The sequence below is a fragment of the Breoghania sp. genome, from assembly GCF_963674635.1.
Classification (GTDB): domain Bacteria; phylum Pseudomonadota; class Alphaproteobacteria; order Rhizobiales; family Stappiaceae; genus Breoghania.
The window spans coordinates 3209017-3320924 of record NZ_OY771475.1 but is presented as its reverse complement, the minus strand read 5'-3'; the positions used below and the strand labels follow the sequence as shown (position 1 = coordinate 3320924).

The window sequence follows — 111908 nt, the reverse complement described above, 5'->3', positions numbered from 1 at the left end:
TCTTCTGCGCCGGCTCCGCCTTGACCGGCGTCTCGACAGGCGGCTTTTCTTCAGGCCGGATGCCGGCAGAGGGCGCCGCCGGTGCCGCGGCGCCGGGCGACACCGTTTCGGTGGTTGGCGCACAGGTGACGATCGGGCCGGAAGCGGTCTGAGCGGGCTTGCTTGCGGCCTTCAGGGTTTCCATCGGAGAGCCGACAATCGTTGCATCTTCGGCGACCGGGCGCTCCAGCGGCATATCGAGCAAATCGGTGCTGTCCTCGTCCTCCGGACCGGTGAGACGTTCCACCGGAGCCTTCCACTCGAAGGCGTCGAGCTTGCCGGTAATCGGCGAAACCGGGGCCCAGGCATCGGCGACGATGCCGTCAGCGGTCCAGGCCGGATCGCGCGGAGCACGAACGGCGCGCGAGAGCCACTCGCGCACGCGGCCGCGATCGCCGTGTTCGCCTTCTTCCAGATCCGCCATCAGAAGGAAGACGCGTTGGGTGGGCTGTGTGCGCAGAAGCGGGCGCAGCTGTTCGCGCGCCTGCTTCCAGTCGCGCGCCTGAATGGCGGCGCGCGCAATGGCGAGCGAACCTTCCACGTGATGGCCGCGCAGATCGTTGAGTGCGCTGACGCGCTTCAGCCTGTCGCGCGCGCTGTCGCCGGGGCGTACATGGGCATAGGCTTCCGCGATGTCGGGATGCGGAGACTTCTTCCATGTCGCCTGCAGCACCTTGATAGCCTTGCGCACATCGCCACGGCGCGTGAGCAATCGGCCCGCGATGACCGCAGCCGGAACGAGATCCGTCGCCAGGCCATGCGCCTCCAGCGCAAGCTGACGCGCATGATCGGGCTCGTGGTCTTCCAGTTCCATCGCACGTGCGGTCAGAAGAACGGCCTTCTGACGGCGCAGCGTCGGCTTGTCGATGAGCTTGGCATGCGCATTGCGCTCCAGCGTGACAATGGCCTGCTCCCAGTCATGGGCGGCCGCCTGATAGGCCAGCACCGCCTTGCCTGCCCAGGCAAGGCCCGGCGAGAGCTTGTGGGCCTCTTCCGCATAGTGGCGCGCGGCAAGGGGTTCCTTCTGGCGCTCGGCTTCGACAAACAGCCCATGCAAACCGAGAAGGCGGGTTTCGTCGTCCTCCAGCATGGCCTCGAAGTGGCTTTGAGCCTCCTCGCGGCGGCCAGACATCTGGGCCGATTGGGCAAGCAGCAGGAGAGCGGCGGGCTCGTTGCGCAACAGCTTGCTGGCCTCGTTGCCATATTTGCTGGCCGCGCGCGCATCGCCTGCCCCCAGGGCAATAAGCCCGTGCGACAGGGCGGAATAGCCCCTGTCCCGACGACGGCGGCTGAAGAAGCGCGACAGCGTCCCTGGCGTGTGCAGGATCGAACGCAGGATCGACCACACGATCCCGAGCACGACCATGAGCATGCTGAGGAAAATCAGCATGGTCATCAGGCCCATCTCGATGCGATAGCCCTGCCAGTCGATGATGACATCGCCGGGGCGGTCGGCCATCCAGGCAAAGCCCAGCGCGAGCACGAAGACGATAGCGAAGAAGGAAAGAACGCGGACCATTTAAGGTGTCTCCGGATCAGCTGTCTTTGGCGAGCGCCTCGATGACCTCGGAGGTCACCTTGTCGACCAGAGCATTGGCAGCGAGCCGCGCACGGGCAGAAGCCGCCCAGTCCTTGCCCGCATTCTGGGTGCCTTCAGGCAATGTTTCGTAGATTTCCAGAGCCTGATCGATATCTCCCGCACGGACACTGGCCTCCATGCGCCCGAGTGCGCCCATCGGCCCGGATCCCGCACCGCTGCCGGTGGCGCGAACCTGCACGAGCGACCGCATGTTGTTCAGGAACGTGTTGGCAACCTTATTGCCGGTATCGACCCGTTCCAGGGTCGAGGCCATCTCGGCGGAGACCTCCGGGAACTCCCGGGTCAGCTGTGTGAGGGTCTTCAGTCCGCGCTGCGCGTGCGCGTCGAGCGCCGCGAGATCCGTTCCTTGCGGCAAGGCGTTGCGCACGGCGGCAAGTTCGACCGCATAGGGACGCCCGGCATCGACCGCGTTCTTGAGCAGCGAAACGGCAACCGCGCGCGACGCGGTTTCACGCGCACCCGGCCCACCCATGATGTCTTCCAGCGCCGCGACCCGCTCCTCCACGCTTTCCACCTTGGTGGTCAGATCGCCAAGACCGGTGCGCGCCGCATCGGCGGCCGCTTCAAGCGTCCCAAGCCGCGCGACCTGACTGTCAAAATCGGTGCGCACCTGCTTCACCGTCTCCACCATCAGATCCAGACGACTGGAGAATGTCTTAATCGCATTGCCAGCGACCGAATCACCCTCGGCAGCGGCCTTGGCCGCGGCGCTGGCCGCTTCGGTCGCCGCGGTCGTGCGCGCCTCCAGAGCGGCAATCTTCTGGTCGATGTCGCTCAGCGCCTTCTGGACGACAGGGCTCGTATCCTCTTCCAGCGCGGTCACTTTGTCACCGAGCGTGGCGAGTGTGCCCTGGATCTTCTCCACGCTGTCATCGAGGCTCGCCAAAGCAGCCGAAGCGCCCGCGCCACCGGAGGAAACGAACCGGCGCAACTCCTCAAGCCCGGAAGTTAAGGCCTGCATGTCGCCTTCAAGCCCGGCGGCCGTCTTCGCCGTCTGTTCCAGACCCTGCAAACGCTCCGCCAGGTCATTGACCACGGAAGGTGCAACCGTCGGCGACGCCTCGGCGCTCGAAATCTCACGCATGCGCTCGTCCAGGGCCGCGAAACGCGCATCCGCACTGGCCAGAGCCGTCTTGAGCCGCGTCAGTTCCTGCCCGCTTTCAAAAACGAGATAGCCGGTTTTCGCACCCGCCCACACGCCGCCGAATGCGACGGCGGCGCCGATACCGGCGGCAAGAATGAGCCCGCCATATCCGAAGCCCTTCTTGGCCGGTGGCGGCGTTGCCCGGCGGCGCGTCTCGGCGGCAAGCGGATCCTTGCCCTTGTCTGACCCGGAAGCCGACCTGCCGTCGTTGCCCGCAGCGCCCCCGGCCTGCGAGGCCGCGCCCGATGCAAGGCCCGCCTTGGCGTCATTGTCCCGGGCGCCAGCTTCCTTCGATGCCTGCCTGGCGCGCACTTCCTCCGCCTTGAGATCGATGGTCAGCGGCTTGCCAGCGCGTGCCGCACTGCTGCGCCCGGCCTGTGCGGAGGACGCTCCCGGTTTGGCTTCGCCCGCCTTGGCGCTGCCGGAGCCGGAAGGCGATGCTCCCGCCTTTTTCTCGCCAGGCTTGTTCTCAGAGGATTTGGCTGCGCCGGACGCCTCCTTGGCATCGGATTTTGCCGCAGCACCGGATGCGCCGCCAGCCTTCTCGGCCGGCTTGACGCCGCTTTTGTCATCCGCCTTGACGTTATCGGTCGACGTCTTGTCTTTTTCGGAAGCCATTCCGTTCCTCAAAATTCGCGCGTGTCAGCTGCGCCGGATCGCCAATTCAGGCAAGCATACAATCTTGCCCCTTCGACGAAAGTGGTCATTAGGACCGATTCGCAGCGCCTTCTGAATGCCGGTATATCCCATAGGACAGAACAGACCTGCCTTTCTCGCAACCGACCTTGGGAGAAAAGCCGTTCACGAGGGGACATTTCATCCATTGTACTCCATTGTCGCCGGGACGAAACCGCGCCGTAAACACGCACGGACGCCCGCGCGCGCTTCGGGCCGGACCTCAGGCCCGCGTTTCGCCTGCCCTCCCCGCGATCTGCCTTGCGTTTCTCCGACCCTGTCGAACGCGACGCAAGATCTCACTGATACTCTATCGTTTGACGTTGGAAAATGTCGCCATTACGGCCTGACGCAAATCATCGCAGGATCTTCCCATGAATGATGTTGCCCCCAAGACGCCGCCCCGCCCCGTGCTGCCGATCACGCTCGAAGGCCGTTTCGTCCGGCTGGAGCCGATTGCCGGGCATCATCGCGCCGGTCTTGCCGCGCTTTATGCCGATGCCGGGGCGAAGATCTTCCGGAATTCGCCCTTTCCAGGCTCTTTCGACGATTACATCGATGCCGCCCTTGCCGCGCTGACACCCGATCATCACCTGCCCTTCGTGGTCCGCGCGCAAGGCACCGACGCCTTTATCGGCATGACGCGGCTTTTCGACATTCTGCCGTCCGACCGCGGTCTGGAGATCGGCTACACCTGGTATCACCCGACCTTCTGGGGCGGACCGACCAATCCCGAGTGCAAGCTGCTGCTCATGACCCATGCCTTTGAAGGCTGCGGATATGAGCGGGTGCAGCTCAAGACAGACGCCCGCAACCTGCACTCGCAGGCCGCCATGACCAAGATGGGGGCAACCTGCGAAGGCACGCTGCGCCATCACAAGGTGCGTTCCGACGGCCTCTGGCGCGACTCCGTCTTTTTCTCCGTGCTTGCGCAGGAATGGCCTGCGGTAAAGGCCGGTCTTCAGGCGCGGCTTGCCGGGTGAGGATCGCTCAAAGCAGCTCCACCCCTGCGCCTTGCAGGAGCAAGTTCGCCGCCAGGACTGTCATCACGACCGCAAATACCTTGCGAAACACCGCCTCCGGCATCCGCCCGAGCAGCATGGTGCCCGTCAGCGTGCCCAGAAACCCCGTGCCGATCATCGAGATCATCAGCACGATCCAGGGCCCGAAAGCGAAGCCGAGCATGCCGAAGACGACGACCTTGATCAGATGCTGAAAGGTCATGCAGGCAGCAAAGGTGCCGACAAAGACATGCCGGTTGCTCATCATCGGCGCCAGGAGCGCCCCCATGAAGGGCCCTGTCGCGCCGATGAACATCGTCAGGATCGACGTGACGAAGCCCGCAAGCAGCAAAAGCGGCCGGGACAGCCGGGCGTAGGTCGGCTTTTTCCCCCAAAGCGACCAGAGCACGAAAGCGCCGAGCCCGGCCTTCAGCAGGGTATCGGGAAGCTGAACGGCCAGATGACCACCGATCCAGGCGCCGAGAAGTCCACCGGCCGCGATATAGAACATGATGGCGCGATCGGCATGACGCGCCTGGACGATCGCGCGCCCCGCATTCGATCCGAACTGGATGACCCCGTGAACGGGCACGAGAACGGTCATGGGTACGGCCGTCGCCATCACCGCAAGCAGCACGACCCCGCCCCCGATGCCGACAGCCGCCGTCATCATGGAGGTGAGAAACGACAAGACGATGAGCATGATCGCGAAGGCCGGAGAGATATCCGGCGGGATCAAGGTGATGAGCTGATCCAACGACAGGGCCTCACTTGACCGCAAAGCTGCGGCTGTTTCTCGTTTGCCGAACCGCGGGCCGGGAAAGGGCCCCGTTCAGCCGAATGGCGCTCCACCAAACATCCGCACCGATGATCGCGCAACGGGGTGCGGCTATTTGCGCAACAAAACGTTGGCCTGGTCCTCCGCAATCGCCGCCACATAGTACCAACGCTTGTTCTTCTTGCGGAAAAGGCTCGCCTCGCGGTGATCCCTGATCGTCCCCTCGCTCAACGCCTTGGCGACGAACCGCACCATGCCGGTCTTGTCGTCCACGCCGCCCTGCTCGACCCGTTCGATTTCCAGCCCGACCCATTCGCGCGTCTGCGCGAATTCGGTAAGTCCTTCCATATCCAGCGTTTTCTGGTATTTCGGCCAAAGGCTCTGCTTCAGCCATTTCACGTCGCGTCGCGCAAAGGCCGTGTAGCGCGACCGCATCAGCGCCTCGGCCGTCTCCGGCCAGGCGCGTCCCTCCAGCGCCGGCCCGCAGCACAGCTCATAGTCCTTGCCGGAACAACAGGGGCAGGCGGTCATGCTCTTCCTCGCAATTGCTGATCTTGCTCATTTCCGCCCGTCATGCCCCGATGCGCCTTGAAGCGCAAGGTCGCACCCGTGCCCCCCATCTCGACACCGGGCCCGGAAGGAGGCACTCTGCCAGCATGCGGATTGCAACCTTCAACCTGGAATCCTTTGGCGAAGACACTTTCGATGCGCAGGCTCTCGCGCCGCGCCTTGAGCGTCTGCGCCCCGCGCTGGAAGGGCTCAAGGCCGATATCCTGTGCCTGCAGGAAATCAATGCCCAGCACCGCAAGGACGAGGAGGCACGGGCTTTCGACGCCCTGGCCGAATTGCTGAAGGACACGCGATACGAAGGGTTTCACCTTGCTGCAAGCGGCGCGGGCGACCCGCCGGAACGGCACAACATGGCGGTGCTCTCGCGCTATCCGATCCGCAGCGTCCGCGACATCCTGAACGAGCATGTGGACCCGCCGCAATGGCGCCGTCGCCATGCCGACCCGCCCGATGAGGGCGCCCCCCCTATCGAGTTCGACCGCCCGATTCTCTCCGTGAGCATCGATCTGCCGGAGGGCCGCCCGCTCCATCTCTTTTGCGTCCACCTGCGCGCACCGCTCGCCGCCCCTGTGCCGGGCCAGAAACTGAGCGCCAATGTCTGGAAATCCGTGCCCGGTTGGGCGGAGGGCTATTTTCTGGCCGCGATCAAACGCACCGGACAGGCGCTTGAGTTGCGCCATGCCATCGATGCGGTTTTCGACGCCGACGAAAGCGCCCTGATCGCCGCACTCGGTGATTTCAACGCCGTCGATGTGGAGCCGGCGCTGCGCATCGTGCTGGCAGATCCCGATGACACGGGAAATCCGGCGCTCGCCGCGCGCCAGCTCACGCCGGTTGAGTCATCCGTGGCGAGGGAGCGTCGCTACACGGTGAGCCACAAGGGCCGCCATCACATGCTCGACCATATCCTGACGAGCCCCGCCCTCACCGCCCGCCTGACGCAGGTTGCGATCCTGAACAGGGACCTGGCCGATGAAGTGGAAGATTCCGGCACGGTCGCGGCTCTCGGCTCGTTTCATGCGCCGCTGGTCGCAAGTTTCTCCGATTGATCACTCCTGTTTGGCGGCAAGTGATTCGATATAAGCGACGAGCGCCCCGATCTCGGCGCGGCTCAAGGACATGTCCGGCATGACCGGATGCGTGCCTGCGAGCATTGTCGCCAGAGCGTCTTCATCAAGGTTCCGCCGCGCCGCGATTTCGGAAAATGGCGGCGTATCCGGATTGCCCGTTGTCTGATCGCTCGCCACCACATGGCAGTTCGCGCACCAGAGCCGCGCCAGCCTTTCCCCCGCCGCGATCGTTACGCCCGCTTGGGCTGAGAGCCCGAAAAGACAGACAAGTCCGACACTTGCCGGGACGGCTCTTGAAACAAATGATGAAATAGGTGCGAAAAACATGGCTGTCGTCTCCCTCCCGGCGGCCCCCTGACGCCCTCCGGCGCTCCGCCACGATGGCAATTTCCACATTGCCGGGTCATGATCGCGGGCCATCGGACTGGCGGCTTCCGTTACGTATCCCAGTATAGTCAGGAAAACGGAAAGTCGACGACCACCCATTTGTGAGGATCCGAAATGCGACGACCCATTGCCCGCCTGTTGCCCGCGCTGCTGGGCGCAGCCCTTGCCTTCGCCCCCGTCGCCTCCCATGCGCAGGAGATGACGCCGATTCTCTCCGCAAAGGACATCGTGCGCCCGGTTCTCGGCACGTCCGGCATGGTGGCAAGCCAGGAGGCCATCGCAACCCGCGTCGGCGTGGAAATCCTGAAACAAGGCGGCAACGCGGTCGACGCTGCGGTCGCCGTTGGCTTCGCACTTGCCGTCACCCTGCCGCGGGCGGGCAATCTCGGCGGCGGCGGTTTCATGGTCCTGCACCGCGCCGACAAGAACGAAACGGTCGCCATCGACTACCGCGAAAAGGCCCCGGCGGCCGCCTTCAGGGACATGTTCCTCGATGAAAAGGGCGAGGCAGACCCGCAGAAGTCGCGCTTTTCAGGTCTTGCCGTCGGCGTTCCCGGCACGGTTGCGGGCCTGCTCCGCGCCCACAAGGACTACGGATCCGGCAAGCTGAGCCGCGCTCAGGTGATGGCGCCCGCGATCCGGCTCGCCGCAGAAGGCTTCGACATGCCGATGGCCCTCGCCCGCTCGCTGGAGCAGGTCCGGGAGCGGCTGGGTCAGGATGCGGACAGCTATGTCACCTTCTATGGCGAAGCAGGACTGCCGGTTGTTCCCGGCTCGCGCCTCAAGCAACCGGCTCTGGCCGCCACGCTGAGAAAGATCGCGGACGAAGGCGCTGACGGCTTCTATCGCGGCCCCGTGGCCGAGGCGATCGCGTCGACCGTGCAGGCGCAAGGCGGCGCAATGACGACGCAGGATCTCGCCGATTACAACGTCGTGCTGCGCGAGCCGGTAACCGGCACCTATCGCGGCCTGACGGTCGCCTCCATGCCGCCGCCGTCTTCCGGCGGCATCCATATCATCCAGATCCTGAACATCCTGGAAGGCTTTGATCTTACGGCCACGGGTGCGAATTCGGCAGCCACCATCAACGTCATGGCGGAGGCCATGAAGCGCGCCTATGCCGACCGGTCGAAATATCTGGGCGATCCGGATTTCGTGGACGTGCCGAGCGACGGCCTGACCGCGAAGTCCTATGCCGATGGCCTTCGCCCGGGCATCGAAACGGGCAAGGTGACGCCCTCCGGCGAGATCGGCCCCGCCAACCCGCTGCCCTATGAAAGCAACCAGACCACCCATTTCTCGGTCATGGATTCGCAAGGCAATGCGGTTTCCAACACCTACACGCTGAATTTCTCCTATGGCGCGGGCTTCATGGCGCGCGGCACCGGTGTGCTGCTCAACAACGAACTGGATGATTTTTCCGCAAAGCCGGGTGTGCCCAATGCCTATGGGCTGATTGGTGGCGAGGCCAATTCGGTGGAGCCCCGCAAACGCCCGCTGTCCTCCATGAGCCCGACCATCGTCTTCAAGGACGGCAAGCCCTGGCTCGTCACCGGCTCGCCCGGCGGCAGCCGCATCATCACCACCGTCCTGCAGGTAATCCTCAACACCGTCGATCATCACATGAACGTGGCGGAGGCCAATGCGGCGCCGCGTGTGCACCACCAGTGGTGGCCCGACGAGCTGCGCGTGGAAAAGGGCCTCAGCCCCGACACGCTGAAGCTTCTGAAGGACATGGGCTACGAGATCGCGGAGAAGAACGCCATGGGCTCCACCCAGTCCATCATGGCGCAGGACGGGATGCTGATGGGCGCTTCCGATCCGCGCACCGACGGCGACCTCGCCGCCGGGTACTAGCAAAAGCGGAAATGTCGGCGGCTCAGGGAACCAGCTTGTAGCCGCCGGCTTCCGTCACCAGCAGCGAAGCGTTGGAGGGATCTGCCTCGATCTTCTGGCGCAAACGATAGATATGGGTTTCCAGCGTGTGGGTGGTGACGCCGGAATTGTAGCCCCACACCTCGTGCAGCAGCACGTCGCGCGTCACCGGCTTTTCGCCCGTGCGGTAGAGATATTTGAGGATCGCCGTTTCCTTTTCCGTCAGCCGCACCTTGCCGCCCTTGTCGTCGAGCAAAAGCTTGGCGGAGGGGCGGAACGTATAGGGGCCGATGGCGAAGGTGGCGTCCTCGCTCTGCTCGTGCTGGCGCAGGTGAGCGCGCACGCGGGCAAGAAGCACCGCGAACTTGAAGGGCTTCACCACATAATCGTTGGCGCCCGCCTCAAGACCGAGAATGGTGTCGCTGTCGGTGTCATGACCGGTGAGCATGATGATCGGGGCCTTGAAGCCGCCCTTGCGGAGCACCTTCACCGCCTCGCGCCCGTCCATGTCCGGCAGGCCCACATCCATGACCAGCAGGTCGATCCGTTCCCCGCGCGCCTCGCGGATGCCGGAGGCCGCACTGTCGCAGACAAGCGTCTCGAATTCCTCAAAGAGCGACAATTGCTCAACCAGCGCCTCGCGCAGATCGGCATCGTCATCGATAATCAGAATCCTGCGAGCGGTCATGAAGCCCTCCGGCGCTCTCCCTGCGATCATGCGGATCCGTCTTGCAATCGCGTTGCGTTGATCGGCAGACGAATCTCGCTCCTTCATGGCAGTTTGCATTCACGATTGCGAGAGAACAATGGCCAGCCCCGTACGGTAACGGGTTCAATTTATCATCACGCGCCAGTGATGACCGCGGGCGAGCACGGGAAAGGCAGCGAAAGAGATCAAATGTCTGAAAAGGCGGAAAACTCACGGAAAGCCGGCATGCGCGTACGGACCCTTTCAGCCCGAAGCCGCACCGGCTTGCTGCAATTCGGTCCGCTGCGGGCCCCGTGCGCCCTCGGGCGGGGCGGCCTGTCGCGGCGAAAGCGCGAAGGCGACGGCGCATCGCCCGTGGGACAATATCGCCTGATCGAGGTTCTCTATCGTGCCGACCGCATTGCCCGCCCGGTCACCAGGCTGCCCGTGCGCGCGATCCGGCGCGACGATATCTGGTGCGATGATCCCGAAAGCGCGCACTACAACCGCCCGGCTCGCGCGCCCCTTGCCGCCTCACACGAAAAGCTGTGGCGCGACGATCATCTTTACGATGTCATCGTCGTGCTTGATCACAATCGCAAACCGCGGGTTCGCGGGCATGGCAGTGCGGTCTTTTTCCACCTCGCCCGCCCCGGCTACACGCCGACAGAGGGCTGCATCGCGGTGAAGCTTGCGGATATGCGGCGCCTGCTGGCGCGCGCCGGGCGCGACACTTATATGCGTATCGGCTGACCCGGACGTGGTTTTCCGCAACCCCTGCCACTGGCAATCGGCATGGGTTTCCGCCATATAGGGCACAGTTTTCAACCGGTGTCAGAAAGGCGCCCTGCTCATGACTTCGCGTGAAATCCCCTTCGTCAAGATGAACGGGCTCGGCAACGACTTTGTCGTTTTCGATGCACGCGAGGAACCCGTGCGCCTGAGCGAAAAGCAAATCGCCGCCATTGGCGACCGGCAGAGCGGCATCGGTTTTGACCAGATGATCATCGTGGAGCCCTCCCCGCTGGGTCTCGACGCCTTCATGCGCATCTACAATCGCGACGGCTCTCAGGTGGACGCCTGCGGCAACGCCACGCGCTGTATCGGACGGCTGGTGATGGAAGAGCGCGACATCAACCGCGCCACGATCCAGACCAATGCCGGGATCCTGAAGGCCTTTGCCACCGACGACGAAATCCGCGTCACCGTCGACATGGGCAAGCCAAGGCTGGAATGGCAGGACATTCCGCTGGCCGAAGAGTTCCGCGACACCCGCGCCATCGAATTGCAGATCGGCCCGATCGACGCGCCGGTGCTGCATTCGCCCGCGGTCGTCAACATGGGCAATCCGCACGCGATCTTCTTCGTGGACGATATCGAGGCTCATGATCTCGCCCGCTTCGGGCCCCTTCTGGAACATCACCCGGTCTTTCCCGAGCGCGCCAACATCACGCTCGCCCAGATCACCGGCGAAAACGAGATCCGCGCCATCGTCTGGGAACGCGGCGTTGGCCTGACGCGCGCCTGCGGCACGGCGGCCTGCGCCACGGGTGTTGCCGCCGCCCGCAAGCGGCTCACCGGGCGCAGCGTGACCGTCACGCTGCCCGGCGGCCCTCTTCATATCGAATGGCGCGAGAGCGACGACCACGTGATGATGACCGGCGATACGGAAGTGGAATTCTTCGGCACGCTCGATGCCGACACGCTCGCCTGGCGGCGCGCGGAACAGGGCGCGGCATAAGTCCATGACCATCAAGCTTGTCACCTTCGGTTGCCGCCTCAACACCTACGAGTCGGAAATCATGCGTCGGGAGGCGGAAGCCGCGGGCCTCGACAACGCCATTCTGGTCAACACCTGCGCGGTGACCGGCGAGGCCGTGCGTCAGGCCCGCCAGCAGATCCGCCGCGCGCGCCGTGACAACCCCGATGCGCGCATCATCGTCACAGGCTGTGCTGCGCAAACGGAAGCGGAAACCTTTTCCGCCATGGAAGAGGTCGATCTCGTCATCGGCAACACCGAAAAGCTGCAGCGCGAGTCCTACGCCCGCGTCGCCGATTTCGGCATCGACGAGAACGAGAAGGTCATCGTCAATGACATCATGAGCGTGCGCGAGACCGCCGGTCACCTGATCGACGGGCTGGAAGGCCGCGCGCGCGCCTTCGTGCAGGTCCAGAACGGCTGCGACCACCGCTGCACCTTCTGCATCATCCCCTTCGGGCGCGGCAATTCCCGGTCCGTCCCCATGGGCGAGGTGGTCGGCCAGATCCGCCGCCTTGTCGCAAACGGCTATCGCGAGATCGTGCTGACGGGCGTCGACATCACCTCTTATGGTTCGGATCTGCCCGGTGAGCCGAAGCTCGGCACGCTGGTTGAGAAGATCCTCAAGCTCGTGCCCGATCTGGAACGGCTGCGGCTTTCCTCCATCGATTCCATCGAAGCCGATGACGCCCTGATGCGGGCGATTGCCGAGGAGGACCGGCTGATGCCGCATTTCCACCTCTCGCTGCAATCGGGCGACAACATGATCCTGAAGCGCATGAAGCGCCGTCATTCGCGCGAGGACACGATCCGCTTCTGCCAGGATGTGCGCCATTATCGCCCCGATGTGGTCTTTGGCGCCGACATCATCGCCGGGTTCCCGACCGAAACGGACGAGATGTTCGAAAACTCTCTGGCGATCGTGGAGGATTGCGGCCTGACGCATCTCCATGTCTTCCCCTTCTCGCCGCGCAAGGGAACGCCCGCCGCCCGCATGCCGCAGCTTGAGCGCGCGCTCGTGAAGGAGCGCGCCGGACGGCTGCGCGAGGCCGGGGAAGCCGCCCTCATGCGCCATCTTGCCGGTGAGGTCGGCCTGACCCGGCGCATTCTCGTGGAGCGCGAGGGCCTGGGCCGCACCGAGCAATTCACCGAGACCGAAATCGCATGCGGCGAGCCGGGAACCATCGTGACCGCGAGGATCACCGGCCACAGCCATCGACACCTCCTGGCGGAAACGGCGTAAGAGCACGGTTCCCTCGCAGCGTCAGACGTTTTAGAGATGAAGGCCAGAGCGCACCCGGCGGGTTCCGGGCCCGCCTGGCAAACGACAAAGAACGGATTTTCATGGCTGAGAGCGAGAAGCGCGGTTTTTTTGGCAGGCTGTTTGGCGGCAAGAAAGAAGCGACCCCGACGACAGATACCGACGTCGACACGGGCACCCTCCTCGAACCGACCGGCGAACCCGCCGAAGAAAATTCCGGCAGTCAGGACGAAAGCGCGCAGTCCCCTCAAGATCTGACTGCTGACGGTTCGCCCGCCGACGGTTCGCCCGTCGAAGGCCGGGGCGACGATGCGGTTCTTGAGGAGGCGCCCACCGACGAGACGCCCGCCGAACACCACATCGACCATCCGCTCGTCATGCCGATGGAGCTGGCGCCGATCATCGCCGACGACCTGACACCGGACGAACCTGCCGTCGAAGCGCCTGCCGTCGAATCGTCTGGCGAAGAAGCGCGCGAAACCGAACCGGAAGCCGAAGCCGCCATCGAGCCCGAGGCGGATGCGGGGGACGCACCGGCTCCCCTGCCCGTCACCGAAGCGACCGCAGAACCGCGCAAGTCCTGGTTCCAGCGACTTCGCGAAGGACTGGCGCGTTCTTCTTCCGCGCTTGGCGACAGCCTCAATTCGCTCATCCGCAAACGCAAGCTCGATGCGGAAACGCTGGAGGAACTGGAAGACCTCCTGATCCAGGCCGACCTTGGCGCCGATACCGCCGTTACCATCGCCGAGCGACTTGCCGAAGGCCGCTTCGACAAGGAGATCTCCGAGGCGGAAGTGCGCAAGGTTCTGGCGGAGGAGATCGAAAAGGTCCTGGAACCGGTCGCCCGCCCGCTGAATCTGGATACCGGGCACAAGCCGCATGTTGTCCTGCTGGTCGGCGTCAACGGCACGGGCAAGACCACCACCATTGGCAAGCTTTCCGCCAAGCTGACCCGCGAGGGCAAGAAAGTGATGCTGGCCGCGGGCGATACCTTCCGCGCCGCCGCCGTCGAACAGCTCAAGATCTGGGGCGATCGCACCGGATCGCCGGTCGTTGCGCGCGAGACGGGCGCCGACGCTGCGGGCCTCGTCTTCGACGCCATGAAGGAAGCGAAGGCACAGGGCAGCGACGTGCTCCTGATCGACACCGCCGGCCGCCTTCAGAACCGCGCGGAACTCATGGCGGAGCTTGAAAAGGTTGTCCGCGTGATCAAGAAGCACGACCCGGAGGCCCCGCATACGGTGCTTTTGACGCTGGATGCCACCACCGGGCAAAACGCCATGAACCAGGTGGAGATCTTCGGGCGCACCGCGGGCGTGACCGGCCTGGTGATGACCAAACTCGACGGAACGGCACGCGGCGGCATTCTGGTCGCCATTGCCGCCAAGCACGGCCTTCCGGTCCATTTCATCGGTGTCGGCGAGGGTATCGATGATCTGGAACCCTTCACAGCCAGCGAGTTCGCCTCTGCCATCGCCGGAACCGCGCGCGGTTGAACCGGAGATTTGAAGACCCAGCTCAACCTGATTGCCGCGTGCCACAGGGCGTGAGGCCACACACAGACAAACGGGGAATTGTCGACGTGGAATTTGAACACGATCCGGGCGCAGCCGACCGAAAGCGGGATTCCATGAATCCCCTGCTGAAACTTGCCCTGGAACTGGGCCCGCTCGGCGTGTTCTTCTTCGCCAATGCGCGCGGCGCGCAGCTTGCCGAGAGTTTTCCCGCGCTTGCGGCCTTCGGCGGGCCGATCTTCGTCGCCACCGCCGCCTTCATGGTCGCCATCACCGTGTCGCTGATCGTCTCCTACATCATGACGCGCCATCTGCCGATCATGCCACTGGTCACCGGCGTCGTGGTGCTGGTCTTCGGCGCGCTGACGCTCTATCTGCACGACGATCTCTTCATCAAGCTCAAGCCGACCATCATCAACGGACTGTTCGGAACCGTCCTGCTCGGTGGGCTTGTCTTCGGGCGCGCGCTGCTGGGTTATGTCTTCGACAGCGTGTTCCGGCTCGATGCCGAAGGCTGGCGCAAACTCACCTTCCGCTGGGGGCTGTTCTTCTACTTCCTCGCCATCGTCAACGAGGTTGTGTGGCGCAATTTCTCCACCGACACATGGGTGACCTTCAAGGTCTTCGGCATCATGCCGATCACCTTCATCTTCACCTTCGCGCAGATCCCGATGATCAGCCGCCACTCCCTGTCCGGGACGGACGATGTGGAAGCTTCCGAAGAGGCGCGCAGCGACTAGCATCTGCGCGACCGTGCTTTCGCCCGCCGCAGCCGGGATCAGGAATCCTCGTCACTCAGACGCCAAGGCGAAGCTTCGACATCTTCGATCACCGGCTCATCCTCCGCGGCCGGGTCCCGGCCCAACACTTCCATGGCGTGGCGCGCGGCCGCCTGATAGGCGGCGACGCCTCCAAGCGTCTGCGTGGGACGCGGCGCCGTGTCCACAACCACCGCGGGCTCCTCCTCGTCGTCATTGAAAACGGAGGGATCGACCAGCGGAGAGGAATGGCCCTGGGCGTGCTCCTCGTCCCGGTCAAAAGCCTGTTGCTGCCGCCGAGCCTGATCGGAGGATTGCTCAGCCGCCTTCACCAGTGGAAGGGGCGCTGTCACTTTGTCGATCGTCTGAGACATATCGGCTTCCTGCCCTAGTCACAGCCCTCGGGGCACCATGCCCCGGCCAATCCGAATGAACAGCCCGTTCTGGGCCATTTCGGCAGCGAATCGTCTCAAGAATGGATTAACTATTCCTTTACGCTGGCGTTGCGTCAATTCGGGCCATTGCGGCCGCGGTCACCGCGCGTCCCAAAACGGCGCCGCAACAAACGCCGGCAGCGCCTTCACCCGGCGCAAGCCCCCACTCAGCTGTCCCTGTCGGCGATGAACCGTGCCGTCTGACGCAGCATGTCCGCCCGCTCGCCATAGGGCGCAAGCAGGCCGTCCGCCTCGGCAACCAGCTCGGCCAGCGTCTTGCGGGTCCACTCCACACCGTGCAGCCCCACCAGCGTCGCCTTGCCCAGATCGGCATCCTTTCCGGTCGCCTTTCCAAGAGCATCCGCATCGCCGATCACATCGAGCAGATCATCGGCAAGCTGGAAGGCAAGCCCGACGATCTCGCCGAAACGGGTCAACCTCTCCACATCTGCCGCACTTCCCCCGCCCATGCGCGCACCGGCCCGTGTGGCAAAGCGGATCAGCGCGCCCGTCTTCATGGACTGCAGGCGGCGGATCTGATCTTCGGCCTTGGAAACGGCGACACCCAGCAGATCGAGCATTTGCCCCCCGGCCATGCCCCCCAGCCCGGACGCCCGCGCAAGGTCCAGCACCAGCATGGACCGCAGTTCCGGATCCTCGTCCGTTGCCGGATCGGCCAGCAGATCGAAGGCGAAGGTCAAAAGGGCATCGCCCGCCAGAATTGCGGTCGCTTCGTCGAAAGCACGATGGACCGTCGGCTGTCCGCGCCGGATATCGTCATCATCCATCGCGGGCAGATCGTCATGAACGAGCGAATAGCAATGGACACATTCAAGCGCCGCGGCGGCGCGCAGGACACCCTCATCCTCGCGCCCCAGCAACCGCGCAGCCTCGATCAGCAGGAAAGGCCTGAGCCTTTTTCCCCCCGCCAGCACCGCGTGGCGCATGGCCGCGATCAGCCGCACCGGGCGCGCTGTCTCTCCCGGCAGCAGGTCCTCACTCAAAAGGGCATCAAGCATGCCCTGCACACGTTTGGCGGTCTCGGAAAGACCATCTTGGAAATCGGTGGTCACGGGCAAGGGAACCGGATCTGTAAGGTCATCGTTATGGTTCCGGAGTGCCCCAAGGGTGCGGTCATGTCAATCGGCGCAGGGCGGCTTCCTCACAGCCGTGCCCCGTTACCGGGATTTGCGTCGAAAGGCGTGGGTTCCCTTCGGGGTCCCGCACCGGCATTTTCCTCCGGGTCTTGACGCGCGCGCCCGCACACGACCTATTGCAGACAAATGCACCTTCAAATGCGCGACAGGAAAGGACAGCGCCGGTGGCTGCGAACAACTGGGTCGCGCGTTGGAAGAAGAAGGCTCAGGCCGCCCGCAAAGGCGGCCGGAACGCCAATGCGACCCGCGCAGGGGTGTCGGGCCTGATCCGCGCGCCGCTCGGACGTTTCCTGATCAAGATCGCCATCTTCATCGCGGCGCTGCCCTTCGTGTTGACGCTTGTCTATGCGGTGCTGCCACCGATCTCCACCCCGATGCTGGCGCGTCTTCTGACGGGCCGGGAGGTCAACCGGATCTGGACGCCGCTGGATGCCGTCTCCCCGGCCCTTCAGCGCTCCGTCATCGCCTCGGAGGACGCCCGCTTCTGCGTGCATGGCGGCGTCGACTGGGGGGCCCTCAGGACGCAGATCACCCGGCTGGATGACGGGTCCGAAATACGCGGCGCCTCCACCATCACCATGCAGCTCGCCAAGAACCTGTTCCTCTGGAATTCCCGCAGCTACATCCGCAAGGGGCTGGAAATCCCGCTTGCGATGTGGATCGATCTGGTCCTGTCCAAGCGGCGCGTGTTCGAGCTCTATCTCAACATCGCGGAATGGGGCGACGGCATTTTCGGGATCGAGGCGGCAGCGCGCCATTACTACAACAAATCGGCCGACAAGCTGACCCGCACCGAGGCCGCACGCCTCGCCACGGCGCTGCCCAATCCGATCCTGCGCAACCCCTTGAAATTGTCGCACCGCCATGCGAGCCATGCCGCGACGATCCGCAAGAGAGCCGATATCGGGCGCGATTTGCTGGATTGCATGTGAAATGGGAAAGCCCGCGTGACCCGTCGGGCGCGAATGAGTCAAAAAACATGCGCTTACGGGGTGGCGCTTCCGCTCGGATGGCTGTATAAAGCGCGCCATTCTTTCAGGCGAGGCATGTCCGAGCGGAAAACACCGCGAAGGACCTGGCCCGCCTTTGACCACTTGGAGAGTTGAGCATGGCCGTTCCGAAGCGAAAGACGTCGCGCATGAAGCGCGGTTTCCGCCGTTCCGCGGACGCCCTGAAGCAGCCGGCCTATGTCGAGGACAAGGATTCGGGCGAACTTCGCCGCCCGCACCACATCGACCTGAAGAGCGGCATGTATCGCGGGCGTCAGATCCTTGAGCCGAAGGATAGCATCTGAGCATCCTGACGGCTCTCGCGATCACTCGCGAACGTCGAGACACTGAAATGATCAAGGCCGGCGCATTCGCCGGCCTTTTTCATGTCCGCCTTCCGCAGGCCTCCGTCATGCCCCCCTCACGGCGACCGGGCGCGCGCCGGACCGCTCCTGACGCCGGGGCCAACGGCTTTCTGATCCACATGGACAATTGCGGTTGAACCATATCGATGGTTAAGACGTTGGGGAATGTTCGCACTCCTCCTCGTCCGGGCTCCCCTTTGGGTCAGCCATATCGTGTGAGACCGCCATGCCGTTCATGATCAACATCCCGCTCACCATTGCCCCGCTGATCGTCTACAACATCATCGCCTTCGGCCTTTTGGGCCCGGAGCCGGGCAATCCGTGGGTTTTGCCGGTCGCCACCATTCAGCTGCCATCGGATGCGCGCTGGTCGCTGCTGCTTGGCGATCTGATGATCGCCGCAAGCCTGTTTCTGCTGTTCATCGAGGTCGTCAAGGCCACCCGCGTGGGACGCGGCGCCGTGCTGGATCACATTCTCTCCACACTGGTTTTCGTGGTCTTTCTGGTGGAATTCCTTGTTGTCGGGGAAGCCGCGACCTCGGTCTTCTTCACGCTGATGCTGATCTCGATGTTCGACATGATTGCCGGGTTCACCATCGCCATAAATGCCGCCCGGCGCGATGTCGCCTTTGGACCCGGCGATCACGCCTGACAGATCTGAGCTGCAGCCGAGACCGCCTGTACCACTCTATTCCGTGACTATCTGGAATTGTCTCGAATCCGGCCACCCCAGCCGGGGCGTATCTCTGCGCGCCAAACGGTAATTCTCTCCGCTTCCCCTACGCAATTCCCGCAATTTACTCAATTTTACGCGAACAGCCCCGGTTTTCCGGGGTTTTTCTCTTGCGTCCACGCAAAGGTTAACAAAAGGTTATCAAGTGGCACATGACTTGCGGATTTAAGAGGGAACACAGCGCACCTGTCCCGTTGCGGGACAGCAGGAGACAAAGCCGATGGTGGGACCGGTCAGGCCGGGCGGAAATGGCAGATGGAGCGCCGACGGGCACCGCCGCGTCGAGCCTGTATCGAGTGCTGCGCCCAATGACAACAACCCCCATGACAGGCCGGTCAGCCAGAACCGAACGCTCGTCGTCGTCGAAAAGCCGGTCCGTGGAGAGCCCGCGCGCTACCACTATTATGGCGCCAACGCCGCTTTCCTGACGCACCTGATCGCGACGGATGCCGGCGTTCCGCAGACACGCATGCGCAGACGCGCGGAGCCGGAGCCTTCCGCACGTGCCTATGCGGAGGCTGGCAGCTCCACCTTCTCGCTTCCCGCCGGCATGATCCTGAACCGGTCCGCCTGAACCGCCCGGCCTGCCGCTACCAACCCAGCGCGCAGCCATCCTTGCGCGGATCGGAGCCTGCGATCAGCATCCCCTTCTCCATCATGATCGCCTGACTGCCGCCAATCGCCTCAGACGCATCCTTGAGACTGTGTCCGCGGGCACCGAGCCCCTCGCGTGTTTCCGCGCTGACGCCATGCTCGACCATGAGGTCGCCCTCGATCCCGTCGAAGAAGATCCGCGGCGCATCGATCGCCTGCTGCACGTCCATGCCGAAATCGACAATATTCGCAAGCACATGGGCATGCCCACAGGGCTGATAGGCCCCACCCATCACGCCAAAGGAAAGCCAGGGCCTGCCCGCGCGCAGCGCCATGGCGGGAATGATGGTGTGAAGCGGACGCTTGCGCGGCCCGATGCAATTGGGATGCCCGGGCTTCAACTGAAAGCAGGCCCCTCGATTTTGCAGGATGATGCCGGAGCGCGGCGTTGCGACGCCAACGCCAAAGCCGCAATAGACGGAGTTGATCAGTGAAACCGCCATCCCGCTGCTGTCGACGACCGTGAGGTAGACCGTATCGGAATCCGGCGTCAGGACATCGTCCGGCAGACCGGAGATCCGGCGTGCGGGATCGATCCGGGCGGCCAGCCCGGCGGCGAAGTCCTTCGAGATCAGCGCCTCGGCGCTCACCGACATGGTATCGGGGTCGGCCACATGAAGGTCTCGCACGGAATAGGCGAGCCGTGCCGCTTCCATTTCCAGATGGAACCGTTCCGGGCCCAGGGGATCGAGCGATCCGAGATCGAATGTCTCAAGGATGTTGAGAAGAACAAGTGCCGTCACGCCGTGCCCATTGGGCGGCAATTCGAGCATGGTCACGCCGCGATAGTCGCTGGCGACCGGCTTGACCGGCATGACATCTATCCCGGCGAGATCCTCCTCGCTCAGGAAACCGCCCTTCGCCTGCACCGTGGCGGCGATTTCCTGGGCGATGGGGCCTTCATAGAAGGCGGATGATCCGCTTTCGGCAATGGCGCTCAAGGTCTCGCCGAGAGCGGGAAGCCTGTGCAGGCTGCCAATTTCAGGCGCCTTTCCATCCACCAGGTAGTGCTTGGCGGCCCCTTCGTCGCGCTTGATGAGATCGACCAGACCGGCCCAGTCGGACCCGACGCGCGGGGTCACCGGAAAGCCGTTCTGCGCATAGTCGATGGCAGGGGCCAGAACGCGGGCGAGCGACCAGCTTCCGTGGCGCTCCAGAAGAAGCTCCCACGCCTTCACCGCTCCCGGCACCGTCACCGCGTGGATGGATTCGTCACCAATCTCCGTGAGCCCCGCCTCGATCAGCGCCTCCGGTGTCACCCCGGCGGGCGCCCGCCCGGAGCCGTTCAACCCGTCAATGCTGCCGTCGGGCCGCGCCACGATGGCGAAACAGTCGCCGCCGATACCCGTCATGTGCGGTTCGACCACGCATTGCACCGCGACCGCGGCAACCGCCGCATCCGCGGCATTGCCGCCCTCGCGCAACACGTTCAATGCGGCAGAGGTCGCGAGCGGATGAGACGTGGCGGCAACGGCCCTACGGGCATGAACCGGCGAGCGTCCGGGCAACTGGAAATCGCGAAGCATAAAGTCCCCCATGATGTGCGGTGTGGCCTCCTCCGGCCGGCTTGAACCGCGCCCCACCGGCCCAGGCGGGCACGGCGGCGTTTGCAATGATAGGCCTGCAAAGGCGATTGATTAGGTGCGCCTGGCGCAGGTCTGTTTTTCTCCAGCGTTTGTTTTCCCGAGCCCGGAAGCCTGCTAATTCTGGTGTATCCTGCAAGAAATCACATAGTCGAAGAGGCTGAAACCCATGTCGGACCTGACGCTCGCCACCGCCCAGACGATCATTGCCGCCGCGCTGGTGGAGGCCGGCAAACTCAACATCAAGCCGATCACCGTCACGGTGCTCGACGCGGGCGGGCACCTGACCGCGATGGTCCGCCAGGATGGCTCCTCGATCATGCGTCCGCAGATCGCCTACGGCAAAGCCTACGGCGCGCTTGCGGTTGGCACCGGCAGCCGCTGGCTCAACGCCAATGCCGAAAGCCGCCCACATTTCATCCAGGCTCTCAACGGCGCCTCCGGCGGCGCCATCATTCCGGTGCCCGGCGGCGTGCTTATGCGCGATGAGGCTGGAAAGGTCGTCGGCGCGGTCGGCATTACCGGCGACACGTCGGAAAATGACGAGGCCTGCGCGGTCGCGGGCATCAAGGCCGCCGGTCTCAACGCCGATACCGGCGCCTGAGACCGCGATCAGCCGAAGCGAATGCCGGGACTTCGGATAATCCGTGTCCCGGCTCTTTCGGCGACAGATCGCGGACGACGGTCAGCCTTTCGGCTTGGCGAGCTCGTCGATCTTCTTCTGCATCTCGGCAAGCTGGTCCTTGAGGGCGTTCAGATCGCCCTTGTCGCCCGCCGGTTCGCTCTTGGCAGTCTCGGCGGGTGACGACGTGTCCCGGGCACTCTCCCCTGCGCCGGGGAACGGCATGAACATGCGCATGGCACGCTCGAACATTTCCGTGTTGCGCCGCACCTGTTCTTCCATCGCATCGAAAGCGCTGGTTCCGATGGCCTGCGACATCTGTTCGCGCAACTTGCTCTGCTCCTTGGTGAGCGAGGCCATCGAATATTCCAGATAGCTGGGAACCAGCGTCTGGATCTGATCGCCATAGAAGCCGATAAGCTGCCGAAGAAAGGTAACGGGGAGCAGGTTCTGCCCCTTCGCTTCCTGCTCGAAAATGATCTGCGTAAGCACGGATCGGGTGATGTCCTCGCCTGACTTTGCGTCATAGACGAGAAAGTCCTCACCACTCTTGACCATCAACGCGAGGTCTTCCAGCGTCACATAGGTGCTGGTTCCCGTATTGTAGAGGCGACGATTCGCATATTTCTTGATCGTCGTCGGTCCGTCTTTCTTTGCCATTTTGCCTACCGCGTTGTTGCACGCAATTGTTTGCAAGGCACTGGACCGGCATCAACCTGAAAGAGCATCGCCTGTCCCGTCCCCCCTATTGCAACACGATATGCCAAACCCCCATGCAATCACCACCGCTTTTTCTCGCGCCTGCGATATCCGAGGTTGCGGCGGCAGAACCCGCGAAATTGCCTCAATTGACATGGCAGGCTCGGGGACTGACATAACTGGTACCTGAACCGGCAGTTGACTCTTAACGGGACCGGCGCAGTAATTGAGGCGAATTCCTATTGGCACTTTCGACCGTCGCAATTCGAACGTGCCTTCAGGCCCGAGACAAATTGGAGAATCTACATGGTCGCAGATACCGATATCGTCATCGTCAGCGCCACGCGCACTCCCGTGGGGTCTTTCAACGGCTCCTTCGCCAACACACCCGCGCACGAACTCGGCACTGTGGTCATCAAGAGCGCCCTTGAGAAGGCCGGCGTCGATGCCAAGGATGTCGATGAGGTCATTTTCGGTCAGGTCCTCACCGCCGGTCAGGGTCAGAACCCGGCGCGTCAGGCCGCCATCGCCGCGGGCATCCCCGACAGCGCCACCGCCTTCCTGATCAACCAGGTCTGCGGGTCCGGCCTGCGCACCGTGGCCCTCGGCATGCAGCAGATTGCCTCCGGCGACGCCTCCATCGTGGTGGCGGGCGGACAGGAATCCATGTCGCAGTCGGCCCATTGCGCCCACATGCGCGCGGGCTACAAGATGGGCGACTTCAAGATGATCGACACCATGATCAAGGACGGTCTGTGGGACGCCTTCAACGGCTATCACATGGGCAACACCGCCGAGAACGTGGCCGCCCAGTGGCAGATCACCCGCGAGCAACAGGACGAGTTCGCCGTCGCTTCCCAGAACAAGGCCGAGGCCGCCCAGAAGGCCGGTCGTTTCAAGGACGAGATCACCCCGGTCACCATCAAGACGCGCAAGGCCGAGACCGTCGTGGAAGACGACGAATACATCCGCCACGGCGCGACGCTGGAAAGCCTCGCCAAGCTGCGTCCTGCCTTCGACAAGGAAGGCACGGTCACCGCGGGCAACGCCTCGGGCATCAATGACGGCGCGGCCGCCCTTGTCCTGATGAGCGCTGCGGAAGCCGCCAAGCGTGGCCTGACCCCGCTGGTGCGGATCGCATCCTGGGCAACGGCTGGCGTTGATCCGAAGGTCATGGGATCCGGCCCGATCCCCGCCTCGCGCAAGGCGCTGGAGAAGGCTGGCTGGAAGGTCGAGGATCTCGATCTGGTGGAAGCCAACGAGGCCTTCGCCGCACAGGCCTGCGCGGTGAACAAGGACATGGGCTGGAACCCGGACATCGTGAACGTCAATGGCGGCGCGATTGCCATTGGCCATCCGATCGGCGCATCGGGGGCCCGCGTCCTCGTGACCCTGCTGCACGAGATGAAGCGCCGTGAGGCCAAAAAGGGTCTGGCGACCCTGTGCATCGGCGGCGGCATGGGCGTCGCGATGTGCGTGGAGGCCATCTGATCAGGTGGGGACTGTCCGCCTACGACCAAGGGTGGGGTGCAAGCACCCCGCCCGTTTTTATTAGATTGTCATTTATGAATGAAAAAAGGACCCTTACGCTGGGAGCGTAAAAACACGTGAGGACGTGGGGCATGGCAAGGCCAGGCCCGCGGTGAGGGTAGTCAGGGGGAATATTATGAATACAGTCGCTGTTGTGACCGGCGGAACGCGCGGTATTGGCGAGGCCATCTCGCTTGCATTGAGGGATGCGGGTTTCACCGTTGCCGCGACTTACCACGGAAACGTGGAGAAAGCGGAGGAATTCAAGGCCAGAACGGGGATCCATGTCTACAAATGGGATGTGGCCAATCCGGACGAATGCGCCGAAGGCATCGCCCGTGTCGAGGCCGAACTGGGACCCGTCGCCGTTCTCGTGAACAATGCCGGCATCACGCGCGACACCATGTTCCACAAGATGGGCTGGGACCAGTGGCGCGATGTCATGTCCACCAACCTGGACAGCATGTTCGCCATGACACGCCCCGTCATCGAGGGCATGCGCGAGCGCGGCCATGGCCGCATCATCAACATTTCCTCCATCAACGGCCAGAAGGGCCAGATGGGGCAGGCCAACTATTCCGCCGCCAAGGCGGGCGTGATCGGCTTCACCAAGGCGATTGCCCAGGAAAACGCGCGCAAGGGCATCACGGCGAATGTGATCTGCCCGGGCTACATCAACACCGACATGGTCGCCGCGATGCCGGAGAAGGTGCTGGAGAGCATCATCGCCACGATCCCCGTCGGCCGCCTTGGCCATCCGGAGGAAATCGGCGGGCTGACCGCCTATCTCGCCTCCGAGGCCGCCGGCTTCATGACGGGCGCTGTGCTCACCATCAATGGTGCGCAATACATCGCCAACGGCTGACGCCCGGAAGCCACTGGGCCTGCGGGCATCAGCCGACCGCGTCCTAGAGCAGGATGATCGCGAGATCGACACAGGTCATCGCGATCATCGTGATCAGCGTCAGCAGCATGCCGCCGGAGCGAAGCACCATGGTCGGCTTCATGAAGCCGAGGCAGATGCCGTGCATGGTACGCCCGACAAGAAATCCGCCCGCCAGGACACCGATCAGCCAGGTGTTCGCGCCCTGCAACTCCGCCAGAAGCAGCATCAGGACGAAAAGCGGGGCGGATTCAACCAGGTTCCCATGCCCACGAATGGCGCGCGTCAGTTCCGCGTTTCCGCCATCACCCAGCGAAACCCGGTGCCGGATCCGAAGCCGGATGACACGCGCGGTCAGCACGAGAAACAGAATGGCGAGCCCGGAAACAAGCGCCGTCGTGACGGGCAACGATGCAGCCATGTTCAATTCCTTCCCTCAAGGGGCCCGGCCCCTGTCAAAATGCCCGTTCACACAGGCATGCTCTCCCGATCGCGATTGAGCGTTCTGTAATAGGCCCAGAAAAGCCGGGCCGCGATGCCGCGCCAGGGGTGCCAACGCTCCGCCATCACCGCAACATCGCGCGGCAAGGGGCGCTCAGCCAATGAGAAGGCGGCGCGCACCGACTCGCGTAACGCAAGGTCACCGGCCGGGAAGATATCCGGATGGCCCGCGCAGAACAGCAGAAAAATGTCCGCCGTCCACGGTCCGATACCGGAGATGGCGCAAAGCCGCGCATGGGCTTCGTTCGCTTCGTCACGCGCCAGTTGCGACAGATCGAGCCCCGCCTCCACCGCCTCGCAAACAGCGCGAAGCGTGCGCACCTTGGGCCGGGAAAGCCCCGCGCCCGTCAACGCGGCATCGTCCTGCGCATTCAGGGTCGCGACATTGAAGGGCGCCACCAACGCCTCCAGCCGCGCAAAAATCGCCGCCGCGCTCGCCACGGAGACCTGCTGACCGACAATGATCCGCACGAGCCCCTTCAGATCGGCTTCATGGCGGCGAAGCGGCAAGGGCCCGGCAGCCTCCGCCACCGGCATCAGCCGCGGATCGAGCCGCAAAAGCGCCGAAAGCCCGTTCTGAACATCCCTCTCGTCTGCTATGACCGTTGACGTTGAAATGGCTCTTCTCCCCTGAACGCCGCATGGACCCCCGATCCGATCAACCGGACCCCGTCTGAAACCCCGATGTCCCAGCACCGCCGCTTCCGTTTCGCGCCCTCACCCAATGGCCCCCTCCATCTGGGCCATGCCCTTTCGGCGCTCATCAATCAAAGGCGGGTGCAGGAGACGGACGGTCGCCTGTTGTTGCGCATCGAGGATATCGACACCACCCGCTGCCGCCCAGAGCACGAAGACGCGATCTTCCGCGATCTTGACTGGCTCGGCATCGGCTGGGAGACGCCGGTGCGCCGCCAGTCGGAACATTTCGACGCCTATCGCGATGCGCTTGCGAAACTGGACGCCATGAACCTTGTGACCCGCAGCGTTGCGAGCCGCCGCGAAATCCGCGAGGCGGCCGCCCGCGCGGCAGCCTCCGGCAATCCATGGCCGCGCGACCCCGACGGCGCACCGCTCTTTCCCGGCGATGCCGCCATCCTCGACGAGGCCGAGATCAGACGCCGCCTGCAGGACGAACCGCAGGCCCTGAGGCTCGACACAAAGGCCGCGCTCGCCCGGTTGGGCGAGATCCCCCGCTGGTGCGAGAGCGGTTTCGGCGCGGATCAGGAGATCGTCGCCGATCCGCTTTCATGGGGCGATGTCGTTCTCGCGCGCAAGGAAATCCCGACCAGCTATCACCTCTCCGTCGTGGTGGACGATGCGCTTCAGGGCATCGACGAGGTGGTGCGGGGCCGCGATCTCTATCCCGCGACCTCCATCCACCGCCTGCTTCAGGAGCTTTTGAAGCTGCCCGCGCCGGACTATCACCACCACCGGCTGATCCTGGACCACGATGGCCGCAAGCTCTCCAAATCCATCGCATCGACCGGGCTCGGCGCTTTACGCGAGGCGGGGGCGACGCCCGCCGAAATCCGCAAAACGATCGGCTTCGAGGACTGCTCCCCCTAGCCGATGGCCGCCCCGCCATCCGAGCGCGGATCGTGGGCGCCCAGGAGGCCGCCATCGACCGCGCGCACGATCATGCCGGCATGGCCCATCGTGTCGGAATAGGCCTCGTCCATGACCACGACCTGATGGCCCGCGCGCTCAAGCGCACGCACGAGATCGGGATCGAAACGGTTTTCAAGGCGGAGCGCGGTCGCCTCGTCGCCCCATGTGCGCCCCAGCAGCCAGCGCGGCGCATCGATGGCCTCGCCGATATCGCGCCCATGCAGGATGGCGCGCGAGAAGATCGCCGCCTGGCTCTGCGGCTGGCCTTCGCCGCCCATGGTGCCATAGACGACCGTGCGCCCATCATCGAGCCGCGCCAGGGCCGGGTTGAGCGTGTGGAAGGGCCTGCGGCCCGGCTCAAGCGGATTGAGGGCATCCGGATCGAGCGAAAAGCTCGACCCGCGGTTCTGCATGAGAATGCCGGTGCGCGGCGACACGCAGCCCGACCCGAATTCCCAGTAGATCGACTGGATGAAGGACACCGAATTGCCCGCCGCATCGATTGCGCCGAGCCAGACCGTGTCGCCCGGATCGCCCACATGCGGCCAGGGGGCCGCGCGCGCGGGATCGATGCGGCTCACTTCGCGGTCGAGCCAGTTGGCGCTGAGGTAATCGGCCGGGTTCTCCTCCATCTGGCCTGGATCGGTGATGATCCGGTCGCGCACGAGAAAGGCGCGCTTGGTTGCCTCAATCAGCCCATGGATATGATCAAAGCCCTCTGCGCGCGCGACCTTCAGCCGGTCGTAGAGCCCCAGAATGATCAGCGAGGCGAGACCTTGCGTTGGCGGAGCGGAGTTAAACAGGTGCCCCTGCCGAATACGCGTCGTGAGCGGCTTGCGCAGGCGCGCCTCGAAGGCCCTGAGGTCGGCGCGGGTCACGGGCGAGCCGATCTTCTCAAGATCCGCGACAAGCGTCGCCGCGATGTCCCCACGATAGAAATCATCCGCGCCCGCATGGCCAAGATGCTCCAGCGTGTCGGCGAGGCGTTCCTGCACCAGCGTTGCGCCGGTTTCGGGCGCCGCGCCATCCGCCAGATAGATATCGGCGAAGCCGGGTTGGTCCTTCAGTTCGGCAAGCTTCTGGGCGGTCAGGTCCGATTGGCTGCGCGAGACGATGATGCCCTCGCGCGCCCTGCGCCTTGCATCGTCGAGAAGCTCGCGAAGCGGCAGCCCACCCCCCAGATGCGTCGCAATCTCATGCGCCTTGGCCCAGCCCGCGATCGTTCCGGGAACGGTGAGCGCGGCCAGAGGCCCGCGCGTTGGAACGGTTTCGCATTCCGCCTCGCGATAGGCCGAAATCGTGGCCTTCGCACCGGCCCAGCCGCAGGCTTCCACATACCAGGGATCGCCGCCCTTCGGCGCGATCAGCCAATAGCCATCGCCGCCAATGGCGTTCATGTGCGGATAGACCACGGCGATGGTCGCGGCCGCCGCGATCATCGCATCGACGGCGGTGCCCCCGGCATTGAGCACATCGGCACCGGCTTTTGCAGCCGCCATATGCGGGGCGACGACCATGCCGCCACTGGACGAAATCGTTTCCATGAGGATCTCCCAAGACGCGTCCGGTCTCCCGATACCGGACCCTGTTTTCCTGCATCTATGCACCAGCAAACGCCCGGGCGAAACCCGAAAACGGGATTGGCAAATCCTCTCAAAACCCTACAGTGCCGCTCCGAAACAGCGGATCGACAGGACAAGGGTTGCGGGCAAAGACATGACGAAGCGCGGATACTGGATAAGTGGAGGGGTCCTCCTGTTGGCGACCGCGGCAATCCTTTTCGCCATGGGCCGGATCCCCATCTGCGAATGCGGCTATGTCCGGTTCTGGTCGCCCCCGGAGGATCTGGCGGGCAATTCCCAGCATATCGCCGACTGGTACACGCCCTCCCATATCATTCACGGCTTTCTGTTCTACGCGGCCCTGTGGCTGGTGCTGCGCCGTCAGCCGCTTGGCTTGCGCGCCCTGATCGCGCTCGTCATCGAGGCCGCTTGGGAGATCGTGGAAAACAGCCCGTGGATCATCGACCGCTACCGTGAGGCGACCATTGCCGTCGGCTACACGGGCGACAGCGTGCTGAACTCGGTCAGCGATATTCTGGCCATGTTGCTGGGCTTCGCTTTCGCGGCGCGCGCGCCCGTCTGGCTGACAGTGCTCATCGGTGTCGTCTTCGAACTGGCCGCGCTTTGGGTGATCCGGGACAATCTCACGCTGAACGTGATCATGCTGGTCCATCCGGTCGATGCGATCCGCGTCTGGCAGGCGGGCGGCTGAGGCCGCCGCACCGGGCTCAGGGCAGCGAGATCACCCCGCCCGCCCCGCCTTCGGTGCCGAAGGCGACCTTCATGCCGTCCTTGCTCCAGGAAAGCGTGGTGACGGGGCCCTCGCCCGGGCGCCGCAACACGCGCTCCGCGCCATCCTCAAACCGGCTGGCGAGCACCATGCCGTCCTGATAGCCGATGGCGAGCGCATCTTCGTCCGGATGACAGGCGACCATGCTCACAAGCGCATCCTCGCCCATCGCGCCAAGCTGAAGAGGCGTCTGCCCCATCGGGCCGTTCTTGCCGGAGAAGGGCCACAAGATAGCGGCCCCCGCCCCCGAGGTCGCCAGATAGCGACCGCGCGTGGACCAGGAGGTCGCCTTGATCTTGGCCGGATAGCCGGTCATGCGCATGTCCTGACCATCGGCAAGCCGCCAGCCATGCAGCGCGTTTTCCTGCATGGTGGTGACCACATATTTGCCATCCGGCGACCAGGTGATGCCGTTATGCGCGCCGGCCCATGAGAGTTCGGTCGGCTTGCCGGCCGTATTCACCCAGAAAAGCGTCGCCCCGCCATAGCGCGCCACCGCCAGCCGCATGCCCTTGGGCGCGAAGGCGAGCCCGCCCACCGCGCGCTCCATGGGAAATTCCTTCTCCGCGCCGGTGCGATCCCGCGTCCACGCGGTGCGGCCCGAGGCAAAGGCGACAGCCCCGTCCGGTCCGGTCGCCAGAATGTCGATCCACTTGCGCGGACGCTCCGCCAGACATTCAAGCGCACCGTCTTCGCCAATCTGCATCACCCGCCCATCGTCGCCGGAGGTCACGAGGTGGCGTCCGTCACGCGAGACGCAGGCCGCCAGCACCGAGCCCTTGTGCGCCTGCACGACATGGTTTTGCGCACCGATCAGGTGAACGGTACCGTCGCCGAGCGCGAAGAAGGCGGTATCGCCAAGAAACCCGGCGGAAACGACGAAGGCATCAAAGGTTTGGGGAGCGAGCGTTGGCATGACGACCTTGGAGATCCGAAGAGGGTTGGAAAACGTACGGTTCGGGCTATCAGGCCCCGCCGGGATCGGCAAGGCTCAATGCTTGGACGAACGGGATCAGGCCTGATCGGGCGGCACGCTCGGACCGACAATCCCGGCCCCTCGTCCCGCAATCAGCCAGTAGACGACCCCGCCGATGAAACCAGCGGCCAGAAAGAGGTTCCAGTCATCGGGAAACCGCGCGGGACCGCTTGCGGGCATGAAGGTGACGGCCAGAAGCGCCAGCGAAATGCCGCCACCGGCCAGAACGTGAAAGATGGCGCTGCGCAGCCGCAAGGCTTCCGAGGCCACGATACACAGGCCCGCGGGAACGAAGGCCATGGCGCCGACGGCACTTGCGCTCATCAGGCCCATGGTCACGCGGGCAACCCTGTCGATGGTCTCGGCCATGTCCGGCGAGGTGCGGTAGCCGTAGACAAAAAAGTCCGGCCCCATGGCCCAGTGCTGGGAAATCCATTCCACCGGCGCCCAGCCCGGCACATAGAAGGTCAGGAACAGGCTCGCCGCCACGATGGCGAGGCAATAGCCGAACAGGATCGCGAAGAGACGGCCGAGAAGATGAAGCGCGCTCATGGCGGACAATCAGCCGTGCGCGGCTGCCTCCAGCCTTTCGCGCTCGGTGCGCTTGAGCCGTTCGGACTCACTCTTGAGCTGGCCGCAGGCGGCGAAAATGTCCCGTCCACGCGGTGTCCGGATCGGAGAGGCATAGCCCGCCCGGTTCACAAAATCCGCGAACACCTCGATCTGCTCCCAATCGGAGCATTCATAATTCGACCCCGGCCAGGGATTGAACGGGATCAGGTTGATCTTCGCCGGGATGCCTTTCAGCAGCCGCACAAGTTCCTTGGCGTCGTCCAGCGAGTCATTCACCCCCTTCAACATCACATATTCGAAGGTGATGCGCTTGGCATTGGACAGCCCCGGATAGTTGCGGCAGGCCTCCATCAGCTCCTTGAGCGGGTACTTCTTGTTGATGGGCACCAGCGTGTTGCGCAGGTCGTCACGCACCGCATGCAGGGAAATCGCCAGCATGCAGCCGATCTCGTCGCCCGTGCGCTGGATGCCCGGCACGACGCCGGAGGTCGACAGCGTGATCCGCCGCTTGGAAAGGCTGAGACCCTCGCCGTCGGAGGCGATCAACAGCGCCTTCTTCACCTCGTCGAAATTGTAGAGCGGCTCGCCCATGCCCATCATCACGACATTGGACACGAGGCGGCCTTCGGAAGGCACGATGGCTCCTTGCGGGGTATCGATTTCCGGGAAATCGCCAAGGCGATCGCGCGCGACCATGATCTGCGCGATGATTTCTTCCGACGTGAGATTGCGCACCAGCTTCTGCGTGCCGGTGTGGCAGAAGGAACAGGTGAGCGTGCAGCCGACCTGTGAGGATACGCAAAGCGTGCCGCGGCCTTCTTCGGGGATATAGACGGTTTCGATCTCCACCGGGCGTCCGGCACCGCGCGAAGGAAAGCGCATCAGCCACTTGCGGGTGCCGTCGACGGAAATCTGTTCCACCACCAGTTCCGGGCGCGCAAGCGTGTAGGCGTCGGCAAGCGTCTGGCGAAGCTCCTTGGAGACATTTGTCATGCGCTCGAAATCGGTGAAGCCGCGCACATAGATCCAGTGCCAGAGCTGCGTGACGCGCATGCGCAGCTGCCTGTCCGGCACACCGACCCGCGCAAGCGCCGCGGCCAGTTCCGGCCTGTTCAAACCGAGCAGAGACGGTTTTTCAGGCGCGGAGACGGGTGCCACGGGCACGGATACAGCGTCTTCCTGCTGGATACCCGCCTGTTCCGGGGTGACATTCGACCCCTTTCGGGTCAGATCGAGTGATACCGCCATGGGCTTTCGCTTCGCGCTGTCGCAACCGGGGAACCCGCTGCGCTGAATGGTCTCGGTATGGCAAAAGGGGCAGCGACCTTCGTCACCACCCCCAGCCTGTTTGTGTCTATATATCGCTTTTCGCCGGCAATGCGAGTCCCGTGCCGCGCGATCAGCGCATCAACTGACCTCTGGAAAGGCGCCGCCCACTGAACGGACGGGCCCGCCTTTCCTACTGGCAGGCCTTGTCGGCCGCGTTGATGGCCGCCGTCACACCGGACAGCGACACCGTATAGGACGTGTTGGTGTTGCGCGATGAAACCCCGGAGAGCTTCATCGACCGACCGGCCTTCATGGCCGAGATCAGGCGCTGTTCTTCTGCCGCGTTCTCCACCCAGGCGCCGTCGCCCTTGGTGAACATCGAGAACTTGTTTCCATCGATATCGACCGAAACGGACGAGCCTTCCTTGAACGGATAACCGACCAGGAAGCTGGGCTCATCACGAACATTCTCGCCAGGCCGGGTCGAAACGAAGACGAAAACATCGCCGTGGTTACGGTCGGCAGGCTGCATATCGGTCGGTTTCGACAAGGCGTAGCACACCTTGCCCTTCTGGCCTGAGTGGGCGTAGGCCGCCCAATCGTTGAACGTGCTCAGGAGGGAGGGGGACTGCGCGTTCGCGGCAGCGCCCGACAGAGCGAGTGCCAGAATGGCCGTGGCCAGCATACGTGCGTGCATCATCTCCAAACCGCTTTGCTTTAATTAAATCGGGCCGTCCGAATTCATCGGTCGTAAACCTCAATCAAAGGTTACCCGCAGTTGGGTTACGAAAGGGTTGACCCCATTCAAAGGCACCCTCGCCATCGCAGGATCGAACTGTTCGGTGGGTTCGCATCAACGCTGGCACGATAAATCGGGCAAGAGTGTGTCCCCCTCCCCTCGCCCGGCGCTCACGTCGCAAGCGTGTTGCGCTTTTTTCCCGTCCGCGTGATCGGGCCGCCATGCACATGTTCGCGCAAACCTTCGCGCGGCGCGCCGCCGACCAGAGGCCGCTCCGCAAATCGCCCCATCGTGCGCACGCGATCATACATGACGATGGCCCCTGCGGTCGCCACGTTGATGCAAAAGCCGGTCGGGATGCGCACCACATGATCGCACCGCGCCAGCATTTCCGGTGAAAGCGACCCCCGTTCCGGGCCCATCACATAGGCCGCGCGCAGCGGATGGCCGAAACTCGGCAGTTCCACCGCATCATCGGTCAGCTCCACGCCCACCAGCTTGCAGCCCCCGGGAAGCTGCATGTCGTCGATCGACTTCCACGCGTAATAGGGCGTGTGGTCGGGCGTCCGCGAGGTATCGGATTTCGGCACCCGGCCGAGACGCTTGTCGGCGTCCACCGTGAACACGAAGGACGCGCCGAAGCCGTGCGCGGTGCGTATGAGGTTGCCGAGGTTCATCACCTTGGAAACCCCTTCGATGCCGATAGCGAAATAGCCGCGCATGTCTCGTCTCGTCCTGTCTGAAAGCCGTCACGCAGACGGCCATATGGCACCCCCGGTCCCTGCCAGGGATGACATTGTAACTTTTCAAAACTGCCGGCCTCATGGTACCAGCGGTGAGGGCATCTAACGAAAAACGGGCTGAAACACAAATGAAGGCGATCCTTTGCAAGGCCTACGGGCCGCCGGAGACACTTGTCCTTGAGGACATTGCCGAGCCGGAAGCCGGGCCGGGCGAAGTGGTGGTGGAAATGAAAGCCGCCGCGCTGAACTTCTTCGATACGCTGATCATTGAGAACCGTTACCAGACCAAGCCGGACCTGCCGTTTTCGCCAGGCGCCGAAATGGCGGGCATCGTTTCAGCCGTCGGCGAAGGCGTGACCCGGATCAAGCCCGGCGACCGCGTGGTCGCCTATAATCGCTTTGGCTGTTGTCGCGAAAAGGTGGCGGTGAAGGAAGCCAATGTGACCGCCTTGCCGAACGATGTGCCCTTTGCCCTCGCAGCCGGTCTGATGGTCACCTATGGCACCACCCTGCATGCGCTGCGCGGACGCGGCGATCTGAAGCCCGGCGAGACGGTCGCCGTTCTGGGCGCATCCGGCGGTGTCGGTCAGGCCGCGGTGGAGATCGCGACCCTGATGGGCGCGCGTGTCATCGCCTGTGCCTCGTCGGAAGAAAAGCTCGCCTTCGCCCGCCGTTTCGGCGCGACCGACACGGTGAATTACGCGAAAGAAGACCTGAAGACACGCCTCAAGGAGCTGACGGACGGGGCCGGTGTCGATGTTGTCTATGATCCGGTCGGCGGCGACTATGCCGAACAGGCCCTGCGCGCCACCGCCTGGCGCGGGCGTTACCTGGTGATCGGCTTTGCCGCAGGCGCGATCCCGAAGATCCCGCTCAATCTGGTGCTCTTGAAGGGATGCGACATACGCGGCGTGTTCTGGGGCGCAGCCAATGAGCGCGAACCGGACCAGCACCGCAAGGACGTGGAGCAGCTTCTCGACTGGGTCGCCAAGGGCGAACTGAAGCCGCATATCCATGCGGTCTATCCGTTGGCGGAAACCCCCAGGGCCCTTGAGGAGCTGGCGCAACGGCGCGCGCTTGGCAAGGTCATCATCGAACCTTGAGCCGTCGCGTCCGTGTCTGAAAAAGGTCTTCGGAAATCAGGCTGAAACGGAACATCGCGCGGCACAGGGGTGTGCCGGGCGGTGCGCCTTGGAATGTGACCGCCTGCCCTCAGGCATAGAGCTTGCGGTCATCCTCATTGATGATGCCGGCCAGGGCCATGGAAACGGCGCGGCGGATATCTGCCAACGAGAAGGGTTTGGTCACCACATCGTGGACCAGAGCGTCGAGATTGTGCGCACGTTCACGCTGATCGGCAAACCCGGTCATCAACAGGATGCGAAGCGACGGCCAGTCGCGTGCGACGACCAGCGCCAGCGCAATGCCGTCCATGACCGGCATCTTGATATCCGACAACACCAGATCGAACGCACCGCCATACTGCTTGAGGACGTCAACCGCCTCGCCACCGTCCTCAGCAATTTCCACCGAATGGCCGTCGAGTTCGAGCGCCCGCTTCACGAAAGAGCGGACCGCCTCGTCGTCCTCGGTCACCAGTATCCGTGCCATTCTCAAACCTCCTGTCCGAAACGCCGAGCCGAGCGGCGTCGGAACGTCTGGGCCTCTTGTTGCCTGTAAGCTCGCCTGGCAACACTATATCCCGGTATTTCTTTCCATCATGTTATTGCGCCGATTCGCGAGAATCGCCGGTATACAAGGCCTTTTTGAGGCCATTGGTTCCGCACAAAGCTATCGCGTCCTATTTCTCCTCGACGATATAGCCGATGAACGGCAACTGACGGTAAGCATGGGCTGCGTCCATCCCGTAGCCAACGACGAACTTGTCCGGACAATCGAAGCCGACATAGTCGGCCTGAAGATCGATCGCCCGATGGTGCGGCTTGTCGAGAAGGGCCGCCACTTTCACGGCCCTTGCGCCGCGTTCCATGATCAGATCGCGCGCAAAGGCAAGCGTGCGGCCGGATTCCAGAATATCGTCGACCAGCAGCACATCCCGGCCCGCAACATCGCTCTCGATATCGCGCACCACGCGGATCGTGCCGGAGGATGTCTTGCCCGCGCCGTAGCTCGACAGATGGATGAACTCCATCTCCGGCGCGATGCCCGCGCGATGCATGGCGCGGATCAGATCGGCTGCGAAAACGAAGCTGCCCTTCAGAACCGCCACGACCAGAAGACGGTCCATGTCGGCCTCAGCAAGCGCGGCGGCGATGGCATCGACCCGTCGGGCGATGGCGTCCTCGTCATAAAGGACGGCGATTTCAGGCTCGGTTGTCATGTATGTCTCGGGTCTCAGATGTCGGTTTGACGCCTTGTGCGGTCGGTGAAGCGCAGCAACACGTCCGCCGCCACATCGGGCGGCGATGCGAGACGCGTACTGAAGCGCAGGGTCTGCCCGGCGCGCAACCACAGTTGGCGCGGTTCCACCGTCCATGCATAGATTTCCTGTGCATCACCGCTGCGAAGCGACAAACGGATCGCCGGCACGTGGGCGGAGGTGTTCCTCACGTTCTCCACCGTGCCTTCCACGATCAGAACCGGCGCGCCCTTGTCATATTCCCTGAAAGTGCGCAAATCCCGGAATTCCAGGCCGCGCAGGTTCACTTCCAGTCCGACCTTGGCGTAAAGCTCGGCGAGATTGGGGGACATGCGCACGATTGGTTCGCGAAGCGTGACAATGGCGACCCCGAGCACGATCGAGCCGGCAAACAGCGCAAGGCCCATTGCGGCGCGCATTTGCCGCGAGACCCGGTAGCCCGGCGCATCGCGCGTCGCTTTCTTGCGCCTGCGCCACCAGCGCTCCGACTTCACGGCCTCTTCGACACTCAGCACGGGCTCATCCGCGTCTGCCGTCGTCTCCGACAGATCGTCGTCCGACGCCAGGTCTTCGTCCCGCGCCGTCAGCCCTATTTCGTTCTGCCAGTCGTCCGCGTCGTCGTCTTCGCCCGCGTCGTCGTCGCTCTCCTCGTCCTCATCACCGACAAAGGCCCAGTTGGGATCGCTCTCCAGAGCCTCCCGCTCACCTTTATTGTCGGAAGAGCCTTCGTCCGCGTCGTCTTCATCAAGCGCGCGGACAAAGGCGAGATTGCCATCGTCCTCGTCGTCGGCCCCGTTGCCGTCGTCATCGTCATCGTCAGCTTCGGCGAACGCCGCGTCCCAATCGACCGCTTCGTCTTCGCTCTGCGAAACATCTTCGGTTTCCGGGATCGTTTCGGGGTCGATATGCCAGGTCAGGCCGCAGCGTGAACAGCGCACATCCCGACCGCTCGGCGCAATGCTGGTTGCCCCGACATCATAGGTTGTGCTGCAGTTCGGACAAACGATCTTCAAGTCCGAATCACTCCCGCCACTGCGTTGAAGCGACCGATTCCGGGTATTTCACGCAAGCCTTGAACGCCGGGAATCCGTGTCTCCCGGTATGCGAAATCGCACATGACAGGGGACGCCGATATCTTTAACGAAACGTTAACCGGATTTCCTGAACGGCATTTGCCTGTTGATGACTGGACCGCGCGCGGCTCTCGAACGTTACGTTCCTGGAACAGATTGCGGAAAAACGCCGGTCAACCCCGTTCGATGGATAATACCATGCGCAACGTCCCGATCCTTGACGAAAATCGCATATCCGTATTGACGCGGCGGCCTTGCGCCTGCACCAAACGGACCTTCAAAGCCCGCCTCGGGACCGCCTGTGGGGAAAAACGCTCATGATCCGTTTCGAAAATGTCGGCCTGCGCTACGGGATGGGCCCGGAGGTGCTTCGCGACATCACCTTCCGGATCGAACCGCAGTCGTTCCAGTTTCTGACCGGCCCTTCGGGGGCTGGCAAGACGAGCCTGATGCGCTTGCTGTTCATGGCGCTGAAACCGACACGGGGATTGATCAAGGCCTTCGGACGCGACACGGCCAATATCTCGCAGCGCGATCTGCCCGCGGTGCGCCGCCGCATTGGCGTGGTCTTTCAGGATTTCCGCCTCCTCGACCATCTGACCACCTATGAGAATGTCGCCCTGCCCTTGCGCGTTCTGGGTCGCGACGAATCCCAGTATCGGGGCGATGTGATCGAGCTGCTCAAATGGGTCGGGCTGGGCGAGCGCATGCATGTGCAACCGCAGGTTCTGTCCGGCGGCGAGAAGCAGCGCGCCGCCATTGCCCGCGCGCTCATCACCAAGCCGGAAGTGCTTCTGGCCGATGAACCGACCGGTAACGTCGACCCTCCGCTGGCGCGCCGTCTGCTGCGGCTCTTCATCGAACTCAACCGCCTCGGCACCTCCGTCATCATCGCGACCCACGATTTTGCGCTGATGGAACAGATCGACGCCCGTCGCATGGTGCTGGCGGATGGGCGTTTGAGCATTTACGAATGAAGGCGCTATGACAAAGCTGCCGACCAACAAGTCTTCTTCGAAACCCGCTGCGCCCGCGGGGGATCGCGAGCGCAACGGCGCGGGCGACCGGCCCGCGCGGGCGTCCGGGTCTTCGAATTCCGGCAACCAGGGCGCCGGGCCGGCGACGCAAAAGCCGCGCAACCCCAAGCTTGGACTTGTCGGCCCCTTGCGCGACAGGAAGAAGAAGGGCAAGCCGAAGCGCGGCGGCGAGAAGTCCGGCCAGAACAAGATCCGCCCGCCCGCCGCAATCGTGCCCCAGCAATCCGTTGCCGGTCGCGCGCTGACGCTCGTCGTCGCGATCATGGCCTTTCTCGCCTGCCTCACGGTCGGCGGCGTGACGCTGGTCAGCGATGCGGCCCATGACTGGCAAAACGACCTCGTGCGCGAGGTCACCATCCAGATCAAGCCCATCGAGGGCGTCGACATGGTGCGTGAGATCGACAAGGCCATCGCGCTCGCCCAGGAGTTTCAGGGCGTGGGCGAGGTGCGCGCGCTCTCGGATGAAGAAACGAAGGCCCTGCTCCAGCCCTGGCTCGGGTCCGGCCTTGATCTTGAGACCCTCCCCGTCCCACGGCTCGTGGTCGTCAATCTGACCGACCCGCAGGTTGTCGACTTCGCCGCGTTACGCGATGCGGTGACCCGGGACGTCAAGGGCGGCAGCTTCGATGATCACTCGGTATGGACCGACCGCCTCGCATCCATGGCGGGGGCCGTCGTCTATGGCGGCATCGCGATCCTCATCCTGATGCTGACCGCGATGATGCTGAGCGTCGTCTTCGCGACGCGCGCGGCCATGGCGGGCAATCGCGAGGTGGTCGAGGTGCTGCACCTGGTGGGAGCGGAAAACAGCTTCATCGCCCGCGAATTCGAGCGCCACTTCCTGTGGCTCGGCCTGAAGGGCGGCATTGCCGGTGGCGGCGCGGCGGGCATCGCCTTCCTGCTCTTCAACCTGCTGACCCGGCCGGAAACCGGTTATGCGGGCGCCGATCAGGTATCCGCCCTTTCCGGCGGCGCCTATATCGGCCTGACCGGATTTCTGGGCGCGGCCGGTATCGTCGTGCTCGTTGCCGCGCTCACCGCGCTGACATCCCGGATCGCCGTTCACAACCACCTCACCCGAATGGACTGAGAAAACCGCGCAGAACCTTCTTTTCCACGACGCAATTTACCAATGCCGGTTCTTGCAGCGCCGATATGCGTATCCGTCTGCCCCGGCCCGGCCTCATTCTGCTAGCATTGCTTCAGATCGGCCTTGTTGAATCCGGTCGCATCGACGCTTTCATCTGGAGACAGGACGCTGCTTTCGCCCCCCGATAAATCCAGCAGATTGGCTGCCGAACGCCAGGCGGGCTTTCGCAGACGGGTTTTCGTCGCCGTCCTCGCTCTGCTCGGGCTGTCCGTTGGGGCCTTTCTGGCGGGCTATGTGCTCTTCGCCATTCACGTCGCCTCCATCGTGCCGGACCCGGAGGTGAAAGCCGACGGCATCGTCGTGTTGACCGGCGGGCGTGAACGGGTTTCCGGCGCCCTGGATCTGCTGCAAGGCGGCCGGGCGCGCCGCCTGCTGATATCGGGTGTCCATCCGGCGACGACACCGCGCCAGATCATGCAGCTCACGGAGAGCGAGGAAGACATCTTCACCTGCTGCGTCGATCTGGACCGCCGTGCCATGAACACCCTCGGCAATGCGCAGGAGAGCCGGAAATGGGCGGAAAGAAACGGATTTCACTCCCTGATCGTGGTGACCAGCGCCTATCACATGCCCCGTGGCATCCTGGAGCTGCGTCGCGCCATGCCCGACATGCGTTTTCTGCCCTATCCGATTTTCGCCAGCGAGCTCAACCTGCCGCACTGGTACGCCAAAGCGACGACGATGAAGCTTCTCATGCGCGAGTATGTGAAGTATATCGTGGCCTGGCTGCGCTCGGGGGTGGAGCCGGCGCAGCGCAAGCAAGATGCCGCATCCGGCTCAACCGCCAAGCCCTGATGCCGGGTCTCCCTCGGGAAGCGCTCCGACCCATCCCGGACCAGATCTCCCAGACCCGGACCCTTCTTCGATGACAAAGCTGCGCTCGGCGCTCTTCAATCTCGCCTTCTATCTCTACATCGCGGTTGCGGTATTCGCCTATATGCCTGCCTTCCTGCTGCCCCGCCGCGTCGGCTGGCCGCTGGTGGTGCTCTGGGCCCGGGCAAGCCTGTGGATGCTGCGTGTGATCTGCGGAGTTCGCATGGAAGTCCGCGGACGAGAGAACATCCCCGAAGGCGGTTTCATTGTTGCCTCCAAGCACCAGTCGGCCTGGGAAACCTTCGCCCTTCTGACGCTTTTCCCCGACCCCACCTATGTGCTGAAGCGCGAGCTGATCTGGCTGCCCCTTTTCGGCTGGTACACCAAGAAGATGAAGATGATCCCGGTGAACCGGGGCAAGCGCTCCGCCGCGCTTCTGGCCCTCGCCACTGCCGCACGCGAGGCCATCGACGAAAACCGACAGATCCTGATCTTTCCCGAAGGCACCCGGCGGCCGGCGGGTGCCGAACCCAACTATAAATACGGCATCGTCCATCTTTACCGGCAACTGGATTGCCCGGTGCTCCCCGTGGCGCTCAACTCCGGTCTGTTCTGGCCACGTCGCACCTTTCTGCGCTATCCCGGCACCATCACCATCAATATCCTGCCCCCCATCCAGCCCGGACTGAAGTCGGACCAGTTCATTGCCGCGCTGAAGGACCCGCTTGAAGAAGCCAGCGACGATCTCGTTCTTGAAGCGGCCGAGGCGAAGAACCCGCCGCCGCGTGCAAGGGAAATCGCGGCCCTGATCCGGGAGCGGCGAACTGAACAAGCCTCTGGATAACCTGCTCACGATTTTGCTCGCATTTCTCGCAATTACGTGATTCGCATCACGTTTCCGGCCCTTGCTATTTGCTATTGCTGGCCCCACCTAATGTGGAAAGGCTGTTACGCGCCTGTGGAAGAGAGTTGACGCGCACCGCCTAATGTTCATAATTTGTTCTCATATTGGGGACATTATCGGGTCGATGGGTCATTTACAGCACGATGCTCCGCGCGCCGCCGAAGCGCTGGGGCTGGTCGAAACCTACAGTTACCTGAGCGGAGCCTCCGGCAAGAGGTATCTCTTCACCAGCGTTCCCGAAGAGAGCCTTTCCGATTATCCGGGGGCCGTTGCCGTGCGCACAAGCGCGCGCCGCAATGGACGCCGTATTGTCTGGGTCGGAGAGATTGATCCGCTCGGTTTCGAACACGGTGCTGCCATCGGGCGCAAATCTCGCCGGATGGAAACCTTCATTCACCTGCTGGCCCGCGAACCCGATGCCCGCCGTGCGGTCATCCGCGACCTGCGCAACAGCGTGGACGTCGCCATGCCGCTGCGCGTGCCGCGCGAAGCAGCCGAATAGGCCGACGCTCTCCCTCCCCGCTCTTTCTCCCCAACCTGCACGCCTTTTTCCGAAGGGTGACGGTTTCCCTCAAGGCCCCGTTGGGCTATGCGGACACACGGTCTCACCCCTCACCCGGAGCCTTCCCATGTCCGACCCCATCGTCCCCTTCCTCGGCGACTGGATACTCGATGTCGATGAAAGTGATTTCGAACAGGGCGACCCGCCGCAGGGCGGAAGCTGTGGGATCTCCGCGGACGGCATGCGCATCGTGTTCAAGATGGTGACCATCGACAGCAAGGGCGAGCGCATCGAGGCGGAACTGAAGGGCGTTCCCGACGGTCGCCCCAAGAAGATGGAGGAAAGCGGCCTCATCGATGCAATGGTGCTGTTCGTTCGCGACGATGGCGCGCTCGTCTCGGAGGCCCGGCGCGGAGGAGCCGCGTTGATGACGGCCGTTCGCAAGCTGTCCGACGACGCCGCAACCATGACGATCACCCAGACCGTTCATCTGCCTGACGACACCAGCGTCGTCGACACCACGATCTATCGCCGCGCCCAGTAAACCGAGCGCCGCTCACGAACGCGGCCACAAGAGCGCCTTGACCAAGCCCCGTTCAGGCGGCCCGGATCGTTTCGAGGAACCGGTCGACCTCTTCGCGCAGGCGACCTGACTGCAACGAAAGATCATCGGCGGAGGAGCGAACCTGCGTGGAGGCGGCGTTTGTTTCCTGGGACGCTTGTGAAACGGTGACAATGCTGCCGGAGACCGATTGCGTGCCCACGGCTGCTTCGGTGATGTTGCGCGCCACTTCCTGCGCGGTCACCCCCTGCTGCTCGATCGCGGCGGCGATGCCGTTGGAGAGCATTTCCAACTCGTTGATGACCGTTCCGATCTCCGAGATCCCGTCCACCGCGGCCCGTGCTCCGGCCTGAATGTCGTCGATCAGCTTGGCGATATTCCCGGTTGCATTCGAGGTCTGTCCCGCCAGTTCCTTGACCTCGCCCGCCACGACCGCGAAGCCCTTGCCGACCTCGCCTGCCCGCGCGGACTCGATGGTCGCATTCAGGGCCAGCAGGTTGGTCTGCGATGCGATGTCGGAGATCATCGAAACGACCTCGCCGATTTTGTCCGTCATGCCGGACAACACCTTCATCTGCTGTGACGTTTTGCCGACGGCGCTTGTCGCCTTGCTGGAAACCTCCGAAGCCCGCGCAACCTGCGTGTTGATCTCTGCAACCGAGGCCGTCATCTCATCCGTGGCGGTGGCAACGGATTGCACATTGGCCGCCACCTGTTCGGCTGCTGCGGCCACGGCGGAGGCCTGCTCGTTGGTGTTCTGCGATGAGCCGGAAACCTGGCTCGCCATGTGGTTCAGATGTTCGGAAGCCGCGGAAACCGACGAGACGATCTGGCCGACGCTTTCATTGAAGGAATCGGCCAGTTGCTGCATCAGAGCCGTCTTTTCTGCACGGGACCGCTCTTCGTGCCTTGCCTGTTCCGCCATGAGTTCCTCATTGCGAATGGCATTCGCCCTGAAGATCTCCACCGCTCGGGCCATGTCGCCAAGCTCGTTGGCGCTTTGTGTATTGGGAATTCGAACGGATGTCTCCCCATCAGCGAGGACCCGCATCGCACTCGTCAGCCGACGCAAGGGTCCGGTGATACTGCCCGCAATCAGAAACCCGAAACCGCAGGCCAGGACAAGAACCAGCCCGGCAGCAAAGATGAATGTCTGCCGGGTGGTTTCGCGAAGACCAAGCAGGTGGGCCTCGGCCTTGGCCTTGCCAGCTTCCGCCTCGGTGAAAACCGCGTCGAAGACAGGCGCCAGATCCGCAAAGGTCGTACTCAGCTCCTTGATTGCAGTCTCCAGTTTCGACGAGGTTTGCGCATATTCGCGAAAGCCCGCCTGGTAGACATCCATCAGTCGGCCCAACTCCGCCTTCACGGCACCGTCAAGGGCGGCTTCCTTGAGCAGGTTGTCGAATTCGCCCCGTCGTTCATCGATGCGCTTGATGTATTTGGCGCCACCGCGCAGCATGAAGTCCTTTTCGTGTCGACGCATCATCAGCATCTTCACGGTCAGCGCATCGAGATTGGCTTCCCCGATCGTTTTCTCGACTTCATGAACCGCCTTGCGCAGCCGGCCCTGCACGCCCTCTTCCTCGGAAAGGCCCAGTTCTGTGTAGATTTCCGTGACCGACTGGAATTTTGCGTTCAGAAGGTCGATCCCGGCCACCAGATCATCCAGATCCGCCTTTATCGCGCGCGCGGCAGGCAGGGCCGCGATTTCACGGATCGTCTCGCGCACGGCGGCCACTTCCTCTCCGTACTTCGCAGCATATTCCATGTCCTTGCGCAGGAGGAAATCCTTCTCACGCCGGCGCATCTGCAGCGCGCCCGTCTGGAGCTCCTGTGATAGCTGCGCGAGCCGGACGAACTCCGCTTGACGCGCGACATCATTTGCGACGAGGCGGTCGCCAAAGAAATACACGGCCACGAGAACGAATGCTGCAAGCACGGAAAGGGCGGAAAGCGCAAGTACACGCGTTCTCACCTTGATATTGGAAATTCCAGACGTAACGTTCGTTATCATACTTGAGCTGCCAATCTGAAATACAAACTGGCAAATACTATTTGTGTTATATATGAAGAAACTTTTTTCAACGTTCATCTAATATATATTAGTACATCAGATTGTGACTATTGACGAATATATGTTGTTTATTACACGTAGTAATTGGACGCATCAGCCAAAATTCCCACATCACACGGCGCGGTTGACTTTTGTCGTGATTACCGTCATGAGAACCGCATCGGAAACACGGTTTTTTCGCAACATGATGCCGCGCCTGAACGCTTGCTCTGCGACTGAAACCACCCGCGCTTCTTGCGGGGGCAACCGTGCTGCCGTCTCCACGAAAACCAAAACGACGAAAACGACCGCCACGACGACCGTCTGACGGTGCTTCTCGTCCCGCACTCCCCGGGGTCGAGGGGTGCGAAGGACCGGTCGACCGAAGAGGTCGCGGTTCAGGGGAGACGAAACCGGCATTCGGAGCTGCAACCTCATGCAGTTCCTATGGAAATCAGGAAGGACGCATCATGGGTTACAAGGTCGCTGTAGTTGGCGCCACCGGCAATGTGGGCCGGGAAATTCTCGGCATTCTCGCAGAACGCCAGTTCGACGCCGATCAGGTCATCCCCCTCGCCTCGCGCCGCTCGCAGGGCACCGAAGTCTCCTATGGCGACAAGACCCTGAAGGTGAAGGCGCTCGACAATTACGACTTCTCCGACACCGACATCTGCCTGATGTCCGCCGGGGGCGACATCTCCAAGGAATGGGCGCCGAAGATCGCCGCGCAGGGCTGCGTGGTCATCGACAACTCTTCCGCCTGGCGCTACGACGCCGACGTTCCGCTGATCGTGCCGGAAGTGAATGCGGATGCGATTGTCGGCTTTTCCAAGAAGAACATCATCGCCAATCCGAACTGCTCCACCGCCCAGCTCGTCGTCGCGCTGAAGCCGCTGCACGATGCGGCGAAGATCAAGCGTTGCGTCGTCTCCACCTACCAGTCGGTTTCCGGCGGCGGAAAGGAAGCGATGGACGAGCTTTTTGAGCAGACCCGCGCGATCTTCGTGAACGATCCCATCGAGCCGAAGAAGTTCACCAAGCGCATCGCCTTCAACCTGATCCCGCATATCGATGTCTTCATGGAGGACGGCTACACCAAGGAAGAGTGGAAGGTGCTGGCCGAGACCAAGAAGATGCTCGATCCGGCGATCAAGGTTACCTGCACCGCGGTGCGCGTGCCGGTCTTTGTCAGCCATTCGGAATCCGTGAACCTGGAGTTCGAGAACCCCATTTCCGCCGATGAGGCCCGTGACATCCTGCGCGAGGCGCCCGGCTGCCTGGTGGTCGACAAGCACGAAGACGGCGGTTACGTGACCCCTTACGAGGCGACCGGCGAGGATGCGACCTACATTTCCCGCATCCGTGAAGACGCCACGGTCGAGAACGGTCTGAACCTGTGGGTGGTCTCCGACAACCTGCGCAAGGGCGCCGCGCTCAACGCCGTGCAGATCGCGGAAGTGCTCGTCAACCGCCGTCTGCTGAAGAAGCAGAACGCGGCCTGACAGAGACGGCGCAATTTCCCTCACGCGGCTGTTGCGCCGGATCTCGCAGTATACCTAAAGACACTTTCTTTTCAGCATCTTGGTGCCAGCCCGGATACGCGTAATTCTGGCTGGCACCAAAGTACTATATTTCTCATTGTCGGCTTCGTTACGCTTTCTCTCGTTGTGTTGTGCAACATTTGGAGGAGAACGCATCATGAAGACTTGGAAAAAGCCGACAATGAATGTCGTTGAAGCCGGTTTCGAAGTGACCCGCTACATGCCGGCCGAAATCGGCAGCTGCGGCGCGAAGAAATAGACCCGCGGTAGACGAGCCGTGAAAATCCGGGTTCTCGGCTCCGCCGCCGGCGGCGGATTTCCGCAATGGAACTGCAACGCGCCGCTGAGCCGGGCCGTGCGACAAGGCCGGTCCGGTTATCTTCCCCGTACCCAGTCCTCCATGGCCGCAAGCGCAGACGGAAAGCACTGGGCGGTCTTCAACGCATCTCCCGACATTCGCGCCCAGATCGCGGCCAACGAGATCCTTCAGCCGGATCCGCAGGGCCCCTTGCGCAATACGCCGATTTCCGCCGTCATTCTGACCAATGCGGATGTGGACCACATCGCCGGATTGCTGTCCTTGCGCGAGCGCGAGCCTTTCACGCTCTATGCCACCGCCCGTGTGCTGGAGACGCTGGAGGCCAATTCCATCTTCCGCGTGCTCGATCCGGCCATCGTCATCCGTCGCGAATTGCCCCTGTCGGGACACACGGAGCTTGAAGGCCCGAACGGGCCGCTCGGGCTGACCATTGAGACCTTCTCCGTGCCCGGCAAGATCGCGCTGTTTCTGGAAGAGGCCGACCGCGATGATTTCGGATCCGAATCGGGCGACACGATCGGCATCGCGCTCCATGCGGGCGGTTCGGTGAACGGCAATGCACCTGCCAACGGCCGAAAGACCCTTCTTTATGTGCCGGGCTGCGCTCGGGTGAGCGCGGATCTGCGCCGCCGGATCGATGGTTCGGGCTGCCTGCTGTTCGACGGCACGGTCTGGCAGGATGACGAGATGCGGCGCACCGGCGTCGGCGAGAAGACCGGCGCGCGCATGGGCCACATGTCGATATCGGGCGAGAGCGGCTCGCTGGCGGCGCTGAGCGATGTCGATGTTGGCCGGCGCATATATGTCCATATCAACACGACCAACCCGATCCTTGAGCCCGGCTCCGCGGCAGAAGCCGCCGTGAAGGAGGCTGGATGGGAGATCGGCTTTGACGGGATGGAGATCGAGCTATGAGCGCATCCGCACACCGGCTGGCGTCCGAAGCCCTTGGCGCCGCGACGTTTCGCATTCCCTACGACGCGGGTCCGGCGGCCGAATTCCTGCCCGGCGACAGTGCCGAGCGGCTGCTGAGGCCTGAGGAACTGGAAGCCACCCTTCGAAGGGTCGGCGCGGCGCGCTACCATGTCCATCACCCCTTTCACCAGCGCATGAATGCGGGTGAGCTGACGCTTGCCCAGATGCAGGCCTGGGCCCTCAACCGCTATTGTTATCAGGCGGTCATCCCGCGCAAGGATGCGGTCATTCTGGGCCGCAGCGAGGACCCGGCCTTCCGCCGCGAATGGCGCAAGCGCATTATCGACCATGATGGCGAAGACAACGATGGCACCGGCACCCCTTCCGAAGGCGGCATCAAGCGCTGGATCAAGCTTGCCGAAGGCGTCGGCCTCGACGCTGAGATGGTGATCTCCACCCGCCTTGCCCTGCCCGCCACCCGTTATGCGGTCGCCTCCTATCTCGATCTGGTGACGAACCATTCCCTGCTGGTGGCGGTCGCCTCCTCGCTGACGGAAATGTTCTCAGGCGCGGCGATCGCCCAGCGCGTGCCGGCCATGCTGGCGCGTTACAGCTACATCACGGAAGAAACGCTGGCCTATTTCACCCCGCGCCTGACACAGGCCCCGCGCGATGCGGAATTCGCGCTTGCCTATGTCTGCCGCCACGCGGTGACGCCGCAGATGCAGGCCGATGCGGTCAACGCGCTGATCGCCAAATGCGACATGCTCTGGGCGATGCTCGATGCGCTCCACCATGCCTATGTGGATCCCGGCCACATTCCGCCCGGCGCCTTCGTGCCTGAAGGGACATAGACCATGCGCGCCGCGCGCCTTGACATCACCGCTTCAAGTCGCCCGCGGCTGCCACGTCACGTGCATCTGCGTTTCGACGCCCTGCGCGAAAAGCCGATCGTGCTCGCCCCGGAACGGGTGCTCTGGCCGGACGAGATTTCCACCGCGATCCTGACACGCTGCGACGGACAGACGACGGTCTGCGAAATGGCGGAGGACTTCGCCCGCGACTACGCCGCACCGCCTGCCGAGATCGAGGCGGATATCATCGCCTTTTTGCAAGACTGGGCCGACCGGCTGTTGATCGAGGTGGCGACAGGCGAAAACGGTGCGGGGACGCAGACATGACCATTCAGCCCCCTCTCGGCATGCTGGTCGAGCTCACCCACCGCTGCCCGCTTCAATGCGGCTATTGCTCCAATCCGCTGAACCTTCTGAAAGCGGATCGCGAACTGGACACCGCGACCTGGCTTTCCGCCTTCGCGCAGGCCGAGGCGCTCGGCGTCAGACAGGTCCATCTTTCCGGCGGGGAACCGACCTTGCGCACCGATCTGGAGGCTCTCGTCTCCGGCCTGTCGGGGCTCGGGATCTACACCAACCTGATCACTGCCGCCGTGACGCTGACCCGGGACCGCCTGTTTGCCCTTCGCGATGCCGGGCTCGACCATATCCAGGTGAGTTTTCAAGGCGCGCGGCCGGAAACCACTGAGCTGGTGGGCCGCTATCGCGCAGCGCATGAAAGGAAGCGCGCCGTTGCCCGCTGGGCCCGCGAAGCAGGCCTTCCGCTGACCATCAACGCGCCGATCCACCGCCTCAACATCGAGGAAGTGCCGGAATTCGTCGATCTGGCGCTGGAGCTTGATGCGGAGCGCCTGGAGATCGCCAATGTCCAGTATTACGGCTGGGCCTATCTCAACCGGGCCAATCTGCTTCCCGACCGTGAAGCGGTGATGCGGCAAGTCGACTATGTGGAGCGCACCCGCGCGGACCTGATAGGGCGGCTGAACATCGATTTCGTGACGCCCGACTATTACGCCGACTATCCCAAGCCCTGCATGGGGGGCTGGGCGGCGGACGCCTTCGTGCTCACGCCCGATGGCATGATGCTGCCCTGTCACGCGGCCCAGAGCATCACCGGTCTCACATTCGAGACCATTGCAACCCGACCCCTGCGCGACATCTGGGAGAACTCGGAGAGCTTCAATCGCTATCGCGGCACCGACTGGCTGCCGGAGCCCTGCCAGTCATGCCCGCGCAAGGAGGTCGATTTCGGCGGCTGCCGCTGTCAGGCTTTCGCGATGACGGGAGATGCGGGCGCGACTGACCCGACCTGCATCCATTCCCCCCACCACGGTGCCTTGCACGACCTGGGGCCAACCGGTGACATGCACCACCGGACCATCGGGCGTGTGCCGATGGAGGCGTGAAGCCGCACCGTTGCGACGGTCTCAGACGCCGATGACGACCTGATTTGTCGGCGCGTCATGGAAGATGCCTGTCTCCGGCTCCATGATCTTGAGCAGCCCGGTGCGGATATCGAACCAGGCGCCATGGAGCACAAGAGCGCCCTTTGCCTCCAGATCGGCGATCCAGGGGAAGGTGCGCAGGTTCTTCAAAGACTGGCGGATGCCGGCATATTCCATGGCAAGCTGAGGCTCGATATTGCGATCGACCGGATTGCAGGCCAGCGTGCGGGCGGCCGGTTCCAGCAAGGTGATCCATTTGCCAATGAAATCGCCGTCCGACAGGGGCTGCGGGTTTTCAGAGCGGAAAGCCTCGATACCACCGCAGCGGGCGTGGCCGAGCACGATGATGTGCTCCACCTTCAACCCCTGAATGGCAAACTCGACCGCGGCGCTTGTGCCGTGAAACTCGCCGTTTTCCTCATGGGGCGGCACGAGATTGGCGACGTTGCGAACGACGAAAAGCTCGCCCGGCCCCACATCAAAAATGCCTTCCGGCGTCACGCGGGAATCGCAGCAGCCGATGACCAGCACCTTCGGCTGCTGACCATAGACGGCCAGATCCTCCAAGGCGCGGCGATTGGGCAGGAAGGACTTCTCGCGGTAGCGGCCGTAGCCCTTCAGGAGTTCACTGGGAAAAGTGGCATCGACCGGGGTCGAATTGGCGGCGGTGGCATCGCCATCGGTGGCAGGCTTTTCTAAGTCGCTCATCGAACATCGTCCCGTTCATCAGACCGGATCAGCCGGTCCTGAAATCACATTCTCCGTCGTCTGTCCTGTTCCGTACCCTGTTCGGGTCCGGCTGACCATACGCGATAAATGCCGAGTTACACTCAGCCCCAGCCCAGGGTTGCCGTCAGCAGGACGGCACCGAGCAGGAAGACAAGCAATGCGCCCGCGATCTCCACACCGTGGTGAATGCGGCGCGCCAGCGGGCTGCTCTCGCCCGCAAACCGCACCGCCACCCCCCGGGCGACGACCGCAAAGACGGCAAGGGCTGAAACCGTCAGCCCCGTGCCGAGCGCCATCACAAATGTGGAAGCGATCCCGGCAAGAACAAGTCCTTGCGACAGCGAAAACACCAGAACGATCAGAGCGCCCGTGCAGGGCCTGAGCCCGACGGCCAGAATGACCGACCAGGCCCGCGCCAGCGTGACCGGCTCTTTCAGCAGCGCCGGATCGGGCGCATGGGAGTGCCCGCAGGAGCTGCAAACACCCCCCTCATGGGAATGCGCGTGGTCGTGACCATGGTCATGATCATGGTCGTGATCGTGTGAATGGGTGTGCCCGCACGCGTGATCGTGACCATGGGAGGGAGCCTTGCGGACGAGATACGGCCGCACCGCCTTGGACCACAAGAGCCACGCGCCAAGCGCGGTGATCAGGGCATAGGACCCGATCTCGAAGATTTCCGATGTTCGGGTGATGGCGATCGAGGTCATGTTGAGCACGACCGCCGCCACCCCGATCAGCACGATCGCGGTCACGGCCTGCGCAATTGCGGATGCAAAGGAAAGCGCCACCGCCTTTTTCAGCGTCTGCCCGTTCGCCAGCACATAGGTGGAGATCACCGCCTTGCCATGGCCGGGACCCGCCGCATGAAAGACGCCATAGAGAAAGGACAAGGTGACCAGCCACCATCCGGCGGACGGCGTCTCTTTCAGCGCCTGCAGCGTTTCGGTCAAGGCGCGGTAGAACGCCGACTGGTTGGCCGCGACCCATGCGAAAAAGCCGCTGAACCAGCCTCCGGGCGCCGCCTGCGCTTCCGGCAACCCGACGCCAAACGGCGAGGGCGCGGCCAGGGCCGGAAGGCTGAAGGCCAGCGACACGCCAAACGTCACGGCGAGCGACAAGGCAAGGCATCGAGAAGCGTGCGCGCGCACTATCGTCATCGGAATTCTGGCCATGGGCGGATCAAGACCTTTCGCCGGAGAGGGCGAGGAGACCGGTTCAGGCTCCGAATCCGCCGGTGGCATCGAAGACAAAGCTCAGCACCAACCCCGCAACAAGGACGAGAAGGATGATGCGCCACATGCGTTTCTGAGCGGGGGTCTGAGGCGTCTTGTTCTTGGAGCGCGGGCGGTTTTTCATCATGGACACGTCAGGGTAGCCTCATTGGACCAGGTTGATGCCTCGGTCTGGAACTGGGGAGGAAGATCGCGGACCGTGGGTGAAAGTTGCGACAATTGTGCCGCCAGATTTGGATCGAGAGGGCCGGCCAGTTGCGTCTTGAGTTTGCAGCCAGTCGGAGCATTGCCGAGAACGAAGGGATTTTCCTTGGTCATGGCGAAATCGACGAAATAGTCCGGATCGAAGACCTCAAGCACCGTCTCGCCGCCTGACACCTTGAGAGCGTCCTTCAGTGGCAAATCGAAAAACAAGGTAAGCCGACCATCGGAAAAATCGAGCCAGTATTGCGTGGGATCCACGAATGGCTGCTCTTTCCCGCTCACCGTCACGAAGGTGAAATAGTCGAATTCCTTCAGGGATTCGACATTGATCTTTGCAAGCGGCTGCAATTCCTCATGGCTGAGGGTGCCGTCTCCATTGGCATCGAGCCCCTGAACCGCGAAGGCGGTGAAGGCGGCATCGAAACGCCAGACCTGTCGCACGCTGATCAGCATGCCCTTGGGGTCGAACACCATCTCGCTGCGAGCCTCCACGAAGACATGCGGATGGGCAAAAGCCCCGCACATCGACGCGAGCCATGCAGGCAGGGCCACCAGAAGCCCCTTCAGCGAAAACAGTCGAGGTCCGTTCGACATCCATGTTCCGATCAAGCGACGGCCGGGCTGTCATTGTCCGGCAACGGTCTCTTTGGAAACTGTACTTGCGGTGCGAAGGCGGCGAAAGCAAGACCGCGACAGCAAGACAGCCTCACAAGCCGCCCTCCCTCGCGCGCTTCCGGACAGGCCAAAAGGTCCCGGAATCCCCTTCCCTCTACGGAAAATTCTTATCGATGGTGCGACATATTGGAAATATTCGCCTATCCATGCCCGTGTCCTTCGACGAAATGAACCAATTTCTTTCGTCAATCAAGTTTATCATCCTTCCAGATAAGACATATCGCCGCAGGCGTCTCGCGGGGCACAGCGTCAACCGGGGTGTTGAACCTCGGCCCACCGCCCCCAAAAGACCGAAGACCGGACAGAGATCCGCATGATCGGCGAACACCTTTTTTGGAGAACGAGGACACCATGAACATCTCCACCCGGCACCGCGCCAGAGACAGGGCGAGCGACATGGAGCCAAGCTCTCAGCCTGTCACCCTATTCGATCACCCCGAGTTCCGGGACCACGAACAGGTGGTGTTCGGCCATGACGCCGGATCGGGCCTGCGCACCATCATCGCCATTCACGATACGCGCCTCGGACCTGCAGCGGGTGGCTGTCGCATGTGGGCCTATGCCAGCGACGCGGCGGCGCTCACCGATGCCCTGCGCCTGTCGCGCGGCATGACCTACAAGAACGCGCTTGCCGGGCTTGATCTGGGTGGGGGCAAGGCCGTGATCATCGCCGATGCGAACCGCGACAAGACGCCCGAACTGCTTGAGGCCTTCGGCACACAGGTGGAACGCCTCTCCGGGCGCTACCGCACCGCCGAGGATGTCGGCATTTCCAGCCAGGACATGGAAATCGTCGCCCGCCGAACATCCCATGCCCTGGGAACGAAGCAGACCGGGCTCGGCGATCCCTCCCCCTACACCGCCCTGGGCGTTTTCGAAGGCATTCGCGCCGCCGTGCGCCACCGGTTCGAAACCGATGACCTTGGGGGCCTAACCGTTTCCGTTCAGGGTCTCGGCAATGTCGGCTTCGGTGTCGCGCGCATGTTGAACGCGGCGGGCGCCAAGCTGATCGTTTCCGATATCAATGCGACCGCCGTTTCCCGCGCGGTTGAGGCGTTCGGAGCGAACGCCACCGAGCCGGACGGCGCGCATGCCGTCAAAGCCGACATTTTCTGTCCCTGCGCGCTTGGAGCCGGATTGAACAAAACCACCATTCCGCAACTGCGGGCGCAGATCGTTGCCGGGGCCGCGAACAACCAGCTGGCCACCGACGCGGATGGCGAGGCCTTGCGGCGCGCGGGCATTCTCTATGCCCCCGACTATGCGATCAACGCAGGCGGCATCATCTCCATCGCGCTCGCCGGTCCCGAAGATGGGGACGCGCTTGTCCGCGAAAAGACGATCGCCATCGGCGACACCCTCACCCGCATCTTCGAACGCGCGGAGGCGGAGGGTCGCCCGACCCAGGTCATCGCCGACAGGCTGGCGGAAGAACGCCTGAGAGCTGCCGGATAAGACCGCGCCCTATTCGGGCCGCCACAAGCGGTCCGGATCGAAGCGATGCATGTCGTGCATCAGCTCCACGAAGCAACGCGCTGCATGGTCGAGAGAGGCAAAGCCCTTCTCGGCCGTCGCCCCCGCGGCATTGCCGAGCGCGCCCTTTGCGCCCAGATCCTGCGTCTTCCAGCCGAACTGCACCGGCCCATGCCCGCGCAGATGCTTGAATTCCTGAATGAAATTGAGCTGATTGGACTTGAAGTCCTCGCGCAGATCCGTGCGGACCAGATCCGGATGAAGGTGCATCATGATGGAGGTTTCCACGTCTCCGCCATGAATGCCGTAGACAAATTCCTCCGCCGGGAACACACCCTCCGGCTGACCGAAACGGGACCAGGCGGTCGCGACCACGAGCATGTCGTGTTTCACCCGCATTTCGCGCGCGACAATGTCTATGATCGGCACATTGCCGCCATGCGAATTGACGATGACCAGCTTGCGCACACCCGCACGATGGACGCTTTCGGCGATGTTGATCCAGAGCTTCGTCAGCGTATCCCAATCGGCGGTCAGCGTGCCGGGCGACGAGATGTGCTCGTTCGACTTGCCCACCGCCTGAACGGGGAGGAACGTGACCGGAAGCTCCTCCGGCAAAAGCTCCAGAACCCGCGCGATCTGACCATTGGCGATCGCCGTATCGGTCGAGACAGGCAGATGCGGACCGTGCTGTTCGATTGCAGCGACAGGCAGGACGGCAATCCACGAGGCCGTATCGCCCTCGGCGAAATCGACGGTGGTCATCTCGTGCCAGAAATGTCGTGGACGCATGGAGGCTCTCCGGGGACTCAACAGGAATGGGAGCCGCCAGCCTAGTGCATCTTACGTACGGTTTGCATCACTTCTGTCGATCGGACAGACCGAATTCTTTGATATGACCATCATTTGGGAGTGCCTCGGGGCAAAGGCCGAAATCACAGCCCCGGGCGGCTAGTCCCAGATGGGACCGCTGACAAGAAAGGCAAAAGCGGCCGCTGTCAGGATACTTGCGGCAATCAGCCCGGCAACAAGCCCGGCGCGGGAGGTCCAGATCTTGGATGGCCTGCGCCGTTTGAACCACGGGTCCCGGCCTCCGTTCATCACGGGACCGTCGAATTTTTCATAATACGTCATCTCTCACCCTCCAAAGCCCTCCGGAGATCCGACCTGAACCGGGGCAATGGGAAAAGAACAGTCCTAGGCTGTTCACCCAAAAGGCCGTCGCCAACCCAAAGCTGTCGACATCGATGAATGCTGTCTGCATTCAGTATTGTTATTGTTTGTCCCTGTCCGGCATCCGGATGCTTTTCACATCCGGCACTCCGACGCGGATCTGGTGGAATTCGCCATGGTTTCACAAACAGAAAACCACAACTTATGGCTATTATCTTCCATTCGATACGCATGAACAGTTTGTACAACACAAGTAGTATTTGCAACGGCTGGACCAAGAGCCACTTTGACGCTGCGACGTGTCGTCGCGCGACCTTAATCCGCATTTCAGGAAACCGCATGAACACAACCATGCGATTAGATCAAATGCCTTCCGTTGGGTTAACTTTCTCATATGCGGCTTTCGGGCAAACTATGACCTATGGTCGCAGAAATCGGTTCTCATGCCGTGGCATCAGCGGCACAGATACGACCGCACGGCGCGCCCTCTTCTCGCGCTGAGAGCCTTAATGCGCCCGACGCACCCTCCGGCAGCGCCCCTGCCTCCGCGTCCGACCCCGCCGTCATCTTTTCCTCTTCCGAGAACGCCACCGGTTCTCCTTCAACGGCAAAAGACACAAATGCCGCAGCCTCGCCGGGTGAGCTCACCGAGGACGAGGAGAAGCAGGTCCGGGATTTGAAAAAGCGCGATGCCGAGGTGAAAGCCCATGAGCGCGCGCATAACGCTGCCGGCGGCATCTACGCCGGAGCCCCAACCTACGAGACGACAAGAGGGCCCGACGGGCGCACCTATGCGGTGGGCGGGGAAGTCGCCATCGACACCTCTCCTGCGGGATCCCCGCAAGCAACCATCGCCAAGGCCGACCAGATCGTGCGCGCCGCACTCGCCCCGGCAGATCCCTCCCCACAGGATCTCCGCGTCGCCGCCGCCGCCCGCCAGATGCGCGCCGAAGCGCAGGCCGCCCTGCTCCAGCTTCAGGCAGAAGAAGCCGCGCAGGAGGATGAGGAAAGCGAGGCCGACCCTGCCAGGGAAGGCGACGGGTCCGAAGATGGTTTCGAAACCGAATCCAGCGAGCCGCGCGCCCCCATTTCCGTCGACACCCGCTTTGCCGCTCAGCGTGCCTACGAGCAGGTGGCCCAGATGATCGCGCCCTTCGGCTGACACGCATGCCGCCTTTGCACAGGTTCGCATGTCGTGACCCCGTAACATGGCGCCGCTATTCTGAGGGCATCATGTCCGGTCCCAGTTCACCCTTGCACATCTTCACCGTTTTCCTGCGCCTGGGGCTGACCTCCTTTGGCGGCCCCGTCGCACATCTGGGCTACTACCGCCGCGAACTCGTCGAGCGGCGCGGCTGGATGGATGATGCGGCCTATGCCGATATTGTCGGCCTGAGCCAGTTTCTGCCCGGCCCCGCCTCCAGCCAGACCGGGTTCGCAATCGGATATCTGCGCGGCGGCTTGCCGGGCGCAATCGCCGCCTTTGTCGGCTTCACCCTGCCCTCCGCGATCCTGATGCTCGCCATCGCCTACGGCAGCACATTATTTTCAACGCAAGTGGGCGCCGCGCTCATCCATGCGCTCAAGCTCGTGGCGGTCGCAGTGGTTGCACAAGCGATCGCGGGCATGACGAAAACGCTCTGCCCCGATGCCCCGCGCGCAGGGATTGCGCTTGCCAGTTTCATTTTCGTGTTGCTGGTCTCTGTCCCGTTTGTCCAACCCGCCGCCATCGCGCTTTCAGGCCTGGCTGGCTGGCTGGCGCTGCGCGGAAAAAGCCATGTCGCCCCTGAAACACTCCAGAAAGCTCCCGTTGGAAAACGCGGTCCTGCCATGCTTGCGCTTGGCCTTTTCGTAGTCCTGCTCTTCGCGCTTGCCTGGCTTGCCGGGGCCAGTGACAACGGGGTCCTGCGGATCCTCGACATTTTCTATCGTGCGGGAGCGCTGGTTTTCGGCGGGGGGCATGTGGTTTTGCCGCTTCTGGAGACGGCCACCGTCACGCCGGGCTATATGGATGAAACCTTGTTTCTGGCAGGTTATGGCGCGGCACAGGCCCTTCCCGGGCCGCTCTTCGCCTTTTCCGCCTATCTGGGCGCGCTCCTGCCCTTCGCCCCCCATCCGGTCGTCGGCGCAGCCCTCGCCCTCCTGGCGATCTTTCTGCCCGGCTTCCTGCTGATCTACGGCGCGCTGCCCTTCTGGCAGGGCTTGCGCAGCTCGCCCCATGCAAGCGCGATCATGAAGGGAGCGAATGCGGGGGTCGTCGGCCTTCTGATCGCAGCCTTCATAACGCCCATCTGGACATCCAGCGTCAGGAACCCGCTTGACTTGCTCCTTGCGGCAAGCGCCTTCCTGCTGCTCACCACGTTCCGGCAAGGATCCGGCCGGGTCGTGCTGATCATGGCTGTCATCGGCATCGCGCTCGGTCTCCTGGACATGAAACCGACTTGAGCGGATCAACCCGTGATGCTCTCCAGGAACCGTTTCGCCGCCTGACCGTGCTCATGGCGCAGACGTTCGATGTCCATGTGGACCGGGATGGTATCCTCCACCTTCCAGTCGCCCGCAATCATCACCCGGTCCGCCGAATGCGCGCCGCACAGGACGAGCGTCGCCAGCGGATCGCCGCCACCGGAAAAGCGCAACTCATCGAGCGTGTAGAAGGACATGTCCGCCTGCTTGCCGACCGCAATCCGGCCGATATCCTCACGACCAAGGCAGCGCGCGGAGCCTTCCGTTGCCCAGCGCAACGCATCGAAATGGCTCACCGTCGCATCATAGGTCAGGCGGTTGATCATCAGCGCATGGCGAACGCTTTCCATCAGGTTGGAATTGTCGTTGGACGCGGACCCGTCCACGCCAAGCCCGACCGGGCTGCCTGCCGCCTCAAGCTCCTTCGTCCGGCACTGTCCGGAGGCCAGCAGCATGTTGGAGGTCGGGCAATGGCAGACCCCCACACAATGATGGCCGAGCTTCTTCACCTCCTCGTCATTGAAGTGAATGCCATGCGCCAGCCACACGCGATCGTTCAGCCACCCCACTTCTTCCAGATAATCGACCGGACGGCATTGGAAATGGTGCTCGCAATAGTCGTTTTCATCGCGCGTCTCGCCCAGATGCGTGTGCAGGCGGCAATCATATTTCTCCGCCAGCGCGACGCTCTGCTTCATCAGGTTCTTGGTCACCGTGAACGGCGCACACGGTGACAGCGCCACCTGGATGAACGCGCCGTCCGAAGGATCGTGATACTTCTGAAGCACCCGTTCGCAATCAGCGAGGATCGTGTCCTCGTCCTGCACCGCGCCATCGGGCGGCAGCCCGCCATCCTTTTCAGACAGGTTCATCGAGCCGCGCGAAACCGTCATGCGGATGCCGAGGCGCTGCGCCTCTTCGACCTGAATGTCCATCGCCCCTTCCAGCCCCGCGGGGAAGAGATAATGGTGATCGGCGGCGGTCGTGCAGCCGGACATCAAAAGCTCCGTCAACGCCAGCCGCGTCCCCAGCCGGAAGGTCTCCGGCGTCACATTGCGCGTCCAGATCGGATAAAGCGCCTTCAGCCAGGGAAAGAGCTCCTTGTTGATGGCTTCAGGATGCGCCCGCGTCAGCGTCTGGAAGAAATGATGATGCGTGTTGACGAGGCCGGGAAGGATCACGTGCCGCCCGGCATCGAAAACCATGTCGTGGGCTTGCGGCGCGCGCCCCTTCCCCACCAGTTCCACGATGACGCCATCTTCCACCACCACGCCGCGCTCCGCGCCGTCGGCGAGAATGGCGATCGGGTCCTTGATCCAAAGACGCATGGAAATCTCTTCCTTGAGTAGAGACCCGCCCGGACAGGCAAGTCCCCGGGATGGGCGAAATGAAAGACACGCTCAGTCCAGACTGGCGGCGAGCGCCTCAATCTCGACGACGAAGTCTTCCCGGGTAAACCCGGAAACGATCATCAGCGTGGACGCAGGCGGCGGCGTGCCGATGAAGGCGTCGCGCGCGGCCATGTATCCGGCCATGTGTTCGCGCCCCGTCACATAGGCGTTGAGGCGGACGATATCGCTCACCGACATGCCCGCCTCGCGCAAAAGTGCCCGAATGGCTTCAAAGCACAGCCGGGCCTGCGCCTCCGCCCCTTCGGGGATGGTGTCGTCATGTTCGATGCCGAGCTGGCCGGAACAGACGAGAAGCCGCGCACCGGCGGGGATTTCCACGCCATGGCTGTATTTTGCGAAGGGCGTACGGATCTGTGCGGGAACGAGATGCCTGAGCAAGGGGCGAACCTCCGAATGAACAGCCTAGACGCTAGACCACAAGACGCCTTCTGCAAATCACCTCACTGCGCAAAAATCTCGCGCAACGTCATGCCCGCGAACCGGACAAAAGCGTCTCTCGTGCAAGGTCGCCCTGGAAACAATCTCCAAGGGGCGCTTTTTTAGGCACTTTTCCTGAGGTACCCTAGCGACATCTCGCGGCGTCTCAGCGTTTGAAGGACAATATGTCAAGGATTGTCCCATGGTGCGGACATTTCCACACTGACGAAATCGAAATGGCACGGCTCTTGCGATTTCTCACCGGCGCCGCCTCTACGGAAGGTGGCCGTTTGTCTTGGCGCGACCCGCAGGGTCATCAGGGGGATAACACAATGAAGCGTCTGGTTCGGTTCGGCCTCGCGGTCGTTGCAGCTTCGGGAATACTCGCCTCGACGGCTCCCGCCTTTGCGCTCGATGAGGTGAAGTTCGGCACCAACTGGCTCGCCCAGGCCGAACATGGCGGCTTCTATCAGGCTGTTGCCGACGGGACTTATGAAAAATACGGCCTGAAGGTCGAGATCGTACAGGGCGGCCCCCAGGCAGCCAACCGCGCGCTGCTGATGGCCGACAAGATCCACTTCTACATGAACGGCAACCTGCTCGGCTCCTTCTCCGCCGCGGAACAGGGCATTCCGCTGGTCGAGGTCGCGGCGATTTTCCAGAAGGACCCGCAGGTCCTCATCGCCCACCCGGATGCGGGCCTTGAGACCTTCGAGGATCTGGCCAAGCTGCCGACCATCTTCATGGGCAAAGACGGTTTCTCCACCTACTTCCAGTGGATGAAAAGCAGTTTCTCCGGCTTCTCCGACGCCCAGTACAAGCCCTACACCTTCAATCCGGCGCCCTTCCTTGCCGACAAACAGTCCGCCCAGCAGGGATACATCACGTCGGAACCCTATGCGATCAAGACCGAGGGCGGCATTGAACCGAAGCTGTTCCTGCTGGCGGATTCGGGGTTTGAAACCTATTCGACCACCATCGAGGCCAAGGTCGACTTTGTGGCCGAGAACAAGGATCTCGTGCAACGCTTTGTCGATGCCTCGATCATCGGCTGGTACAATTATCTCCATGGCGACAACGCCGCCGCCAATGCGGCCATCAAGGCCGACAACCCGGAAATGACCGACGGCCAGATCGCGTTCTCCATCGCCACGATGAAGGATTTCGGCCTGGTGGAATCCGGCGTGGCGCTGGAAAAGGGCATTGGCTGCATGAAAGGCGAGCAGATCAAGAGCTTTTACGACAAGATGGTCGCCGCCGGTGTCGTGCAGGAGGGCCTCGACCTGTCCACGCTCTACACAACAGAATTCGTGTGCAAGGGCGTCGGCATGGACCTCAAGAACTAGGCCACCCTGCTTCGGGACGGCCACTCTGCTTCGCCGACGGTCTTACCTGCTTTGCGGATGCGGTCTGCACACCGATTGCGACAACGGACCGGGGCCTTGCCGCTCCGATCTGCTCCACACCAAGCGGCCTTGCCGGTTTCCACCGGCTCTCCCGACGAACCGCATCGTTCGGGGGCCGCCGCCGGCACTCCTGGCGTTAAACGGATCCGCCGGACCCTGACACGGGCCGGCCAAGAAACGGACAGGTAGCGTGACCATCTCGCCCACACCCAATGCCCCGGCCTCTGCCGCCGATGTCGCGGAACAGCCCCTGATTTCGCTCCGCAACGTGTCGAAAACCTTCGCCAATGGCACTGTTGCGCTGCGCGACATGACGCTGGATATCGGCAAGGGCGATTTCGTCAGCCTGCTTGGCCCATCCGGTTGCGGCAAGTCCACCGCATTGCGCATCATGGCCGGTCTCGGCGATGCCACCTCCGGCTCCCTCGTCTGGCCGGATAGCGGCGCGGGCGGTGAGAAGGGCGACAACGAAGTCAGCTTCGTCTTCCAGGAGCCCACGCTGATGCCCTGGGCGACCGTCTACAACAATGTCTACCTGCCGCTGCGCCTGAAGAAGATCTCCAGGGCGCGCGCCCACAAGGACGTCATGGACGCGCTGCGCATGGTGGGGCTTGAAGGGTTTGCCGATAGCTACCCGCGCGAACTTTCCGGCGGTATGAAGATGCGCGTTTCCATCGCCCGCGCGCTGGTCACCAAGCCCAAGCTTTTGCTGATGGACGAACCCTTCGCGGCGCTGGACGAGATCACCCGCTTCAAGCTCAACAACGACCTCCTCCACCTTTGGGAGAAATTCGGCTGGACGGTCATCTTCGTCACCCATTCGGTGTTCGAGAGCGTCTATCTCTCCAACCAGATCGTCGTAATGGCAGCTCGTCCGGGCCGCGTGGTGGAGACGATCCGCATCGATGCCCCCTATCCGCGCGAGGAAGAGTTCCGCACATCCGCCATCTACAACGACTTCTGCCGACAGGCCTCCGATGCCCTGCATCGCGCAATGGACGTGAGTGAACCAGCATGAGCATGGCCACATTGGAAACGACGATGCCGAACGCCCGCACACAAGCCAACGCCAAGGCAGCGAAACACAAAGCGCCTGACACGCTGTGGCATGCTTCGCCCCTCTGGCGTATCGGCATTCCCATCACGATGTTGGCGCTGCTGATCGCAGTCTGGGCGCTCTATGTCTGGGCCTATGACGTGCCCCACTACATTCTGCCGAGCCCGATGCGGGTGGCGCAGGCTCTCTATACCGACTGGCCAATCCTCGCCCCCGCCCTTCTGGTCACGCTCAAGATCACCTTCACAGCCCTTGCCATCGCACTCGTTGGCGGCGTCGCGCTGGCGATCCTGATGTCCCAGTCGCGCTTTGCGGAAATGGCGCTTTATCCTTACGCCGTCGTGCTTCAGGTGACCCCGATCGTCGCCATCGCGCCGCTGATCCTGATCTACGCGCCCACCACGCAGGCCGCCCTTCTCATCTGCGCCTGGATCGTCGCCTTCTTCCCGATCCTGTCCAACACGACGCAAGGGTTGAAGTCGACGGACCATAACCTTCTGAATCTCTTCGAGCTTTACGGCGCCAGCCGCTGGCAGACGCTCATGTATCTGAAGATGCCGAATGCCCTGCCCTACTTCCTGGCCGGTCTCAAGATCGCCGGTGGCCTGGCGCTCATTGCCGCCGTCGTTGCCGAATTCGCCGCCGGGTCAGCCGGTGCGGGCTCGGGCCTCGCCTTCCGGCTGCTGGAATCCCAGTTCCGCCTCAACATCCCCCGCCTCTTCGCCGCGCTCTTCCTGCTGTCGCTGACCGGCGTTGCCATCTTCTTCACGACCAACGCGATTTCCCACCTGCTCCTGCGCAAGTGGCACGAAAGTGCGCTCAAGAGGGAAAACTGACGTGACCGACTTCGCTGCCCTGACCGGCGCTGCGAGCTATCTGCTGACCAATGCCACCGTCCCCGCCGTCCTTCTGGAAGGTGCCGAGCTGGAAACCGCCGGGACGGATCTTGTGAAGGTCGACATGCGCATCGATGGCAAGTCCATCGCCCAGATCGCTCCCGCCGGAACCGCTGCCCCGTCCCCCCTCACTGTCGATCTGGATGACGGCCTGATCCTGCCCACCCTTGTCGATTGCCACACCCATCTCGACAAGGGCCATATCTGGCCGCGCCACAGCAACGCGGACGGAACGTTCGAGAGCGCGCTGAAATCCGTTGGCGAGGACCGGATCGCCAACTGGACGGCGGAAGACGTGCGCGCCCGGATGGATTTCGCGCTGCGCTGCGCCTATGCGCATGGCACGTCCCTGATCCGTACCCATATCGACAGCCTGCCCCCGCAGGACGAGATTTCCTGGCCGGTGCTGCGCGAGGTGATGCAGGACTGGTCGGATCGGATATCGCTCCATGGCGCCTGCTTGTTCGGCATCGACCGGCTCGATGCGGATGACGGCTTTCTGGAGAAAATCGCCGATCGCGTGAAGGAAGCGGGTGGCGTGTTGGGGGCTGTCACCTACATGATCGCGCGGCTCGACGAACATCTCGATGCGATCTTCAAGGCGGCCGAAACCCGCGGCCTCGATCTCGACTTCCACGTCGACGAGACCTCCGATCCGCAAGCAAGAACGCTGGCGCACATCGCTGAGGCCGCCCTTCGCAACGGGTTTTCCGGCAAGATCCTGTGTGGCCATTGCTGTTCGCTCGCCTGTCAGGACGACGATGAGGCAAAGCGCACCATCGACCTCGTTGCGAGAGCCGGTATCGCCGTCGTTTCCCTTCCCATGTGCAACATGTATCTGCAGGGACGGATCACCCCCGGCCCCACACCGGGGACCCCGCGCTGGCGCGGGATCACGCTGCTGCACGAGCTGAAACAGGCAGGCGTCCCGGTGATGGTCGCCTCCGACAACACCCGCGATCCCTTCTATGCCTACGGCGATCTCGATCTTGTGGAGGTCTTTACCCAAGCCAACCGCATCGCCCATTTCGATCACCCGACATCCGACTGGATCCGCACCGTCACCACCACCCCGGCGGATATCCTCAGGCACCCCGAGCATGGACGGCTCAGGGTCGGTGGCACGGCGGATTTCATCGCCTTTGGCGGGAGAGATTTGTTTGAGGTCATGGCGCGCCCCGGCGCACCGAGGGAAGTTTTCCGCTACGGTAAGAGAATGGAGCGGGTCCTGCCGGATTACCGCGAGCTCGACGCTCTCATGGGAGGTGCATCATGACCGCCACGCAGCCTGATCTGAAATCGGTCCTGGAGGCCCTCAACGGCCTCGCCATCGAAGACAACCCCGCCATCGTCAAGCAGAAGAGCCGCGACTTCTTCTGGTATTCGCCGGTGCTCAAGAAGCAGCTCGAACAGGTCACCGGCGATGTTGTCGTGACACCGACGAGCGAGGAAGAGATCATCCGGGTCCTGAAGGCCTGCTATGCCCATGACGTCCCCGTCACGGTGCGCGGTGCGGGCACCGGCAATTACGGCCAGGCCATGCCGCTTGCGGGCGGCGTCGTGCTCAACCTGGCGGAATTCAACAAGATCAAGGAAATAGGCCCCGGCCGCGTGGTCTGCGAACCCGGTGCGCTCATTTCCGCGATCGACGAAGAGACCCGAAAGACGGGTCAGGAGCTGCGGCTCCACCCCTCCACCTACCGCACCGCCACCATCGGCGGCTTCATTGCGGGCGGGTCCGGCGGCATCGGCTCCATCCGATGGGGGGGCTTGCGCGATCTCGGCAATGTCATCCGCGTGCGCGTCATCACGATGGAAGAGGAGCCGCGCATTCTCGACCTGACCGGCGCCGATCTTCCCAAGGTCGTCCATGCCTATGGCACCAATGGCGTCATCACCGAGGTGGAGATGCCCCTGACCGCCGCCTATGACTGGGTGGACGTGATTGTCGGCTTCGATGATTTCGTGGACGGCGCAAGGTTTGCCGATGCGCTGGGCCAGCAGGATGGCATCCTTCTTAAGGAGCTGGGCGTCATTTCGGCTCCGATTCCACACGACTATTTTCTGCGCTACCGCTCCTATATCAAGCCCGACCAATCGGTCTGCGTGATGATGGTGGCGCCCTTCGCCATGCCGGCGCTGGTCGCCTTTACCGAACACCGCAAAGCCCCGATCCTGTTCCGCTCCGACACCGCCACGCCGGAGGAACGAAAAGGCCTGCCGCCCGTCTTCGAGCTTTCCTGGAACCACACCACCCTGCGCGGCCTGCGCGTCGACAACACCATCACCTATCTCCAGGTGCTCTACCCCTATCCCGACCAGATCGCGAAGGTGGAGACGATTGCCAAGCTCTTCGGCGATGAGGTTCCCGGACACCTTGAATTCGTGCGTTTCGACGGAAACGTCACCTGTTTCGGCCTGCCCGTCGTGCGCTACAGCTCCGAAGAGCGGCTGGAAGAGATCATGCGTCTGCATGAGGACGCAGGCTGTCCGATCTTCAATCCGCACCGCTACACGCTGGAAGAAGGCGGCATGAAGCAGACGGATGAAGCCCAGCTCGCCTTCAAGCGCGAAGCCGACCCCAAGGGCCTCCTCAACCCCGGCAAGATGATTGCCTGGGACGACCCCGATTTCGACGTCACCGCAGACGGCCCCTTCCTGTTCCATGGCTTGAGGTAGAACTTACGTGCGCATTCTCGTTCTTTATTCCCACCCCGTCGAAACGAGCTTCAACGCTTCCCTGCACGAGGTGATCGTCAGGACCCTGAAGAACGCAGGACATGATGTCGATGACTGCGATCTCTATGCGGAGGGGTTCGAACCGGCCCTGACGCGTCAGGAGCGGCTCGACTATCACGATACCGACATCAACCAGGCCAATGTCGCTTCCTATGTGGAACGCCTGGAAGCGGCGGATGCGCTTGTGCTGTGCTACCCGGTATGGAACTTCGGCTTCCCGGCCATGCTGAAAGGCTTCCTCGACCGGGTTTTCCTCCCCGGTGTCTCCTTCAAGATGCGGGACGGGAATGTCATCCCGAGCCTCCACAACATCAAGAAGATGGTCGCCGTCACCCATTATGGCGGCTCGCGGATCCGTGCCTTCCTCGTGGGCGATCCGCCACGCAAGAGCGTCAAGCGCATGTTGCGCGCCGTGATCAAGCCGTTCGCGCCGGTCGAGTATCACGCGCTTTACGACATGAACAACGCAACCGATGCCCAGCGCGCCGCCTTCTTGAAAAAGGTCGAGCAAGCCATCGCTCGGTTCTGATCGCACGACAGGACGCAAAAAGAAAAAGCCCGGCGCGAGCATCCCCGCGCCGGGCTTTTTTTTGCCTTATCATTCAATAAATTCAATCAGTTACTGATTCCAAGCAAGCGGCAGACCTGATCGAGCTGTTCCAGCGACTTGTATTTGATCTTCAGTTCGCCGGAATCCGCATTGGGCTTGTGATTGATGGCAACCGCCAGCCCAAGCCCGTCGGAAAGCCGCCGCTCCAGCGCCACCGTGTCGGCGGGCTTCGGCGCTTTCTCCTTGGGTGTAGCGGCCCCCTTGGCCTTCTTGAGGGCCTCCGGATCCTGCGCCAGCTTCTCCGCATCGCGAACGCTGAGGCCCTTCTCCACGATGATCTCGGCAAGCGCCGCCGGATCGTCGACGGTGATCAGCGCACGCGCATGACCGGCCGTGAGCAGACCTTCGGCCAGATAGTCCTTCACCGCATTGGGCAGCTTCAGAAGCCGCATGGTATTGGCCACATGCGACCGGCTCTTGCCGATCACCTTGGCCAGCGCCGCCTGACTGTAATTGAATTCCGCAACGAGCTGGTCGTAGCCCAGCGCCTCTTCGATCGGGTTGAGATCGGCGCGCTGCACGTTCTCGATGATCGCAAGCTCAAGGGCTTCCTGATCCGTCACCTCGCGCACGACCGACGGCATCTCGTGCAACCCCGCCTTCTGGGCGGCCCGCCAGCGCCGCTCACCGGCGATCAGCTCAAACGTTCCCTTTGTCGCGGCCGAAGGCCGGACCAGGATCGGCTGAACAACCCCCTTCTCGCGGATGGACTCAATCAGGTCGCTGAGATCGTCTTCGCGGAAGGTCTTGCGCGGGTTCCGCGGGTTGGGCCGGATATTCTCGATCGGAATCTGACGAATGCCACTGCGGATGTGAGCACTGTCTCCAGCCTCGCCCTTATCGTTGCTGGCGGGGGCTTCCGTGCTCACATCGCCGATCAATGCCGCCAGTCCGCGACCGAGTCTCTTGTTCCGTGTACCACCGGCTTCGTCGGCCATGGCCTTGTTCCCGCTTCCCTCGACGCCGCATGAGTGCGCGGCTGTCTTCTAATGCTGACATTTTGTTTTGCCGCTTTCAATTCGGACCCGAATCGGAGCGGTGGGACACGCGCTTACCCGCGTCGTGCCCGGAAAAGACGTTCAAAGTCCTCAGGCAGCAGCCTTCCGGATCTTGCGCTCGCGCTGGATGATCTCCGATGCGAGCCGCAAATAGGCCTGGCTGCCGGGGCACTTCAAATCATAAAGCAAAACCGGCTTGCCGTAAGACGGCGCTTCAGACACGCGCACATTGCGCGGAATGACGGTCTCATAAACCGCCTCGCCCATGGTTTCGCGCACATCGGCCACAACCTGCGCCGACAGATTGTTCCGGCTGTCATACATGGTCAGAACGATGCCATGGATGGTCAGCTCGGCATTCAGCGCATGCTTGACCTGCTCCACCGTTCCCAGAAGCTGGCTCAGACCTTCCAGCGCGAAGAACTCGCACTGCAAGGGCACCAGAATGGAATGGGAGGCGCTGAGCGCATTGATCGTGAGAAGATTGAGCGACGGCGGGCAATCGACAAGGATATAGCTGAAATCCCGGCGCTCGTTGTCGGCAACATAGTCGGCAATGGCGTTGCGCAGCCGGAACGCGCGATCCTTGGTGTCCGCGATCTCAAGCTCCAGACCAAGAAGATCCATCGTCGAGGGCGCAACCCACAGCCGCGGCACGGCTGTCTCGTGGATCGCTTCCTTCAGCGTGGCATCGCCATAGAGCACCTCATAGGTCGAGATTTCACGCTGGGACCTGTCAATGCCCAGCCCTGTCGACGCATTGCCCTGCGGATCGAGATCGATGACCAGCACGCGCTCGCCAATGGCCGCCAGGGCCGTTCCGAGATTGATTGCGGTTGTCGTCTTGCCGACCCCGCCCTTCTGGTTTGCGAGCGAGAGCACACGCGGAGACTTAGGAAGCACGCTCATGCGAAAAACACCCTCGCTTCAATATCCATTAGGTTAAGGGGTCGATACGTCCGACTTCGAGGACAACGCTCTGCGGATCGATGAGACTTTTATGTTCTACCAGATCCAGGTCCCAGGTGTGAGACGCTTTAGCGATCTCAGACGCGGATTCCCGCCCTTTGTGGAAAAAGGCCCGGGCGCCCTTGGCCACGAAAGGTTGCGCATAGCCGCAAAGCAGGTCGAGGCTGGCGAGCGCGCGGGCCGAAACCCCTTCGATATGCCCGTCTGTCTCCTCGTCCCACTGCTCCGTAACGGCTTCGATTCGAACCGCATGAACCTTTGCCGGGATCGCCGTTTCGCGGATGACCGTGCGCAAAAACGCCCCCTTGCGCTGGTTGCTTTCCACCAGATGAACCATAGCGCCCGGCGTTTCCGCAAGAAGGATCGCCGTCACCAGGCCCGGAAACCCCGCACCCGATCCGAAATCGATCCAGTGGTGGATATCCGGGGAAAGGCTGTGAATTTGCGCGCTGTCGACCACATGACGAAGCCAGACCTGGGACAGCGTCGAGGGCGCCACGAGATTCTGCGCCTTCTGCCAGCGCCGCAAGAGCCCCACATAGGCGATCAGGCGTTCGCGCGTTTCACGTGAAACAGAGAAATAGTGATCCAAGACCTCCGGGCCGTCATTCATCGCCTCAGGCTGCTGCACCGCGTGTCCCCGTTTTCCTAGCCGCGCCATCGCGCTTGATATGCGCCAGAATGAGCGTCAGCGCCGCCGGCGTGATCCCATCGATCCGCCCGGCCTGCGCAAGCGTTTCCGGCCGCACCGTTTCCAGCTTGTGCCGAAGCTCGTTGGAGAGCCCGGCGAGAAGCCCATAATCGAACCCATCGGGAATGGCGAGCCCCTCCTCCCGCCTGAGCGCGGCGATATCGGATTCCTGCCGGTCGAGATAGACCGAATAGGTCGCATCGATTTCAACCTGCTCCGCTACCGCCGGCGCAAGGGTCGCAAGCTCCGGCCAGATCGCCGCAAGCCGCTTCAGATCGATCGAGGTGTAGGAAAGAAGATCGAAGGCCGTGCGCCGGATCCCATCCTGGTTGATTTCAAGACCATGCCGCCGCGCTTCCGCCGGGGAGAGACAAAGCTCTCTCACCATCTTTCGCGCCTGCTCCAGCGCCTCGGTTTTCGTTTCGAAAGCGACTCGACGCACCTGGCCGACGCAACCGAAGGCAATCCCCAGCGGCGTCAACCTTTGATCGGCATTGTCTGCCCGAAGGGTCAGCCGGTACTCCGCGCGCGACGTGAACATGCGATAGGGCTCAGAGATACCACGCGTGACCAGATCGTCCACCATGACGCCGATATAGCCGTCCGCGCGCCCGATGGTCACCTCATCCCCGCCCCCGACCCGAAGGGCCGCATTCACGCCCGCCAGAAGCCCCTGCGCGCCTGCTTCCTCATAACCCGTCGTGCCGTTGATCTGCCCCGCGAGAAACAGACCAGTGATCTTCTTGGTCTCAAGCGACCGGGTCAGCTCCCGCGGATCCACATGATCATATTCGATGGCATAGCCCGGGCGGATGATCCGCACAGCCTCAAGCCCCGGAATGGTCTTCAGGAAGCTCTCCTGAACGTCCTCCGGCAGCGAGGTCGAGATCCCATTCGGATAGATGGTCGGGTCGTCGAGGCCCTCCGGCTCCAGAAAGATCTGATGCCCGTCCCGGTCCCCGAACCGCATGATCTTGTCTTCGATGGAAGGACAATAGCGCGGGCCCGTGGACTTGATGTTCCCGGAATACATCGCCGAGCGATGCACGTTTTCCCGGATCACCGCATGGGTCTGCGGCGTCGTGCGCGTGATGAAACACGGAACTTGCGGCGTGGTAATCGCCTCAGTCAGCGTGGAGAAAGGCACCGGATCCTCATCGCCGGGCTGCGCGTCAAGCTGCGCCCAGTCGATGGTCCGCCCGTCAAGACGCGCCGGGGTTCCCGTCTTGAGACGCCCCAGCTCAAAGCCCGCCCGCGCGAGCGTATCGGACAGACCGATCGCGGGCTTCTCGCCCACCCGTCCCGCCGGGGTCTGTGTGTCGCCGATATGAATGAGACCCTTCAGGAAGGTGCCCGTCGTCAGGACAACCGAACCGCATCCGAATCGACGCCCGTCCGTGGTAATCACGCCCTGGACGCGCCCGTCCACGATCTCCAGATCGTCCGCCTCGCCTTCGATCACGCTGAGATTCGCGGTGGCCTCAATCGCGGCCTGCATGGCCTCGCGATAGAGCTTCCGGTCTGCCTGCGCACGCGGGCCGCGCACAGCGGGGCCCTTGCGCCGGTTGAGCATCCGAAACTGGATACCGGCGGCATCCGCCACGCGGCCCATCAAGCCGTCGAGCGCATCGATCTCCCGAACAAGATGCCCCTTTCCCAGCCCGCCGATTGCGGGGTTGCAGGACATCACGCCGATTGTATCCCGGCGGTGGGTCAGGAGTGCGGTCATGGCGCCCATGCGCGCAGCCGCGGCCGCGGCTTCACAGCCGGCATGGCCGCCCCCGATTACGATAACGTCGAAATTCGTCATGGCTCTTGCAGCACCAATCTTCACGCCGTCCACGCCCGCGCGCCCTGGCGGACCGGTTATCCAAAAGTGTCGGGATGAATTGATTGCCTTTCCATACCCCAAGGTGGAGGTCGGGTCAAAAGGAACGGAGCGAAATGAGGACCGAGGGTTTTCCCCAAGAGGCGGGATCGGTACGGGAGCGAATCAACCCCTTGTTAAGGGTGTTTCACGTGAAACATCCCCAGTGATTCAAATTCAATCCACAGCCCGTGAACATCATTTCCCGATGCAGAAATCGCGGAAGATCACGTCCAGGAGATCCTCTACATCCGTCTTGCCGACGATCCGTGCAAGCCCGTCGCTGGCCAGCCTCAGGTCTTCGGCCCGCAACTCAAGGGGGCGTTGTTCCCCTTCCAGCGAACGATCCAGACCCTCAAGACACCGCATCAACCCGTCGCGATGCCGCGCCCGCGTCAGCACCGGAGCTTCCATCTGCCCGATCGTATCGGCTGCGAATCCCTCAAGTCGCGCCAGAAGTTCATCGAGCCCACCGGGGCTGCGCACCGAGCAGGCGATTTCCCCCGCACCAATCGGCGTCGTGCTTGTGTCCGACTTCGAGGCGATCGGCCATACCGGGCAGTTTCCTAGCCCATCTGGGAGCGGCTCGCGGGCCTCGCCTGCCGTACCAAGCCAGAGGATGAGATCCGCCTCTCCTGCCCTTGCCAGAGCGCGCCTGATCCCTTCCCGCTCGACGAGCCCCACCCCCTCCTCGCGCAAGCCCGCCGTATCGATCAGCGTCAGCGGATAACCGCCGAGATCGAGATGAACCTCGATGATGTCGCGCGTGGTTCCGGCTTCCTCGGTGACGATGGCGACATCGCGGCGCGCAAGCGCATTCAGGAGGCTGGACTTCCCGGCATTGGGCGGCCCCAGCAAGATCACATGCAAGCCGGACCGCAAGCGTTCGCCGCGCCGATTGTCCGCCAGATGCGCGCGCATTTCATCACGGATCCGAATCACATCAGCCCAGATCGTATCGCCCACCGAACCGGGGACATCTTCCTCGTCCGCGAAATCGAGCTCTGCCTCGATCATGGCGCGGCTGCGCACCAGCACAGCGCGCCATCCCTCATAGAGACGTCCAAGTTCGCCGCCCATCTGGCGCAGAGCCTGTCTGCGCTGGGCTTCCGTATCCGCATGGATGAGATCGCCCAGGCCTTCGATCTCCGTCAGGTCCAGCCGACCGGCCTCAAAAGCCCTGCGGGTAAAGTCACCCGGCCCGGCCGGCGTCAGGCCATCGAAACGCTCAAGGGCCCGCAACACGGACGCCACGACGGCTCTGCCACCATGCAGATGGAGCTCCGCGACATCCTCACCGGTGAAACTCGCGGGGCTGGGGAAAAACAGGACCAACGCCTCATCGAGAACCTCGCCATCGGAGGGATCACGCAGGCGGCGCAAGCTTGCATAGCGCGCCTTTGGGAGTGAACCGCACAGCGTTTCGACGACGAATCGAGCGTGAGGTCCAGAGAGGCGAACAACCGCCACACCGGAGGGAACCGTGCCGCTCGAAAGGGCATAGATCGTTTCATCCCGCGTCATCGCACCTGTGATCCATATTCCGGGACCCGGTGCCGCGCGTTGCACCGCTTCGGTCGCCTTATGTTGAAGACTTCGGGGATAACCCTATTTGCAGGGAAACCCAAGCCACCGTTTCAAGGCTTCCCCCTTTCGTCGACTGCAGGGACCGACAGACAATAGCCATGGCCACCAATCACCTCGCGAACGAGACCAGCCCGTATCTCCTCCAGCACAAGGACAACCCGGTTCACTGGCGGCCCTGGAACGCGGCGGCGCTCGGGGAGGCGCGCAAGAGCGGAAAGCCAATCCTTCTTTCCGTCGGCTATGCGGCCTGTCACTGGTGCCATGTGATGGCGCATGAAAGTTTCGAAGACGACTCGGTGGCCGAGGTCATCAATGCTCATTTCATACCGATCAAGGTCGATCGGGAGGAACGCCCGGACATCGACCAGATCTACATGAACGCGCTTCATGCCCTCGGCCAACAGGGTGGCTGGCCGCTGACCATGTTCCTGACACCGGACGCGGAGCCGTTCTGGGGCGGAACCTACTTTCCCAAGGAAAGCCGATGGGGCCGCCCCGGTTTTATCGACGTGCTGAACCAGATCGCGCGTATCCATGAAAAGGAACCGAAGAAGGTCTCCTCCAATGCGAGCGCGCTCATGGAAATCCTGCAAAAGACCAGCGCATCGGAGCCGAGCCCGCACACCCTCTCCCCCTCCCTGTTTGCAAAGGCATCGCAGCGCCTTCTCTCGGTCATGGATCCGCTGAACGGAGGCACCCAGGGCGCGCCGAAGTTCCCCCAAGCCCCCTTGCTGGAACTTCTCTGGCGCGCGGGGGCCCATGGGGCGGATCCTCACTTTCACGAAGCCGTTTTGACGACGCTGGAGCGGGTCTGCAATGGCGGGATCTATGATCACCTGGGGGGCGGGTTTGCGCGCTATGCGGTCGATGAAAGCTGGCTCGTGCCGCATTTCGAGAAAATGCTCTACGACAATGCTCAGTTGGTCTCACTGCTCTGCGAAGCCTTTGTCGCCATGCGCAATGACCTGTTCCGTATCCGAATCGAAGAGACGATTGACTGGTTGGCTCGCGAAATGCGCATCGAGGGCGGGGCTTTCTGCGCCTCGCTCGATGCCGACAGCGAAGGCGAGGAAGGCCGCTTCTATATCTGGCAGCCAGAAGAGATCGCAGAAATTCTGGGCGCCACCGATTTTCAGATCTTCGCCAAAGCCTATGACGTGACCCCGGACGGCAACTGGGAAGGCAAGGTGATCTTCAACCGTCTTGGTCGCCGCTCCTTCCAGGACAGCGAGCTGGAAGAACGGCTCACCGAGATGCGGGCAAAGCTCCTCAAGGCGCGAAGCGACCGTATCCGTCCCGGGCTCGATGACAAGGTCCTTGCCGACTGGAACGGCTTGATGATCGCAGCCCTTGCGCGTGCATCGCAGGTCTTCGCGCGCACCGACTGGCTGGAGCTCGCAAAGGGAGCGTTCCGTTTCATCACCGAATCGATGATGCAAAACGGTCGCTTCGGACATTCCTGGCGTGAGGGGCGTCTGACCCTGCCAGGCCAGGCTGGCGACTATGCGAACATGATCAAGGCCGCCCTCGCGTTGCACCGGGTGACAGGCGAGGAAACCTATCTCGCCGTGTCGCAGGACTGGGAAGAGATCTTTGCCCGCCACTATTGGGACCGCGACAGCGGTGGATATTTCCTCACTGCCGATGATGCCGATGATCTGATCGTCCGCCCCCGCAACGCCATTGACGAGGCCACCCCCAATGCCAATGGCGTCATGGCGGGCAATCTTCAGGAGCTCTGGCATCTGACGGGGGATCCCGTCTATCGCGATCGCTGCGATGCGATCCTGACGACCTTCACCGCCCAGGTTCTCCAGAACGCGTTTTCAGGCGCCAGTCTCCTGAGCGCCTTCGATGCCCGCATTCACGCCCGCCAGCTTGTGCTGATCTCCGGCGGTGGGGAAGACGATCCATTCGCCGATCTGATGCGCCACGTGGAGAGCTATAATCTCACCGTCCTCCGCCTTGCGCCGGATGCACCGGCTCTGCCTGCCGGACATCCGGCGGCGGGAAAGACCGCTCAGGCGCCCGGCAAGCCAACCGCCTATCTGTGTGAGGGGGAAACCTGCTCCCTGCCCTTCACGGACAGGGAAAGCCTCCTGGAAGCTCTCAGGAAGCCGAGGCGAGCCCCGCACCTGTCTGCCTGAGCCAGGTGTCACGGGATAGCGAGCAAAGCCTGTGGGTGCGCAAATGGGGCATGCTTTCCGGCACCGCTGGATGATCGAACAAACGCTCTTCGCGCATTCCAAGTCGCTGCATCACGGCAAACGACCGGGCATTCTCCAGCACGGTGAAAGCGACGATCTCGTCAAGTCCGATGGTTTCGAACCCGAATCCAAGCCAGGCGCGCGCCGCCTCGCTCGCATATCCCTTGCCCCAGGCCCAACGCGCCAGTCGCCAGCCGATCTCGATACAGGGCTCGAACTCTTGCGGCGTTGCAAAGACCGGGCGGTTCAATCCGACAAATCCGATAAAGCGGCCGCTTGCCTTTTCCTCAACCGGCATGAAACTGAACCCGTTGACGGTGGTGCGCTCCATCATCCTGTCGATGAGATCGGCACTCTCCTCGATGGTCAGTTTCTTCAAGAGATAGGTCATGACCTCAGGGTCGGCATTGAGCGCGGCAAACGGCTCCAGATCCGCCTCGCGCCATCCGCGCAGGATCAGCCGCTCCGTCTCCATCCGAAAACCGGGATCGCGACAGTCGGTTGTAGTCATTTCAGTCATCCAGGATTTGTACCGCATCCGAATCCAATGATTCACGTGAAACAAAAACGCGCCGAAGTGTCCCTCCGGCGCGTTCAAATACGTTTCACGTGAATCGTCAGTCAAAAGTCGATCAGCCTTCCAGCTGACCGCAATCAGGTGTTCATGCTGTCGAAGAAGTCCTGATTGCTCTTGGTCTGGCGAAGCTTGTCGAGCAGGAACTCGATGGCATCCGTCGTCCCCATCGGATTGAGGATCCGGCGCAGCACATACATCTTCTTGAGCTCCTGCGGCGCGACGAGAAGCTCTTCCTTGCGGGTACCGGAACGCTGAATGTCGATCGCCGGGAAGACACGCTTGTCCGCGGCCTTGCGGTCCAGGATGATTTCAGAGTTACCCGTGCCCTTGAATTCTTCGAAGATAACCTCGTCCATGCGCGAGCCGGTATCGATCAGCGCGGTCGCGATGATTGTCAGCGACCCACCCTCTTCGATGTTTCGCGCGGCACCGAAGAAGCGCTTGGGACGCTGCAAGGCGTTCGCATCGACACCACCGGTCAGGACCTTGCCCGAGGACGGCACCACGGTGTTGTAGGCACGGCCCAGACGCGTGATGGAATCCAGAAGGATCACCACGTCGCGACCGTGCTCGACCAGACGCTTGGCCTTCTCGATCACCATTTCCGCAACCTGCACGTGGCGGGCTGCCGGTTCATCAAAGGTGGAGGAAACCACTTCGCCATCGACCGTGCGCTGCATGTCCGTGACTTCTTCCGGACGTTCATCGATCAGCAGAACGATGAGATAGCATTCAGAATGGTTCGTGGTGATGGCGCGCGCGATGTTCTGGAGGAACATCGTTTTACCTGTACGCGGCGGCGCGGTGATGAGCGCACGCTGGCCCTTGCCAAGCGGCGCGACCAGATCGATCACCCGGGGGGAAAGATCCTTGATGGTCGGATTTTCGACTTCCATCCGGAAGCGTTCTTCCGGGTAGAGCGGCGTCAGATTGTCGAAGTGAATCTTGTGGCGCGTCTTTTCCGGATCTTCGAAATTGATCGAGTTGACCTTGAGAAGCGCGAAGTAGCGCTCGCCTTCCTTCGGCGAGCGGATCTGGCCTTCGACGGTATCACCGGTGCGCAGCGAAAAGCGCCGGATCTGCGAAGGCGAGACGTAAATGTCGTCCGGGCCTGGCAGATAATTCGCATCCGGTGAACGCAGAAAGCCGAAACCGTCCTGCAATACCTCGACAACACCTTCGCCAATAATGATGACGTCCTGCATTGCCAGCTGCTTGAGAATGGCGAACATCAGTTCCTGCTTCCGCAGCGTACTGGCGTTCTCGACTTCAAGCTCTTCGGCAAAACCGAGCAGCTCGGTAGGCGTTTTGGATTTTAAATCCTGAAGTTTCATTTCCCGCATGGGCTGGATCTTGGTCCGCATTGACGCCGGCAGGGGATGGGACACGCCGGCTTGATACATGAAAACGATTTCGGGGGCAGCAGATCTTATCGCGACTTTGGAAAACGCCGCTTTGGCGCCTCAAGTTAAAAACGCCGGACGCCTGTCTGCATTTTGTGGGGTACCGCGAACATAATCATTTTTGGTCTGGCATTACAAGGGGGCGAACCCCTCCCATGCCAATTCGTCGCAACTGCATCCAGGGATTCGATTTGAAATTTCAATGTCCATTTGAAGTTAAACTGGCAAAAATGCGGAACCCTTCCTTAGAAGGGCCTCAATATCACCAGGATAACAACTACAACCATGATCAGTGTCGGTATCTCGTTGATCATCCGGAAGTATCTTTCCGAATGTTTATTTCGGTCTGCCGCAAACTCCTTCAAACGTTTGCCAAGCATGAAATGAAATATAGTCAGCAATATGACAAATAAAAGTTTGGCATGAAACCAACCATCTCTAAAGTAATCCCATTCCACAGCGATAACAAGACCACATATCCAGGCGACGACCATAGCCGGATTCATGATCGCCTTGTAGAGACGCCGCTCCATTATCTTGAAGGTCTCTGACTTGTCCGAACCGGGCTCCGCTTGCACGTGATAGACCATCAGACGCGGCAGATAGAACAGACCTGCCATCCACGAGATGACAGCCATGATGTGGATAGCCTTGACCCAGAGCACCGGATTTCTCCTCCGACAGTTGCAAGCTCTCAGCTGAAATGGCGATTCAGACCGGCAAAACGGCCTGAATCGCGCAAATCAGCGATCATGCGGATCGATCCACAGGATGCTCGATCCGCGGACGAATGCGATCAGACCGGATCTGCCGCGCTGCGCACCCGGTTCACCATCTGCTCCACATGAGCGACCGGCGTCTGGGGAACGATGCCATGGCCGAGGTTGAAGACCAGCGGCCCTCCACCCAGTCCGTTCAAAACCGCATCCACGCCTTCATCGAGGGCGCGGCCACCGGCAACGAGCCGCATCGGATCGAGATTTCCCTGAACCGGAAGGCTCGCCTGAACCGAGCGCGCCAGATCGAGCGGCGCGGTCCAGTCGAGCCCGACCGCTGTCACACCCGTACGCTCCGCAAAGCCCTTCAGTCGCCCGATGGAGCCTTTCGGAAAGCCGATGATCTTCGCCCCCGGCTTCACCGCGCGCACCTTCTCCACGATCCGCCGCGTCGGCTCCACACACCACCGCTCAAAGCCCGCATCGTCGAGAACCCCGGCCCAGGTGTCGAAAATCTGCAAGGCGTCGGCGCCCGCATCGAGCTGACGGATCAGATAGGCGGCGGAGGCCTCCACCAGCATGTCGATCCAGATCTGGAAGGTCTCAGGATCGCTGTAGGCGCCGATACGGGCCGCTGTCTGCTCCGGGGTGGAGTGACCGGCCACGGAATAGCACGCAACGGTCCAGGGAGCCCCGCAGAAGCCCAGTAGCGTTGTCTGGGCGGGGAGCTCCGCTCTCAAGCGCTGAAGGATCTCCATGACCGGCGAGAGATGCGCCTCGGCCCTGTCCGGGTTCAAGCCGCCCAGGATTTCGCGAGACAGCGGCTCCAGGACCGGTCCGCGCCCTTCCTCGAAGGTGACCGGATATCCGAGCGCGTCTGGCACGACGAAAATGTCGGAAAACAGGATGCTCGCATCAAAGCCGAACCGCCGAATGGGCTGGAGCGTCACCTCGACCGCCAGATCCACATCATAGCAAAACTTCAGGAAGTCCTTCTGCTTGGCTCGGGTCTCGCGATATTCGGGTAGATAGCGGCCTGCCTGGCGCATCATCCAGACGGGAGGCGGCCAGAGCCTCTCTCCTGAGAGCACCCGCATGACGGCGCGTTCTTCGGATCGCATGCCTTCGTCCCTTTTCCCACCAAATCCCTTATCAATGAATCTAGATATGAGATTTGTTTTTTAGGTTTGTGTGTGGATTGCCGTGATTACGATCCGTCCACAATTATCCGATCGGTTATTCCGCGCACAGGGGGGATTGGGGAGAGATTTGGACAGGCAGCCACAACTCTGACACACGGCTTAAACGAACCTTAAGGATTCCGGGCTTGTTAACGGTTCGTTAACGAATTGGGCGCTGTGCATAAATCTCGAAAAGGGAGTCGGTAACTCGTGAGCGACATGCGAAATCCACGATTCCGGAAAACCCCTTCCGGGAATTATCCCAAATGGCGATCGCTGTTGATGAAATAAGTGATATGGGCATGATGAAAGGGTCCTTTCGCAAAGGAGGCAGATTCATGCCCGCTCGTACACAGGGAAAGACCTCGTCTGGGGATGAAAGCGTGGGTGACCCGCGTAGCTACTTCCATCTACACCTGATTTCGGATTCCACCGGCGAAACCCTGATGACGGTGGCGCGCGCCGCTCTCGCGCAATATGACAATATTCAGCCGATCGAACATGTCTATCCGCTGGTGCGCTCCGATCGCCAGCTTGACCGGGTCCTGGCCGAGATCGAGGCCGCCCCGGGCATTGTTCTCTATACCCTGATGATCGATGAGCAGGTCCAGCGCCTGGAACGGATCTGCCTCAAGCACGGCGTTCCGTGCGTAAATATCCTCGATCCGGTCTTCGCCGTCTTCCAGTCCTATCTGAAGGTGGAGGAAACGCGCCGGGTCGGTGGCCAGCATGCGCTGGATGCGGACTATTTCAACCGCATCGACGCCATGCACTACACCATGCTTCATGATGACGGCCAGGTGCCGGAGGGGCTGGACGACGCGGATGTCATTCTTATCGGCATCAGCCGCACCTCCAAGACGCCGACCTGTATCTATCTCGCCAATCGCGGCATCAAGGCCGCCAATATTCCGGTCGTGCCGGAAGTCCCCATCACCCCTCTTCTCTTCGAGGTTCGCCGTCCCCTTGTGGTCGGGCTTGTGGCCAGCGCCGAGCGCATTCTTCAGGTTCGGCAGAACCGGCTCCTGTCGCTCAACGCCATCGGCCAGAATGAACGCTACGTGGATCGTCAGGCGATCTCCGAAGAAATCAGTTTCATGCGCAGGCTCTGTGGTCAGAACGACTGGCCCGTCATCGACGTGACCCGCCGTTCCATCGAGGAAACGGCGGCCGCGATCATGTCCTTGATGAAGGAACGCAAGAAACTTCCCAGCCAGGTCGGCGAATAGCCGGCCCCAGCCCGCCATTGTCGGCCCAGGAAACCGGAGATCCCGCCTTGTCCAAGCTTGTCCTTGCCAGCGCCAGTCCCTGGCGCGCTTCCATGTTGCGCGATGCCGGGCTGGAACTCACCGCCGAGGCCGCCAGGATCGACGAACGCGCCGTCGATGCGCCCTTGCGCAAGGCGCGGCTTGCGCCGGAAGACGTCGCGCTCGTTCTGGCCGAAGCCAAGGCCGCCGATGTGTCCGCGCGCCATCCGGGCGCGTTGGTGATCGGGGCCGATCAGGTTTTGGAATTCGAAGGCGAGATGTTCAACAAGCCGGAAACGATGGAAGAGGCGCGCGACAATCTTTTTGCGTTGCGCGGCGCACCCCATCATCTGCGCTCCGCCATCGTGTGCGTGAGAGACGGCAAGCCGGTCTGGCGTCATGTCGCCACCGCCACCTTGACCATGCGGCATTTCACGCCGGAATTTCTCGGCCACTATCTGGCGGAGATCGGGGAAAACGCCCTGAAGAGCGTCGGCTCCTATCAGATCGAAGGCAGAGGCATCCAGCTCTTTGAAAAGATCGAGGGCGACTATTTCACCATCATCGGCCTGCCCCTGATGCCGCTGCTCGGGTTTCTGCGCGGCGAAGGGATAATCGAAACTTGACCCTGCGTGGTGTATAGGGCTTCAAAACCAAGACCGGTCGAAAACCGGGACGGGCGCGCAGGACGGCCCGGCAGATGGGTACGTCAGGGGGACAAAATGACAAGCGAGCCGCGCGCCGCGGTGATCGGGTGGCCGGTTGAGCATTCCCGCTCGCCGCTCATCCATGGGCACTGGCTGAAAACCCTGAACCTTGCAGGCTCCTATGAACGACGCGCCGTTGCGCCGGACGCGGCGGAGAGCTTTTTCAGGTCTTTTGCCGAGAGCGGTCTGATCGGTGGCAATGTCACCATCCCCCACAAGGAGACCGCCTTTGCCTGCTGTGACGAGGTTGATGAAACGGCCCGTGCGCTGGGCGCCGTGAACACGCTTGTCCTGGAAAACGGTCGCCTTCTCGGCAGCAACACCGATGGGCTGGGTTTTCTGAACTCACTCGACCACAGTGCACCGAACTGGGATAAGAGCGGGGAAAAAGGCGGAAAATCGGCCGTTGTTCTGGGAGCCGGTGGCGCGGCGCGCGCCATCATCTGGGCGCTTCTTGCGCGCGGTCTCACCGTTCATCTCTTCAACCGCACCCGCGCCCGCGCAGACGCTCTGGCCGATCATTTCGGAAGCGGAGTCCATGTGCACGGACCGGAGGAAATGGCGGCGATGCTGGAAGGCGCCTCGCTGCTCGTCAACACGACATCCGCCGGCATGGGCGGCAATCCCGCCCTCGATATCGACCTTTCGCCGCTGCCCGGCAACGCCGTTGTCACCGATATTGTCTACAGCCCTCTCATGACCCCCTTGCTCCTTCTGGCAAGAGAGCGTGGGCTGGTGACAGTGGACGGTCTTGGCATGTTGCTTCATCAGGCGGTTCCGGGGTTCGAACTCTGGTTCAAAAGGCGCCCGCAAGTCACAAGCGAGCTGCGTCGCCTGGTATTGGCCGATATGGGCCTTGCGCAGGACCCGTCGAAGGACCCGATTGCTGCGCGGGAAAGCACCCGGGAGGTGGGTCAATGATCGTGGTCGGGCTCACCGGATCCATAGGCATGGGCAAGTCGACGACCGGCAGGCTTTTCGCTGAAGCGGGCATTCCGGTCTATGACGCCGACGAATGCGTCCATAGGCTCTATTCGGGCAAGGCGGCCCCGCTGATCGAGGACGCCTTTCCCGGAACGGTGAAAGACGGCACCGTCGATCGCAATGAGCTTGCCCGTCACGTGATGGGAAAGCCGGAGGCCCTGGCGCGGCTTGAGGCGATCATTCATCCATTGGTGCGTGAAATGCGCGAGACGTTTCTGGCGCAGGCTCGCCAAAACCGCGCGCATGTCGCGATCCTTGACGTGCCGCTTCTATTCGAGACCGGAAGCGAAGCCCGCGTGGATGTGGTGGTGTTGGTGACCACCTCGCCGCAGATCCAGCGCGAACGGGTGTTGAACCGCCCCGATATGACACCGGAAAAACTCGATGCGATCCTTGAACGGCAGATGCCGGATGCCGAAAAACGCCTGCGCTCGCATTTCCTGGTGGAGACGGGCAAGGGCGTGGATCTGGCCCGCCGCCGCGTGGCGGCAATCCTGCGCGCCATGGCGGCGATCGGCGCTCCCGTGCGCAGCCATTCTGAAATCAGTGGCCCGACGATGGGCCAGGCGACGGCGGATCGGGCCACAGCAAGCCGTGCAATGGGGGGATAACCCCGCCATCGCGCTTGCTGGGGCGCGCTTTGGAGGCGAGAATCCCCCATTGCGCCTCGCGGAAGGAGATGCGCGCCTCTTGGCGGCGCCGCCTGCCGCACGCCGTTGACCAGCTTGGAAAATCCGAAAGACCATCATGCGTGAGATCGTGCTCGATACCGAAACCACCGGCCTCAATCCGCGTGGCGGCGACCGTCTGGTGGAAATCGGCGGCGTGGAGCTCGTCAATCACATCCCTTCCGGCCAGATCTACCACGTCTATATCAACCCCGAACGCGACATGCCCGAAGAGGCCTACAACGTTCACGGGCTTTCGGAGGAATTCCTGAAGGACAAGCCGGTCTTTGCCGGTGTGGCGCAGGAATTCTACGATTTCGTCGGCGATGCGACGCTGGTGATCCACAACGCCGCCTTCGACATGGGCTTCATCAACATGGAGCTTGAGCGCTTCGGTCTGCCGATCATCGGCAATGAACAGGTGCTCGACACGCTGGCCCTTGCCCGCCGCCGTCATCCGGCAGGCCCCAATTCGCTCGATGCACTGTGTTCGCGATATGGCATCGACAATTCGCGCCGCACAAAGCATGGCGCGCTCCTCGATGCGGAGCTGCTGGCGGAAGTCTATATCGAGCTGATCGGCGGCAAGCAGTCCTCGCTCGGCCTTGTCTCCGCCTCAAGCGAACACGAAGAAGGCGGAAGCGGCCCGAGCGTCGGCGGCCGCTCCATTCAGCCCCGTCCTACGCCCCTGCCCTCGCGCCTTACCGAAGCGGAGATGGAGGCGCATGCCAAATTCGTCGCCAAGCTCGGCGACGAGGCCGTCTGGCGGCAATATATCGAAATCGAGGCCAAGGGCTGAGACAGCTTTGCGCCAAATCGATCCGGACCGAATTGATCCGAAAACGAAAAAGGGGCGCTTTGCGCCCCTTTGCCATTCTGGACTGCCGATCACAGCATCGATGGTAGAACCCTGTCCGGCGGACGGTGGCCGTCCATGAAGGTGCGGATATTGATGATGACCTTCTCGCCCATATCGATGCGGCCTTCGATCGTGGCCGATCCCATATGCGGCAGCAACACCACCTTTTCCGACTTCAGAAGCTTGGGATTGACCGCCGGTTCACGCTCGAACACGTCAAGCCCGGCGCCTGCCAGGTCGCCCGCCTCGATCATGCGCGTCAAGGCGGCTTCGTCGATCACCTCGCCGCGCGCGGTGTTGACCAGATAGGCCTCTGGCTTCATCAGCTTCAGCCGACGTGCGGACAGGAGGTGGAAGGTCGCCGGCGTGTGCGGGCAATGAACCGAAATGACGTCCATGCGGGCGAGCATCTGATCGAGGCTGTCCCAATAGGTCGCCTCAAGCTGGTCCTCGATCTTGGTGGGGACGCGGCGGCGGTTGTGATAGTGGATCGACATGCCGAAGGCCTTGGCGCGGCGCGCGACGGCCTGACCGATTCGGCCCATGCCGACAATGCCCAGGCGCTTGCCCCAGATCCGGCGGCCCAGCATCCAGGTTGGCGACCAGCCCTGCCACTCGCCTCTTTCCAGCGCCTTCATGCCTTCCGCCAGACGGCGCGGTACGGCGAGGATCAGCGCCATGGTCATGTCTGCTGTGTCTTCCGTCAGCACGCCCGGCGTGTTGGTAACCGTGATGCCGCGATTGTTCGCCGTATTCACGTCGATATTATCGATACCATTGCCGAAATTCGCGATAAGGCGCAGATTCGGGCCCGCCTGGGATAAAACGGCAGCGTCGATCTTGTCCGTTACGGTGGGAACGAGCACGTCGGCCGTCTTGACGGCTTCCACCAGTTCGGCCTGGCTCATGGGCCGGTCGCTGTCATTCAGGCGCGTGTCAAAAAGCTCGCGCATACGGGTCTCGACAACATCCGGCAATGTCCGGGTGACGACGACAAGGGGTTTCTTGATGGACATTGCGGTCCTCGCCTAGGGCAGTTCGTTGAGGGGTCCTTAACCGTAATCGTCGCATTGTGCCACCGAGCGGCCTCGGCCTCGACTTGATGCTTCCATACCAGATGGCAGGGAAGAAACAAGCCGAACCAACCACCGCCGCGGCCCGACGCGCATATTACGTGACCCGCGCTAGCGCCCGCTGCGTAACATCGGCGGGATTCGTATAAGACCGTAGCGTCCTCAAGTGGGTGTCTTCAAGCTGAACAATGCATTGAAGCATCCGATTAGACACATGGATTACGGACGTCGAAGCCATATGAACCGAAAACTGTCAAAGCCGCACCGTTTCCGCGCCATTGCGCGCGGTCTGTTTGCGCTTACGTTGCTGGTCTCGATCAGCGTCTGCGTAAGGGGCGATGCCATCGCCCAGGGAACGACCGAGGGCGCCAGCGGGCTTCCCGTTCCCCGCTTCGTGAGCCTCAAGTCGGACCGGGTGAACGTGCGCCGCGGGCCGGGGCGCGACCATGAGGTCGTATGGACATTCGTGCGCGCCGGTCTTCCGCTCGAAATCGTGCAGGAATTCGAGAACTGGCGTCGCATCCGCGACTGGGAAGGCAGCGAAGGCTGGGTTTTCCATTCGCTCCTGTCCGGGCGTCGCACCGCCCTGGTGAAGCCCTGGGAGAAGTCGGGCACCGTGCCGCTGCGCGCCAGCCCGAACTCCAATGCCGCCGTCATCGGCGAGCTTGAACCCAATGTGCTGGCCTCCGTTGCCGAATGTGGCAAGGGCTTCTGCCGGCTTTCGGGGCAGGACTGGGCCGGCTGGGTCGACCAGACCCTGCTTTTCGGGGTCTATCCCGACGAGACCTTCGATTGATCCGATCGATCCGGCATTCGCCGTACCGGTCGAGCCGAACAGAAAAACGGCCCCGTGGCAGACTGCCCGGGGCCGTTTTCGTTTGACTGGATTTTCTTCGTTGCCCCGGATTTTCCGGGCGCGCGTCTACTCGGCGGTGGCTTTCGCCTGTTCCTTCAGCGCATCGAGACGCGGCATGGAAACGATGTTGTAGCCGCTGTCGACGAAATGCACTTCGCCGGTCACCCCGGAAGAGAGATCCGACAGCAGGTAGACGCCGGTTCCCCCCACCTCGTCAATGGTGACGGTACGCTGAAGCGGGGAATGCTCGCGCTGATAGTTGAACATCAGACGCGCATCGGCGACACCGGCACCCGCCAGCGTCCGCACCGGACCGGCGGAGATTGCGTTGACGCGGATGTTGTGCGGGCCGTAATCCATCGCCAGATAGCGCACGGAGGATTCCAGCGCCGCCTTGGCCACGCCCATCACGTTGTAATTCGGCATGACGCGCGTGGAGCCACCATAGGTCAGCGTGACGATGGAGCCGCCATCGGGCATCAGGGCCGCGGCGCGCTTGGTGATTTCGGTGAAGGAGAAGCAGGAAATCACCATCGTGCGGGAGAAATTCTCGCGCGTGGTGTCCGCATAAAGCCCCTTCAGCTCGTTCTTGTCGGAAAAACCGATCGCGTGGACGAGGAAATCGATGGTGCCCCATTCTTCCTTCAGCTTGGCGAAGACGGCGTCGACGGAGGCGATGTCTTCCACGTCGCAGGGGATGAGCAGGTCGGCCCCGATGGAATCTGCCAGCGGCTTCACGCGTCGCCCGAAGGCTTCGCCCTGATAGGTGAATGCCAGTTCCGCACCCTGACCCGCCAGGGCCTTCGCAATGCCCCAGGCGATCGAGTGATCATTGGCGACACCCATGACCAGGCCGCGCTTGCCCTTCATCAAACCGGTCATGCGACCTCTCCTTATCGAATTCAGATGGTTGCCGCGCCGCCGGGAAGGTCGCGCGTCGCAAACCGGACTGTTGCATAAAATTCGGGCGGCCAGTTCGGCCGCCCGGGATTACCGCGTCAAGGCGGAAATTTCATGCCTGACGTCAGGCGTGTTCAATATCAGGCGTCGGGGCGCTTGAAAACAAGCGTGGCGTTGGTGCCGCCGAAACCGAAGCCGTTTGAAAGAACGCAGTTGATATCCGCGTTGTCGATCCGCTCGCGCACGATCGGCAGATCGGCGAAATCCGGGTCGATTTCCTCGATATGCGCCGACTTTGCGATGAAGTTGTTCTGCATCATCAGGATCGAGTAGATCGCTTCCTGCACGCCAGCCGCACCCAGCGAATGGCCGGTCAGCGACTTGGTTGCGGAGATCGGCGGGATCTTGTCGCCGAAAACCGCGCGGATCGCCTCGATTTCCTTGATGTCGCCAACCACCGTGGAGGTGGCATGCGGGTTGATGTAGTCAACCGGGCAATCGACATTGGCCAGCGCCAGTTTCATGCAGCGTGCCGCGCCCTCGCCCGACGGGGCCACCATGTCGTAGCCGTCGGAGGTTGCGCCGTAGCCGACGATTTCGGCGTAGATCTTCGCGCCGCGCGCCTTGGCGCGTTCATATTCCTCAAGCACCAGAACGCCCGCGCCGCCGGCGATGACGAAGCCGTCGCGGTTGGCGTCATAGGCGCGCGAGGCGGTTGAGGGCGTGTCATTGTGCTTGGACGACATCGCGCCCATGGCGTCGAAGAGGACCGAGAGCGTCCAGTCGAGTTCTTCGCCGCCACCGGCGAAGACCACGTCCTGCTTGCCCCACTGGATCAGCTCGGCTGCGTTGCCGATACAGATGTTGGTGGTCGCACAGGCCGCCGAGATCGAATAGTTCACGCCGTGGATCTTGAAGGGCGTGGCCAGCGTCGCGGAGTTGGTGGAGGACATCGCCTTGGGAACGGCGGTCGGGCCGATGCGGCGCGGGCCCTTCTGACGGGCAATATCGGCCGCCTCCACGATGGCCTTTGTCGACGGGCCGCCGGAGCCCATGATCAGGCCGGTGCGCTCGTTGGTGATGTCGCTTTCCTCAAGCCCGGCATCCTCGATCGCCTGCTGCATGGCGATGTAGTTCCAGGCGGCGCCGGCGCCCATGAAGCGGGTCGTGCGCCGGTCGAGCGCTTCCGCCGGATCGAGCGTCGGCGCGCCATGGACCTGGCAGCGGAAGCCGAGCTTCTCGTAGTCTTCGGCGAACACGATGCCCGACTTGGCGTCACGAAGGCTCGTCAGAACTTCCTGCGTCGTATTGCCGATCGACGACACGATGCCCATTCCGGTGACGACCACACGCCTCATGGCGGTCTCCTCAATCTTGTTTCGTTCCGTTTCGTGCCAACACACATGGGGTGCAGGCGACCGTAAACAATTGCTGATGGCTTATTATTGCGCCAGAACGGCTGTTGCGCCGTGGTAAAAATACGCAATTCGTCCGAAAGGGGCGCGACGGATTCCCGCGCCCTTCGTGTTCTGTCGCCGGATTTACGTGACCTGTCCGGGGGCGATCGGTCGCAAGCGGGCCGATCAGCTCTGGAACAAGCCGACCTTGAGGTCAGACGCGCGATAGATCTCTTCGCCGTCGGCCTTCACCCAGCCATTGGCGATGCCGAGGACGAGCTTGGAGCGCATGACGCGCTTCAGATCCACGCCGTATTCGATTTCCTTGACGTCCGGCGTCACCATCCCGGTGAACTTCACTTCGCCCACGGCGAGCGCGCGGCCGCGACCGGGAGAGCCGAGCCATCCGAGGTGAAAACCGACCATTTGCCACAAAGCGTCGAGGCCGAGGCAGCCCGGCATCACCGGATCGCCCTTGAAGTGACAGGGGAAAAACCACAGGTCCGGCTTGATGGCCAGCGTGGCACGCACGCAACCCTTGCCGAACTCACCGCCGTCTTCGCTGATCTCGGTGATCTTGTCGAACATCAGCATCGGCGGAAGCGGCAGCTGCGCGTTGCCCGCGCCGAAAAGTTCGCCGCGCCCGCAGGCGAGAAGGTCTTCATAGTCGTAACTTGAGGCGCGTTCCTGCATTCCGATCCCGCATTGTTGTTGTGGCGAAGTCTCGGTGTCTTTCAGTGAGACCTGCCGGAAGGCTTGCTCCCGGATAAACCCTGGACTTGCCAGTTGAAGTCCATGATCGGACCCGAGGTCCATTGGGACGCACAGGGCGATCATGCCGACATTCGCCGCTTCGAATAATGGCGCCTTCCTAACACAGGAGTACCAGCTTCGAAAGAGCGAGGATTGTCGTGATCCCGATCCGCCCCCGCGCCATGCCGCGCGGCGGAATCCGGACAATTGCGGAGCTCGCGCGGGACCCCTGTCCAGGGTGCGGCAATTCAGTCTAGTTGCGAAAGGTTCGCAGATTTCCTATTATCTAGACTAATGTGAAGCTGGCGATCATGTCCTGTGCGGGGCTGATGGAACGAAAGACGCCCCTTTTCGTCTTTCCGGACTGTTTCCGCGCAATTCGGCGAAAAGCCAGTCGAGTGGTCGTGTGTCGAGTGCGATGTTTCCGAAATCGTGTTCCACGCGGCGTAAACTGTGGCAGCTGCCCTTCCGGGGGTCAGCTAATGAATGGCAGCTTTGAAATCATCATGGCCGACCACGCAATGGACCTTCATACGCCTCATTCGCGGCACAGCGTTCGCGACATGCTGCGTGACGCCGGACTTCGGCCCACCCGCCAGCGCCTTGCCCTGGCGGAGCTTCTGTTTTCGAAGGGCAATCGCCATATTTCGGCGGAGCTTCTTCACGAAGAGGCTGTTCTGGCCCGTGTCCCCGTTTCGCTTGCGACGGTCTACAACACCCTGCATCAGTTCACCGAGGCAGGCATGTTGCGCGAAGTCGCGGTCGAAGGGACCAAGACCTATTTCGACACCAATGTCGGCGATCACCATCACTTCTTCATCGAGGGTGAAAACCGCGTGGTCGACATCCCCGGTCCCAGTGTGTCGGTCGAAGGCCTTCCCATTGCGCCCGAAGGCATGGAAATCGTGCGTGTGGATGTCGTCGTGCGTCTGCGTCGCAAGGACGCCTGATCGGGAAAATGGCGCGGCAACCTGCCGCGTTTTTCCTTTGGCTTTCAAATTGAAAACCTGTGGATAATTGCGGGCGTGGTTCGGTTCGAACCATGATGCCCGCTTTTGGTGCTTGCGTGGCCGCAGACCTGACGGGTTGCATCGCCTGGCCCGATCCGCCGTCTGGGTCCGCCTGGACCGTCAACGTGCCGCGGTCGCAGCGTCAGTCTTTGAGCAAGGTCGGGCCTTGAGCAGTGTCGGGCCTTGAGCAGGGTCAGCTCTTGCGCGGTGTGGCGGCGGATCCGTCCCCCGTCGCGTTGGCCACCCTCTTTTCCGGTGACTTGCACAGATCCGCGATGATGCAGCGCCCGCAATCGGGCGTGCGGGCCTTGCAGACATAGCGCCCATGCAGGATCAGCCAGTGATGGGCATGCAGGCGATATTTGTCCGGAATGATCTTTTCCAGCTTCTGCTCCACCTCCAGCGGCGTCTTGCCCGGCGCGATGCCAAGGCGGTTGCCGATCCGGAAGAGATGGGTGTCGACGGCGACCGTCGGCTCCCCGAAGGCGATGTTGAGCACCACATTCGCGGTCTTGCGCCCCACGCCCGGCAATTCTTCCAACGCCTCTCGCGAGCGCGGAACCTCGCCGCCATGCTTGTCGATCAGCATGTGCGACAGCGCCACCACGTTTTTCGCCTTGTTGCGGAAGAGCCCGATGGTCTTGATCGCCTCGCGCACGCCGTCTTCCCCCAGCGCCACCATCTTTTCCGGCGTTTCCGCCATGGCGAAAAGCCCGCGCGTTGCCCGGTTGACGCCCGCATCGGTCGCCTGTGCGGAAAGAACCACGGCCACCAGAAGCGTGAAGGCGTTCACATATTCAAGCTCGCCCTTCGGCTCCGGCTCCTGCGCATGAAAGCGCTCGAAGATCGCCTCGATTTCGGCGCGCGTGTATTTCACGGCCTTGGCCCGCCCGCGTGTCGCTGGTGCCTTTCGCGCAGGCCTTGCCTTGGCAGATGCCTTTTTGGAACTGGTGGAATTCGACTCTGGCTTGGTTCTGGTCATTTGTCTTCTATACTGAACCCCCATGAGCGACGCCAACGTGAAAAAGTCGGCCGAAGCGGAAGAGACTTCGGCGGGCCGGGACCATCCCGTGGATCCTTTCTTTTCGGCCGTCCTGACCCCTTACCGTTCGCTCGGTCCGAAGGGGTTTCTCGCGTTGATGCTGATTTTCGGCGGCGTCTCCTTTTTCACCGGGCTGTTCTTCGTCTCCATCGGGGCCTGGCCGATTTTCGGTTTCTTCGGTCTCGACGTGGCGCTGGTCTGGTTCGCCTTTCGCAGCAATTATCGCCAGGCGCGCGCCTTTGAGGAAGTGCATGTTTCCGCCGAAGAAGTGATCCTGCGCAAGGTTTCCCCGCGTGGCGAGAGCCAGGTTTACCGGTTCAATCCCGTCTGGGTGCGCATCGCGGTGGAGCGGATCGAGGATGAGGGCGTGATCCGGCTTTGTCTGCGTTCGCACGGCAACGAGGTCGAGCTCGGCCACTTCCTGAGCCCGCTCGACCGACAGAATTTTGCGTCGGCCCTTGCGGGTGCGCTGTCCGCGGCGCGCGGCGGAGGACCGGCACCGCGCCCGGCAGGGGGGCCGCACGGCGCCTGAACCACCCGATATCCGTCCTTAAGCTGTGGAGTACCGGGCCTCGGCTTGCCGCAGCGGGGCTGAATTGTGCTAATTCGGGGGCTTGCAGGATGACGGCCCAGTTCGCGCCGCCCTCAACCAGCCCGGAGACAGGATCAGACATGCAGGTCGGCATCGACATCGGTACGACGTCGCACGGGACGGCGGCCATGTTCGATCTGGAGGAACTGCTGGCGACGCGTCTGCTCGTTCAGGGCAATTCCGGCTCCGGCAAATCCCACCTCCTGCGCCGTATTCTGGAACAGAGCGCCCAATGGGTGCAGCAGGCCATCATCGATCCGGAGGGGGATTTCGTCACGCTGGCCGACAAGTTCGGCCATGTCATCGTCGATGCACAGGGCACCAGCGAAAGCGATCTTGCCCGCATCGCGGGCCGTGTGCGTCAGCATCGCGTCTCTGTCGTGCTCAATCTGGAAGGGCTTGAGGCGGACCTTCAGATGAAGGCGGCGGCCGCTTTCCTGAACGGGCTTTTCGATGCCGAACGCGATCTCTGGTATCCGATGCTGGTGGTGGTCGATGAAGCCCAGCTTTTCGCCCCCGCCGTCGGTGGCGAGGTGTCCGACGAGGCGCGCCGCGTTTCGCTGGGCGCCATGACCAACCTCATGTGCCGCGGCCGAAAGCGCGGACTGGCGGGCATCATCGCCACGCAGCGTCTGGCAAAGCTTGCCAAGAACGTGGCCGCCGAAGCCGCCAATTTCCTCATGGGCCGCACCTTCCTCGATATCGACATGGCCCGTGCCGCCGATCTTCTGGGCATGGAGCGCCGTCAGGCGGAAGCCTTCCGCAATCTGGAGCGCGGTCGCTTCATCGCGCTCGGTTCCGCCATCACGCGGCGCGCCGAGACGGTAACCATCGGCCCGGTGGAAACGGCATCGCGCAGCGGTGGGTTGAAGCTGATGCCGCTGCCGGAACAGCCGCCGGAAGATGCGCGCGACCTGATCTTCACCCGCGGCGAGAACGAGCCGGAGGAATATCACCGTCCCGTGCGCCGCCCCGCGCCCGCCCCCGCCCCCGATCTTCTGGCCCAGCTGGCGGAGGCGCGCGTTACCGCCAACGCTCAGGCGGAAGCCGCGGCCCCCGCGATGGATGAGGGCGAGCGGCAAGCCGAAATTGACAAGATCCTGCACGAGATCCTGAACGATCCGGAGGCCGGGTTCCGCTCCGTCTCGGTGCTTTATCAGGATTTTCAGGTGCGCATGCGCATCGCCCGGCTGGGCCCTGCCATGGACCTTCCCGCCTTTCGCCAGCGCCTTGCCGTGGCGCGCGCCGGTGTCGGGCAGGATGAGGAGGCGACGCCCGATTGGGAACATGCGATCGAACTCTCGCACAGCCTGCCCGATGACATGCAGGGCGTGTTCCTCGTGCTGGCGCGCGCCGCACTTGCCGGGGATCCCTGCCCCAGCGATGCCGAAATCGCGCGGATTTACGGCACCCGCTCCACCGGGCGCGCGCGCCGTCTGATCGCCTATATGGAAGAACGCGATTTCATCGTCGTCAGCACGGACTTTTCCGGCAACCGCCAGATCGCCATCCCGGAATTCGGCTGGCGCACCGGCTCCGGCAACCCCAACGCCGCGCCCGCCGAAACCACGTCGGACTGCGCCTGAGCGCAAGAAACGGGTGGCTTGCCTCCCCACTGCCCTCTAGCTTTCCTGCAAGACAGCCGGACAGCGCGATTGCCGCGTGGAGGGACATCATGACCATGGCACTGGATCGATCCAGCAATGCGGTTCTGAGACCGCTCGGTGAGGAAATGGGCAGCGATTACGCGATCGTGCGCCGGACGCTGGAATTCATCACGCAGAATTGGCGCGACCAGCCGAGCCTGGAAGAGATCGCCGCCGGGACCGGCCTTTCGGCGATGCACCTGCAACGGGTCTTCCATCGTTGGGCGGGGCTGACGCCGAAGCAGTTCCTTCAGGCGATCACCCTGGACCACGCCCGCCATCTCCTGCGCGACGCGGCTTCCGTGCTGGACACCAGCTACGAGGTGGGCCTTTCCGGGCCCGCGCGGCTGCATGATCTCTTTGTCGTGCATGAGGCCATGACTCCCGGTGTTTACCGGGCGCGCGGGCGCGGTCTCGTCATTCGGTGGGCCTTTCACCCCTCGCCCTTCGGCCATGCGCTCATCATGGTGAGCGAACACGGCCTCGCCGGCCTTGCCTTCGCCGATCCGGGCGAAGAGGCCGCGGCTCTGGATGACATGCGCGGCCGCTGGCCGAATGCCGACTACCGGGAAGACAGCGCCGCAACCGCACCCTTTGCCACCCGGATCTTCAATCCCGACAACTGGCAGCCGGACACGCCGTTGCGGGTGGTGCTGATCGGTACGGATTTCGAGGTCCGTGTCTGGGAAACACTGCTGGCGATCCCGCTGGGGCGCGCCACCACCTACTCCGATATCGCGACAAGGCTCGGCAAGCCCTCCGCGGCGCGTGCGGTGGGAACAGCGGTCGGCAAGAACCCGGTATCCTTCGTGGTGCCCTGCCACCGCGTTCTGGGAAAGACCGGCGCATTATGCGGTTATCACTGGGGCTTGACCCGCAAGAAGGCCATTCTGGGCTGGGAAGCGGGCATGGCGGGGCCCGCCACCGCCTGATCCGATCCGCTCAGCGCGGCGGGGTGCCGTTCAGGTCGAGCACTTCCCCGGCCAGATAGAGCGAGCCGCACATCAAGATGCGCGGGGCGGTATCGCCGGCCGAAAGCGCGCGGATGCGCAAGAGCGCCTCGGGGATGTCACCGACCGGTTCCGCGATCAGCCCGGCCTCGGCGGCAAAGCCTGCCAGTTCCTCCGGTGTGCGCCCGGCCTGCGATGTGTTGATCGGCACGGTCAGCACGTAATGGGCGAGGCCTTCAAAAGCCTTGAAGAAGCCGACGGGATCCTTGGTGTTGAGCATGCCCGCAACGAGATAGACCGGGCGATCCACCTTGTCGCCAAGCTCCGCCATGGCGGCCGAAATGACCGTGCCTGCGCCGGGATTGTGCCCGCCATCGAGCCAGACTTCCGCGTCTTGCGGGATCTGGCTCAGGAGTTCGCCTTCGCGCAGGCGCTGCATGCGGGCCGGCCAGGAAACGCTGGACAGCCCTTCCTGCACCGCGTCCGATCCCGGCCAGATGCCAGAGGCGCGCAGGGCGGCGATGGCCGTTCCCGCGTTTTCGAACTGGTGATTGCCGATAAGCCGCGGACGGGGCAGGTCCAGCAGGCCCTGCTCGTCCTGATAGATCAGGCGGCCATGTTCCTCATGCGCCATCCAGTCCTGACCGTGGATCATCAAGGGGGCGCCGACACGGGCGGCTTCGCGTTCGATCACCTCGCGCACGGCATCTGTCTGCGGGCCGATCACGCCGGGGCGGCCCTTCTTGAGAATACCGGCCTTCTCGAACCCGATTTCCTCGATCCGGCTGCCGAGAAAACGCTCATGATCGAGCGACACGGGCGTGATCACGCTGGCGAGCGGGGCATCGATGACATTGGTGGCGTCGAGCCGTCCACCGAGACCGACCTCCAGCAGCAGGACATCCGCCGGATGGCTGGCGAAAAGCTGCATGGCGACGGCGGTGGAGATTTCGAAGAAGGTGATCGGCGCGCCGTCATTGATCTGCTCAACCTCCTTCAAGGCCGTGCAGAGCACATCGTCTTCCACGATCCGTCCGCCGCCCTCATGGGCCAGCCGGATGCGTTCGTGGAAGCGGACCAGATGCGGCGAGGTGTAGACGTGAACGCGTTTTCCCGCTGCCTCCAGCATGGCGCGCAGGAAGGCCGTGGTCGATCCCTTGCCGTTCGTGCCCGCGACATGAAAGACCGGCGGCAGCCGCCGCTCGGGATTCCCCATGGCATCGAGAAGCCGCTGCATGCGGCCCAGCGACAGGTCGATCTCCTTCGGATGGAGACCGAGAAGGCGCTCCAGGATAGGCGTGCTATGATCCATCGGCGGATCTTCTAAGGTTCGGACTTCGGGAATGAAACGCGGATCAGGCGTCCGCGTCGGCCTTTTCTTCCGCGTCCTGGGCCGGAGCAGCCGCAACCGGCTTGGCAAGGACGGGCTTGCTCATCAACAGCGAACAGATGCGGGCGACGGTTTCGGGAATGTCGTGGCGGTGCACCACCATGTCGACCATGCCGTGATCGAACAGGTATTCCGAGCGTTGGAAGCCTTCCGGCAGCTTCTCGCGGATGATCTGTTCGATGACGCGGGGCCCGGCAAAGCCGATCAGGGCACCGGGTTCGGCGATGTGAACGTCGCCGAGCATCGCATAGGACGCGGTGACGCCACCCGTGGTCGGGTTGGTCAGCACCACGATATAGGGAAGGCCCGCCTCGCGCAGCAGGCGAATGGCGGCGGTGGTGCGCGGCATCTGCATCAGCGAGAGGATGCCTTCCTGCATGCGCGCGCCGCCGGAGGCCGCAAACAGGACGAAGGGCGTTCCCGCCTCGCGGGCATGGTCGAGACCGGCGATGATCGCCTCACCCGCCGCCATGCCGAGCGACCCGCCGATAAAGGCAAAATCCTGGACCGCGGTGGTGATCTGCAGGCCCTGGACCGACCCGCTGGCCACGACCACGGCATCGTCCATGCCGGTCTTGGTCTTGGCGTCCTTCAGGCGGTCGGTGTAACGGCGCTCGTCGCGGAACTTCAGCGGATCGATGGTGACCTCGGGCGTTTCGAGGGTCTCGAAAACGCCGCCATCGAAGAAAAACTCAAGGCGTCGCTTCGCGCTGATGCGCATGTGGTGGCCAGAGCTGGGAACCACCCACTGGTTCTGCTCCAGATCACGATGAAACACCATCTCTCCCGTCTCCGGGCACTTGATCCAGAGATTTTCCGGAGTGTCCCGTTTCTGCAGGAAACTCTGGATTTTCGGGCGGACGACGTTGTTGATCCAGTTCACGGCGTGAGTTCCGATCTGAGTTGAAGCGGGTGGTCTGCCGAAGGGCCGTTACTTCGCCGGCTCGGCGCGGGCTTCGCGCACGCCGCTGGCGAGGTCACCGACAAGTTCTGTGACGGCAGAAACAGTCCTTTGTGTGGCGCGGCCGTCCTCGTCGAGGCTTTGGCGCACTGCGTTGACGATTGCCGAGCCGACGACCACGCCGTCGGCGTTGCGGCCGATTTCCTTTGCCTGCTTGGCCGACGTCACGCCGAAACCGACAGCGACGGGCAGCGAGGTATGGCTCTTGATCCGGGTCACCGCCTCCGCCACGCGGTTCGCATCGGGCGCAGCCGTGCCGGTGATGCCGGTGATGGAGACGTAATAGACGAAGCCGGACGTGTTGGCGAGAACGGCGGGGAGCCGTTTGTCATCGGTGGTCGGGGTTGCGAGACGGATGAAGTTGATGCCCGCTTCGATCGCGGGAATGCAGAGCTCTTCATCTTCTTCCGGCGGCAGATCCACGATGATCAGCCCGTCCACGCCTGCCGCGCGCGCATCCTTCAGGAAGGCGTCGTTGCCATAGGCGTAGATGGGATTGTAGTAGCCCATCAGCACGATGGGGGTCTCGTTGTCGCTCTCGCGGAAGGTGCGGACCATGGAGAGCGTCTTCTTCATGGTCTGTCCACCCGCCAGCGCGCGCTGGGAGGCGAGCTGGATGGTCGGGCCTTCAGCCATGGGATCGGAAAACGGCATGCCGAGTTCCACGATATCCGCGCCCGCGCCCGGAAGGGCCTTCAGGATTTCCAGCGAGGTATCGTAATCCGGGTCGCCGGCTGAGACGAAAGTGACCAGCGCCGGGCGGCCTTCGGCTGCACAAGCGGCGAAACGGCGGTCGATCCGGGTCCCGTTCGTCGGGCTCATCGGCATGTATCCCATGGTCTGTCTGCCCGCGCGCCGCGTCGGGCATGGAATGTCGTAAGGGTGTAGGAGGTGCGGCGACCCACTGTCAATGCACCGGCGCGCCGCCATCCGCGGCAAACTGCCGATGCCTGGCCTATCTCACAAATCGTAGCCGAGGATCTTTCCGACCGTGAACACGTCCTTGTCGCCACGTCCGCACAGGTTCATGACGATGATCTGGTCCTTGTCCATGGTCGGCGCAAGCTTGACCACCTGCGCCAGCGCATGCGCGGGCTCCAGTGCCGGAATGATGCCTTCCACACGGGTCAGAAGCTGGAAGGCGTCCAGGGCTTCCTTGTCCATGATCGGCACGTATTTCACCCGTCCGATATCATTGAGCCAGGAATGCTCCGGCCCGATGCCCGGATAGTCGAGGCCGGCGGAAATCGAATGGCCCTCATAGATCTGGCCGTCATCGTCCTGCAGCAGATAGGTGCGGTTGCCATGGAGAACGCCGGGCTTGCCCGCGTTGAGCGAGGCGCAGTGCTCGTCGCCTTCAAGGCCGAGCCCGCCGGCTTCCACGCCATAGATCTGCACGCTGTCGTCGTCGAGGAAGGGATGGAAGAGGCCGATGGCGTTCGATCCGCCGCCGACGGCGGCGACCAGCGCATCCGGCAGGCGGCCTTCCGCTTCCATGATCTGCTCGCGCGTCTCGCGCCCGATCACCGACTGGAAATCGCGCACCATCTCCGGATAGGGATGCGGGCCTGCCGCGGTGCCGATCAGGTAATAGGTGTCCTCGACATTGGTCACCCAGTCGCGCAGCGCCTCGTTCATCGCGTCCTTCAGCGTGCCCGCGCCCGCCGTCACCGGAATGACCTCCGCGCCCAGAAGCTTCATGCGGAAGACATTCGGCGCCTGACGCTCCACGTCGGTCGCGCCCATATAGACCACGCAAGGCAGCCCGAAGCGCGCGCACACGGTCGCGGTCGCCACGCCGTGCTGTCCCGCGCCCGTTTCGGCGATGATGCGCGTCTTGCCCATGCGCTTGGCGAGCAGGATCTGGCCGAGGCAGTTGTTGATCTTGTGAGACCCGGTGTGGTTCAGCTCGTCGCGCTTGAAGTAGATCTTCGCGCCGCCAAGCTCCTCCGTCAGGCGCTCCGCGAAATAGAGCGGGCTCGGACGGCCGGTATAATAGGTGTTGAGGTTCTCAAGCTCGGCCGCATAGGCCGGATCGGCCTTGGCCGCATCGTAGGCCTCCTGCAGATCGAGGATCAGCGGCATCAGGGTTTCGGCGACAAACCGACCGCCGTAAATGCCGAAATGACCGGAATCGTCGGGTCCGGAACGCAACGTGTTCGGCTTCTGGCTCACTTCGCCTGTCCTCGTTCTCTGTCGAATGCGTGCACTGTCTCGATGAATGCGCGGATCAGCGCCGGGTCCTTGACGCCACGTTCCGCCTCGACGCCGGAGGAAACGTCGACCGCCTCCGCTCCCGTGATCGAAAGCGCTTGCGTGACATTTCCGGCATCGAGACCACCGGAAAGCATGAAGGGCGCATCGAGGTCAAGGCTTTCCATGAGATGCCAGTCGAAGCTCTTGCCAGTTCCGCCGGGAACGGCGGCGTCCTTTGGCGGCTTGCTGTCGAAGAGCACCCGGTCGATGTGACCGGAATAAGCCGCGACCGCGTCCAGATCGCCGCGCTCGCGAATGCCGAAGGCCTTCATGACCGGCTTTCCCGTGCGCGCCCGGATCGCGTCCGCCCGCTCAGGCGGCTCCTTGCCGTGAAGCTGGAACATGTCCGGATCGACCTCTTTCGCGATCTCGTCGATGAGCGCGTCATCCGCATCGACAGTCAGCGCAACGATTCCGGCCCGCCCGCGCGCCTGCGCGGCGAGTTGGGCTGCCAGCTCCATGGAGACATGGCGCGGGCTTGGCGGAAAGAAGACGAGACCGACCAGATCGGCCCCCGCCTCCAGCGCCGTTTCCATGGTTTCCGGCGTTGAAAGTCCGCAGATCTTGATCCGGGTGGGCATATGATTTCCGAAAGAAAGCGTTTTGACATTTGCGAATATAGGCGCTTTTGCTGCTTTGCACAGCCTGAGCGGATCTGACGATCCCGGACCTTCGAAAGGGCGCGCTTTTGCAGCCGGGCAAAGAAATCTGCCCCAGGGGCATATGAATGTTGACACCTGCTCCCGATGAACCAGAGTTGCAGGGACGGTGCAACGGCAAGCGGTCGGAACAATCCCGCAGGCGCTTTCCATGCACTTCCTGCAACACGGGTGCCGGGCGCAGGGCGATGAGTACCGAGTGGGCCGAAATCGCGTTTGCGCAGGCCACGGTCGAGCTCGACACGTTTTCTTCGATCGAAGAGCCCTCAAGGGAAGGAGAACCCATGTCGAAAAGATCGTTTCCGTCTTACAGGCTGTACAAGGACAAGGCTGGCGAGTGGCGCTGGTCGTTCGGGGCGTCCAACGGCAACACGATTGCCGTGAGCAGCGAAGGCTACAAGAAGCGCGCCGATTGCTTGCGTGGCATCGAGATCATGCAGACATCCGCGGATGTTTCGATCTTCGACGAGGAAGAAGCTTCCAAGGAAGCCTGAGGGGCAGGACGAAGGCCCGCGGGGGCGGGCCTTCGTCTTTTCAATCGGTGAGCGAAAGTCAGGTCACGTTGTAGGCGGTCACCGCCGCCATGTTCACGATGTCGCTGTCCTTGGCGGAAAGCGGCACGATCTGCACCGGCTTGTCGAGGCCGACCAGAAGCGGGCCGATCACCGTGGAGCCGCCCAGTTCCTGCAGCATCTTGGTGGAGATCGAGGCGGCGTGGAACGCCGGCATGATCAGCACATTGGCCGGACCCGACAGACGGCAGAACGGATAGGCGGCCATGGCGTCGGCGTTGAGCGCCACGTCGGCGGCCATTTCCCCGTCATATTCGAAATCGACCCGGCGCTTGTCGAGCATCGCCACCGCTTCGCGCACCCGTTCCGAGCGTTCGCTGTCGGGATGCCCGAAGGTGGAAAAGGCAAGCATGGCGACCCGCGGTTCATACCCCAGCCGCCGCGCCACATGGGCGGCTTCCACCGCGATATCGGCCAGTTGTTCCGCGCTCGGCATTTCGTGAACGGCCGTGTCCGCCACCAGAACCGTGCGCCCGCGCGCCAGGATCAGCGAAGCGCCGATCACCCGGTGGCCGGGCTTGGTGTCGATCACCTTGCGCACCGTATCGAGCGCGACCGAATAGTTGCGCGTCACGCCCGTCACCATGCCGTCGGCATCGCCGCGCGCCACCATGATCGCGGCCCAGTAGTTGCGGTCATTGTTGACGAGCCGCTGGCAGTCGCGCAGCAGGTAGCCGCGCCGCTGAAGCCGCGTGTAAAGATATTCGGCGTAATCCCGGTTCTTGTTGGAAAGCCGGGCGTTGTGGATCTCGATACCGGGCCTGAGATCGATGCCGTTCTCCGTGGCCACGCGCTGGATCTCCTCCTCGCGGCCGATCAGGATCGCGGTGCCGAGCCCCTGCGCGACGAAGGCGGTGGCCGCGCGCATCACCTGCGGCTCCTCGCCTTCGGCGAAGACGATGCGCTTGGGTGCGGAGCGCACCTTGGTGAAGATGCGGCTGAGCGTGCCGGCGACCGGATCGCGCCGCGCATTCAGCGCCGCCGCATAGGCATCCATGTCGATGATGGGCTTTCGCGCCACACCGGAATCCATCGCCGCCTTGGCAACAGCCGGGGAGACGCAGGCGATCAGGCGCGGATCGAAGGGCACGGGAATGATGTAGTCGGGGCCGAATTTCGGGCGGTTGCCCTTGTAGGCGGCGGCCACCTCGTCGGGCACGTCCTCACGCGCCAGGGCGGCCAACGCCTGGGCGGCGGCCACCTTCATCGGCTCGTTGATGGTGGTTGCCTGCACGTCGAGCGCGCCGCGGAAGATATAGGGAAAGCCCAGAACGTTGTTGACCTGGTTGGGATAGTCGGAACGTCCCGTCGCCATGATGGCGTCGTCGCGCACCGCCGCCACCTCTTCCGGCGTGATTTCCGGATCCGGGTTGGCCATGGCGAAGATGATCGGCTGATCGGCCATGGAGGCGACCATGTCCGGCGTCAGCGCGCCCTTGGCCGACACGCCCACGAAGACATCCGCCCCCTTCATGGCTTCCGCAAGCGTGCGCGCTTCCGTCGGCACCGCATGGGCCGACTTCCACTGGTTCATGCCTTCTTCACGGCCCGTGTAGATCGTTCCCTTGGTGTCGCACAGGATGACGTTGTCATGCGGCACGCCCAGCGCCTTGAGCAGTTCGATGCAGGCGATGCCCGCCGCGCCCGCGCCATTGCACACCACTTTCATGGAGGCGATATCGCGCCCGGTGATCTGGGCCGCGTTGATCAGGCCGGCAACCGCGATGATCGCCGTGCCATGCTGGTCGTCATGAAAGACCGGGATGTCCATCAGTTCGCGCAGACGGCTTTCGATGATGAAGCAGTCGGGCGCCTTGATGTCTTCCAGGTTGATGCCGCCGAAGGTCGGGCCGAGATAGCGCACGCAGTTGATGAATTCGTCCACGTCGCTGGTATCGACTTCCAGATCGATGGAATCGACATCGGCGAATCGCTTGAAGAGCACCGCCTTGCCTTCCATCACCGGCTTGGCCGCCAGCGGCCCCAGATTGCCGAGGCCCAGAATGGCGGACCCATTGGTGATGACCGCCACAAGATTGCCGCGGGCGGTGTAGTCGAAGGCGCGGGAGGGATCGTCCTTGATGGCGAGAACCGGAACGGCGACACCGGGCGAATAGGCCAGCGACAGGTCGCGCTGAGTGGCCATCGGCTTTGTCGGCACGATTTCCAGCTTGCCCGGCTTGCCCTCCTGATGGAACAGGAGCGCCTCCTGATCCGTGAAAGACAAGCCGCTCTTGGATGTCGGGTTTCGTGGCGACATCGATTTCCTCCCGATGATGTCCGGCTTCCGCCGTTTCAAGTGGCGCGCAGATTATCCCCCGAAAACAGGTGCCACAAGGAAAGCTTGGCCCGCACGACGATGAAACTCGTTATTCATTTTGCTAACGTCGCCGCCATGACGAGCACCGCCACCACAACCAAGTCCACTGCGCCCCGGCAAGCCACGCCGATGATGGAGCAGTATATCGAGATCAAGACCGCCAACCCCGATAGCCTTCTGTTCTATCGGATGGGGGACTTCTACGAACTGTTCTTCGAGGATGCGGAGACGGCGTCGCGCGCGCTCGGCATCACGCTGACAAAGCGCGGCAAGCATCTGGGCGAGGATATTCCGATGTGCGGCGTGCCGATCCACGCCGCCGACGACTATCTCCAGAAGCTGATCGCGCTGGGCCATCGCGTCGCTGTTTGCGAACAGATGGAAGATCCGGCAGAGGCCAAGAAGCGGGGCTCCAAATCGGTGGTGCGCCGCGACGTGGTGCGTCTCGTCACCCCCGGCACCCTGACCGAGGACCGCCTGCTCGATGCGGGCGCGAACAATTACCTGGCTGCCGTGTCGCGTCTTCGCACCGGCGAAGGGGCCGGAACCTTCGGGCTTGCCTGGATCGACATTTCCACCGGCGCCTTCCGGGTGACGGAGGCCGACGCGATCAGCCTTCCCGCGGAACTTGCCCGCATCGATGCAAGCGAGATCGTCATTCCCGACGTGCTTGACGATGACGCGGATCTGCGCCCGATCTGGCAGAACCTGCGCGGGTCGGTGACCCCGGTCGCGCGCGCGCTTTTCGATGGCGCAACCGCGGCCGACCGGCTGGCGGGCTTCTTCCGCGTCGCCACGCTCGACGGCTTCGGCGCGTTCACGCGGGCGGAACTTTGTGCGGCCTCTGCGGTCGTCGCCTACGTGGAAAAGACGCAGCTCGGCCAGCGCCCGCCGCTCGATGCGCCCCAGCGCGACCACGCCGGACGCGCCATGCTCATCGACCCTGCGACCCGCGCCAATCTGGAACTGGTGCGCACATTGTCGGGCGAAAAGACCGGTTCGCTTCTCTCCGTGATCGACCGCACCGTGACCGGCGGCGGCTCGCGCCTGCTGGCGGGCCGTCTGGCGGCGCCGCTGACCGATCCTCAGGAAATCTCGGACCGCCACGATTCACTCGCCTTCCTCCACGAGGACACGTTGCTGCGCGATCGCCTGCGCGCGGCGCTGCGTCAGGCGCCCGACATGCCGCGCGCGCTCTCGCGCATCGCGATGGATCGTGCGGGCCCCCGCGATCTCGCTGCCATCCGGCACGGGCTTGAAGCGGGCCACGCGATCGCTGATCTCATGGCCGCCTGCCCCGGCGCGCCGCCGAAGGAGCTGGACGCCGCCACACGCGCTCTTGCGGCCTCCCCGCGCGATCTGACCGATACGCTTGCCCGTGCGCTGGCCGACGAATTGCCGCTCCTGAAGCGCGACGGCGGCTTCGTGCGCGAAGGGTATTCGGCGGAACTCGATGAATTGCGCCAGCTTCGCGACGAAAGCCGCAAGGTCATTGCCCGGCTCCAGAACGACTATTCGGTCACCGCAGGCATCCGCGCGCTCAAGATCAAGCACAACAACGTGCTCGGCTGGTTCATCGAAGTGCCCGCCGCCCATGCCGACAAGCTGACCGCCGATCCCGGCACCTTCATCCACCGCCAGACCATGGCGGGCGCGATGCGTTTCACCACCACCGAACTGAGCGATCTGGAAACCAAGATCGCCAATGCCGGCGACCGCTCGCTCGGCATCGAGCAAGCCGTCTTCGCCGATCTGACGGCGGCCATCGTGGCTGCGGGCGATGCGATCAAGGCGGCCGCCGAGGCCCTTGCCGTGCTCGATGTCACGGCGGCGCTGGCGACGCTGGCGGAAGCGGAAGGCTATGCCCGCCCGCTGGTCGATGACAGTCTTGCCTTCGACATAAAGGGCGGGCGTCACCCGGTGGTGGAACAGGCGCTCAGGCGTGACAGCGGCGAGCCTTTCGTGGCCAATGACTGCGATCTGGGGCCGGATGCCCAGGCGGGGGCGGCGGGAGGCAATGGCCGGATCTGGCTGGTGACCGGTCCCAACATGGCCGGTAAGTCGACCTTCCTGCGCCAGAACGCACTGATTGCCGTTCTCGCCCAGATCGGCTCCTTCGTGCCGGCCTCCTATGCCCATCTGGGTGTGGTGGACCGGCTGTTTTCCCGCGTGGGGGCCGCGGACGATCTGGCGCGCGGACGCTCCACCTTCATGGTGGAGATGGTGGAAACGGCGGCCATCCTCAATCAGGCGGGCGAGCGCTCGCTGGTGATCCTCGATGAAATCGGGCGCGGAACGGCGACCTTTGACGGGCTCTCCATCGCCTGGGCCGCGATCGAGCATCTGCACGAGGTCAACCGGGCCCGCGCCCTTTTCGCCACCCACTATCACGAACTGACTGCGCTCTCCCAGCGTCTCGACCGGCTGGAAAACGCCACCGTCAAGGTCAAGGAGTGGCAGGGCGATGTGGTCTTCCTGCACGAGATCGTGCCGGGTGCGGCGGATCGCTCCTACGGCATCCAGGTCGCCAAGCTGGCGGGCCTGCCAGCCGCGGTGGTGGAGCGGGCCCGCGCTGTTCTCACCCAGCTTGAGGAACAGGATCGAAGTGCCCCCGCTGAAGCGCTGATCGACGATCTGCCGCTCTTTGCCGCCCATGTCGCAAAGCCTCAGGCGGCCGCCGGTCCCCTCGACGATGCGCTGGGCGCGCTTCTCGATACGCTCGATCCGGACGATATGACCCCCCGGCAGGCGCAGGAGGCGCTTTACCGGCTGAAGGCGGCGCGGACGGAGCAGAACGGCTGAAATCGGCGGGCCGCCATTTGGCGGGCCGGCGGTGCAGTACGGATTCAGGCTGACGGCCCGGCTCGCGAATGGTGCTATGCGTGACGGTGACCCGTCGGGCTGTGAGGCACGTGACCGGAGCCCGGGCATGGCAATTGCCGTTTTTGCATGCCTGCCCGCAAAAGCGGCGCGTGTGTTGTGTCTGACGCTGCTATAACCTTGCGCGAATCTCTGTTTGCGGACCCCGCCTCATGACAAGCAAGAGCGACATTTTCGCCGGATTGATCGATGCCGATGGCTTGCGGGACAAGCTGTCTGGCCTGACGAAGGATGGGGATGGTTCCGATCCCAGGGTCCGCAGTCAGGTGCTGGCGGAACTGAAGCTCGCCTACCAGGCCGGGCGTGACGAGGTGGAGCGCCGCCTGCGCGAGGATGGCGGGGGGCTGCGCTGCGCCAACCGGCTCGCCCATGTGCAGGACGAGATCATCCGTGTCATCTACGACTTCGCCATCTGGCACGTCTATCGGGTGACAAACGCATCTTCCGCCGAGCACATGGCCGTGGTGGCGACCGGCGGCTACGGTCGCGGCACGCTGGCGCCGGGGTCGGACGTCGATCTGCTCTTCGTGCTGCCCTACAAGCAGACGCCCTGGGGCGAGCAGGTGGTGGAATACATCCTCTACATGCTGTGGGATCTGGGCCTGAAGGTCGGCCATGCCACGCGTTCGGTGGATGATTGCGTGCGCCTGTCGCGCTCCGACATGACCATCCGCACCGCCATTCTGGAAGCCCGCTTCCTGTGGGGCGATCAGCCACTTTATGACAATCTGATCAAGAGCTTCAACGATTCTGTGGTGAAGGGCACGGCGACCGAATTCGTCACCGCGAAACTGGCCGAGCGCGATGAGCGCCACCGCCGCCAGGGCGCCTCGCGCTATCTGGTGGAGCCCAATGTGAAAGAGGGCAAGGGCGGCCTTCGCGACCTCAACACGCTCTTCTGGATCGCCAAATACGCCTATCAGGTCCAGTCAGGCAGCGAGATGGTGAAGGCGGGGGTCTTTTCCAAGCGCGAAAACAAGCGTTTTCTGCAATGCGAGGATTTCCTCTGGGCGGTGCGCTGCCACATGCACTTCCTGACCAAGCGGGCCGAGGAACGGCTTTCCTTCGATATCCAGCGCGAGATCGCCCAGCGCCTCGGCTACACCGAACATCCCGGCCAGCGCGACGTCGAACGCTTCATGAAGCACTATTTCCTCGTCGCCAAGGATGTGGGCGATCTGACCCGTATCCTGTGTGCCGACCTGGAAGAAAAGCACGTCAAGCACACGCCGGGCCTCTCGCGGTTTCTGGGCGTCCTGCGCGGTTCACGCCGCAGCCGGCCGCTGGACGGCACCACGGATTTCGTGGTCGAGAACCAGCGCCTGAACATCACCGGCGATCAGGTCTTCGAGCGCGATCCGGTCAATCTGATCCGCATCTTCGCGCTGGCCGAGCGTCATGATCTGCTTTTTCACCCCGACGCCATGCGTCTGGTGCGCCGCTCACGGCGGCTGATCGACAAGGATCTGCGCAACAACGGCGAAGCCAACCGGCTTTTCATCAACATCCTGACCTCGCGCAATGACCCGGAAACGGTGCTGCGCCGGATGAGCGAGACGGGCGTGCTGTCGCGTTTCATTCCCGATTTCGGGAAGGTCGAGGCGATGATGCAGTTCAACATGTATCATCACTACACGGTCGACGAGCATCTGCTGCGCGCCATCGGCGTCTTGTCGGAGCTGGAACGCGGCGAGCGCGGCGACGATCATCCGCTGGCCACCGGGCTCATCAAGGAGATCCAGAACCGCCGTGTGCTCTATGTCGCGCTGTTCCTCCACGACATCGCCAAGGGCCGCCCGGAAGATCATTCCATTGTCGGCGCGCGCATCGCAAAGCGCCTGTGTCCGCGCCTCGGTCTGACGCCGGGCGAGACGGAAACGGTGAGCTGGCTCATCGAGCATCATCTGCTCATGAGCACGGTCGCCCAGTCGCGCGATCTGAACGATCAGAAGACCATCGCCGATTTCGCGGGGGTCGTTCAGACGCCGGAACGCCTCAAGCTGTTGCTGATCCTCACCGTCGCCGACATCAAGGCTGTGGGCCCTGGCGTCTTCACCGGCTGGAAGGGGCAGCTCCTGCGCACGCTCTACTATGAAACCGAGACACGGCTTTCCGGCGGCTCGCCCAATGTCGGCGAAGGACCGGTCGCGGCCGCGCAGTCCAAGCTCATCGAGAAGCTGAAAGGCTGGAGCGAGACGGAAATCGCCGCCTACCGCGCTCGCCACTACCCCGCCTATTGGGTCCGGGTGGATCTGAAGGATCAGCTTGTCCACGCCGAGCTCATTCGCGCCGCCGACATCTCCGACAACCGGCTGGCCACGCGCGTCCACCCCCATGCCTTCGAAGGCGTCACCGAAATCACGGTGCTTGCGCCCGACCATCCGCGCCTGCTTTCCACCATTGCAGGGGCCTGTTCGGTCGCGGGCGCGAATATCGTCGATGCGCAGATCTACACCACCACAGACGGACTGGCGCTGGACACGATCTTCGTCACACGCGAATTGCCGGATGATGCCGATGAGCGCCGCCGCGGCGAACGGGTGACGAACATCATCCGCGGCGCGCTGAGCGGTGAGGAGAAGTTGCCGGAGAGTGTTGCGCACAAGAGCATGGGGCGCAGCCGGGTCCGCGCCTTCCATCTGGAAACCGAGGTGCTGGTGAAGAATTCCGTCTCCGAGAACCACACGGTTCTGGAAATGTCGGGTCTCGACCGTCCGGGCCTGCTCTACGACCTCACCCGCGAGATCTCCTCCCTCAATCTCAATATTGCCTCCGCCCATGTGGCGACCTTCGGCGAGCGGGCGGTGGACGTCTTCTATGTCACCGATCTGACCGGTCAGAAAATCTCCAACATCACGCGTCAGGCGACCATCCGTCAGCGGCTCACCGAAGCCTTTGACGGCGAGGGCCGGGCCCGGGCCGCAAAGCCCGGACAGCGCGCTGTGGCGTCCGTCAAATGAGCCTGCTTCGCAACTTCGCCACTGTCGGTGGCGCCACCGCCGCCAGCCGCGTGCTGGGCTTCATGCGTGACGTGATGATCGCCGGGTTTATCGGAACCGGCCCGGTGGCCGACGCCTTTTTCGTGGCTTTCCGCCTGCCCAACCTCTTCCGCAGGCTTTTTGCCGAAGGCGCGTTCAACTCCGCCTTCGTCCCGCTCTTTGCCCGCTCGCTGGAAGAGGATGGTCGCGACGGCGCGCGCCGCTTTGCGGAAGAAGTTCTGGCCGCGCTCTTCTGGCTTCTGGTGGGGCTGACCGCGCTGGCCGAGATCGCCATGCCGGCGCTCGTCTGGGTGCTGGCGCCCGGATTTACCGACGACGCGGAGAAATTCGATCTGGCGGTGCTGCTCTCGCGCATCACCTTTCCCTATCTGCTGTGCATGTCGCTGATCGCGCTGACCGGCGGCATCCTCAACACCTTCAACCGCTACACGGCGTCCGCGCTGGCCCCTGTTCTGCTCAACATCGTGATGATTGCGGTCCTGTCGATGATCGCGGTTCTCGGGCTCGATGCGAGCCATGCCTCCGGCATGGTTCTGGCGGGCGGCGTGGCGCTTGCGGGCGTTGTTCAGCTCGCCTCGCTCGCCTATGCGCTGAAACGCTTCGGCTTTCCGATCAGGCTGCGCCGTCCGCGGTATACGTTCGGGGTGAAGCGGCTATGGAAACTGGGGCTGCCCGGTGCGGTGGCCGGTGGCATCACCCAGATCAACATCGCGGTCGGCACCATCATCGCCTCCACGCAGGCCGGTGCGGTCTCCTATCTCTATTACGCCGATCGCGTCTATCAGTTGCCGCTCGGCATCGTCGGCATTGCCATCGGCGTGGTGCTGCTGCCCGACCTTTCAAGGCTTCTGCGCTCCGGCAATGCCCGCGCCGCGCTCGCCACGCAGAACCGCGCGCTGGAATTCGGCCTCGCGCTGACCCTGCCCGCCGCCATTGCCCTGATCGTCATCCCCCATCCGATCATCGACGTGCTGTTCCAGCGCGGGGCCTTTACCCCCGAGGATGTCTCGGCCACCACGTCTGCGCTGGCCGCCTACGGGCTCGGTCTGCCCGCGTTCGTGCTGATCAAGGTCTTCTCGCCCGCCTTCTTCGCGCGCGAGGACACCACGACGCCGATGTGGTTTGCGGGCGCGGGGATGGTGATCAATGTGGGTGGCGCATTGCTGCTGGCGCCGATCCTTGCCCATGTCGGCATTGCGCTGGCGGGCTCGCTTGCCGGTTGGGTCAATGCGGCCTTGCTGATCTTCATGCTGTGGCGGCGCGACCAGTTCGTGCCCGATGCGGCCTTGAAAAAGCGCCTGCCGCTGCTGTTTCTGGCCAGCGTCTTGATGGGGGCGGTGGTCTTTGTCGGATGGCTGCCTCTTTCCGGCATTTTCGCCACGGGAACGCTGGCGATGCGGTTTGCAAGCCTGGCCGGTCTGGTTGTGGCCGGAATGGTCACCTTCGCGCTTTTCGTGCAGTTGACCGGTGCCTCCGATCTCATGGGGTATCTCAAGGCGGCGCTCAACCGCCGCAGGGCGCGAAAAGGCTGACGAGACGCGCTGCGGTGCAAAAACACGCACCCAAAACCCTTGCGCCGGGCCCCGGCCCCGGCGATAACGCGCAGGCTCTCTCCACCGGAGCAGGTATTTTACGAAGGGTTACCCATCGATGAGTGCGTTTGAAGCTCGCGTGTTTTCCGGCGTCCAACCGTCCGGCAATCTCCACCTCGGCAACTATCTCGGTGCGATCAAGCGGTTTGCGGGTCTGCAGTCGACCCACAATTGCGTTTATTGCGTCGTCGACATGCATGCCATCACGGTCTGGCAGGACCCGGCCGCTCTTCAGGCTGCGATCCGCGAAGTCGCCTCCGCCTATATTGCCGCCGGGATCGATCCCAAGGGAGCGATCATCTTCAACCAGAGCCAGGTTTCCGGCCATGCCGAACTTGCCTGGGTGTTCAACTGCATTGCACGCATGGGCTGGCTCAGTCGCATGACCCAGTTCAAGGAGAAGGCGGGCAAGAACCGCGAGAACGCTTCCGCCGGTCTGTTCGTCTATCCCAGTCTGATGGCCGCCGATATCCTGCTCTACAAGGCCACCCATGTGCCGGTGGGCGAGGATCAGAAGCAGCATCTGGAGCTGACGCGCGACATCGCGGCCAAGTTCAACAACGACTATGCCGAGCGCATTGCCGAACTGGGACTTGGCGCGGATGAGGGCTATTTCCCGATGACCGAGCCGCTCATTTCCGGCGCGGCGACGCGCGTGATGAGCCTGCGCGATGGCACCAAGAAGATGTCGAAGTCGGACCCCTCCGATCTCGCCCGCATCAATCTGACCGACGATGCTGACGCGATCGCCAAGAAGATCCGCAAGGCCAAGACCGACACCGAGCCGCTTCCCGCCGAGGAGGACGGCCTGAAGGAGCGTCCCGATGCGGCGAACCTTGTCGGCATCTATGCTGCCCTTGCGGACACGGACGTCGCTTCAGTGCTGAAGGACCATGCCGGTGCGCAGTTTTCCACCTTCAAGCCGGCGCTGGCCGATCTGGCGGTCGCGAAGCTCTCGCCCATCGCCGATGAAATGCGTCGCCTCAAGGACGATCCGGGCTTTATCGACGGCGTTCTGGCCGATGGTGCGGAACGCGCCGATGCCATTGCGCGGCCCGTGCTGCGGGGCGTGAAGGACATCGTCGGCTTCGTTTCGACGCGCAAGTAAGCGCGCCGTCGAGGCCTGAAAATAGAAACGCCCCGGCGGAGAGATCCGCCGGGGCGTTTTTGTGTGCGGTGGCGACCTTGGTCGGACGGCCTATTCTCCAAAGCCCTCGAAGAGAGCGGTGGAGAGATAACGCTCGGCAAAGGAGGGGATGATGATGACGATGTTCTTGCCCTTCATCTCCGGCCGCTTGCCAACCTCGATTGCCGCGGTGATCGCCGCGCCGGAGGAAATGCCGACCGGCACGCCTTCCGTTTTCGCCACAAGCCGGGCCATGGTGAAGGCGTCGTCGTTGGAGATCTTCACCACCTCGTCATAGATTTCGGTGTCCAGCACGCCCGGCACGAAACCTGCGCCGATGCCCTGGATCTTGTGCGGGCCCGGTGCGCCGCCCGACAGGACCGGGCTGTCCGTCGGCTCCACCGCGATCACCTTCACGTCCGGCTTGCGCTCTTTCAGAACCCTGCCGACGCCGGTGATCGTGCCGCCGGTGCCGATGCCGGAAATGAAGGCGTCGACCTTGCCGTCGGTGTCGTTCCAGATTTCCTCCGCCGTGGTGCGCGAATGGATGGCCGGGTTCGCCGGGTTCTCGAACTGCTGGGGGATCACCGCGTTCGGGATTTCCTTCACCATTTCCTCCGCGCGCGCCACCGCACCCTTCATGCCCTTGGCGCCCTCGGTCAGTTCCAGATCCGCGCCCAGAAGCGCCAGCATCTTGCGGCGTTCGATGGACATGGTCTCCGGCATCACCAGAATGAGGCGATAGCCGCGGGCGGCCGCCACAAAGGCAAGGCCGATGCCGGTATTGCCCGAGGTCGGCTCGATCAGGGTGGATACGCCCGGCGTGATCTGGCCGGCGGCCTCCATCGCCTCGATCATCGCAAAGCCGATACGGTCCTTCACGCTGGCGAGGGGGTTGAAGAATTCGAGCTTGGCCAGAAGATTGGCCTCGACACCTTCCGCCTTCGCCAACTTGTCGAGACGGACAAGCGGCGTGTTGCCGATGGTGTCGATGATGGAATTGTAAATCTGTCCGCGTCCGGGCTTGTCGCTCATCGGTGCGCTCCCTTTTTCAAATTGAAGCCCCGCCCGCTCTGTCGTCGGGCTTTGCTGCGGCTCGGATGATTTCATTTATCCGGGCTGTTCTGGGCGTGGAGTCTAGTGCGGCCCGCCCCGTCCCACCAGTTCGGTAAGGGGACCGGCAAAGGCCATGAAGGGTAATTTATTCTATTATCAATAGATAAAGAGCAAAATCATGCTCACATTCGGCCATAAGCTCTTGAGTAGCCAAATATTGTTCCAGTTCCTCCCCAGTCCGTTCGCCTCCCTCAGCGATGTGCCTCCCAGGCGTTGGCCACATGATGCGGCACCTGGCGCGGGGTGACCAGAACCGCATCGAAGCGAAGGGTGAAATCCGTCAGGTGCGGATGGCGCGCGAGCCACAAATGGGCGGCCTCCACGATCCGGTATTGTGCGCGGCCGGTGATCGCCTCCAGCGCAGCCGCCCGTGTGCTGCGCGCTTTGACCTCCACAAAGGCGATGGTCCGGCCCCGGCGCACGATGAGATCGATTTCCCCGCGCGGCGTGCGGTAGCGCTTGGCCAGAACGCGGTATCCCTTCAACCGCAGCCAGAGGCTTGCCCGTCCCTCGGCCGAAAGCCCCAGCCGATAGGCCGCCCGGCGCGTTGCCCCGGCATGTCGGTCCGGCTCAGTCTTCCTCCCCCGCATTCCCCGTCTCTCCCCCCTCGGATGCCTTCCGGATCGCCAATGCCTGCTTGTAGAGCGCCTTGCGGTCTCCCCCGGTCCGCTTGGCGACATGGGCGGCGGCCGCGCTTACCGGCATGTCGAAAAGCGCCTCGCGCAACATCTCCTCCACATCCGCCGCATCCACTTCTCTTGCCTGCGCGGGCGCGAGCACGATCACGATCTCACCCTTGGGCGTCTCTGCAAAGCGGCCTGCGACCTCGCCAAGCGTTCCGCGCTCGAAGGTCTCGAAGCGTTTGGTGAGTTCGCGCGCCACACAGACCCGGTGATCGGGACCATGCGCCTCGATCATGTCGGCAAGGGTTGCCGAAAGGCGTCGGGGTGATTCGTAAAAGACCGTCGTGGCGCTCACCCCCTTCAGCTCCTCAAGCCGGGCGAGACGTGCGGATTTTTTCGGCGGCAGGAAGCCTGCAAACAGGATCGTGTCGCTGGGAAGCCCCGCGCCCACGAGCGCGGCCAGCATGGCGGAGGCGCCCGGTGTCGGGATCACCTTGTGCCCGGCTTCCACCGCCGCGCCGACCAGCCGGTAGCCGGGATCGGAAATGAGCGGCGTGCCTGCATCTGAGACGATTGCCACCGCCTTGCCCTCGTCGAGGGCGGCCAGAAGCTTCGGACCGGTCTTGGTGGCATTGTGTTCGTGATAGGCGATGAGCGGGGTGGAGAGGCCGTAGCGCTCCATCAGGACGCGGGTGACGCGGGTGTCTTCGCAGGCCACCAGATCGCATCCTGCCAGCGTCTCCAGCGCGCGAACCGTGATATCGCCAAGATTCCCGATGGGGGTAGAGACGATATGAAGCGCCGGTTCCGCAGCCGGAGCGTTGAAGCTGGTGACGCCGATGGCGAAGCGCCGGTCGCGGGTCTCCGCTTTGGGGCCGGAGAGATCGTGTGCGTCTGCCGATTTGCTTGCCATATGCATGTTTCCGGTATCGCCAGTTCGCTGTTGCTGGCATTTAATGGATGTC

General features: G+C 62.9%; 109 protein-coding genes (1 of these 109 running past the window's edge). 55 read left to right on the top strand and 54 right to left on the bottom strand.

The window, feature by feature from the left end; translation table 11 throughout:
- Together ABGM93_RS14495 and ABGM93_RS14490 are read right to left on the bottom strand one after the other, a co-directional pair.
- Positions 1 to 1558 carry the 5' portion of a heme biosynthesis HemY N-terminal domain-containing protein gene (locus tag ABGM93_RS14495; RefSeq protein WP_321500623.1) on the bottom strand. 443 nt of this gene lie to the left of the window's left edge, so only the first 1558 of its 2001 coding nucleotides appear in the window; it begins with the start codon at positions 1556 to 1558; its stop codon lies beyond the left edge, outside the window.
- Positions 1559 to 1574: 16 nt separating this feature from the next.
- Positions 1575 to 3401, bottom strand: a complete 1827-nt coding sequence (locus ABGM93_RS14490; RefSeq protein WP_321500621.1) for a hypothetical protein — start codon at positions 3399 to 3401, stop codon at positions 1575 to 1577.
- Positions 3402 to 3832: 431 nt separating this feature from the next.
- Here ABGM93_RS14490 and ABGM93_RS14485 point away from each other — a divergent pair, with 431 nt between their 5' ends.
- Positions 3833 to 4441, top strand: coding sequence for a GNAT family protein (locus tag ABGM93_RS14485; RefSeq protein WP_321500619.1), 609 nt, complete (start codon positions 3833 to 3835; stop codon positions 4439 to 4441).
- A gap of 7 nt (positions 4442 to 4448) precedes the next feature.
- Here ABGM93_RS14485 and ABGM93_RS14480 read toward each other — a convergent pair whose 3' ends face one another.
- Positions 4449 to 5216: a sulfite exporter TauE/SafE family protein gene (locus ABGM93_RS14480; RefSeq protein WP_321500617.1), complete on the bottom strand. Its 768-nt coding sequence runs from the start codon at positions 5214 to 5216 to the stop codon at positions 4449 to 4451.
- A gap of 132 nt (positions 5217 to 5348) precedes the next feature.
- Positions 5349 to 5768, bottom strand: a complete 420-nt coding sequence (locus ABGM93_RS14475; protein WP_321334429.1) for a YchJ family metal-binding protein — start codon at positions 5766 to 5768, stop codon at positions 5349 to 5351.
- Positions 5769 to 5893: 125 nt separating this feature from the next.
- On the opposite strand from ABGM93_RS14475, the gene ABGM93_RS14470 reads away from it, so the two are divergent.
- Positions 5894 to 6856, top strand: coding sequence for an endonuclease/exonuclease/phosphatase family protein (locus ABGM93_RS14470; protein WP_321500615.1), 963 nt, complete (start codon positions 5894 to 5896; stop codon positions 6854 to 6856).
- Here ABGM93_RS14470 and ABGM93_RS14465 read toward each other — a convergent pair whose 3' ends face one another.
- Positions 6857 to 7204, bottom strand: coding sequence for a cytochrome c (locus ABGM93_RS14465; protein WP_321500613.1), 348 nt, complete (start codon positions 7202 to 7204; stop codon positions 6857 to 6859).
- A 174-nt stretch (positions 7205 to 7378) separates the two neighbouring features.
- Between ABGM93_RS14465 and ggt (ABGM93_RS14460) the strand changes: the two genes are divergently transcribed.
- Positions 7379 to 9121 carry a gamma-glutamyltransferase gene (ggt, locus tag ABGM93_RS14460; RefSeq protein WP_321500611.1) on the top strand — a complete coding sequence of 581 codons (1743 nt, stop codon included), beginning with the start codon at positions 7379 to 7381 and terminating at the stop codon, positions 9119 to 9121.
- A 22-nt stretch (positions 9122 to 9143) separates the two neighbouring features.
- Here the strand turns inward: ggt (ABGM93_RS14460) and ABGM93_RS14455 are convergent, their stop codons facing one another.
- Positions 9144 to 9827, bottom strand: a complete 684-nt coding sequence (locus ABGM93_RS14455) for a response regulator transcription factor (protein ID WP_319774693.1) — start codon at positions 9825 to 9827, stop codon at positions 9144 to 9146.
- A gap of 246 nt (positions 9828 to 10073) precedes the next feature.
- Here ABGM93_RS14455 and ABGM93_RS14450 point away from each other — a divergent pair, with 246 nt between their 5' ends.
- The 5 genes from ABGM93_RS14450 (at position 10074) to ABGM93_RS14430 (ending at position 15101) form a co-directional block, all read left to right on the top strand.
- A complete protein-coding gene (locus ABGM93_RS14450) occupies positions 10074 to 10580 on the top strand; it encodes a L,D-transpeptidase family protein (protein ID WP_321500607.1) in 507 nt (168 codons plus the stop codon).
- 100 nt (positions 10581 to 10680) lie between these two features.
- Positions 10681 to 11568 (top strand): diaminopimelate epimerase, encoded by an 888-nt coding sequence (gene dapF / locus ABGM93_RS14445; protein WP_321500604.1) that lies wholly within the window; start codon positions 10681 to 10683, stop codon positions 11566 to 11568.
- Positions 11569 to 11572: 4 nt separating this feature from the next.
- Positions 11573 to 12829, top strand: a complete 1257-nt coding sequence (mtaB, locus tag ABGM93_RS14440) for a tRNA (N(6)-L-threonylcarbamoyladenosine(37)-C(2))-methylthiotransferase MtaB (RefSeq protein ID WP_321500601.1) — start codon at positions 11573 to 11575, stop codon at positions 12827 to 12829.
- A 101-nt stretch (positions 12830 to 12930) separates the two neighbouring features.
- A complete protein-coding gene (ftsY, locus tag ABGM93_RS14435) occupies positions 12931 to 14343 on the top strand; it encodes a signal recognition particle-docking protein FtsY (protein WP_321500598.1) in 1413 nt (470 codons plus the stop codon).
- Between the two features lie 134 nt (positions 14344 to 14477).
- Complete coding sequence (locus ABGM93_RS14430; RefSeq protein ID WP_321505914.1) at positions 14478 to 15101, top strand: septation protein A; 624 nt, start codon at positions 14478 to 14480, stop codon at positions 15099 to 15101.
- A gap of 38 nt (positions 15102 to 15139) precedes the next feature.
- Here the strand turns inward: ABGM93_RS14430 and ABGM93_RS14425 are convergent, their stop codons facing one another.
- The gene (locus ABGM93_RS14425) at positions 15140 to 15493 is read right to left on the bottom strand and encodes a hypothetical protein (RefSeq protein WP_321500594.1); all 354 of its coding nucleotides are present in this window, start codon (positions 15491 to 15493) and stop codon (positions 15140 to 15142) included.
- A 227-nt stretch (positions 15494 to 15720) separates the two neighbouring features.
- A complete protein-coding gene (locus ABGM93_RS14420) occupies positions 15721 to 16572 on the bottom strand; it encodes a farnesyl diphosphate synthase (RefSeq protein ID WP_321505912.1) in 852 nt (283 codons plus the stop codon).
- Positions 16573 to 16874: 302 nt separating this feature from the next.
- Between ABGM93_RS14420 and mtgA the strand changes: the two genes are divergently transcribed.
- The 4 genes from mtgA (at position 16875) to ABGM93_RS14400 (ending at position 19371) form a co-directional block, all read left to right on the top strand.
- Positions 16875 to 17642, top strand: coding sequence for a monofunctional biosynthetic peptidoglycan transglycosylase (mtgA, locus tag ABGM93_RS14415; RefSeq protein WP_321500590.1), 768 nt, complete (start codon positions 16875 to 16877; stop codon positions 17640 to 17642).
- A gap of 176 nt (positions 17643 to 17818) precedes the next feature.
- Complete coding sequence (gene rpmF / locus ABGM93_RS14410; RefSeq protein WP_319774700.1) at positions 17819 to 18004, top strand: 50S ribosomal protein L32; 186 nt, start codon at positions 17819 to 17821, stop codon at positions 18002 to 18004.
- A gap of 286 nt (positions 18005 to 18290) precedes the next feature.
- Complete coding sequence (locus ABGM93_RS14405) at positions 18291 to 18716, top strand: hypothetical protein (protein WP_321334452.1); 426 nt, start codon at positions 18291 to 18293, stop codon at positions 18714 to 18716.
- A 301-nt stretch (positions 18717 to 19017) separates the two neighbouring features.
- Complete coding sequence (locus ABGM93_RS14400) at positions 19018 to 19371, top strand: hypothetical protein (RefSeq protein ID WP_321500583.1); 354 nt, start codon at positions 19018 to 19020, stop codon at positions 19369 to 19371.
- 16 nt (positions 19372 to 19387) lie between these two features.
- On the opposite strand, the gene ggt (ABGM93_RS14395) is transcribed toward ABGM93_RS14400, so the two are convergent.
- Entirely contained in the window at positions 19388 to 20989 is a 1602-nt protein-coding gene (ggt, locus tag ABGM93_RS14395) for a gamma-glutamyltransferase (protein WP_321500581.1), read from the bottom strand.
- A gap of 214 nt (positions 20990 to 21203) precedes the next feature.
- Between ggt (ABGM93_RS14395) and ABGM93_RS14390 the strand changes: the two genes are divergently transcribed.
- Positions 21204 to 21638, top strand: coding sequence for a heme-binding protein (locus tag ABGM93_RS14390; RefSeq protein ID WP_321500579.1), 435 nt, complete (start codon positions 21204 to 21206; stop codon positions 21636 to 21638).
- Positions 21639 to 21719: 81 nt separating this feature from the next.
- Here ABGM93_RS14390 and phaR read toward each other — a convergent pair whose 3' ends face one another.
- Entirely contained in the window at positions 21720 to 22316 is a 597-nt protein-coding gene (gene phaR, locus ABGM93_RS14385; RefSeq protein ID WP_321500577.1) for a polyhydroxyalkanoate synthesis repressor PhaR, read from the bottom strand.
- Between the two features lie 345 nt (positions 22317 to 22661).
- On the opposite strand from phaR, the gene ABGM93_RS14380 reads away from it, so the two are divergent.
- Entirely contained in the window at positions 22662 to 23846 is a 1185-nt protein-coding gene (locus tag ABGM93_RS14380; RefSeq protein WP_321500575.1) for an acetyl-CoA C-acetyltransferase, read from the top strand.
- A gap of 175 nt (positions 23847 to 24021) precedes the next feature.
- Positions 24022 to 24750: an acetoacetyl-CoA reductase gene (phbB, locus tag ABGM93_RS14375; RefSeq protein ID WP_319774707.1), complete on the top strand. Its 729-nt coding sequence runs from the start codon at positions 24022 to 24024 to the stop codon at positions 24748 to 24750.
- A gap of 43 nt (positions 24751 to 24793) precedes the next feature.
- Here the strand turns inward: phbB and ABGM93_RS14370 are convergent, their stop codons facing one another.
- Both ABGM93_RS14370 and ABGM93_RS14365 read right to left on the bottom strand, forming a co-directional pair.
- Entirely contained in the window at positions 24794 to 25189 is a 396-nt protein-coding gene (locus ABGM93_RS14370; RefSeq protein ID WP_321500572.1) for an MAPEG family protein, read from the bottom strand.
- 47 nt (positions 25190 to 25236) lie between these two features.
- A complete protein-coding gene (locus ABGM93_RS14365) occupies positions 25237 to 25827 on the bottom strand; it encodes a DNA-3-methyladenine glycosylase 2 family protein (RefSeq protein WP_321500570.1) in 591 nt (196 codons plus the stop codon).
- A 126-nt stretch (positions 25828 to 25953) separates the two neighbouring features.
- Here ABGM93_RS14365 and gluQRS point away from each other — a divergent pair, with 126 nt between their 5' ends.
- Complete coding sequence (gluQRS, locus tag ABGM93_RS14360; protein WP_321500568.1) at positions 25954 to 26835, top strand: tRNA glutamyl-Q(34) synthetase GluQRS; 882 nt, start codon at positions 25954 to 25956, stop codon at positions 26833 to 26835.
- Here the strand turns inward: gluQRS and ABGM93_RS14355 are convergent.
- Positions 26832 to 28421 carry a gamma-glutamyltransferase family protein gene (locus ABGM93_RS14355; protein WP_321500566.1) on the bottom strand — a complete coding sequence of 530 codons (1590 nt, stop codon included), beginning with the start codon at positions 28419 to 28421 and terminating at the stop codon, positions 26832 to 26834. The genes gluQRS and ABGM93_RS14355 overlap by 4 nt on opposite strands.
- Positions 28422 to 28593: 172 nt before the next feature.
- Between ABGM93_RS14355 and ABGM93_RS14350 the strand changes: the two genes are divergently transcribed.
- Entirely contained in the window at positions 28594 to 29151 is a 558-nt protein-coding gene (locus ABGM93_RS14350; protein WP_321500564.1) for a DUF2585 domain-containing protein, read from the top strand.
- A gap of 16 nt (positions 29152 to 29167) precedes the next feature.
- On the opposite strand, the gene ABGM93_RS14345 is transcribed toward ABGM93_RS14350, so the two are convergent.
- The 5 genes from ABGM93_RS14345 to ABGM93_RS14325 form a co-directional block, all read right to left on the bottom strand.
- Positions 29168 to 30145, bottom strand: coding sequence for a WD40 repeat domain-containing protein (locus ABGM93_RS14345; protein WP_321500562.1), 978 nt, complete (start codon positions 30143 to 30145; stop codon positions 29168 to 29170).
- Positions 30146 to 30241: 96 nt separating this feature from the next.
- On the bottom strand, positions 30242 to 30757 hold the full coding sequence (locus tag ABGM93_RS14340; protein ID WP_321334475.1) for a hypothetical protein: 516 nt from the start codon (positions 30755 to 30757) through the stop codon (positions 30242 to 30244).
- Positions 30758 to 30766: 9 nt separating this feature from the next.
- Complete coding sequence (gene rlmN / locus ABGM93_RS14335) at positions 30767 to 31966, bottom strand: 23S rRNA (adenine(2503)-C(2))-methyltransferase RlmN (RefSeq protein WP_321334707.1); 1200 nt, start codon at positions 31964 to 31966, stop codon at positions 30767 to 30769.
- Between the two features lie 271 nt (positions 31967 to 32237).
- Positions 32238 to 32747, bottom strand: a complete 510-nt coding sequence (locus ABGM93_RS14330; RefSeq protein ID WP_321500560.1) for an invasion associated locus B family protein — start codon at positions 32745 to 32747, stop codon at positions 32238 to 32240.
- Between the two features lie 209 nt (positions 32748 to 32956).
- Positions 32957 to 33508 carry an RNA methyltransferase gene (locus ABGM93_RS14325; RefSeq protein ID WP_321500558.1) on the bottom strand — a complete coding sequence of 184 codons (552 nt, stop codon included), beginning with the start codon at positions 33506 to 33508 and terminating at the stop codon, positions 32957 to 32959.
- Positions 33509 to 33657: 149 nt separating this feature from the next.
- On the opposite strand from ABGM93_RS14325, the gene ABGM93_RS14320 reads away from it, so the two are divergent.
- Positions 33658 to 34632, top strand: coding sequence for an NADPH:quinone oxidoreductase family protein (locus ABGM93_RS14320; RefSeq protein WP_321500556.1), 975 nt, complete (start codon positions 33658 to 33660; stop codon positions 34630 to 34632).
- Between the two features lie 109 nt (positions 34633 to 34741).
- Here the strand turns inward: ABGM93_RS14320 and ABGM93_RS14315 are convergent, their stop codons facing one another.
- From ABGM93_RS14315 to ABGM93_RS14305, 3 genes are all read right to left on the bottom strand, one after another.
- Positions 34742 to 35140 carry a response regulator gene (locus ABGM93_RS14315; protein WP_321500554.1) on the bottom strand — a complete coding sequence of 133 codons (399 nt, stop codon included), beginning with the start codon at positions 35138 to 35140 and terminating at the stop codon, positions 34742 to 34744.
- Between the two features lie 190 nt (positions 35141 to 35330).
- Positions 35331 to 35870 carry a hypoxanthine phosphoribosyltransferase gene (gene hpt, locus ABGM93_RS14310; protein WP_321500552.1) on the bottom strand — a complete coding sequence of 180 codons (540 nt, stop codon included), beginning with the start codon at positions 35868 to 35870 and terminating at the stop codon, positions 35331 to 35333.
- A gap of 14 nt (positions 35871 to 35884) precedes the next feature.
- Positions 35885 to 36922 (bottom strand): zinc-ribbon domain-containing protein, encoded by a 1038-nt coding sequence (locus tag ABGM93_RS14305; protein WP_321500550.1) that lies wholly within the window; start codon positions 36920 to 36922, stop codon positions 35885 to 35887.
- A 377-nt stretch (positions 36923 to 37299) separates the two neighbouring features.
- On the opposite strand from ABGM93_RS14305, the gene ftsE reads away from it, so the two are divergent.
- The 6 genes from ftsE (at position 37300) to ABGM93_RS14275 (ending at position 41932) form a co-directional block, all read left to right on the top strand.
- Entirely contained in the window at positions 37300 to 37959 is a 660-nt protein-coding gene (ftsE, locus tag ABGM93_RS14300) for a cell division ATP-binding protein FtsE (RefSeq protein WP_321500546.1), read from the top strand.
- 7 nt (positions 37960 to 37966) lie between these two features.
- A complete protein-coding gene (locus ABGM93_RS14295) occupies positions 37967 to 39109 on the top strand; it encodes an ABC transporter permease (protein WP_321500542.1) in 1143 nt (380 codons plus the stop codon).
- Between the two features lie 198 nt (positions 39110 to 39307).
- Positions 39308 to 39964, top strand: a complete 657-nt coding sequence (locus ABGM93_RS14290) for a YdcF family protein (RefSeq protein ID WP_321500540.1) — start codon at positions 39308 to 39310, stop codon at positions 39962 to 39964.
- A 70-nt stretch (positions 39965 to 40034) separates the two neighbouring features.
- The gene (locus ABGM93_RS14285; protein ID WP_321334487.1) at positions 40035 to 40826 is read left to right on the top strand and encodes a lysophospholipid acyltransferase family protein; all 792 of its coding nucleotides are present in this window, start codon (positions 40035 to 40037) and stop codon (positions 40824 to 40826) included.
- A 184-nt stretch (positions 40827 to 41010) separates the two neighbouring features.
- Positions 41011 to 41388, top strand: a complete 378-nt coding sequence (locus tag ABGM93_RS14280) for a hypothetical protein (RefSeq protein WP_321500535.1) — start codon at positions 41011 to 41013, stop codon at positions 41386 to 41388.
- A gap of 127 nt (positions 41389 to 41515) precedes the next feature.
- Positions 41516 to 41932, top strand: coding sequence for a hypothetical protein (locus ABGM93_RS14275; protein WP_321500531.1), 417 nt, complete (start codon positions 41516 to 41518; stop codon positions 41930 to 41932).
- A gap of 52 nt (positions 41933 to 41984) precedes the next feature.
- Here the strand turns inward: ABGM93_RS14275 and ABGM93_RS14270 are convergent, their stop codons facing one another.
- Positions 41985 to 43964: a methyl-accepting chemotaxis protein gene (locus ABGM93_RS14270; protein ID WP_321500528.1), complete on the bottom strand. Its 1980-nt coding sequence runs from the start codon at positions 43962 to 43964 to the stop codon at positions 41985 to 41987.
- 171 nt (positions 43965 to 44135) lie between these two features.
- Positions 44136 to 44351: a hypothetical protein gene (locus ABGM93_RS14265; protein ID WP_321500523.1), complete on the bottom strand. Its 216-nt coding sequence runs from the start codon at positions 44349 to 44351 to the stop codon at positions 44136 to 44138.
- A 122-nt stretch (positions 44352 to 44473) separates the two neighbouring features.
- On the opposite strand from ABGM93_RS14265, the gene ABGM93_RS14260 reads away from it, so the two are divergent.
- From ABGM93_RS14260 to pqqE, 6 genes are all read left to right on the top strand, one after another.
- On the top strand, positions 44474 to 45505 hold the full coding sequence (locus tag ABGM93_RS14260; RefSeq protein WP_321500521.1) for an aspartate-semialdehyde dehydrogenase: 1032 nt from the start codon (positions 44474 to 44476) through the stop codon (positions 45503 to 45505).
- 196 nt (positions 45506 to 45701) lie between these two features.
- Positions 45702 to 45803 carry a pyrroloquinoline quinone precursor peptide PqqA gene (gene pqqA, locus ABGM93_RS14255; RefSeq protein ID WP_319774730.1) on the top strand — a complete coding sequence of 34 codons (102 nt, stop codon included), beginning with the start codon at positions 45702 to 45704 and terminating at the stop codon, positions 45801 to 45803.
- Positions 45804 to 45821: 18 nt separating this feature from the next.
- Complete coding sequence (pqqB, locus tag ABGM93_RS14250; RefSeq protein ID WP_321500519.1) at positions 45822 to 46778, top strand: pyrroloquinoline quinone biosynthesis protein PqqB; 957 nt, start codon at positions 45822 to 45824, stop codon at positions 46776 to 46778.
- Positions 46775 to 47632 carry a pyrroloquinoline-quinone synthase PqqC gene (gene pqqC / locus ABGM93_RS14245; RefSeq protein ID WP_321500517.1) on the top strand — a complete coding sequence of 286 codons (858 nt, stop codon included), beginning with the start codon at positions 46775 to 46777 and terminating at the stop codon, positions 47630 to 47632. Before pqqB ends, pqqC begins: the two co-directional genes overlap by 4 nt.
- 3 nt (positions 47633 to 47635) lie before the next feature.
- The gene (gene pqqD, locus ABGM93_RS14240; protein ID WP_321500515.1) at positions 47636 to 47959 is read left to right on the top strand and encodes a pyrroloquinoline quinone biosynthesis peptide chaperone PqqD; all 324 of its coding nucleotides are present in this window, start codon (positions 47636 to 47638) and stop codon (positions 47957 to 47959) included.
- A complete protein-coding gene (gene pqqE / locus ABGM93_RS14235; protein WP_321500513.1) occupies positions 47956 to 49038 on the top strand; it encodes a pyrroloquinoline quinone biosynthesis protein PqqE in 1083 nt (360 codons plus the stop codon). Before pqqD ends, pqqE begins: the two co-directional genes overlap by 4 nt.
- 21 nt (positions 49039 to 49059) lie before the next feature.
- Here the strand turns inward: pqqE and ABGM93_RS14230 are convergent, their stop codons facing one another.
- The 4 genes from ABGM93_RS14230 to ABGM93_RS14215 form a co-directional block, all read right to left on the bottom strand.
- Positions 49060 to 49785 carry a carbonic anhydrase gene (locus ABGM93_RS14230; RefSeq protein WP_321500511.1) on the bottom strand — a complete coding sequence of 242 codons (726 nt, stop codon included), beginning with the start codon at positions 49783 to 49785 and terminating at the stop codon, positions 49060 to 49062.
- Between the two features lie 122 nt (positions 49786 to 49907).
- Complete coding sequence (locus tag ABGM93_RS14225; protein ID WP_321500509.1) at positions 49908 to 50966, bottom strand: nickel/cobalt transporter; 1059 nt, start codon at positions 50964 to 50966, stop codon at positions 49908 to 49910.
- A gap of 58 nt (positions 50967 to 51024) precedes the next feature.
- On the bottom strand, positions 51025 to 51174 hold the full coding sequence (locus tag ABGM93_RS14220) for a hypothetical protein (RefSeq protein ID WP_321500507.1): 150 nt from the start codon (positions 51172 to 51174) through the stop codon (positions 51025 to 51027).
- Positions 51165 to 51839 (bottom strand): DUF1007 family protein, encoded by a 675-nt coding sequence (locus ABGM93_RS14215; protein WP_321500505.1) that lies wholly within the window; start codon positions 51837 to 51839, stop codon positions 51165 to 51167. The genes ABGM93_RS14220 and ABGM93_RS14215 overlap by 10 nt, the downstream gene beginning before the upstream one ends.
- 477 nt (positions 51840 to 52316) lie before the next feature.
- Between ABGM93_RS14215 and ABGM93_RS14210 the strand changes: the two genes are divergently transcribed.
- Entirely contained in the window at positions 52317 to 53375 is a 1059-nt protein-coding gene (locus ABGM93_RS14210; RefSeq protein ID WP_321505910.1) for a Glu/Leu/Phe/Val dehydrogenase dimerization domain-containing protein, read from the top strand.
- Positions 53376 to 53384: 9 nt separating this feature from the next.
- Here the strand turns inward: ABGM93_RS14210 and ABGM93_RS14205 are convergent, their stop codons facing one another.
- Positions 53385 to 54185: a creatininase family protein gene (locus ABGM93_RS14205; protein WP_321500503.1), complete on the bottom strand. Its 801-nt coding sequence runs from the start codon at positions 54183 to 54185 to the stop codon at positions 53385 to 53387.
- 159 nt (positions 54186 to 54344) lie between these two features.
- Positions 54345 to 54527 (bottom strand): hypothetical protein, encoded by a 183-nt coding sequence (locus tag ABGM93_RS14200; protein WP_321500502.1) that lies wholly within the window; start codon positions 54525 to 54527, stop codon positions 54345 to 54347.
- A 715-nt stretch (positions 54528 to 55242) separates the two neighbouring features.
- Between ABGM93_RS14200 and ABGM93_RS14195 the strand changes: the two genes are divergently transcribed.
- Positions 55243 to 55728, top strand: a complete 486-nt coding sequence (locus tag ABGM93_RS14195; protein ID WP_321500500.1) for a putative metalloprotease CJM1_0395 family protein — start codon at positions 55243 to 55245, stop codon at positions 55726 to 55728.
- Between the two features lie 71 nt (positions 55729 to 55799).
- Positions 55800 to 57011, top strand: a complete 1212-nt coding sequence (gene chrA, locus ABGM93_RS14190; protein ID WP_321500498.1) for a chromate efflux transporter — start codon at positions 55800 to 55802, stop codon at positions 57009 to 57011.
- A gap of 5 nt (positions 57012 to 57016) precedes the next feature.
- Here chrA and ABGM93_RS14185 read toward each other — a convergent pair whose 3' ends face one another.
- Positions 57017 to 58360 carry an 8-oxoguanine deaminase gene (locus tag ABGM93_RS14185; protein WP_321500496.1) on the bottom strand — a complete coding sequence of 448 codons (1344 nt, stop codon included), beginning with the start codon at positions 58358 to 58360 and terminating at the stop codon, positions 57017 to 57019.
- A 72-nt stretch (positions 58361 to 58432) separates the two neighbouring features.
- On the bottom strand, positions 58433 to 58822 hold the full coding sequence (locus tag ABGM93_RS14180; RefSeq protein ID WP_321500493.1) for a RidA family protein: 390 nt from the start codon (positions 58820 to 58822) through the stop codon (positions 58433 to 58435).
- A gap of 371 nt (positions 58823 to 59193) precedes the next feature.
- Between ABGM93_RS14180 and ABGM93_RS14175 the strand changes: the two genes are divergently transcribed.
- The 6 genes from ABGM93_RS14175 (at position 59194) to ABGM93_RS14150 (ending at position 65488) form a co-directional block, all read left to right on the top strand.
- On the top strand, positions 59194 to 60207 hold the full coding sequence (locus tag ABGM93_RS14175; RefSeq protein ID WP_321500490.1) for an ABC transporter substrate-binding protein: 1014 nt from the start codon (positions 59194 to 59196) through the stop codon (positions 60205 to 60207).
- 256 nt (positions 60208 to 60463) lie between these two features.
- Positions 60464 to 61285 (top strand): ABC transporter ATP-binding protein, encoded by an 822-nt coding sequence (locus ABGM93_RS14170; RefSeq protein WP_321334709.1) that lies wholly within the window; start codon positions 60464 to 60466, stop codon positions 61283 to 61285.
- Positions 61282 to 62160 (top strand): ABC transporter permease, encoded by an 879-nt coding sequence (locus tag ABGM93_RS14165; RefSeq protein ID WP_321500487.1) that lies wholly within the window; start codon positions 61282 to 61284, stop codon positions 62158 to 62160. Before ABGM93_RS14170 ends, ABGM93_RS14165 begins: the two co-directional genes overlap by 4 nt.
- Position 62161: 1 nt before the next feature.
- Entirely contained in the window at positions 62162 to 63496 is a 1335-nt protein-coding gene (locus ABGM93_RS14160; protein ID WP_321500484.1) for a cytosine deaminase, read from the top strand.
- Positions 63493 to 64899 carry an FAD-binding oxidoreductase gene (locus ABGM93_RS14155; RefSeq protein WP_321500481.1) on the top strand — a complete coding sequence of 469 codons (1407 nt, stop codon included), beginning with the start codon at positions 63493 to 63495 and terminating at the stop codon, positions 64897 to 64899. The genes ABGM93_RS14160 and ABGM93_RS14155 overlap by 4 nt, the downstream gene beginning before the upstream one ends.
- Before the next feature lie 7 nt (positions 64900 to 64906).
- Positions 64907 to 65488, top strand: coding sequence for an NAD(P)H-dependent oxidoreductase (locus ABGM93_RS14150; RefSeq protein WP_321334529.1), 582 nt, complete (start codon positions 64907 to 64909; stop codon positions 65486 to 65488).
- 86 nt (positions 65489 to 65574) lie between these two features.
- On the opposite strand, the gene ABGM93_RS14145 is transcribed toward ABGM93_RS14150, so the two are convergent.
- From ABGM93_RS14145 to mnmE, 5 genes are all read right to left on the bottom strand, one after another.
- On the bottom strand, positions 65575 to 66507 hold the full coding sequence (locus ABGM93_RS14145; RefSeq protein ID WP_319774750.1) for a ParB/RepB/Spo0J family partition protein: 933 nt from the start codon (positions 66505 to 66507) through the stop codon (positions 65575 to 65577).
- Between the two features lie 150 nt (positions 66508 to 66657).
- The gene (locus ABGM93_RS14140) at positions 66658 to 67476 is read right to left on the bottom strand and encodes a ParA family protein (protein ID WP_319774751.1); all 819 of its coding nucleotides are present in this window, start codon (positions 67474 to 67476) and stop codon (positions 66658 to 66660) included.
- A gap of 28 nt (positions 67477 to 67504) precedes the next feature.
- Entirely contained in the window at positions 67505 to 68149 is a 645-nt protein-coding gene (gene rsmG / locus ABGM93_RS14135) for a 16S rRNA (guanine(527)-N(7))-methyltransferase RsmG (RefSeq protein ID WP_321334711.1), read from the bottom strand.
- A gap of 4 nt (positions 68150 to 68153) precedes the next feature.
- Positions 68154 to 70037 carry a tRNA uridine-5-carboxymethylaminomethyl(34) synthesis enzyme MnmG gene (mnmG, locus tag ABGM93_RS14130; RefSeq protein WP_321500472.1) on the bottom strand — a complete coding sequence of 628 codons (1884 nt, stop codon included), beginning with the start codon at positions 70035 to 70037 and terminating at the stop codon, positions 68154 to 68156.
- Positions 70038 to 70292: 255 nt separating this feature from the next.
- Positions 70293 to 71618 (bottom strand): tRNA uridine-5-carboxymethylaminomethyl(34) synthesis GTPase MnmE, encoded by a 1326-nt coding sequence (gene mnmE / locus ABGM93_RS14125; RefSeq protein ID WP_321500470.1) that lies wholly within the window; start codon positions 71616 to 71618, stop codon positions 70293 to 70295.
- Positions 71619 to 71779: 161 nt separating this feature from the next.
- Between mnmE and ABGM93_RS14120 the strand changes: the two genes are divergently transcribed.
- A complete protein-coding gene (locus ABGM93_RS14120; protein ID WP_321500468.1) occupies positions 71780 to 73828 on the top strand; it encodes a thioredoxin domain-containing protein in 2049 nt (682 codons plus the stop codon).
- Here the strand turns inward: ABGM93_RS14120 and ABGM93_RS14115 are convergent.
- The 4 genes from ABGM93_RS14115 to hemE all read right to left on the bottom strand — a co-directional run bounded on the left by ABGM93_RS14115 (position 73791) and on the right by hemE (position 77705).
- Positions 73791 to 74399, bottom strand: a complete 609-nt coding sequence (locus tag ABGM93_RS14115; RefSeq protein ID WP_321500467.1) for a GNAT family N-acetyltransferase — start codon at positions 74397 to 74399, stop codon at positions 73791 to 73793. The genes ABGM93_RS14120 and ABGM93_RS14115 overlap by 38 nt on opposite strands.
- Positions 74400 to 74542: 143 nt before the next feature.
- Positions 74543 to 75808 (bottom strand): transcription termination factor Rho, encoded by a 1266-nt coding sequence (gene rho / locus ABGM93_RS14110; RefSeq protein WP_321500465.1) that lies wholly within the window; start codon positions 75806 to 75808, stop codon positions 74543 to 74545.
- 305 nt (positions 75809 to 76113) lie between these two features.
- On the bottom strand, positions 76114 to 76506 hold the full coding sequence (gene hemJ, locus ABGM93_RS14105; protein WP_321505908.1) for a protoporphyrinogen oxidase HemJ: 393 nt from the start codon (positions 76504 to 76506) through the stop codon (positions 76114 to 76116).
- Positions 76507 to 76664: 158 nt separating this feature from the next.
- Positions 76665 to 77705 (bottom strand): uroporphyrinogen decarboxylase, encoded by a 1041-nt coding sequence (gene hemE, locus ABGM93_RS14100; RefSeq protein ID WP_321500463.1) that lies wholly within the window; start codon positions 77703 to 77705, stop codon positions 76665 to 76667.
- Positions 77706 to 78103: 398 nt separating this feature from the next.
- Here hemE and ABGM93_RS14095 point away from each other — a divergent pair, with 398 nt between their 5' ends.
- The 5 genes from ABGM93_RS14095 to dnaQ all read left to right on the top strand — a co-directional run bounded on the left by ABGM93_RS14095 (position 78104) and on the right by dnaQ (position 82170).
- Positions 78104 to 78994, top strand: coding sequence for a pyruvate, water dikinase regulatory protein (locus ABGM93_RS14095; protein ID WP_321500461.1), 891 nt, complete (start codon positions 78104 to 78106; stop codon positions 78992 to 78994).
- A gap of 92 nt (positions 78995 to 79086) precedes the next feature.
- Positions 79087 to 79638: a Maf family protein gene (locus tag ABGM93_RS14090; RefSeq protein WP_321505906.1), complete on the top strand. Its 552-nt coding sequence runs from the start codon at positions 79087 to 79089 to the stop codon at positions 79636 to 79638.
- Between the two features lie 96 nt (positions 79639 to 79734).
- The gene (locus ABGM93_RS14085; RefSeq protein WP_321500459.1) at positions 79735 to 80640 is read left to right on the top strand and encodes a shikimate dehydrogenase; all 906 of its coding nucleotides are present in this window, start codon (positions 79735 to 79737) and stop codon (positions 80638 to 80640) included.
- A complete protein-coding gene (gene coaE / locus ABGM93_RS14080; RefSeq protein ID WP_321500458.1) occupies positions 80637 to 81314 on the top strand; it encodes a dephospho-CoA kinase in 678 nt (225 codons plus the stop codon). Before ABGM93_RS14085 ends, coaE begins: the two co-directional genes overlap by 4 nt.
- 136 nt (positions 81315 to 81450) lie before the next feature.
- Positions 81451 to 82170: a DNA polymerase III subunit epsilon gene (dnaQ, locus tag ABGM93_RS14075; protein ID WP_321500456.1), complete on the top strand. Its 720-nt coding sequence runs from the start codon at positions 81451 to 81453 to the stop codon at positions 82168 to 82170.
- 89 nt (positions 82171 to 82259) lie between these two features.
- Here dnaQ and ABGM93_RS14070 read toward each other — a convergent pair whose 3' ends face one another.
- Positions 82260 to 83246: a D-glycerate dehydrogenase gene (locus ABGM93_RS14070; protein WP_321500453.1), complete on the bottom strand. Its 987-nt coding sequence runs from the start codon at positions 83244 to 83246 to the stop codon at positions 82260 to 82262.
- Between the two features lie 295 nt (positions 83247 to 83541).
- Here ABGM93_RS14070 and ABGM93_RS14065 point away from each other — a divergent pair, with 295 nt between their 5' ends.
- Positions 83542 to 84099, top strand: coding sequence for an SH3 domain-containing protein (locus ABGM93_RS14065; RefSeq protein WP_321500451.1), 558 nt, complete (start codon positions 83542 to 83544; stop codon positions 84097 to 84099).
- A 126-nt stretch (positions 84100 to 84225) separates the two neighbouring features.
- Here ABGM93_RS14065 and fabI read toward each other — a convergent pair whose 3' ends face one another.
- From fabI to fabA, 3 genes are all read right to left on the bottom strand, one after another.
- Positions 84226 to 85041, bottom strand: coding sequence for an enoyl-ACP reductase FabI (gene fabI / locus ABGM93_RS14060; RefSeq protein ID WP_321500443.1), 816 nt, complete (start codon positions 85039 to 85041; stop codon positions 84226 to 84228).
- A 158-nt stretch (positions 85042 to 85199) separates the two neighbouring features.
- A complete protein-coding gene (gene fabB / locus ABGM93_RS14055) occupies positions 85200 to 86417 on the bottom strand; it encodes a beta-ketoacyl-ACP synthase I (RefSeq protein WP_321500440.1) in 1218 nt (405 codons plus the stop codon).
- Between the two features lie 225 nt (positions 86418 to 86642).
- Positions 86643 to 87149: a 3-hydroxyacyl-[acyl-carrier-protein] dehydratase FabA gene (gene fabA, locus ABGM93_RS14050; protein WP_321500437.1), complete on the bottom strand. Its 507-nt coding sequence runs from the start codon at positions 87147 to 87149 to the stop codon at positions 86643 to 86645.
- A 566-nt stretch (positions 87150 to 87715) separates the two neighbouring features.
- Between fabA and irrA the strand changes: the two genes are divergently transcribed.
- On the top strand, positions 87716 to 88159 hold the full coding sequence (gene irrA / locus ABGM93_RS14045) for an iron response transcriptional regulator IrrA (RefSeq protein WP_319774767.1): 444 nt from the start codon (positions 87716 to 87718) through the stop codon (positions 88157 to 88159).
- Positions 88160 to 88412: 253 nt separating this feature from the next.
- Here the strand turns inward: irrA and nth are convergent, their stop codons facing one another.
- A complete protein-coding gene (gene nth, locus ABGM93_RS14040; RefSeq protein ID WP_321500423.1) occupies positions 88413 to 89201 on the bottom strand; it encodes an endonuclease III in 789 nt (262 codons plus the stop codon).
- Between the two features lie 22 nt (positions 89202 to 89223).
- On the opposite strand from nth, the gene ABGM93_RS14035 reads away from it, so the two are divergent.
- From ABGM93_RS14035 to ABGM93_RS14025, 3 genes are all read left to right on the top strand, one after another.
- Positions 89224 to 89793 carry a DUF2244 domain-containing protein gene (locus ABGM93_RS14035; RefSeq protein WP_321500418.1) on the top strand — a complete coding sequence of 190 codons (570 nt, stop codon included), beginning with the start codon at positions 89224 to 89226 and terminating at the stop codon, positions 89791 to 89793.
- Positions 89794 to 89933: 140 nt separating this feature from the next.
- Positions 89934 to 91439, top strand: a complete 1506-nt coding sequence (locus ABGM93_RS14030; RefSeq protein WP_321505904.1) for an ATP-binding protein — start codon at positions 89934 to 89936, stop codon at positions 91437 to 91439.
- Positions 91440 to 91534: 95 nt separating this feature from the next.
- The gene (locus ABGM93_RS14025) at positions 91535 to 92431 is read left to right on the top strand and encodes a bifunctional helix-turn-helix domain-containing protein/methylated-DNA--[protein]-cysteine S-methyltransferase (protein ID WP_321505902.1); all 897 of its coding nucleotides are present in this window, start codon (positions 91535 to 91537) and stop codon (positions 92429 to 92431) included.
- A 10-nt stretch (positions 92432 to 92441) separates the two neighbouring features.
- Here the strand turns inward: ABGM93_RS14025 and ABGM93_RS14020 are convergent, their stop codons facing one another.
- The 5 genes from ABGM93_RS14020 to ABGM93_RS14000 form a co-directional block, all read right to left on the bottom strand.
- A complete protein-coding gene (locus ABGM93_RS14020) occupies positions 92442 to 93761 on the bottom strand; it encodes a folylpolyglutamate synthase/dihydrofolate synthase family protein (RefSeq protein ID WP_321500416.1) in 1320 nt (439 codons plus the stop codon).
- 43 nt (positions 93762 to 93804) lie between these two features.
- Positions 93805 to 94722 carry an acetyl-CoA carboxylase, carboxyltransferase subunit beta gene (gene accD, locus ABGM93_RS14015; protein ID WP_321500414.1) on the bottom strand — a complete coding sequence of 306 codons (918 nt, stop codon included), beginning with the start codon at positions 94720 to 94722 and terminating at the stop codon, positions 93805 to 93807.
- Between the two features lie 48 nt (positions 94723 to 94770).
- Positions 94771 to 95622 carry a tryptophan synthase subunit alpha gene (gene trpA, locus ABGM93_RS14010; protein WP_319774773.1) on the bottom strand — a complete coding sequence of 284 codons (852 nt, stop codon included), beginning with the start codon at positions 95620 to 95622 and terminating at the stop codon, positions 94771 to 94773.
- A 138-nt stretch (positions 95623 to 95760) separates the two neighbouring features.
- Positions 95761 to 96975 (bottom strand): tryptophan synthase subunit beta, encoded by a 1215-nt coding sequence (gene trpB, locus ABGM93_RS14005; RefSeq protein ID WP_321500411.1) that lies wholly within the window; start codon positions 96973 to 96975, stop codon positions 95761 to 95763.
- Complete coding sequence (locus ABGM93_RS14000; RefSeq protein WP_321500409.1) at positions 96972 to 97637, bottom strand: phosphoribosylanthranilate isomerase; 666 nt, start codon at positions 97635 to 97637, stop codon at positions 96972 to 96974. Before ABGM93_RS14000 ends, trpB begins: the two co-directional genes overlap by 4 nt.
- Before the next feature lie 362 nt (positions 97638 to 97999).
- Here ABGM93_RS14000 and ABGM93_RS13995 point away from each other — a divergent pair, with 362 nt between their 5' ends.
- Positions 98000 to 98209: a DUF1508 domain-containing protein gene (locus tag ABGM93_RS13995; protein WP_319774946.1), complete on the top strand. Its 210-nt coding sequence runs from the start codon at positions 98000 to 98002 to the stop codon at positions 98207 to 98209.
- A 58-nt stretch (positions 98210 to 98267) separates the two neighbouring features.
- Here the strand turns inward: ABGM93_RS13995 and ABGM93_RS13990 are convergent, their stop codons facing one another.
- On the bottom strand, positions 98268 to 100547 hold the full coding sequence (locus ABGM93_RS13990; protein ID WP_321500408.1) for an NADP-dependent malic enzyme: 2280 nt from the start codon (positions 100545 to 100547) through the stop codon (positions 98268 to 98270).
- Positions 100548 to 100682: 135 nt separating this feature from the next.
- Here ABGM93_RS13990 and mutS point away from each other — a divergent pair, with 135 nt between their 5' ends.
- The 4 genes from mutS (at position 100683) to trpS (ending at position 109186) form a co-directional block, all read left to right on the top strand.
- A complete protein-coding gene (gene mutS, locus ABGM93_RS13985; RefSeq protein ID WP_321500406.1) occupies positions 100683 to 103409 on the top strand; it encodes a DNA mismatch repair protein MutS in 2727 nt (908 codons plus the stop codon).
- Between the two features lie 230 nt (positions 103410 to 103639).
- A complete protein-coding gene (locus ABGM93_RS13980) occupies positions 103640 to 106447 on the top strand; it encodes a [protein-PII] uridylyltransferase (protein ID WP_321500404.1) in 2808 nt (935 codons plus the stop codon).
- On the top strand, positions 106444 to 108018 hold the full coding sequence (gene murJ, locus ABGM93_RS13975) for a murein biosynthesis integral membrane protein MurJ (RefSeq protein ID WP_321500402.1): 1575 nt from the start codon (positions 106444 to 106446) through the stop codon (positions 108016 to 108018). Before ABGM93_RS13980 ends, murJ begins: the two co-directional genes overlap by 4 nt.
- Positions 108019 to 108136: 118 nt before the next feature.
- Positions 108137 to 109186 (top strand): tryptophan--tRNA ligase, encoded by a 1050-nt coding sequence (trpS, locus tag ABGM93_RS13970; protein WP_321500399.1) that lies wholly within the window; start codon positions 108137 to 108139, stop codon positions 109184 to 109186.
- A 90-nt stretch (positions 109187 to 109276) separates the two neighbouring features.
- Here the strand turns inward: trpS and cysK are convergent, their stop codons facing one another.
- From cysK to rsmI, 3 genes are all read right to left on the bottom strand, one after another.
- Positions 109277 to 110239: a cysteine synthase A gene (gene cysK / locus ABGM93_RS13965; RefSeq protein WP_321500397.1), complete on the bottom strand. Its 963-nt coding sequence runs from the start codon at positions 110237 to 110239 to the stop codon at positions 109277 to 109279.
- Positions 110240 to 110511: 272 nt separating this feature from the next.
- On the bottom strand, positions 110512 to 110910 hold the full coding sequence (locus ABGM93_RS13960; protein ID WP_321500395.1) for a YraN family protein: 399 nt from the start codon (positions 110908 to 110910) through the stop codon (positions 110512 to 110514).
- Positions 110891 to 111856: a 16S rRNA (cytidine(1402)-2'-O)-methyltransferase gene (gene rsmI / locus ABGM93_RS13955; protein ID WP_321500393.1), complete on the bottom strand. Its 966-nt coding sequence runs from the start codon at positions 111854 to 111856 to the stop codon at positions 110891 to 110893. Before rsmI ends, ABGM93_RS13960 begins: the two co-directional genes overlap by 20 nt.
- Positions 111857 to 111908: the final 52 nt, after the last annotated feature.

What these genes read in the sequence shown, in the direction of transcription:
- pqqA (WP_319774730.1), top strand. Translation starts at nt 45,702, where the DNA reads ATGAAGACTTGGAAAAAGCCGACAATGAATGTCGTTGAAGCCGGTTTC.
- fabI (WP_321500443.1), bottom strand. Translation starts at nt 85,041, where the DNA reads ATGACCGGTTTGATGAAGGGCAAGCGCGGCCTGGTCATGGGTGTCGCC.
- ABGM93_RS14185 (WP_321500496.1), bottom strand. Translation starts at nt 58,360, where the DNA reads ATGCGTCTTTGGATCAAGGACCCGATCGCCATTCTCGCCGACGGCGCG.
- ABGM93_RS14215 (WP_321500505.1), bottom strand. Translation starts at nt 51,839, where the DNA reads ATGTCGAACGGACCTCGACTGTTTTCGCTGAAGGGGCTTCTGGTGGCC.
- ABGM93_RS14485 (WP_321500619.1), top strand. Translation starts at nt 3,833, where the DNA reads ATGAATGATGTTGCCCCCAAGACGCCGCCCCGCCCCGTGCTGCCGATC.
- ftsY (WP_321500598.1), top strand. Translation starts at nt 12,931, where the DNA reads ATGGCTGAGAGCGAGAAGCGCGGTTTTTTTGGCAGGCTGTTTGGCGGC.
- ABGM93_RS13980 (WP_321500404.1), top strand. Translation starts at nt 103,640, where the DNA reads ATGACAAGCAAGAGCGACATTTTCGCCGGATTGATCGATGCCGATGGC.
- ftsE (WP_321500546.1), top strand. Translation starts at nt 37,300, where the DNA reads ATGATCCGTTTCGAAAATGTCGGCCTGCGCTACGGGATGGGCCCGGAG.
- hpt (WP_321500552.1), bottom strand. Translation starts at nt 35,870, where the DNA reads ATGACAACCGAGCCTGAAATCGCCGTCCTTTATGACGAGGACGCCATC.
- ABGM93_RS14315 (WP_321500554.1), bottom strand. Translation starts at nt 35,140, where the DNA reads ATGGCACGGATACTGGTGACCGAGGACGACGAGGCGGTCCGCTCTTTC.
- ABGM93_RS14420 (WP_321505912.1), bottom strand. Translation starts at nt 16,572, where the DNA reads ATGCTTGATGCCCTTTTGAGTGAGGACCTGCTGCCGGGAGAGACAGCG.
- ABGM93_RS14405 (WP_321334452.1), top strand. Translation starts at nt 18,291, where the DNA reads ATGCCGTTCATGATCAACATCCCGCTCACCATTGCCCCGCTGATCGTC.
- ABGM93_RS14115 (WP_321500467.1), bottom strand. Translation starts at nt 74,399, where the DNA reads ATGACTACAACCGACTGTCGCGATCCCGGTTTTCGGATGGAGACGGAG.
- rho (WP_321500465.1), bottom strand. Translation starts at nt 75,808, where the DNA reads ATGCGGGAAATGAAACTTCAGGATTTAAAATCCAAAACGCCTACCGAG.
- ABGM93_RS14070 (WP_321500453.1), bottom strand. Translation starts at nt 83,246, where the DNA reads ATGTCCATCAAGAAACCCCTTGTCGTCGTCACCCGGACATTGCCGGAT.
- ABGM93_RS14225 (WP_321500509.1), bottom strand. Translation starts at nt 50,966, where the DNA reads ATGACGATAGTGCGCGCGCACGCTTCTCGATGCCTTGCCTTGTCGCTC.
- ABGM93_RS14085 (WP_321500459.1), top strand. Translation starts at nt 79,735, where the DNA reads ATGACAAGCGAGCCGCGCGCCGCGGTGATCGGGTGGCCGGTTGAGCAT.
- ggt (WP_321500611.1), top strand. Translation starts at nt 7,379, where the DNA reads ATGCGACGACCCATTGCCCGCCTGTTGCCCGCGCTGCTGGGCGCAGCC.
- ABGM93_RS14205 (WP_321500503.1), bottom strand. Translation starts at nt 54,185, where the DNA reads ATGCGTCCACGACATTTCTGGCACGAGATGACCACCGTCGATTTCGCC.
- ABGM93_RS14330 (WP_321500560.1), bottom strand. Translation starts at nt 32,747, where the DNA reads ATGATGCACGCACGTATGCTGGCCACGGCCATTCTGGCACTCGCTCTG.
- ABGM93_RS14390 (WP_321500579.1), top strand. Translation starts at nt 21,204, where the DNA reads ATGTCGGACCTGACGCTCGCCACCGCCCAGACGATCATTGCCGCCGCG.
- rsmG (WP_321334711.1), bottom strand. Translation starts at nt 68,149, where the DNA reads ATGAATGACGGCCCGGAGGTCTTGGATCACTATTTCTCTGTTTCACGT.
- trpA (WP_319774773.1), bottom strand. Translation starts at nt 95,622, where the DNA reads ATGAGCCCGACGAACGGGACCCGGATCGACCGCCGTTTCGCCGCTTGT.
- hemE (WP_321500463.1), bottom strand. Translation starts at nt 77,705, where the DNA reads ATGCGATCCGAAGAACGCGCCGTCATGCGGGTGCTCTCAGGAGAGAGG.
- ABGM93_RS14260 (WP_321500521.1), top strand. Translation starts at nt 44,474, where the DNA reads ATGGGTTACAAGGTCGCTGTAGTTGGCGCCACCGGCAATGTGGGCCGG.
- ABGM93_RS14370 (WP_321500572.1), bottom strand. Translation starts at nt 25,189, where the DNA reads ATGGCTGCATCGTTGCCCGTCACGACGGCGCTTGTTTCCGGGCTCGCC.
- ABGM93_RS14145 (WP_319774750.1), bottom strand. Translation starts at nt 66,507, where the DNA reads ATGGCCGACGAAGCCGGTGGTACACGGAACAAGAGACTCGGTCGCGGA.
- ABGM93_RS14090 (WP_321505906.1), top strand. Translation starts at nt 79,087, where the DNA reads ATGTTGCGCGATGCCGGGCTGGAACTCACCGCCGAGGCCGCCAGGATC.
- ABGM93_RS14380 (WP_321500575.1), top strand. Translation starts at nt 22,662, where the DNA reads ATGGTCGCAGATACCGATATCGTCATCGTCAGCGCCACGCGCACTCCC.
- irrA (WP_319774767.1), top strand. Translation starts at nt 87,716, where the DNA reads ATGGCCGACCACGCAATGGACCTTCATACGCCTCATTCGCGGCACAGC.
- ABGM93_RS14030 (WP_321505904.1), top strand. Translation starts at nt 89,934, where the DNA reads ATGCAGGTCGGCATCGACATCGGTACGACGTCGCACGGGACGGCGGCC.
- mutS (WP_321500406.1), top strand. Translation starts at nt 100,683, where the DNA reads ATGACGAGCACCGCCACCACAACCAAGTCCACTGCGCCCCGGCAAGCC.
- mtaB (WP_321500601.1), top strand. Translation starts at nt 11,573, where the DNA reads ATGACCATCAAGCTTGTCACCTTCGGTTGCCGCCTCAACACCTACGAG.
- ABGM93_RS14455 (WP_319774693.1), bottom strand. Translation starts at nt 9,827, where the DNA reads ATGACCGCTCGCAGGATTCTGATTATCGATGACGATGCCGATCTGCGC.
- ABGM93_RS14230 (WP_321500511.1), bottom strand. Translation starts at nt 49,785, where the DNA reads ATGAGCGACTTAGAAAAGCCTGCCACCGATGGCGATGCCACCGCCGCC.
- ABGM93_RS14210 (WP_321505910.1), top strand. Translation starts at nt 52,317, where the DNA reads ATGGAGCCAAGCTCTCAGCCTGTCACCCTATTCGATCACCCCGAGTTC.
- dnaQ (WP_321500456.1), top strand. Translation starts at nt 81,451, where the DNA reads ATGCGTGAGATCGTGCTCGATACCGAAACCACCGGCCTCAATCCGCGT.
- ABGM93_RS14340 (WP_321334475.1), bottom strand. Translation starts at nt 30,757, where the DNA reads ATGAGCGCGCTTCATCTTCTCGGCCGTCTCTTCGCGATCCTGTTCGGC.
- rpmF (WP_319774700.1), top strand. Translation starts at nt 17,819, where the DNA reads ATGGCCGTTCCGAAGCGAAAGACGTCGCGCATGAAGCGCGGTTTCCGC.
- phaR (WP_321500577.1), bottom strand. Translation starts at nt 22,316, where the DNA reads ATGGCAAAGAAAGACGGACCGACGACGATCAAGAAATATGCGAATCGT.
- mnmG (WP_321500472.1), bottom strand. Translation starts at nt 70,037, where the DNA reads ATGACGAATTTCGACGTTATCGTAATCGGGGGCGGCCATGCCGGCTGT.
- ABGM93_RS14350 (WP_321500564.1), top strand. Translation starts at nt 28,594, where the DNA reads ATGACGAAGCGCGGATACTGGATAAGTGGAGGGGTCCTCCTGTTGGCG.
- ABGM93_RS13960 (WP_321500395.1), bottom strand. Translation starts at nt 110,910, where the DNA reads ATGCGGGGGAGGAAGACTGAGCCGGACCGACATGCCGGGGCAACGCGC.
- ABGM93_RS14025 (WP_321505902.1), top strand. Translation starts at nt 91,535, where the DNA reads ATGGCACTGGATCGATCCAGCAATGCGGTTCTGAGACCGCTCGGTGAG.
- ABGM93_RS14035 (WP_321500418.1), top strand. Translation starts at nt 89,224, where the DNA reads ATGAGCGACGCCAACGTGAAAAAGTCGGCCGAAGCGGAAGAGACTTCG.
- chrA (WP_321500498.1), top strand. Translation starts at nt 55,800, where the DNA reads ATGTCCGGTCCCAGTTCACCCTTGCACATCTTCACCGTTTTCCTGCGC.
- ABGM93_RS14425 (WP_321500594.1), bottom strand. Translation starts at nt 15,493, where the DNA reads ATGTCTCAGACGATCGACAAAGTGACAGCGCCCCTTCCACTGGTGAAG.
- ABGM93_RS14295 (WP_321500542.1), top strand. Translation starts at nt 37,967, where the DNA reads ATGACAAAGCTGCCGACCAACAAGTCTTCTTCGAAACCCGCTGCGCCC.
- ABGM93_RS14165 (WP_321500487.1), top strand. Translation starts at nt 61,282, where the DNA reads ATGAGCATGGCCACATTGGAAACGACGATGCCGAACGCCCGCACACAA.
- fabB (WP_321500440.1), bottom strand. Translation starts at nt 86,417, where the DNA reads ATGAGGCGTGTGGTCGTCACCGGAATGGGCATCGTGTCGTCGATCGGC.
- ABGM93_RS14490 (WP_321500621.1), bottom strand. Translation starts at nt 3,401, where the DNA reads ATGGCTTCCGAAAAAGACAAGACGTCGACCGATAACGTCAAGGCGGAT.
- trpS (WP_321500399.1), top strand. Translation starts at nt 108,137, where the DNA reads ATGAGTGCGTTTGAAGCTCGCGTGTTTTCCGGCGTCCAACCGTCCGGC.
- murJ (WP_321500402.1), top strand. Translation starts at nt 106,444, where the DNA reads ATGAGCCTGCTTCGCAACTTCGCCACTGTCGGTGGCGCCACCGCCGCC.
- phbB (WP_319774707.1), top strand. Translation starts at nt 24,022, where the DNA reads ATGAATACAGTCGCTGTTGTGACCGGCGGAACGCGCGGTATTGGCGAG.
- ABGM93_RS14065 (WP_321500451.1), top strand. Translation starts at nt 83,542, where the DNA reads ATGAACCGAAAACTGTCAAAGCCGCACCGTTTCCGCGCCATTGCGCGC.
- pqqC (WP_321500517.1), top strand. Translation starts at nt 46,775, where the DNA reads ATGAGCGCATCCGCACACCGGCTGGCGTCCGAAGCCCTTGGCGCCGCG.
- ABGM93_RS14465 (WP_321500613.1), bottom strand. Translation starts at nt 7,204, where the DNA reads ATGTTTTTCGCACCTATTTCATCATTTGTTTCAAGAGCCGTCCCGGCA.
- ABGM93_RS14430 (WP_321505914.1), top strand. Translation starts at nt 14,478, where the DNA reads ATGAATCCCCTGCTGAAACTTGCCCTGGAACTGGGCCCGCTCGGCGTG.
- ABGM93_RS14020 (WP_321500416.1), bottom strand. Translation starts at nt 93,761, where the DNA reads ATGGATCATAGCACGCCTATCCTGGAGCGCCTTCTCGGTCTCCATCCG.
- ABGM93_RS14345 (WP_321500562.1), bottom strand. Translation starts at nt 30,145, where the DNA reads ATGCCAACGCTCGCTCCCCAAACCTTTGATGCCTTCGTCGTTTCCGCC.
- nth (WP_321500423.1), bottom strand. Translation starts at nt 89,201, where the DNA reads ATGACCAGAACCAAGCCAGAGTCGAATTCCACCAGTTCCAAAAAGGCA.
- pqqE (WP_321500513.1), top strand. Translation starts at nt 47,956, where the DNA reads ATGACCATTCAGCCCCCTCTCGGCATGCTGGTCGAGCTCACCCACCGC.
- ABGM93_RS14320 (WP_321500556.1), top strand. Translation starts at nt 33,658, where the DNA reads ATGAAGGCGATCCTTTGCAAGGCCTACGGGCCGCCGGAGACACTTGTC.
- fabA (WP_321500437.1), bottom strand. Translation starts at nt 87,149, where the DNA reads ATGCAGGAACGCGCCTCAAGTTACGACTATGAAGACCTTCTCGCCTGC.
- ABGM93_RS14140 (WP_319774751.1), bottom strand. Translation starts at nt 67,476, where the DNA reads ATGAGCGTGCTTCCTAAGTCTCCGCGTGTGCTCTCGCTCGCAAACCAG.
- ABGM93_RS14450 (WP_321500607.1), top strand. Translation starts at nt 10,074, where the DNA reads ATGCGCGTACGGACCCTTTCAGCCCGAAGCCGCACCGGCTTGCTGCAA.
- ABGM93_RS14475 (WP_321334429.1), bottom strand. Translation starts at nt 5,768, where the DNA reads ATGACCGCCTGCCCCTGTTGTTCCGGCAAGGACTATGAGCTGTGCTGC.
- ABGM93_RS13995 (WP_319774946.1), top strand. Translation starts at nt 98,000, where the DNA reads ATGTCGAAAAGATCGTTTCCGTCTTACAGGCTGTACAAGGACAAGGCT.
- ABGM93_RS14095 (WP_321500461.1), top strand. Translation starts at nt 78,104, where the DNA reads ATGCCCGCTCGTACACAGGGAAAGACCTCGTCTGGGGATGAAAGCGTG.
- ABGM93_RS14400 (WP_321500583.1), top strand. Translation starts at nt 19,018, where the DNA reads ATGGTGGGACCGGTCAGGCCGGGCGGAAATGGCAGATGGAGCGCCGAC.
- rsmI (WP_321500393.1), bottom strand. Translation starts at nt 111,856, where the DNA reads ATGGCAAGCAAATCGGCAGACGCACACGATCTCTCCGGCCCCAAAGCG.
- gluQRS (WP_321500568.1), top strand. Translation starts at nt 25,954, where the DNA reads ATGTCCCAGCACCGCCGCTTCCGTTTCGCGCCCTCACCCAATGGCCCC.
- ABGM93_RS14120 (WP_321500468.1), top strand. Translation starts at nt 71,780, where the DNA reads ATGGCCACCAATCACCTCGCGAACGAGACCAGCCCGTATCTCCTCCAG.
- hemJ (WP_321505908.1), bottom strand. Translation starts at nt 76,506, where the DNA reads ATGGCTGTCATCTCGTGGATGGCAGGTCTGTTCTATCTGCCGCGTCTG.
- mnmE (WP_321500470.1), bottom strand. Translation starts at nt 71,618, where the DNA reads ATGACGCGGGATGAAACGATCTATGCCCTTTCGAGCGGCACGGTTCCC.
- pqqD (WP_321500515.1), top strand. Translation starts at nt 47,636, where the DNA reads ATGCGCGCCGCGCGCCTTGACATCACCGCTTCAAGTCGCCCGCGGCTG.
- ABGM93_RS14285 (WP_321334487.1), top strand. Translation starts at nt 40,035, where the DNA reads ATGACAAAGCTGCGCTCGGCGCTCTTCAATCTCGCCTTCTATCTCTAC.
- ABGM93_RS14280 (WP_321500535.1), top strand. Translation starts at nt 41,011, where the DNA reads ATGGGTCATTTACAGCACGATGCTCCGCGCGCCGCCGAAGCGCTGGGG.
- ABGM93_RS13990 (WP_321500408.1), bottom strand. Translation starts at nt 100,547, where the DNA reads ATGTCGCCACGAAACCCGACATCCAAGAGCGGCTTGTCTTTCACGGAT.
- ABGM93_RS14355 (WP_321500566.1), bottom strand. Translation starts at nt 28,421, where the DNA reads ATGGAAACGATTTCGTCCAGTGGCGGCATGGTCGTCGCCCCGCATATG.
- ABGM93_RS14275 (WP_321500531.1), top strand. Translation starts at nt 41,516, where the DNA reads ATGTCCGACCCCATCGTCCCCTTCCTCGGCGACTGGATACTCGATGTC.
- ABGM93_RS14470 (WP_321500615.1), top strand. Translation starts at nt 5,894, where the DNA reads ATGCGGATTGCAACCTTCAACCTGGAATCCTTTGGCGAAGACACTTTC.
- dapF (WP_321500604.1), top strand. Translation starts at nt 10,681, where the DNA reads ATGACTTCGCGTGAAATCCCCTTCGTCAAGATGAACGGGCTCGGCAAC.
- ggt (WP_321500581.1), bottom strand. Translation starts at nt 20,989, where the DNA reads ATGGGGGACTTTATGCTTCGCGATTTCCAGTTGCCCGGACGCTCGCCG.
- ABGM93_RS14325 (WP_321500558.1), bottom strand. Translation starts at nt 33,508, where the DNA reads ATGCGCGGCTATTTCGCTATCGGCATCGAAGGGGTTTCCAAGGTGATG.
- cysK (WP_321500397.1), bottom strand. Translation starts at nt 110,239, where the DNA reads ATGAGCGACAAGCCCGGACGCGGACAGATTTACAATTCCATCATCGAC.
- ABGM93_RS14155 (WP_321500481.1), top strand. Translation starts at nt 63,493, where the DNA reads ATGACCGCCACGCAGCCTGATCTGAAATCGGTCCTGGAGGCCCTCAAC.
- ABGM93_RS14270 (WP_321500528.1), bottom strand. Translation starts at nt 43,964, where the DNA reads ATGATAACGAACGTTACGTCTGGAATTTCCAATATCAAGGTGAGAACG.
- ABGM93_RS14200 (WP_321500502.1), bottom strand. Translation starts at nt 54,527, where the DNA reads ATGACGTATTATGAAAAATTCGACGGTCCCGTGATGAACGGAGGCCGG.
- ABGM93_RS14000 (WP_321500409.1), bottom strand. Translation starts at nt 97,637, where the DNA reads ATGCCCACCCGGATCAAGATCTGCGGACTTTCAACGCCGGAAACCATG.
- ABGM93_RS14175 (WP_321500490.1), top strand. Translation starts at nt 59,194, where the DNA reads ATGAAGCGTCTGGTTCGGTTCGGCCTCGCGGTCGTTGCAGCTTCGGGA.
- coaE (WP_321500458.1), top strand. Translation starts at nt 80,637, where the DNA reads ATGATCGTGGTCGGGCTCACCGGATCCATAGGCATGGGCAAGTCGACG.